Origin of the sequence: Mucilaginibacter sp. 21P, assembly GCF_019331605.1 — a bacterium.
GTDB classification, from domain to species: domain Bacteria; phylum Bacteroidota; class Bacteroidia; order Sphingobacteriales; family Sphingobacteriaceae; genus Mucilaginibacter; species Mucilaginibacter achroorhodeus.
Window position 1 is genome coordinate 2,189,685 of record NZ_CP063061.1, and the last position, 115,343, is coordinate 2,305,027.

Genomic DNA, 115,343 nt, shown 5'->3' on the forward strand with positions numbered 1-115,343 from the left:
TTAATGAGGACGAGTACTAATAAACCTCTGCTAAAACTTAAAGCCACTGATAATCAGTGGCTTTTTTTATTTTTATCTCTGTTTTGGAATGATTTTGGTTTAGCCTCTCTTAATTAACAAAAACTTAAACAAAAGCATATTAACATGAGAGGTTTACTTTACATTATCGCGGTTATCCTGGTGATAGGATGGGCGTTTGGTTTCTTTTACGCCGGCGCAACCGGAATCATTCATATTTTATTGGTAATTGCAATCATTGCTTTATTACTGGGCGTCATAAGAAGAGCGTGACCAGCCAGGCAATAATTGACTTTATCATTTAAACCAATTGGTTGTAAAACTTTTTTTTGGAGACTTGGTTTATATAACATTTACTTAACAAAAACACACATCACTATGAGAAGCTTATTGTACATAATCGCCGTAATTTTAGTTATCGCCTGGATATTTGGCGCATTTGTAACACCATTTGGTGGCAACATCATTCACGTACTCCTTGTAATTGCAATAATTGCAGTATTATTAGGCGTTATCAGACGAGCATAATATTAAGTCTGACCATAAATATTAGGCCATCAGCTATTAGTTGATGGCTTTTTTGCTTAATAACGCTTCGGCAATTATAACATCTTCGGGAAATGTGATCTTAATATTGCTATGGTCGCCCTTGATTAAATTTATTCTGTATCCGGCTTTTTCAACTACCGAAGCATCATCAGTGAAAAGACTTGTATAGGGTTGTTCATAAGCCTCTTTTAACACCGATGCCCGAAAGGTCTGCGGTGTTTGCACAAGGTAAATTTCATCTCTGTTGAGGCATGCAGAAATGTCGCCGTTCAGCTGTCTTATAGAATCACGGCTTTTTACAGCTGTAACTGCCGTCCCATTTGACGCAGCGACACGAAAGCTCTCTTCGATAGTTTGTTTAGACGTTAGCGGACGAACAGCATCGTGCACAGCAACTATCGCATTGGCTTCAGTTATAATCTCTAAAGCATTTTTTACGGAATGGAAACGCGTTTCCCCGCCCGCAATAACCGTATGAGGTATTGTAAAGCTATGCCGCCGGCATAGCTCTGCCCATAGGTCATGATAATTACTATTAAGCGCCAGGATGATTTGGGGTGCAGCACTACTCTCAAAAAAAGCCCTGATGGTATGCATTAAAACCGGTTGGCCGTAAATTTCAATAAACTGTTTTGGTAAGGCAGATTGCATACGGCTGCCTGTTCCACCAGCAACAATTACTGCGTAATCAGATTTGAGATTTGAGATTTGAGATTTGAGATCGGGCATAATAAAAGTTTTCATGTGATCCCTAATTTATTTCGAATCACATCACAAAAGCTGACAACTTTACTTGTGGGTTGCCGAAACAAGTTCGGCATGACTAATCTTAACAAAGCTATAAAACAAAAATGAGATATGAGTTTTAGTCTCATATCTCATATGTAATATCTGCGAGAAGCGCTGATTAGATGATCAACATCGCATCGCCGTAGCTGTAGAAACGATATTTTTCTTTTACAGCTACTTCATAGGCATGCATAACGTGTTCGTAGCCTCCAAATGCACATATCATCATCAACAGGGTTGACTCAGGCGTGTGGAAGTTGGTGATCATTGAATTTGCGATGCTGAATTCATACGGCGGAAATATGAACTTGCTTGTCCAGTCGTTTGCCGCTTTAAGAGATTTGTTAGCTGATACAGCAGATTCTATAGTACGCATAGATGTAGTACCAACGGCACAAACACGTTTTTTGCGCTCAATAGCACGGTTCACAATATCTGCCTGCTTTTGCTCGATTATAAACTGTTCAGAGTCCATTTTATGCTTGGTAAGGTCTTCAACCTCAACCTGGCGGAATGTACCCAAACCAACATGCAAAGTAACCTCTGCAAATTCAACACCTTTTAATTCAAGGCGTTTCATCAATTCGCGGCTAAAGTGCAAACCAGCAGTAGGAGCAGCCACGGCACCTTCGTTTTTAGCGAAGATAGTTTGGTAACGCTCTTTATCCTCGGCGGTAGCTTTACGTTTAATATATTTTGGAAGCGGTGTTTCGCCTAATATTTCTACGTTACGACGGAATTCTTCGTCAGTACCGTCAAACAGGAAGCGAATGGTACGGCCACGAGATGTGGTGTTATCAACTACCTCAGCAATTAGCAGGTCGTCATCGCCAAAATAAAGTTTGTTACCAACGCGTATTTTACGTGCCGGATCAACCAACACGTCCCAAAGGCGAAGCTCTTTGTTCAATTCGCGAAGCAAAAATACTTCGATCGTGGCACCCGTTTTTTCTTTGTTACCATACATACGTGCCGGGAAAACTTTGGTATTGTTCAGGATCATTACATCCTGGTCGTCAAAGTAATCCAAAACATCTTTGAAGATCTTATGCTCAATCTTGCCCGAATCGCGGTGTAAAACCATTAAACGCGACTCGTCGCGCTTATCTGCCGGGTTGTGGGCAACTAATGATTCAGGTAAATCGAATTTAAACTGAGATAATTTCATGCTTGTATATATGAATTTTTAGGGCGCAAATGTACGAAAATATTATTAAATTATGCGCCTTTGTTTACGGAAACAGGTTTGTGACAGTTTATTGAAAATGCCTGTAACTTAACTCCATAAACACCGTCTAAACCATACTGTTTTAGGCAATACAAAATCTATAACCCGTGGTTAGCTTATGATCATATTAAAACTTATCCGCGAAAGTTTCCTGTTTGCGTACGATGCTTTGAGGCAAAACAAGCTTCGTACCTTACTTTCTTTGCTGGGGGTAACCATCGGTATATTTACCATCATAGCTGTATTCTCTGCAGTAGATACCCTGCGTAATAACCTGCAAAAAAGTGTTAATAAACTGGGGAGCAATAGCATATACGTTCAAAAATGGCCCTGGGTTGGCGAGGATAATTTCCCCTGGTGGAAGTATATGCAGCGCCCGGTACCAAAACTTCGGGATTTTGACCAGTTGGCCCGCCGCAGCCAAACGGCTAAAGCTTTATCTTACGAGATCAGTATCGATAACCGTACGGTAAAATATGGAAGCAACACGGTAGATGGTGCGCAGATAGACGCAGTTTCTCACGATCATGATAAGACCTGGAACTTCGATTTTCAGGACGGTAGATATTTTACGGAGATAGAATCGCGTACAGGGGCGCCAGTTACTATTATAGGAGCAGACATTGCGTCAAATTTGTTCCCGGATGGGAATGCTGTTGGTAAACAGATCAAAATTATGGGCAGGAAGCTTACCGTAATAGGTGTGTTTACCAAAGAAGGCAAGGATATGCTTGGTATAACCAGCGATAACGAGATATTGCTGCCTTTAAACTTTGCCAAGAACGTAATTGACGTTGAGAACGAAAGGTATAACCCGCAGATAGTGGTGCGCGGGCTTGATAATTTAACCGATGTGGAGGTCGAAAGTGAAGTGCGCGGCATTATGCGATCGGTACATAGCATACGCCCGGGCGCAGAGGATGATTTTTCGCTTAACAAGTCAACCATATTAACTAACCAGTTAGATCAGGTTTTCGGGGTATTGAATATTGCCGGTTTGATCATTGGTGGCTTTTCAATCTTAGTTGGTGGCTTCGGTATTGCTAATATCATGTTCGTATCGGTGAAAGAACGTACTAACATCATCGGCATTCAAAAATCATTAGGGGCAAAAAACTACTTTATCATGCTTCAGTTTTTGATAGAAGCAGTTGTACTTTGCCTGATGGGTGGTTTTATAGGTTTGTTTTTAGTTTACCTCGGCACTTTTGCGGTAAAGGCCATAGCAGACTTGCAGGTGGTGCTTGATGCAGGAAACATCATCTTCGGCATAAGTATTTCGGTGGCTATCGGGATGCTATCAGGCATTGTGCCCGCTTACTTTGCAGCTAAGTTAGACCCGGTTGAAGCTATCAGAACTAATTAGGCTTCCTCCGGATCTTTAAGCAGATCCAGACCTTGTTCTTGTTTGCGATATTTTGAAACTTTTTCAAACAGATCTTCGGGCACAAAAGGCTTGGTGATATAATCGCACATACCTGCCTGGTATGCCTTTGTGTAAGTTTCAGCCATAGCATCTGCTGTAAATGCGATTACCGGTATCAAAGGATCTATTTGTTTAATTTGAGCAGTGGCTTTAAACCCATCCATCACAGGCATTTGCAGATCCATAATGATAAGATCGTAAACTTCACCAGCTCTAACTAAATCCACAGCAAGCTGACCATTAATGGATTGTGCAACATGGGCCCGCCATTTCTCTAAAAACTTAGCCGCTATCATCAGGTTCATTTTGTTATCATCAACAACTAAAATTTTCATGCCTGCAAGATCTTGTGGCAAGGTTGGTGCTAACACATCCTCCTCGGTGCTTATATGTTCGCGTGGCTCAAGAGCTGCCACAGGAGCATTGCCAAATCTTATGGAAAAAGTAAAGGCTGTGCCTTTACCCGGCTCGCTGCTAACTTCTATGTTGCTTTGGTAAAGTTCTATAAGGCGTTGGGTAATGGCAAGGCCTAAACCCGTGCCACCATACTCGTGTGTTATGGTTTGCGGACCTTGTATAAATGGATCAAAAACAACGGTCAAATTCTCGGCAGACATGCCAATGCCGGTATCAGTCACGGCAAAATTGATCGTCACGTCGCCGTCTGCAGTGAACTCTCTCATTAGAGATATGGTTACGCTGCCTTTGTGAGTGAATTTAACTGCGTTGCTTACCAGGTTGATTAATATTTGCCCTAACCTTGTTTGGTCGCCCATTACAAAATCCGGGATGGCATTATCGTATTGCAGATCGATCTCCAGGTTTTTTTCAACCGCTTTTGCATAAAACGATTGGCGAATGTTTTGCACCAATTGATGAATATTGAACGGCAGGTTTATCAACTGGAGTTTGCCGGCTTCTATTTTATTGTAATCCAGGATATCATTGATGATCGCCAGTAAGTTTTCACTGCTAAATTTAAGTGTATTGAGGTATTCTAACTGTTCCGGCTTAGGATTCTCCTCTAACAAAAGGTTTGTTGTACCTATCACAGCATTCATAGGTGTGCGGATCTCGTGGCTCATGATGGATAAGAATTCCGACTTAAAGTGCGATGAGCGCTCTGCCTGCTCTTTCGCCGAAATCAATTCCTGCCTAACTTTCTGCTGTATGGTGATATCTTCACCTATGCTGGTGGTTTCCTTAATATTGCCATATTCGTCGTAGCTAACCGTATTTTGCCAACTGATGGTTCTTAGGTCTCCATTGCGGGCGATAATGGGATTAACATAATGTGGTTTAACCGTTTTGTTTTTAAACCACGATGTAATTACTTCCCTGTGTTCGCCGGGAACAAAGTTCTCCATCCAGTCCATCCCTAATATTTCCGCTTGCGAATAACCAACCAGGTTAGCCAGGTATTTATTACAAAAAATCACCTTGCCATCAGCGTTTAAGGATAAGGCCGCCATTTTAATGGTTTCCAATACTAGGCGATACTTATTTTCGGTGCGGTGATGGTCTATTTCTGCTTGTTTACGTTCGGTTATATCCTGCAGCGTGCCAATTATTTTACGTAAGGTGCCATCTTCCCGGTACATAAGCTTACCAATAATAATGCTGATATACTTGAGGTTACCGTTTGGTGTGATGATACGGTATTCATAAGAGCTACCTGTATTATTACCGCTTTTGAATAAGTTGCTTGCAATGTACTGGTCGTCCGGGTGGATGTATTGTAACAACAATCTTCCAAAACGAGATGATGATGCGTTATTGAGATCTATCTCATGTATCGAATTAACCTCATCGCTCCATGATAAAATATTGCTCTTACTATCCCATTTCCAGTTACCTATCTTGGCAATGGTTTGCGCCTCCAATAACTCAGCCTGGCTAATCTTAACCGCTTTTTCGGCAAGTTTAGATTCGGTCAGATCTTGTATAATACCTACAACCCGCTTAAGCCTGCCATCAGTATCCTGCTGCAGATCGCCCATTTGTATCTTGAGGTATTTAAGATTGCCTTTTGGGGTTATAAATTTGTGATCAACGCTGTTTGATCTCGCATTGTTTATTTGTTTAAGATAGTCAGTTACGGCTTCCCTGTCGTCCTGATGAATAAGTCCAATATAATATTCAAATTTACTTGTTCCCTCAGGGATGCTATCGATCTCTAATACATTATAGAGACTGGAAGACCAGTAATTTTCCTTTGTGTCATCATCATACCACCAGTTACCAACTTTAGCCAATTGCTGGGCTTGTAACAACAATGCTTCGTTTTCAACAAGTGCATTGGCATGTTTCTTTTGCTCAGTAATTTCAGTTACTGAAACAGATATGCGTTTAGTGTATGCACCGTTAACATCAAGTACCGGAGACGCTTTGGCTAAAAACCATCCGGGCTCGCCGTAAACAGACGCAAACTCTACCTGGTAAGGCTTTTTGTACCTGATGACATGGTCGTAAACCTCCAGAAAAGGACGCGCACGTTCTTCGCCTATGGCTTCAAATAGCGTTTTATTAATAAAATGTTCGGGTTTTAAATAGGGGGGCGTATTTGGCCCGAACCAAACGTTGATACAGGTCTTGTTTTCATCAAACTCAAAAATAGTATCATTAACAGAGCTGATGAGCGCATGTAGTTGATGCTGGCTCTCACGCAATTTAATGCCCTTACTTATAAGCGATTTATTGAGCTCTACGATGCTTTTTACGGCTTTGCGAAATTGTAGTTTGTAAGCCAGCACTACCAGGAAAGATACGTACGCAACAATTGTGAAAACAGTTATCAATATTAACAGCCCCGGGAGTGGTATCTTACTTGATGATGTAAGATAGGCACCTACAACAGCAAGCGTATTTAGCGACGCCAGACAAACAAATTCCCAGGCCTTTTTACAAAACAGCGTTAACGCGACAAAAATTGTTAACGAGCTGAATAAGTAAACGTTAGCAAAATTATTGATCCCTAAAAGTAAATAGTTATTGATGTACAGGTGGGAGCAAATATTGAGGTACACCATTATCCTCAGCGGTTGCCTGTTCTTAAGATACGATGCTGCTAAAGTTATAAGGCATATCAATACGTTTAGTGCACGCAACCAAATTGGATCAAAACTGTTGTTGTAACACAGATAATGTAAAGACGGGCTTGCAATTAGCAAACCTAACAGCACTAATCTGTTTATGGTTATATCGTTCTCAATAAGCTGCAGAGCTTTGCTTTTAAGCGACATGAAGCAGGGGTAAATTTTTAATCAAGTCAAACAAAATTGAGGACGACAATATAATTACTTAATGAGAATTTTACAGTTAGTAAATCATCATAAAGGCTATTAATACGCAGATTTAATTACATTTGTTGCAAACACTAATTATCCTATGTCTGAGACTGCACAACTAAAAATTGGAGACAAAACATACGAACTTCCTGTAATTGAGGGTACTGAGGGCGAAAAAGCTATCGATATTTCTAAACTTCGTGATCAAAGCGGTTTTGTTACCCTTGATATTGGTTACAAAAATACCGGTGCCACTAAAAGCGCCATCACCTTTTTAGATGGTGAGGTTGGTATACTAAAGTATCGTGGATATCCAATTGAACAGCTTGCAGAGCAAAGCACATTTATTGAGGTTGCTTATTTGTTGATCTATGGCAACCTGCCAACCGAAGAGCAGCTTAAAGCTTTTGAGTATGAAATAAGCCATCATACCCTTGTACACGAGGATATGAAAAAGTTTTTTGATGGTTTCCCTTCAGGCTCACATCCTATGGGGCAGTTATCATCACTAATAGGTGCTTTGGCTGCATTTAATCCTGCTTCACTTAAACAAGGCTTAACTGCAGAGGAAGTGAATTTAGAGATCATTAAACTGATAGCCAAGATGAGCACCTTGGTATCATGGATCTACAAGAAATCGCTTGGTCATCCGGTGATCTATCCTCGCAATAAATTTGACTACGTTACCAATTTCATGCACATGACCTTTGGTCAGCGCACAGAAGATATTGAAATAGACCCGGTAGTGGTTAGCGCCATGAACAAACTGCTTATCCTGCATGCAGATCACGAGCAGAACTGTTCAACATCAACCGTGCGTATTGTAGGTTCATCAGATGCTAACCTTTATGCTTCTATTTCTGCAGGGATCTCTGCATTATGGGGCCCGCTGCATGGCGGTGCAAACCAGGCGGTGGTAGAGATGTTGCAAAAAATTAAAGAAGATGGTGGCGACGTTGATAAATGGGTTGCTAAAGCTAAAGACAAGAATGATTCGTTCCGTTTAATGGGTTTTGGTCACCGTGTTTACAAGAACTTTGACCCGCGCGCCAAGATCATCAAAAAAGCGTGTGATGATATTCTTGAGAAATTGGGCGTACAGGATGAAACCTTAGATATCGCTAAAAAACTTGAAGAGGTTGCCTTAAGCGACCCTTACTTTGTTGAGCGTAAATTATACCCTAATGTAGATTTCTACTCGGGCATCATTTACACTGCGTTAGGTTTCCCTACCGAAATGTTTACTGTTCTATTTGCCCTTGGCCGTCTACCTGGATGGATTGCGCAGTGGAAGGAAATGAAAACCAATAAGGAGCCTATCGGTCGTCCGCGCCAAATTTATGTTGGCGAGGTGAACAGGGAATACACTGATATTAAAAGTAGATAATGCCCGGGTGAACTCACCCCTACGACGCTTGGCTGGTCTACTCTCTCTGCTAGGCAAAGAGGGTAAGAATAAAAAATCCGTCTTTTCGATTGCGAAGAGAGGGGCAAGCGAAGCAATGACGGGGTGAATAAAATCACCGCCAAATATATTTTATCCAAAGCCCGCTTGCCGGGCTTTTTTCGTACAGCAATGACATCACGCGAAATACTTAGACAATATTGGGGACATGACCACTTCCGGCCGATGCAGGAGGAGATCATTGCGTCGGTATTGCAAGGGCGTGATACGTTGGCATTACTGCCTACCGGTGGTGGTAAGTCCGTATGTTTCCAGGTGCCTGCCTTGGCAAGGGATGGTATCTGTATTGTGGTGTCACCACTTATCGCGCTGATGAAAGATCAGGTCGAAAATCTGATCGAAAGAGGAATCAATGCCATATCTATCGTTTCGGGGATGGGTAGGCGTGAAGTGGACATAGCCCTGGATAATTGTATTTATGGCTCGGTTAAATTCCTATACTTATCCCCGGAACGTTTGCTGTCTGATCTGGTGCGCGAACGCATCAGATACATGAACGTTAACCTGTTCGCGGTTGATGAGGCGCATTGTATCTCGCAGTGGGGTTATGATTTCAGGCCACCTTACCTGCAACTGGCTAAGTTGCGAGAGCTGCATCCTGCAGTACCTGTACTGGCCCTTACAGCAACTGCAACTGCAGAAGTAAAGCAGGATATAGAGGATAAGCTTGACTTTAATAACAGCGCTGTATTCGTTAAGAGCTTTGAGCGTAAAAACTTGAGTTACGTGGTGCAAGACACCGAGGACAAACTGCGCAAGCTGATCGACGTAGCTACCGGCATACAAGGGAGCGGAATAGTATATGTACGAAGTCGTAAAGAAACTTTTGAGATAGCGAGGCACTATCAGCGACATCAAATATCTGCCGATTATTATCACGCCGGCCTTTCTGCCGATGAGCGCTCAGAGAAGCAATCGGCCTGGAAAAATAATAATACCCGCATTATTGTTGCCACCAACGCCTTTGGAATGGGTATAGATAAGCCGGATGTAAGGTTTGTGATCCATAAAGACATACCCGACAGCCTGGAGGCTTATTACCAGGAAGCGGGGCGCGCAGGGCGCGACGAGCAGAAAGCTTATGGCGTTTTACTGTATAACGAAACGGATAAATTACGGCAACATAAAAAGTTTTTACAGAATTTTCCCTCTATTGACGAAATAAAAAAGGTATACCATAACCTGGGCAACTATTGCCAATTGGCTTACGAAGCAGGGGAGGGCGTTAGCTTTGATCTTGACCTCGGTGAGTTTTGCAGCAAGTTCGAATTGGATGCTATCAAGACCCTCAACGCACTAAAATTCCTGGAGCAGGATGAGTACGTTTCATTTACCGAAAGCGTTTACCTACCCTCGCGTTTTAGGTTTGAGGTACTTAACGAAGACCTATACAATTTTCAGATACAAAATCCTGGCTGGGACCCATTTGTTAAAACGCTGCTTCGTTCTTACGGAGGTTCGTTCGAGAACTACGTGCGGCTAAAGGAGTTTGACATAGCCAGGCGCACCGGTATGAGTGTGCAACAGGTAATCGCCGGGATGCAGCAACTACAGGCCTTTGGTTTATTAAGCTATATGCCACAAACGGACAAGCCTCAGATCACGTGGTTAAAACCTCGGCAGCCAAACAATCAACTCTACATTAACAAGGCCTATATTGGGCAGCGCAAAGCCACCTATCTTAAAAAGCTTAAAGCAGTATTTGCTTACGCAGACCATGAGGTATGCCGCAGCCAACAACTGCTTAATTACTTTGACGAAGAGGATGCACCAAAATGTGGCGTTTGCGACGTATGCCTGAGAGAAAAGCGTTTGCGTAATGCCGGCGAAATTGTTGACGACCTAACTAACGAGATCGTACAATTGCTTACTATGCGTTCCCATACCATCACTGATCTTATCCCTGCGCTTAAACTTGGTACCGAGCGCGAGAAGATCCAAACCCTCCGTATGCTGCTGGATGCCGGAAAGATAAAAACGGATGGTGAAAATTACTATTTGTAGCGATTTGGTCTAAGTAGACCGTTCACGTTCACGCCATGAACACTTGTGAACACCATGAACGCTTGTGAACGCTGAAAATAGCTTGTCAGCGCGGTTTTCCTTTGCATTAAACACAAACTTTGGGCATAGCATTGAATAGGATCGATCTGTCATATATCAAAATATAGACTTAAATTCTTTAGTGGGGTCAAAATTTCTTCCTCATTTCACCGACCATAAACTGTCATTCACCGACACATTTGCCCCGCCTGTCTATTTCCCGGAAAAGTGCTGTAACGTTTCTTCGTAGTGCTCGTCTTATCAGTGTAATTAATAACAATAAATAATTAAAACACTTACAATCAAAATATTACAGTCATGAAAGCGAAATTTTTAACCATAGCAACTATCTTAACTTTAGCCTTAGGAACAACTACTGCAACCTTTGCAAACGATAAAAACAACAACGAAGAAGTTAGCACAACTTTAACAAACGTAACCAAGATCAACAAGATAGAATTACACGGTAACGTAGAACTATATGTATCTGATGGCGCCGCAGACCAGGTAAAGGTTTACAACAAATACTATTCTGAAAACGCTTTAGTGCAAAACAAAGATGGTGTGTTACGCATATCTTCTTACAACGACAAAAAATTAGTGGTTTGGGTAACTGCCAATGACCTTAGAGCTATCACCGCTTATGATAATGCCGCAATAAAATCATTTGGCAACCTTTCAAAAATTGAGTTGAACGTAACGCTTAACAACAACGCATCTGCCGATCTGAAATTAGATGCTTATGCTGCCAACATCAACGTTAATGATCGTGCTAAAGCAAACATCAGCGGTAGCGTTAACGATTACAGCATTACTCAAGATCAGTCAGCTACCGTTAACGAAAGTAAATTGGTTGCTGGTAATACTATTAAATCGACCACTAACAAATATGTAAAGGCTGATAAAGCAGAATTAGCCATCCTGTAAAGCAATTACTTTTTAAAAGTCCAACATATATTAAAATCAAAAGCCATCAGCGATTGACTGATGGCTTTTTTGTTTGTTTGGTCTTTGCTTACGCCGATATCGCGTTGATAATGTCGTACTGGGTAATGATCTCAATCTTCCCCTGCTCATCTTCAACTAAAACAGCAATGTTGTCCTTATTGATCATGCCCGAAATACGGTCGATAGATGTATTAAGATCAATGAAAGGGAACGGGGCTGTAGAGATGCTTTTAACCGGCTGAGATTTGATACCGGGATTTTCCATTAACGAGTTAAGAATATCACTCTCTGTGATCTTGCCGATCACCATGCCTTGCTGTGTTACCGGTATCTGGCTTATGTTGAGCAATTTGATAACATTAATGGCCTCAAGCACTGTTTTTTCGCAATCGATTGTAATGATTTCCGTGCTTTCTTTTTTAGAGATGATATCCTTAGCAGTGAGTTTGCCGTCTTTCAAGAACCCGCGATCTCGCAGCCAGTCATCATTGTACATTTTGCCCAAATAACGAGTACCATGGTCTGGAAAGATGATCACCACCACGTCGCCTTCTTTAAACCTATCTTTCATTTGAAGGGCACCTGCAACAGCAGCACCGGTTGAGTTACCTGCAAAAATACCTTCTTTACGCGCAATCTCGCGCGTCATTAAGGCCGCATCTTTATCGCTTACCTTTTCAAAATAATCTATCAGGCTAAAATCAACATTCTGAGGCAGAAAGTCTTCACCGATACCTTCGGTGATGTACGGATAGATCTCGTCCTTATCAAAAATGCCGGTCTCTTTATATTTCTTAAATACAGAACCATAAGTATCAATACCCAGTACCTGGATGTTTGGATTTTTCTCCTTTAAATAACGTGCAGTGCCTGAGATGGTACCACCTGTACCTACGCCCACAATAAGATGGGTTATCTTACCTTCGGTTTGTTCCCATATTTCGGGGCCGGTTTGCTCATAATGCGCTTGCGAGTTGGATAAGTTATCGTACTGGTTTGGCTTCCAAGAATTTGGTACTTCACGCTCTAAACGAGAAGATACAGAATAATAAGATCTTGGATCTTCAGGCTCAACGTTGGTAGGGCACACGATAACCTCGGCACCAAAGGCACGAAGAGCGTCAAATTTTTCCTTCGACTGCTTATCGGTACTGGTAAAAATACATTTATATCCCTTTATAACAGCCGCAATGGCCAGTCCCATACCTGTATTACCTGATGTCCCTTCAATAATGGTTCCTCCCGGTTTAAGCTTTCCGCTTTTCTCGGCATCCTCTATCATCTTAAGGGCCATACGGTCTTTTATAGAGTTACCGGGGTTAGTTGTTTCAATTTTAGCTAAAACGGTAGCTGGTATGTCTTTTACTATTTTATTGAGCTTAACCAAAGGGGTTTGGCCAATGGTTTCTAATATATTGTTATACCACATAGTCTATTGTCTACTTATCCTGTATATTTAATTGGATAGTACACAAAATTAGGAAAATTATTGGGCAGATGCCCAATTTAACCATTCACTAAATGTCAAGAAATGATAGGGGTAAACATAATTTCAGGTGTCCCACACGCCGACTATAGCGTAGCGGCAATGCGGGTTTCCGAAATAAAGGAAAGTGATTAAAGCACTTACGCTTTAAAACTTCAGGTGCTTAACGGTTAAGCCACCATTTATGAGTTGTTTTAACGATTCAATACCTACGTGCAGGTGGGTCTCCACATACTTTTCGGTAACTGTTGAGTCGCTTTCTGCGGTCTTTACACCTTCAGGTATCATTGGCTGATCTGATACCAGGAGTAAGGCGCCGGTAGGTATTTTGTTGGCAAAACCGGTGGTGAATATGGTTGCAGTTTCCATATCTATTGCCATGGCACGTAGTTGCTTAAGATATTTCTTAAACTCTTTATCGTGTTCCCAAACGCGACGGTTAGTGGTGTAACAGGTTCCCGTCCAGTAGTCACGCGAGTGATCGCGGATGGTGGTTGAGATGGCTTTCTGTAGCGCAAAAGAAGGCAATGCAGGCACTTCCGCCGGCAGGTAATCGTTTGATGTGCCTTCACCACGAATGGCGGCAATCGGCAGGATAAGGTCGCCTACGTTATTTTTCTTTTTAAGGCCACCGCATTTGCCCAGGAAAATTACTGCTTTAGGTTTAATGGCGGTTAACAGGTCCATCACGGTTGCAGCAACCGAGCTGCCCATACCAAAATTAATGATAGTAATACCACCAGCGGTTACGCTTTGCATTGGCTTATCTAAACCCATTATAGGTGCGTTCTCATTCCATTCAGAAAACAACTGCAGATACTTTGAGAAATTGGTTAGGATAATGTACTCGCCAAACTGATCAAGCGGCCTGCCGGTGTAACGTGGCAGCCAGTTTACAACAATGGCATCTTTGGTTTTTAAACCACTCTTAACAGGGGAGCTTACCTCTTTGGGTGCTTTAACAGTTTGGGTACTGTCGTCTTTTTTAACATCTAATTCTTCGTTCATATGCTATTATTTTAGGCGGCCGGGCGGCCGCAGTGTACAAAAACGAAACGTTTTTACACAGCAAACCCCGGCTAATTGCCAGGGTGCCTTTAATTTTGAGATATGCAAATATAGTAATTTACTATGATATTTTGGTTAAGCCACCTTTAACTTTTTAAGGTCGCTTTTTTCAAACTTCTCTCTTGCATAGTCGAGCGTAACTGTTAAACGCTTTACATCTTTTTTAGAAGGGAACTCAAACATGGCATCTATCATGATAGCCTCACATATAGAACGAAGACCACGTGCGCCCAGTTTAAATTCCATTGCCTTATCAACTACAAAGTCTAAAACATCGGCATCAAATTCCAATTTCACACCCTCATATTCAAACAGCTTTTTGTACTGTTTAAGCAACGAGTTCTTAGGCTCTGTAAGAATGTTGTGTAAAGCTTCGCGGTCAAGCGGGTTCAGATATGTAAGAACCGGCAAACGACCGATCAGTTCAGGTATCAACCCAAATGATTTAAGATCCTGTGGCGTAATATATTTGTACAGGTTCTTTAGGTCCACCTCGGTATCTTCGCGTTTAAACTTGTAGCCAACGGTTTGTGTACGTAAGCGGTTAGCTATCTTTTTCTCGATGCTATCAAAAGCACCACCGCAAATAAAAAGGATATTGCTGGTGTTCACCGTGATCATTTTCTGATCCGGGTGTTTACGGCCACCTTGCGGTGGTACGTTTACCATTGTACCCTCTAATATCTTTAATAAAGCTTGTTGCACTCCCTCGCCGCTCACATCACGGGTAATTGAAGCATTATCGCTTTTGCGGGCAATTTTGTCAACCTCATCAATGTAAACTATCCCTCTTTCGGCAGCATTTACATCATAATCAGCAGATTGCAGTAAGCGTGTAAGTATGCTCTCAACGTCTTCGCCAACGTAGCCGGCTTCGGTTAGCACGGTGGCGTCACAAATACAGAAAGGTACATTAAGCACTTTGGCAAGCGTTTTAGCCAGCAGGGTTTTGCCTGTGCCGGTTTCGCCAACCATAATAATGTTCGATTTTTCAATCTCAACCTCGTCCTTATCAACACGCTGGTTGAGGCGTTTGTAATGGTTATAAACCGCTACCGACAATACTTTTTTTGCATCGTCCTGGCCGATAATGTATTGATCGAGGTGTGTTTTTATTTCAGAAGGTTTCAGCACCGACGGTACGGCAGGGGAAGCCTTCACCTTGCGTACTTTAAGTTCTTCGGCTAAAATTTCGTTCGCCTGGTCAACACACTTATCACAAATATGGGCATCCAAACCGGCGATCAGCATCAGGGAGTCTTGTTTACCTGCGCCACAAAACGAGCATCTGATCTCCTTGCTGTTCTTGTTCATTTTAAAACGGTTTTATCAAAAATAATCAATTAGCGGATGTTTACAAATCCAACTACAGTTAAAGGATTTCACCCGCTAATTGTTTATAAATTATTTACTTGAGCTTGCTCGCAGCACTTCGTCAACCATACCAAACTCTTTTGCTTCTTCAGCAATCATCCAGTGGTCGCGGTCTGATGCGTCCCAAACTTTCTGGTAATCGGCACCGCTGTGTTCGGCTATTATCTCGTACAATTCTTTCTTCAGTTTGGTGATCTCGTGGTAAGTGATCTCGATATCAGATTGCTGGCCTTGGGCACCACCTGATGGCTGGTGTATCATCACCCTTGAGTGTGGCAACGCAGCACGCTTACCTTTTGTACCGGCCACTAAAAGCACAGCACCCATTGATGCTGCCATACCTGTACAGATAGTAGCTACATCGTTAGAGATAAATTGCATGGTATCATAGATACCTAAACCTGCGTATACCGAACCACCCGGCGAGTTGATATAGATCTGAATATCGCGTTTTGCATCAGCCGATTGCAGGAACAATAGTTGCGCCTGGATGATGTTAGCGTTTTGATCGTAAATGGCATCGCCAAGAAAGATGATACGGTCCATCATCAAACGAGAGAACACGTCCATTTGGGCAATATTCATTGGGCGCTCTTCAATGATGTAAGGCGTCATACCAGTGATGCCGGGGCCGGTAACAATACCCGACGGTGTTGACGAGCGGTTTACGCCGCCAATAAATTTATCTACGTAAGTGCTGCTTATACGGTGATGTTTAACAGCATATTTTCGGAATTCATTTTTATCTGGAATGCTACTCATGGTATTTAATTATTCTTGTTAGGGATTGGGTAAATATAGTTTTTAGTTGAATAGAATTTGAAAAATATAGTTTTTAGAAAGTAAAAATTAAGCCCGGCCTCTTCAAAGAAAGCCTCTCCCCAAACCCCTCTCCAAAGGAGAGGGGCTTTAAGCGCCTCTTTAATCCTTGTCATTCCGATCCGCCGGCGGGCGAAGAACAATCTGATCTGCCGCCCACTCGTCGGCGAACAGATGCTTCAATACGTTCAGCATGACAAAGGTTGTTTTAAGAGCCTCCTCTAAATCCCCCCCCGATAGGAGAGGCGTTCCGCATAAAACACAAAAGCACCTGCCTTTTGGGCAAATGCTTTTGGTAAAGTTTGTATGTAAGAAAAATATTAGTCTTCCAGCTTGTTAAAATCTGTGAACAAAATTTCTTTCTTATCAAGGGTAATTACACTTTTAATGTAATCAAAAACCCTAACGGCTTTCACTTCTTCAAATATCTTGTTTGCATTTTCTTTGTTTTGCAGATATTGAACAGTGTATTGTGCCAATTGCTCGTCAGTTAAAGATTGCTGGCTGTACATTCTGAACTGGTTGTTCAGGCTTTGTTTAGCGTAAGCAAAAACCTCGTCATATTTAATATCGATCTGGTTATCAACTACAATTTTGTTGGCAATAAGCGTCCATTTAAGGTTTTTCGCAAAGTCTGCATAACCGCCTTCTAATTCTTCATCAGAAAGTTTTTCGTTGGTTGCTTTTAACCAGCGTTTCAGGAACTCATCAGGCAATTCAAATTGTACTTTATCTAAAGTGTAGTTGTAGATATCGTTTTGCAATTTGCGTTCGCTGTCCTGCTGCATCATGGTCTCAAGCTCTTCAGTGATCTTCTCACGGAAGCCTTCTTCGGTTGTAACAACACCTTCACCAAATAATTTATCAAAGAACTCCTGGTTAAGATCTGCCTCATCTAAACGGTTTACATTTTTAACCGTAAGCTGGAAGTTTGATTTTAACTCAGCTGCTTCATCTTCTTCAATTTTTAATAAACCGGCAACTTTAGCTGCATCATTTTCAAAAGCTTTTTGAAGATCGATAGTAACTACATCACCCTTTTTTAAACCGATCAAAGATTTTTTAACCTCTTCGTTTTTGATCTGATCTAAACGTACAGATGCAGTATTGCTAATGCCTCCTTCAAAAACAGAACCATCCGGAGAAAGTTGCACTAAATCAGAATAAAGCACGTCATCCTCTGCCGATACGTCAGGGTTTGTCATTTTGCCATACGCACGACGGATGTTTTTTTCGCGTGAAGCCAATGTCTCGGCATCAACTTTGATCACGTATTGGGTTAATTTATCTTTTGATGAGAACTCAACGGCAAACTCAGGCGCTAAACCTAATTCGTAAACAAACTCAAACTCATCGTTAAAGTCCCAGTTGTATTCTTTCTCGTCATCAAGCTTAGGTAGGGGCTGGCCCAATACTTCAAGCTTTTCGTCTTCAATATATTTGTTCAGTTTGTCTGATAACAAAGTATTGATCTCGTCAACCAAAATGCTTTTACCGTACATTTTTTTGATGTGGCCTGCCGGAACCATGCCTTTGCGGAAGCCCGGAAGCTGCGCTTTTTTAGCTTGTTCTTTAATAGCTTTATCAACTTGTGGCTGGTAATCTGCCGGGCTAAGACTGATCTTTAACGTTGCATTCAGGGCGTCTTTTTTCTCCTGTGATATATTCATCTTTTACAGTTTTGTTAATGTGTTGTGTATAGCCGTTTTAGGGTAATCGGCAATACAAAATTGAGGCGCAAAAGTATGAATTAATTTTGAGAAAAATCAGGCTTTTGTGTTTTGCTTTTCGGCAGGCGATCTATGTGCTTAGATATTTGAACCGACATGTTTAAATTACAATGGCGACCAATGGCCGCCATTGTATATGTTTGGATTAACAAGAAGAGTTAAATCCTGATCAATCTATTTTTTTAACCGATGCAGCGCCGGTTTTATCTGTGTTAACGGTCGACGGTGTGCCCCTGTATTTCACCTCAGATGCGCCGGTGCTGTGCACATTAAGTTCGTTTAACACATTGATGTTGCAATCGCTGGCGCCTGTAGTTTCAAGGTTGTAACGGCCAACAACAAATTCAAGTGCATTAATGTTTCCCGAACCGGTTAAGCGCACATCTGCACTTGCAGCCTGGCCACGCAGGTCTAATTCGGTTGAACCTTTCCCTGTAACGCGAACATTGGTTGCGCTTAGATCCATGTTAATTTTGGTAGCTCCCTTTAATTCCAGCTCCAGGTCTTTAGTATTTAAACGGCCGTCAGATTTTAGTTCTATACCGCCCGAAGCTTTCAAAGACTCGAGATTGCGCACGCCTACAACTAAGTTCATTTGGTGGCTACCACATATATTGCGCTTATTCTTTATCAGCAGTGTGTTGCCGCTTACTTCTGTTTGGATGTATTGTAACAGGTTATCATCAGCATTGATGGTTAGGCTTTGAGAACTGTCTTGTTTAAGGGTGACATTGAAGCCGCCTGAAACTTCCAGCTTAGTAAATTCTCCGGTTTTGCGGGTCTCGGTTTTGATTTTACCTGATCCCTTTTTGCATCTGAACCTTTTGCAAGATGAGCTTAGCACGGTAAGTGAAGCAAGGGCAATAACAAATGGTATTTTAAAATAGCGGGTTTTCATAACGGTTTAGTTTTAGTGTTGTATGACTGCTTAAGGCAGGATGAAGTTACATTTAAAATTAAAAAAGCCACCACTAAAAATAATGGTGGCTTTGGAAGAATGATAATGTATTTAACTTAACTATGTTATAAACTTGATAGGGTATTGGCTTTGATAATTTGTGTTTTTATTACTTCTGCAGCTACAAGATTGTTATGGTTAACATTGGCAGGTTTTGCACAGGCCAGGTTGTAACTGTTTACGTTACCGGCAAGTGAAACTTCTGCTGCATCGTCTACAGTCACATTAGCTGTATAAGCATCAAGTTTAATATCAGCTTTTGCGCTGTTGTAAAGTTTTACGTCCAACTCAATTTTTGAAAGGTTACCAAATGATCTTACCTCGGCATTATCGTAAGCAGTGATTGCTCTAAGATCGTTTGCGGTTACCCAAACCACCAATTTTTGGTCGGCGTATGATGAGATACGAAGCACTCCATTTTGGCTTTGTACCAAAGCGCTCTCAGCATAGTACTTGTTGTAAACTTTTACTTTGTCGCTATCACCATCAGATACATATAGTTCCACATTTCCGTGGATCTCAATTTTATTGATCTTGCTGATGTTTGTTAAAACGGTTGCCTCTTTGTCGTTTCCGTTGAACGTATTAGCGAAAGTAGTTTTGGTGTTTACCATGGCCATGAACATTACGGCTGCGATGGTTAATATTGTTGTTTTCATGACTGTTAATATTTTGATTATGAATAATATATGTGATGTTGTTTTGTTATTGATACTACTATGACGCCCACAAAAAAAAATCGTTACAGCCAATAAGTGTAAATTAGACACAGTGCCGGTTTTGGTCGGTAAGCGGTGTATTTGTGTCGGTGAAAACGGTAAAAAATTTGAAGGGGTGGGGGTGCCAGGCTTATTTAAAAGTTATTGCAGGCGTTTTTTGGCCAGTTCGGCACGATAGATCTCGTTCAATTTTGGTGACGGATCGGTAAGAAGATAGATGCGTACGCCATGTTCCCGGGCAAGGGGTGTTTGCACCTGCCCAACCAGTTTATAACTGCCAACCACTTTGCTTAAACGACGTTCAACATTGTCGTCATCATCCACATAGATAATGTATTTGGCATTCAGGTTATCTGCAGCCCACAATTGGAAACTGCTGTTGAGTGACACTACCTCGGGCAGTCCATATTGATGACGATAATGGTGAAGCGCACCCGCTTCCCCGTAATTATCTGCGTACAATTGTGTATTTTTCTGTTGTTCAGGGGTAAGGCTATGGTAAACGTCGGCTGCTTTTTTGGCCATCTCATCCCAACCAAGCATGTCGGCATAATCCTGCGTTAGCGGATGTTGCTTTTGATCTTCCCAGGTAATAATAAATTTGAAGAAAGGGTAGCGTTCTGTTTGGCGTTTAATAAAGCTAACGGTATCCTGTAATGATAATATAGGCAATACAAGCGGTAGCAACAGCATGTTAGGGATAACTACAATAAGCAGAGCTAAGCTCCGTAACAGATATGCCTGGCGTTTTAAGATTCGCTCAAAAGCAAAACCACCGGTTGCAAATAACATAGGGTATGCGCCAAAAATGTAATAGCTTTTGCCATTCATCTTAAGCAAAAACAGGAATATCAATATATAAGCTATCGCCATAAACCTGAACCTGCGCAACCTGAATGATGCAAACAAAGCAATAAAGCCCGTTAGCCAAACAAACAAAGCCGTGCCGTTTACCAGTAGTTGCTGCTCTATAAAATCAAGCGGATGAACGTAATCCAGCTGCGTTTCACGCAGCTCGCGCATGTGGGTAATCACCGGCAGGTGGTGGGCAAACTGCCATATCACATTTGGTAGAAATATCACAGTTGCAACCAGTGCGGAATAAAATACATGGCGATTGTAAAGCAGCTTCCGCTCCCGGCTGATAAGGATGCCGATGATAAGCGACCCGGTAAAGAATGCCATGGTATACTTGGTAAGCATACCAAGGCCAACGGCAGCACCAAGCCAGTAAAGGTAGCGAACATCGGCAGTGTTCAAATATTTGCAGAAAAGCCAAACGGTAAGCACCCACCAAAGCTGATCGAAAACTACAGGCTGAAACAAATAACCGCTGGCGGCAAAAGCGGGGGAGAAGATAAGCGCCAAACAAGCTACTGTAATGGCAAAGCGTTTCCCGCCAAGTTCAACGGTGATCAAACCGGTTAACCAAATAATTAAACCGCTGGCAAGGGTTGAGAAAATGCGCGCGGCGAATACGGAGTCGCCAAATACCGAAAGGGTTATTTTAGCCAATAAAGCAATAAAAGGCGGCACTTCTTTGTACCCCCAATCCAGGTGATCGCCCAATACCAAATGAAGCAATTCATCTCTGTGAAAGCCAAAATTTTTGATAGCAAAAAGGTTAAGAATAACCTTAAGGGCTACAAATATGAGTATAAACGGGAAGTACGAAGATTTCCGGTTTTTGTAAGGCATCTCAGGTATGTTGTACTGGAAGCGATAAATGTAGTAAAAAGAGCGAAAAGGAGAAAACCCTGTTAATTGACAAAAACAAAGGACAAAAGATTATTGAAAACATCTTTTGTCCTTAATCTTTTAATCTTCAATCTTCGATCAAACGCGTTTGATATCTGCACCAAGTGCGCGCAGGCGCTCATCGATATTCTGGTAACCGCGTTCTATTTGTTCAATATTATAAATGGTAGATTGACCTTGAGCAGATAACGCCGCGATCAGTAACGATACCCCTGCGCGGATGTCAGGAGAGGTCATGGAAATACCACGTAACTGAATTTGTTTATCCAAGCCAATAACGGTAGCACGATGGGGATCGCAAAGAATGATGTTGGCACCCATATCCAAAAGCTTATCCACAAAGAACAGGCGGCTTTCAAACATTTTCTGGTGAATCAGCACTGAACCCTTTGCCTGCGTGGCGACTACTAATACGATGCTTAACAGATCGGGCGTGAAACCCGGCCATGGTGAATCTGCTACCGTTAGTAGCGAGCCGTCAATAAAGGTGTCTATCTCGTAATGGTCTTGCGACGGAATGTAAATGTCATCGCCACGGCGCTCCAGCTTAATACCCAGGCGTTTAAAAACGTCAGGTATCATACCAAGTTCGTCGTAGTGTACATCCTTAATGGTAATTTCAGAACCGGTCATTGCGGCCATACCGATAAAAGAACCGATCTCTATCATATCCGGCAGCATACGGTGCTCGGTACCGCCAAGTTCGGTAACGCCTTCAATGGTCAGCAAGTTTGATCCTATGCCGCTGATTTTTGCGCCCATGCGGTTAAGCATTTTGCAAAGCTGCTGCAGGTAAGGTTCGCAGGCCGCATTGTAAATAGTAGTAGTTCCTTTGGCTAATACTGCAGCCATTACAATATTGGCCGTACCGGTAACAGATGCCTCATCCAGCAGGATATAAGTACCCTGCAGGTTTGATGCATCAACATTATAAAAACCATTTTCGGGGTTAAAGTCAAAACGTGCGCCCAATTTTTCAAAGCCCAGAAAGTGAGTATCCAGCCTGCGACGACCAATTTTATCGCCACCCGGTTTTGGGATAGATGCACTGCCGAAACGTGCCAACAGCGGGCCGAGGATCATGATAGAGCCACGCAGGCCGCCACCTTTGGTTTTAAAGGCTTCGGAATTAAAAAAGTCCTGGTCTATTTCTTTGGCTTCAAACGTTGCGGTATCGCGAGAGATGCGGTTCACCTCAACACCCATATCGCCCAAAAGCTCTATCAGTTTATTCACATCCTGTATATCAGGGATGTTGCTGATGGTCATTTTTTCGCCGGTTAGTAAAACGGCAGATATAATTTGTAAGGCTTCGTTTTTTGCTCCCTGCGGAATGATCTCGCCCTTTAGCTTTTTACCGCCTTGTATCTCAAATGCGTTCTTCATGTTTAGTTAATGGTTGATGGTTCATAGTTCATGGTCCGGATCAGAAAGCCGAAGCATGAATACCGCGCAAAGATTATAAAATAATTGCAATGCCGCAGGCAGTCTGGTTCATTTCTATGATCTATGAACCAATAACTATGAACACATGTTCAATTAATATTTTTTCGCTCCTCCGTTGTTGCGGTTACGGTTATTTTGGTTGTTATTATTGCGGTTGTTCTGGTTGTTATTGTTCTGACGACCGCCGCCGCCTCCGCTACCACCGCGATTATTCTGATTATTAGTACGGCCGCGATTGTTGTTGTTATTATTATTGTTGTTGTTAGTGCGGAATTCAACCTTAGCAAGGTTAACATTCTCTTCAAGTTTAAGCTCACCGTTAGACAATGAATACAGATCATTGATAATGATCTCATCTGCAACAGAATCTTTATTCCACTGCACATATGCCATTTTCATGAAATTGGCAATAGCCTGTACCATGTGGCGCTTACGATCCGGCTCCTCAATACTTTTAGCCTTTTGTATCATTAGCTCTATGGTTTTACCGTAATGGCGGGATTTGATGCGCTGATTAGGGTATTTTAAAGGCTCCGGCTTAATATGGATCGCTTCTTCTGTAGGTTTCGGGTATGGCGAATCAACATCTAATTGAAAGCCCGAAATAATGTGCAGGTGGTCCCAAAGTTTGTGTTTAAAATCGGCCACATCGCGCAGATGGGGGTTAAGGAAACCCATCAGATCAATAACTACCTGTGCGTAGCGGTTACGCTCTTCTTTGGTTGGCAATGCAACAATGTATTTCACCATGTTTTGCACATTGCGGCCGTATTCTGTAAGTAAAAGTTTGCTCCTGGTTGAGTTGTAATCAAACGGACCAGGCAAGTTGGTTAATGCCATGAATATTTTATTATTAAATAAGTTCGTGAAATGTTTTTTAGTTCATGGACAGTTTCACAGACCGAAGGCGGAAACCGGAGAACCAAAATGGAGTACTTTGTAGTAACGCAAATATACAGTAAATGTGTTAAAGTGCAAATGTTGCGTTTACTACTTAATTTCTGCTATTTTAGCATAAAGCATATAACCAATGTGTGTTACTATTACCTCCATCGATATTTACCGCTTCAGCATCCCGATGGAGCCTTTCACCATTGCCACCGGCACTATGGACCATGCAAAGAATGTTTTTATTCGGGTGCATACCGATGCAGGCTTGTACGGTGTGGGCGAATGCTCGGCCTTCCCCATGATCGTAGGAGAAACGCAGGATACCTGCCTGGTGATGGCTAAAGATTTTGCGAAGTTATGGAAAGGCAAGGGTGCTTTGGATATTGAAGCCCGCTTGCAAGAGCTTCACAGCTTTACTGCCGGCAATACCACCATCAAAAGCGCTTTTGATATGGCATTGTATGATATAGCAGCCAAGCACGCCGGCCTGCCGCTGTACAAATTTCTTGGCGGCGAAAAGCGAGAGATTGAAAGTGATATTACTATCGGTATTTCCTCACCGGAGAATATGGCTAAACAGGCTATTGTGTTCAAAAACAATGGAGCAAAGATCCTGAAGGTAAAACTCGGTAAGAACGCGCAAACCGATACAGAACGGATTAACGCCATAAGACAAGCCGTTGGTCCCGATCTGAAAATACGTGTTGATGCCAACCAGGGCTGGGCTTTTGATGAAGCTGTTTTTGCCCTGCAAACCATTGCTAAACACGACATTGAATTTTGTGAACAACCTATGCGTACGTGGTACGATGATAAGCTGCCCGAGTTGATGCAATTATCGCCGGTTAAAATTATGGCCGATGAAAGCGTTTACAATCATCATGATGCACGCCGACAAATTGAAAGCGGAAGTTGCGATTACATCAATATAAAAATGGCAAAGGCTGGTGGCATACATGAGGCCAAAAAGATCCATGATGTAGCAGCAGCACACAGCATCCCCTGTATGATGGGCGGTATGCTGGAAAGCCGTATAGCCCTAAGTAGTAAACTGCACTTTGTGTACGCAAGCCCTAATATCAAATTTTACGACATGGATACCTGTATGCTCGGCCACCTGCAAGACCCTTGCCTTGGCGGGGTGACCTATGACGGTTACAAGCTAAATATCAGCGATGCTGTGGGGATAGGGGCGGATGCGGATGAAGGGTTTTTGGAAAGGTGTGAGAAGATAACGGTCTAAATCAGAATTTTCAGAATTTTAGAATTTACAGGATTAGAAATCATTCTGAAAATTCTATAATCCTGTAAATTCTGATTTACTTACTCAACTCAGCAAAATACTTATGAAACAACGGGATGGTTTCAATGCCTTTGTAGTAATTGAAAATGTCATACTTCTCATTTGGCGAGTGCAGGGCATCACTATCCAGGCCAAAGCCCATTAACACTGTTTTTATACCCAGCTCAGCTTCAAATAAAGCCACGATTGGGATACTGCCGCCGCCACGGGTTGGGATGGGCTGTTTGTCAAAAGCTTCTGCAATCGCTTGTTGTGCCGCGCGGTAAGCAACGCTATCGGTAGGGGTAACAACAGGCTCGCCGCCATGGTGAGGGGTAACTTTAACCTTTACGTATGGCGGAGCTATCTTAAGGAAATGATCTGTAAATAATTGAGTGATCTTTTCGCTGGTTTGGTTTGGTACCAAACGCATCGAGATCTTGGCATTGGCTTTTGACGGCAATACCGTTTTGGCGCCTTCGCCGATGTAACCGCCCCAGATGCCGTTTACTTCAAGCGTAGGGCGGGTGCCAGTACGTTCAAATGTAGTGTAACCTTTCTCGCCCCATACCTCGGCAATGTCCAGGTCTTTTTTGTATTCTTTCTCATCGTAAGGTGCCGCGTTAAGTTCCTTGCGCTCGGTTTCGCTTAGCTCAATTACATCATCATAGAAACCTGGAATGGTGATATGGTTATTATCATCATGCAATGAAGCTATCATTTTAGCCAGGATGGTTGCAGGGTTAGCAACCGCACCACCATAAACGCCGGAGTGCAGGTCGCGGTTAGGGCCGGTCACTTCTACTTCAAGATATGATAAACCGCGCAGACCGGTCTCCAAAGATGGATGCTCCATGCTGATCATCGAAGTATCAGATATGAGTACGACATCTGCCTTTAAGCGATCTTTATTGGCTTTAACAAATATGCCCAAGTTGTTTGAGCCTACTTCTTCCTCGCCCTCTATCATAAACTTTACGTTGCAGGGAAGGCCATCGGTCTGCATCATCAGCTCAAAAGCTTTTACATGCATATAAAACTGGCCTTTATCATCACAAGCGCCGCGGGCATAAATTTTACCATCGCGCACAGTCGGTTCAAATGGCGGCGTATGCCAAAGCTCAAGCGGATCTGGTGGTTGAACATCATAATGACCGTATACTAAAACGGTGGGTTTTGATGGGTCGATCAATTTTTCGCCGTAAACAATAGGGTAACCCGCAGTTTGGCAAACCTCCACATTATCAGCACCGGCATCGCGTAGTTTTTGGGCCACATAATCAGCCGTTTTTAGAACTTCGGGAGCATATTTAGGGTCGGCACTTACAGAGGGGAAGCGCAGCAGCTCAAAAAGTTCATCGAGCATGCGCTGTTTGTTATCATCTACATATTGCTTTATAACTTGCATAAGCGTGGTGTTTGTGGCAAATATAGTATATTCGGATTTTATGCGGGACTCATCGACTCATAATAACGATGTCATTTCGAACGAGCGGCAGCGAGGAGAAATCTTCTGCAAGCGATACTTACACCGTGGAAGATTTCTCCTCGTACCTCGTTCGAAATGACAGTTCTGGTATGGTTGAGAAGCAATTACTCCGCTTTCTCAACAATAACGGCAGTACCGTAAGCCAATACTTCAGTAATGCCCTGCATTACCTCGTTAGCATCATAGCGCATGCTAATTATCGCGTTGGCACCAAGTGCTTGCGCGTGTTGTATCAATAGGTGAAAAGCTTCTTCACGGGCATTCTCACAAAGCTCAACGTAAACAGATAAGCGGCCGCCGAATAGCGATTGTATACCACCTGCAAAGTTGCCCACAACGCTACGGCTACGAACGGTAATGCCGCGCACAACACCAAGGTGTCTGGTTATTTTATACCCTTCTAAATTGGTGCTGGTTGTAATAAGTGACTTGTCCATTGTTTGAATGTGTTTTTGGTTAGATGTTATTTCTTCAGAAATGTTACCAATGCCGGGTTCACAACGTCCGGTTGCTCCAGGTGAGGCAAGTGTGCTGCATCATCAACAGGTAAAAAATCTGTCTTGACAAGCTTGCGTACTGAATCGCTATACGTAAAAGGTACAGTCTTGTCCTCTTTGCCCCAAATTAAAAGAATCGGTTTATGCTGATTGTTAAGCGAAGTATAACTTTCTTTTGAGTTGTAATTAGCCAGGTAATCATAATCGGTTGAGATAAGCGCATGCCTGAAGCCTTTGTATTCCATCTGCGGGCGATACTGCTCGGCCCAGTTTGGGTGCTTATCGGGGTATTTAAAATCTTCCATCTGGCTCAAAGCACGTTTTTCAGGGTCTAAGGCCTCCAGGTAATCGGCGGCTATCCGTGGCAGTTTGGGCTGCCCTGTCACATAAGCGGGATCTATTAGTAATACTTTGTTCACATTAGCCGGATAAGCTGCTGTATAGTCAGTTGCCAACGCCCCGCCGAAAGAAACACCAACCAGGCTAAATGGCTTTTTTAAATGCAGTTGGTCCACAAGTTCATTAAGCTGTTCAAAATAAAGTTGCTTATCATAGGTAACATCGGGCCTGTCAGATAGTCCGCGGCCGTACATATCATAACGTAAAACCTTAAAGCCATGCGAGGCGAGGTACTCAAAAGTGCCGTTCCAATTGTAGTACGGTACACTAAAGCCATGCAGCATTACAACCAGCTTACCGCTGTCGGGGCCGTCTAATTCGTAATGGGTAAAGCCTTTACTTAGCTCAACGTAGCTTCCATTGGTATTCTTGCGGAGTTCGTAGGTGAGCTCTTTTTTTTCGATGTTTTTAAAATAGTAGACGATAAAAAGGGCAGCGCCACCAAAAATAATGATGATGAGCAGTACGGTGAATAGTTTCCTTAAAAACTTCATTGTGTTAGGGGTATTGGAATTGCCCTTAAAAGTAATGGATTTATTTAATTTTGACGCGTTTATAGTTAGAATCTATGCGTATAACCATCGTCGGGTCTGGCAATGTAGCCACCCATATCTCAGCAGCTTTAAAAAATGCGGGTCATCGCATTGTGCAGGTTCATAGCCGTAATTTGCATAATGCGGCTTTGTTGGCTTACCATGTTGGTGCCGAAGCAACTGATGATCTCAATGCACTCACCATCAATACTGATCTGTTCATTATATCTGTAAAAGATGACGCCGTTGTGCCTACTATAGCGCAACTGGCTAAATACGGTAAACTAATTGCCCATACTTCTGGAGCTGTGGAGCTTTTACCTATGCTTCAGTTTACGCAGCAAGCCGGTGTTTTTTATCCCCTGCAAACCTTTAGTAAAACCAAGGAACTCAATTTCAGAGAAGTGCCGATGTGTATTGAAGGGGCCAGCGAAGCCATCACTAAAACCCTTGAAGACCTGGCGCGCGACATCAGCAACAAAGTTTACCGTATATCATCGCAACAGCGTAAGGTGTTGCACCTGGCTGCCGTTTTTGCTTGTAATTTCACCAATCATCTTTACGGCGTAGGAGAGGGCTTGCTAAAAGATAGCGGTATGAGCTTTGATATGCTTAGGCCATTGATAGCCGAAACTGCCGATAAAATAAAAGAACGTTCGCCGTTTAAGGTACAAACCGGCCCTGCAGTAAGGAATGACGAAACTACCATGGCAGCACACCTGCAATTGCTTGAGCAACAGCCGCATTTGCAGGATGTTTATAAGATGCTAAGTCAGGATATTATCAAAAACCACAACGAGGTTAACGGGGACAGGTAATTTTGTTACTTTTGCCAATAATGAATATTTTTAAAGTAAAGATAAACTTTGAGGAAGCCGATCACGAAAGTGTGGAATTGCCGATAGCGGAGGGTGAATCTGTATTAGACGTCTGCCTTGAGAACGGTATCGAATTGCAACACAATTGCGGCGGCGTTTGCGGTTGTAGTACCTGCCACATCTATGTTAATAAAGGTATGGACAGCTTGCAGGAAATATCTGACAAGGAAGAAGACTTTATTGACCGTGCTGTTAACCCTCGCATCAATTCGCGTTTGGGTTGCCAATGTGTGGTAATAGATGGTGACATCGAGGTTACCCTGCCGGATCAATCAGGCTTTATGGGTCACTGATTATAGCGTCAAGACATTTAGAATCAAGAATCAAGAAAAATCAATGAGTACAGATAAATTCGCACTGCCGATTCACTGGAACGACTACGAAGACATTGCCATGGGCCTTTATGAAAAATTTGGCGATGAATTTGGCGAATCCAAAATATACCGCATCCGCTTCACAGATCTGTTGGAGTGGGTACTTACGTTGCCAAGTTTTGTTGGTACGCGCGAAGAGGCAAACGAGGGCCATCTTGAGCAAATTCAAAGTGCCTGGGTTTACGAATGGCGCGATAACCAATAGTTTTGATGTGCAGTTCCGATAGTTGTCGGAATCAGATGTACAATGTGCAGATGATCTTCAGGGACACCGATGAACTAATGAATAATTGAACCGATCAACCAAAGCAGATGGAATCCTTCTTAACCAAGCTTAACGATATTACCACCTTTATTTTTGATGTGGATGGCGTGTTGACCGACGGCTCCGTTTTTGTAACCGAGACCGGCGTGCAAAGTCGATCATTCAACATCAAAGATGGTTATGCTTTGCAGTTAGCTGTAAAGAGCGGTTATAATGTGGCGGCGATATCGGGCAGCAGGTCAAAAAGTGCTTTATACCGGTTAAATAGTTTGGGTATCAAAGATGTTTACCTGGGTACACACACCAAAATAGACCGGTTTAAATTGTATACCAGCGAAAAAGGTATCCATCCGTCCAGGGTGCTTTATATGGCCGATGATATACCCGATCTGGAAACCATGAAAATGGTTGGGCTACCTGTTTGCCCTGCCGATGCTGCCGAAGAGATAAAGGCTATCTGCAGCTATGTATCACCTATCCCTGGCGGTAAAGGCTGCGTACGTGAGGTTATTGAGAAGGTGATGAAGGTACAAGGCACCTGGATGAACGAAAAGGCGTATAGCTGGTAGATTTTAGTTAATAGTTCATGGTTGATAGTTCATAGAAGCCACCATGAACCATGATCTATGAACCATTGAACATGAACCAAAAAATTATTCTTGCATCAAAATCGCCTCGCAGGCAGGAGCTTTTAAAGCTGATGGATATTGATTTCCGGGTAGTTTTAAAAGAAGTAGATGAATCGTACCCTGATGGTTTGAGTCCTGCTGAGATCGCTGTTTACATAGCCTCTAAAAAAGCTGAAGCATTTGACGAGGAAGTGAACGACGAGATCGTTCTCACCGCCGATACCATTGTTGCGATAGATGGCCTGATATTGGGTAAACCAGAATCGCGCGAGCATGCCATCGAGATGTTGCAGCGCTTATCTGGCAAGGTACACGAGGTGTACACCGGCGTTTGCCTGTTCTACAAAGGTGAATACAATAAATTTTACGACCGTTCTGAGGTTTTCTTCCGCCAGTTGACCGATGAAGAGATCATCAGCTACGTTGACGAATACGAACCATATGATAAAGCTGGCTCATACGGCATCCAACAGCGCATCGGCCTTATCGGTATAGAGCGCATTAACGGTTCTTATACCAACGTTGTAGGTTTGCCTACTGAGAAGGTTTATCAGCAGTTAAAAAGACTGGTTCAATAAACGCGTCTTTGCGAGGCACGAAGCAATCTCTATGCTATATAGGAGCCGCTTTATAATAGCCACGTCCTTGCGAGGAGCGACAGCGACGCGGCAACCTCATCGCATGTAGATGATCGCGATGAGATTGCTTCTCCGCCATTCGGCGTAACGCAATGACATGGTTTTTACAGCTTCTTACTATTATTTTTCCTGTTCACATCCGGCAATGCATTATCCGGATCTATAACAACGCTTTCTACATCTTTGGAAACAGGCACGTTATATGTGGTCACCTTATTTTGCAGCCAGGTTTCTACCGGGAAATAAGTGCGCTGCTTGCTGCCGTCTTTAAATTTTAACTCCACGGTAAACGGCATAGCCATCATCTCTTTATTGGCTATGGTTAGCTGTACAGTCTTTTTGTTATTTGTGTATTTAACATCAATCAGCGCAATATCCAGTTTGTAATTGTTATAGAACCAGCCGTTCCAGAACCAGTTCAGGTCTTCACCGCTGCCATTTTCCATGGCCCGGAAAAAATCATCAGGTTGCGGGTGCTTGTAGGCCCATTTGTGGGTATAGTTTTTAAAAGCATAATCAAACCTGTCGTGGCCCAAGATCTGTTCGCGAAGCAAAACCAAACCAAAGGCAGGTTTAAAATAAGTAAGCGGGTGGCGGTATTTCTCGGGGATGGCATCGGGCTGTGTCATGATGCTGGGCGAGTTAGGATCAATGATATGCTCGATGATCTCATCGGCAGGGTTGCCGCCGCCCGGCGCGTACTCGCCATCGCGCTTAGGAGCATACTCGCCGTTGTTAAATGCATCAGATGCGTAAACATCAATAAAGGTGTTCAAGCCTTCGTCCATCCAGGCAAAACGGCGCTCATCGCTGCCCACTATCATCGGGAACCAGTTGTGGCCTATCTCGTGTGCGGTTACCCAATATAATTCGCTGCCTTTGTCGTTAATACCATCAAACACAATACCGGGGTACTCCATACCGCCGGCTATACCTGCCTCGTTAATGGCAGTAGGCCAAGGGTACGTGAACCACTTTTCTGAGAAATACTCCATTGATTTTTTAAGGTACTCCGTAGCGCGTCCCCATGCAGCGTTGCCCTGGCTCTCTACCGGGTAAACCGACATAGCCAGCGATTTTTTACCGCCCGGCAGGTTAACCCTTGCTGCATCCCAAATGTAGGCCTTTGATGCACCGAAGGCAACATCACGCGTGTTCAGCATTTTATAATGCCAGGTAAGCGTGCCTTTGTTAACCGGTCGCGATGAGGGCGAATTGATCTCATCCGCGGTGCGTATCATAATAGTTTTATCGCTATTGCGGGCCTGTGCTAAGCGGTTTATTTGTGTAGTAGTCAATACTTCTTTAGAATTCAACAGATCGCCTGGGCCGGCTACAATGATATCCCATGGTGCAGTAACGCTGTAGTCGATATCACCGTACTCGCAATAGAACTCGCCGCTGCCAAGGAAAGGTGCGGTAGCCCACCCGCGGCTGTTATCATAAACACACATGCGCGGATAAAACTGTGCTATCTCGTAGATCTTACCATTTTTGGTGTCCACAAAATCGGTACGGTTACCAAAGTTGCCCGGGATAGTGTAGTGATATTTAATATTCAACACGATGTTGCCCTTACCCAAAGCTTGCGCTAAACGCACTTGCATGCGCGTATCGCTTATTTTGTAATCAGCCTTTTTAAGGTTAGCACCGCTGATGATCTCTACCGACTCAAGCTCGTAACCACTGGTATGTTGCTGCGCCTGTGCGCCTGTTACAAAGTTTGAGCGGGCATCTTTTTTATAGGTGTTCTGGTCCAGCTGTAACCACAGATACTGCAAAGCATCCGGACTATTATTGGTATAAGTTATGGTAACGTTACCGCTAATGGATTTGCGTACCGTATCAAGCGTTACAGCTATTTTATAATCAGCGCGGTTTTGCCAGTATTTTGGCCCCGGTTCGCCGTTGGCCGAATGGAATTCATCACCCCGCGTTTTGTAAGGCAGCGGAGAGAACAGTACCGATGGTTGGTAGTTGGATGAAATGGTATCAGTAGATTTTTTCTGCGCATTTGCAAAGCTGCCGGTAAGCAGCAATAAAGCAGCAACTGTGAGTTTTTTCATGTTGGAATGATAAGCGCAGCAATATACAAATGATGCTGTTAAACCACATTGTTAACAGGCTTTTTAATACCTTAGGCCTTACATGCACTTCCCGCTTAATATATCTTTGGGCAAGGGCCAGATCCCCGTTCACTTTGTTTGCGAAACGCTGGCGTACTTTATCGGCTATCGTTACTACAGTTATCTGCGCCAAAAAACGCATGACAGTATAAGTTCAAATCATCGCATCATTATATTCGTTGGTGCGGCAGCAGGGGCTTTTTTAGGTTCCCATATTGTTGGTGTGCTTGAGCATCCGGAGTTACTTTCTAAATTCAGTCTGCTCTATTTTATGGGTAACAAGACCATAGTGGGTGGGCTGCTGGGCGGGTTGATAGGAGTGGAATACACCAAAAAGCAGATTGGGGTTACCGCCTCATCCGGCGACCTGATGGTTTATCCGCTCATCCTGGCCATGCTTATTGGCCGTATAGGTTGCTTTTTTGCCGGTTTGGAGGATGGTACTTACGGTGTAGCCAGCAATTTGTCATGGGCTATTGATTTTGGCGACGGGGTTCGCAGGCATCCTACCAATTTATATGAGATCATCTTTTGGATTTTACTTTGGGGTGGACTGTCATTTACAGAAAGGAAACGCCAGTTAGCAGATGGGGCGAGGTTTAAGATTTTCTTATCAGCTTACCTTGTGTTCCGGTTTTTGATAGAGTTTATCAAGCCCAATTTCGTGTTCAATTTTGGCCTTGGGGTTATACAATTGGTGTGCATCGCGGGTATTTTATATTATTACCGCGTGTTTATTCAACCTAAAAAGCTATTTTTAAAACATGCCTGAACGCCCATACATCTACTACGACTTTACCCTCAGCATATGCTCAACCTGTTTAAAGCGGGTTGATGCCAAAATAGTATTTGAGGACGACAAGGTATTTATGCTGAAGAACTGCCGCCAGCATGGCTTTGAAAAAGTTTTAATAGCAACCGATGTTGAGTACTATAAAAACTGCCGTAACTACGCCAAGCGCAGCGAAATGCCATTGAAATTTAATGCTAAAACGCATTATGGCTGCCCCTATGATTGCGGTTTGTGCCAGGATCATGAGCAGCACTCATGCCTTACAGTGGTTGAGGTTACAGATCGCTGTAATCTTACCTGCCCTACTTGTTATGCTATGTCGTCCCCACATTATGGCAGGCACCGTACGTTGCAGGAGATAGAGCAGATGCTGGATGTGATTGTTGCCAACGAAGGTGAACCGGATGTGGTGCAGATAAGCGGTGGAGAACCTACCGTCCATCCGCAGTTTTTTGACATACTGGATATTGCTAAAACTAAACCCATTAAACATTTAATGGTGAATACCAATGGCATCCGTATAGCTAAGGACGAAGAGTTTGTTAAACGACTGGCAACATATCAGCCCGATTTTGAGATCTATCTGCAATTTGATTCGTTTAAGAAAGAGGCTCTTGTTGAACTGAGGGGAGAGGACCTGCGCGAGGTAAGGGCGAGGGCGATTGATAATCTTAATAAACACAATCTTTCTACCACGCTGGTAGTTACGCTGCAAAAAGGGTTAAATACCGATGAGATAGGAGGGATCATAGAATATGCTTTGAAACAACCTTGCGTTCGCGGTGTAACTTTCCAGCCAATACAACAAGCGGGTCGCCTCGCTAATTTTAATCCAGCAACAGACAGATATACGTTTACCGAAGTACGGTCGGCTATTTTAGAACAAACCAATATTTTTAACGCAAACGACCTGATACCCGTTCCTTGTAACCCCGATGCGCTGGTGATGGGTTATGCGTTGAAATTGAATGGTGAAGTTTTTCCGCTAACGCGAATGATCAACCCTGATGACCTGTTAGATAACTCAAAAAACACAATCGTTTATGAGCAGGATGAGCGGCTTAAGATGCATTTGCTAAATATGTTCAGTACCGGCAACTCTGTGGATAAAGCTAAGGAGCATCTGCATTCCATTATGTGCTGTTTGCCTGAGATAGATGCCCCGCAGTTGAACTATGATAATCTTTTCAGGGTGATCATTATGCAGTTTATCGATGCTCAAAACTTTGATGTAAGGGCCATCAAAAAGTCGTGCGTACATATTGTAAACAAAGACATGCAGATCATCCCGTTTGAAACCATGAACCTTTTTTACCGTGATGATAAGCGTGAATATCTGGAACAGATAAGGCACGAAATGCAAATGATGTAATTATGGAACAAGAGCAAATCCCATTTCCGCCGCCGAAAAATGGCGGCCCTGACAATAATAACATGAAGTTGGTCGGTATCAACTTTGCAGTTTTTGCAGGCTATTGTTTAATACTGGCAGTGGCGTTAAAACGTGGAGAATGGGAATTTGCCGCTATGGTAGCGGCCGGTATCCACGGCTTCATCTGCTTTGTAATGGCTATCGTTGTAAAAAGATGGGCTTGGGCATTAGCAGGGCTGCTATTACTTATCGCTGGTTTTTCTACCTGCGTGTTTGGGTTGTTAGGAGTGTGACAACAGATTAACCATGGCACCCTCTTTAAGCGACCAGGTAGACATCTTCACGTCCGCGATGCCAATCTTTTGCATGATGTAAATGGTGAGCAGGCTGGCCGTTACTATCATATCCACCCGTACAGGGATAATGCCTTTCATGCTTGCGCGAAGCTTGTGGTTTGATTTGATAAGCAACTCTATCAAGCCTAATAATTCATCGATATCAAACTCGTAGGTCTTAACCTGCCTTATATCAAAGCTTCGTCCTTTCTTAAGCTCAATTACTTCCGCAAAGCTTTCAAAAGCGCCGGATGAACCTACCAAAATAGAAGGTTTATATTTGGCAGCTGCAACAAACAGATCGCCAAGCTTACCATTTAAAAAAGTAGTAAGTTCTTTAATAGCTGTCACCGGTATGGGGTCGGTTTTATGAAATTTATCCATTAGCCTGGCGGCACCTATTTCAAAACTCTGCTTCCACAACACCTCATCGCAATTGGCAATGATGAATTCGACGCTGCCGCCACCGATATCAACTATCAATGCATTATCTTCTGTCAATACGCCGCTTGCGTCAATTCCCTGATAAATGTAAGCCGCTTCCTGCTCGCCGGTTATCACATCTATTACAATTCCGGTTTGCTGCCTTACTGTAGCAATAAAATCCTGTCCGTTGGTGGCATTGCGAAGGGCAGAAGTAGCAATGGCTTTTAATTCATTAACGCCGGTCTCATCTATCAATCTTTTAAAGTTTTGCATGGCTATTAAACCACGCTCAAACGCTGCTGGGATGATGATGCCCCTGTTTATGCCACCCTCGCCAAGCTTAACGGGAACTGTTTCCCTTGCAACCTCGAGAAAATTATCACCCAATTTTTCACCTATCAATAAATGGAATGTGTTGGTACCGAGGTCCATCACCGCAACGCGTTTTTGATTGCTCATCGGCCGCTAAAATAAAAAATCCCCGCGAGAATAATCTCAACAGGGATGTTATTATGATGTGGTAAAGGAGTTACTCTTTATAAAAGAACCATTTGGCTAATTCTTTAAAGCTGGCTTTTTTGCCGTACATCAATACACCAACGCGGTAAATGCGCGCCGCCACGTAGGTAGTGAACAGGAACCCGATCACCATCATACCCATTGATAAGAACAACTGCCAATCAGGCACGCCTCCAAATGGCACGCGTATCATCATGGCAATTGGCGCAGTAAAAGGTATCATAGATAACCATACTGCCAGCGGGCTGTCCGGCGCCCTAAACAACACGGTTACAGATAATAAATAAGTAAATAATAGGGGCATGGTGATAGGAAACATAAATTGCTGCGTTTCTGTCTCGCTGTCTACCGCTGAGCCTACAGCCGCAAATAATGCACTGTAAAGCAGGTAGCCGGTTATGAAATAAAACAAAAAGCAAAATAAAATATATCCAAATGGCAGGTTCTGCAAGGTTACCAGGAACTGCGCCATACCGCCGGTTGCGTGCTGCCCACCGATTTTTGTAGCGAGGATAGATAAAATGATCCACGCGCTAAACTGCGTTAAACCTACCAAGCCAACGCCGATAATTTTACCCAGCATCAATTGAAACGGTTTTACCGAAGAAATGATCACTTCTATGATGCGGCTTGTTTTTTCCTCGATAACGCCACGCATAACTTGTGCACCATAAATAAACAACGACATATATATCAGTATGGCACAAGCCACACCTACGCCCATGCTGGTGCCTACATCGGCGTCTTTGGTGCCCGCATCAGTCACTTCAAGAGCATTCACGTTCACCTTATTTTTCTTTGCCTGGTTAAGCAGTGCTGTATCAATATGGTTAGCTAGCATGGTATTGGTAGATGCTATCTCATTCATCTGGTTTTCCACTTCGCCGGTAAGTACAAGGGATGGTTTCTTTTTTGAAAGAAATTGCACCGGTGTGTGTGCATAATCTTTAGAAATAACCAGGATAGAAAGATCTTCATCTTTATCCAAACCCTTCTTTGCCTTTTCTACCGGTTCATCGGTGGGTATAAAAATGATATTTTTAGCATTTTTAAGTTTACCTGAGAATAACTGGCTTTCATCGATCACCTTAACTGTTTGTGGCGTGCTTAACTGGTCGCTGTCTTTTGATACGTAGGCTATCAATTTTGTCATGCCGGCAATAAGCAACGGAACCGCAAACATCATCACTAAAAACGCACGTTTGCGCACGCGGGTAATATATTCGCGTTGTATAATAAGTAATACTTTTTTCATGGATCAGGCGGTTAAGTTTACTTTTTCGATAAAAATTTCGTTCATGGTAGGTATCACCTCCTGCAGCATGTTGATGCGGGTTTTAGGCAACAGGTATTGTAACACATCATTGGCGGTGCTGCCATTAAGTTTCATTTTTATGATGTGGCTGTCGTCCTCACCCTCTGTTTCAGACACGATGCTGAAAGGCTGAGCCCCATCAAAGGTGATTTTGCTTCCGGTATACCTAAGCAGGTAAGTTTCGTTCTTATAAGAATTGCGGATATGCTTAACCCGCCCATCAAGTATCTTATGCGATTTATTAATGAGTGCAATTGAATCGCATAGTTCCTCAACAGACTCCATGCGGTGGGTGGAGAATAGGATGGTAGCCCCTTGCTTATTCAATTCCAAAATTTCATTCTTTATCAGATCGGCATTTACGGGGTCAAAACCGCTAAAAGGTTCATCAAGGATGATCAGATCGGGCTTGTGCAATACCGTAGCAACAAATTGGGCCTTCTGCTGCATACCTTTAGATAGTTCTTCAATCTTTTTCTTCCACCAGGTTTCCATACCCAGTTTCTCAAACCAGAATTTTAACCTGGCAGTTGCCTCCGCGCGAGTAAGTCCTTTAAGACGTGCGAGATAGATCATTTGTTCACCTATCTCCATTTTCTTGTACAGGCCACGTTCTTCGGGCAGGTACCCAATACGTTCGATGTGAGATTGATTAAGACGTTCGCCGTTAAAATACACCTCTCCGGAATCAGGAGCGGTTATTTGATTGATAATACGGATGAGTGACGTTTTACCCGCGCCGTTAGGGCCAAGTAAACCAAATATCTTTCCGCTTTCAATTTCAAGGCTTACATCGTTTAGCGCGCGGTGGCCCGCGTATTCTTTAACAATGTTGCGTATGCTTAACATGAGTGTGGGTTTTTGCGAAATTTAGACAAACTCGCGGAAACATTGTTACACCTGTTTTGTTTAAATAGTTGATTTTGGAGTAAAGGTGATTAGTATTTAATATTGGTTATAGCGAAATATTTTTCAATTAGATGCAATATTTTTTATCGATAATGTACATATTTGCGCCAAATGCTATGTATTAAATAATGTAAGTTAATTTGTATACTTTAAATTCTATCTATATTTTTTAATCAATCTATTACTTTATGAAAACTATTCTTATTATTTGCAGTAGCTTTCCTTTATTTTGGTAACAGCGCGTATGCACAGCGCGGTTCAACTTCAGCCGGTTTAACCGTTGATTTTGGTGACGGTGCTACTTTAGTTGGCCCTGCCTTGAGGCACGCATTTACCCGTAACGATTATGGACAAGCGGAGCTTACCTTTGGTGGCGACAGAACGTACCTTGCTGCCTACTATCAATATCAAGGCAGGATACGTAACTCAGGTGGCTTAGACTGGTATTTAGGTATTGGTCCCCAATTAGGATTTGGCCATGGTAACACTGATTTCTACATTCGCCCTATGGCTGGTTTAGATTACAAATTACGCGGTGCACCGCTTGACCTGTCTTTTGACTGGCGCCCGGCTTTCTACGTTGGTGACAACTCAGATTTCACCGCCGCAAGGTTCGGTTTAGGTTTCCGATTTGTATTTTAATCAATAACACAATATTTAAAAACGAAAAGCCGCTGTATGTACAGCGGCTTTTTTGTGAGTTAAATAAAAAGCTCGATATTAATTAACATCGGGCTTTTTATCTAAAAAATTACGTCTTACTCAAAATATTCCTTCATCCGTTCAAAGAAACTTTTCTCGTTTTTGCCCGGGTTGGGTTTAAAGTTTGGTGAGCTTTGCAGTTTCTCTAACGCCTCACGTTCTTCACGACTCAAGGCTTTTGGTGTCCAGATGTTTATGTGGATCAATTGGTCGCCGCGATGGTATGAATTTACTTCGGGTACGCCTTTACCTTTAAGGCGCAATATCTTGCCGCCCTGTGTGCCCGGGTCTATTTTTATTTTGGCTTTACCATCAATGGTAGGCACCTCAATGCTGGTACCCAATGCCGCATCTACGAAACTGATATGCAAATCATAGATCACGTTGTTACCGTCGCGTTTTAAAGTCTCATGCGGAACTTCCTCTATCAGGATGATCAAGTCGCCCGGAACGCCGCCGCGAGGAGCTGCGTTACCTTTGCCGCTCATGCTCAACTGCATACCTTCGCTAACACCTGCAGGAACATTGATAGTAATCGTTTCTTCGCCACGCACAACGCCGTCGCCATGGCAAACATTACATTTTGAAGTAATGGTAGAGCCTTCGCCGTTACAGGTAGGGCAGGTGCTGGTAGTTTGCATCTGGCCCAGGATGGTATTGGTTACCCGGCGTACCGAACCTTGCCCGCCACAGGTTTTACAAGTTTGGAAAGATGATTTATCCTTAGCACCGGTACCGTCGCAGGTTTTACAAAGTATTTGTTTGTTTACTTTTATTTTCTTTTCGGTACCATTGGCAATTTCCTCAAGCGTCAAACGCACTTTAATGCGCAGGTTGCTACCGCGTGCAACACGCCTGCCGCCACCCTGCCGACCACCGCCGCCAAAGAAGCCATCAAACGGACTGCCGCCACCGAAAATATCACCAAACTGGCTGAATATGTCGTCCATATTCATGCTGCCACCGCCGTAACCACCACCGCTGGCAGAACCGGCATTAGCCGCATGGCCAAATTGGTTGTAACGTTGGCGTTTCTCAGCGTTACTTAAAACCTCGTAAGCTTCGGCAGCCTCTTTAAATTTCTCTTCAGCGTCCTTATCTCCCTGGTTTTTATCAGGGTGATATTTAATAGCCATCTTACGATATGCCTTTTTAATCTCGTCGGCATCTGCACCCCGGCTCACACCAAGCACATCGTAATAATCTCTTTTAGCCATTTTAATTAGTGAGTTTTTGAATTAATGAATTATTGAGTAATCCCAATCATTATCAACTCTGTTAATCTGTTAAATTTAAATAGGAAATGAATCACTAATTCAGTAATTCATTAAATCAACATTTATACTTACGCTCCAACAATAACTTTAGCGAAGCGTATAACTTTATCGTTGAGCTCGTAGCCTTTTTCCATTTCATCAATTACCTGCCCTTTTTGATCGTCAGGTACCGGTACGCTGGTAACAGCTTCGTGTATATCGGCATCAAAAGGCTGGCCTATTGATCTCATTTCTTTTAAGCCTTTTTGAGTGAGTATGCCTTTTAGCTTGTTCTGGATCAACTCAACACCCTCTTTCACAGATGCTACTTCGGTTGCTTTGTCCATAGCGCGCAGTGCACGTTCAAAATCGTCTAATACCGGCAGTAGGGCAACAATAACATCCTTGCCTTCTGTTTTACGGGCATCTTCACGCTCTTTAATGGTGCGGCGCCTAAAGTTGTCAAACTCGGCGTATAATCTTAAATATTTATCATTAGCCTGACTAAGCTCTTCTTTCAACTTTTCTTCAGCGGCAGGTGTTGCCTCCGCGTCGGTTGATTGCTCTTGGCCGTTTTCTGCCGTTATTTCAGCATTATTGTCAGGCGTTTCTGAATTTTCTTTATTTTTTTTCTTCAACATATCGTTAAAATTCATAGCAAGTAGTGCCAATCAAGTATCCTGCCATAGGGCAAAAACAGACACTGTGACAGCGATTTGTAAGGAGTTGTGACTTGTTATCAGTCATTATCTGCTTACATGACAGTGACAGGTATTCTTCAGGAATCAATGATTTGATTAGACTAATCTCTAATAACTGAACTAAGCTATCTGCACATCCTCTAACACTTTACCATTTTCGCATTTAATAATACGCGACGGGAATGTGCGGATGATGTGATAATCATGTGTGGCAACAACAACAGCAGTACCGCTTTGGCTAATTTGTTTAAGCAATAACACAATTTCCTCTGAAGTATCAGGGTCAAGGTTACCCGTAGGTTCATCGGCCAATATGATCTCGGGGTTGTTTAACAAAGCTCTTGCAATAACTACCCTTTGCTGTTCGCCACCTGATAGCTCATGCGGCATCTTTTTTAGTTTAGAGCGAAGACCAACTTTCTCTAACACATCTAAAATACGTTCAGCGATCTGCGCTTTTTCAGTCCAGCCGGTTGCACGCATCACAAATTGCAGGTTTTGCTCAACCGAGCGATCTGTTAATAATTGAAAATCCTGAAAAACGATGCCCAACTTGCGACGCAGGAAAGGAATGTCTTTAGTGGCCAGCTTGCTCAATTCATAACCACACGCATGGCCGGTACCAGTTGCAACGCTTAGGTCGCCATAGATAACCTTTAGCAAACTGCTTTTACCGGAACCCGTTTGCCCAATAAGCCAAACAAAGTCGCCTTTATCAATATGCAGGTTAACATTGCTAAGCACCAGGTGCTTTTGCTGAAATATATCTATGTTATTAAGTTTTATAATGGAATTTCCGATCATGATATTTTACAGATCTAATTTTAATATTTTACCGAATGGTAGTTCTTTAACAACGTTCATGATGTAATCATAATGTTCGCTAAGGCCAATTTTGTCTAACGATTTCTCCGGCCTGTCTACCCTAAAGTAAGCCAGTAAGGTAAACTTATCGTCCCTTAGCTGCACGTAGTCGGGTATTTTGGCAACGCCTTTTACTTTTATGATATACATTATTTAAAGGTTAAGGGTAAAAGGTAGGGTTAAAGCACCTTTTACCTTTTGGCTTTCGCCTTTTGCCTAACAATCCAAAGGTATTGCAAATTTAAAGATTAGACAAGAAATCCATTGTATCAACGCCATCTGCATAATCCCATAGTTTGGGGCGTTGGCTTTCACCAAACGTTACCACCTGGTTGGGTACTCTTAACTTGGCATCGGTAACAATGCATTGCAGGCTATCACTTTGTTGTAATAGCATGTCTTCCGCTTCTTGCAGACTTGTATAGGTTTCAAAAAAAACAACCGATAGGGGGGATGTTAGCTTTTCGTCGCGTTTTACCATCAGGAAGCCGTTATCCAAGTGCTCATCACGGTTTACCAGGTAAATGGATTTATTGTAGTCGTAATTATTATTGTATTTATGGTGATGAATTATAGGCGCAAAATGCTCTATCGATTCAAAAAACTTGTTAAAGTTGTAACCTTCAGGTACCAGCAGTTTAGACACGTTCCGGCAACCTAAGCCAAAATAATCGAAAATATCATGGCCCAATGTGCTCAACTCTTCGATGCTCTCGGTGCCGGTTAGCAAAGCAATGCTATTTCGGTTCTTGCGGATAATGTTGGGCACCTTGCCAAAATAATATTCAAAATAGCGCGAGGTATTATTGCTGCCGGTAGCAATAATGGCATCAAAACCTTCCAGCCGTTCTACAAAACTAAACTGCCCTGCATAGGCCGGATCGATCTCTATTAACTTATTTAATACATATCTTATCAAACGCGCATCTTGTGATGATGCCTTTATCAGTGCATAATTACCGGTAACCAAAGCGCACAATACATCATGGAAACCAACCATAGGTATATTGCCGGCCAATACAAGCCCCACTTTTTTGTTACCGCGTGCAGCATTAGGATATCGACCAAGCCATTCTTCAAGATCTGTGGGATTTAGCATTTCGCCTACAGCTGTTACTGCACTACGCACGCTTTCCGGAGTAAACCAGGCGTTGTAATTACGTTCGGTTTCTATGATCTGGCTCAGTTCAGCATCCGGTACGACCAAAAGTTTGCCGAGTTCAGAAAATGTATTTACGGTGTCGGCTATATTAAAATTTGACATATATATTGTAAGGAGCTAAACCCTTAAACGCTTTTTTTGTTATATTTGCAAGCCCAAAAATTGGGGCAAAGTTAAACTAAGTACTTAAGAATTTTTAAATATATGGCGATTATAATCACCGACGAATGTATTAACTGCGGAGCTTGTGAACCCGAGTGCCCAAATAATGCAATATACGACGCTGGTGCTGCATGGCGCTTCAGCGATGGTACATCACTAAAGGGTGTAATTGATTTTGGCGATGGTAATACTTTAAATGCTGAAGAGGCACAAGCTGCTTTGTCTGACGATATTTATTACATCGTACCTGATAAGTGTACTGAGTGTGTTGGTTTTCATGATGAACCACAGTGCGCTGCGGTTTGCCCGGTTGATTGCTGTGTAGATGATGAGGATGTACGCGAAACTGAGGAAGAACTGCACGCAAAGAAAGACTGGTTGCACGCAAACGGTTAATCATTTTTAAAACGATATAGCAAAGGGGAATGCATTTAAGCGTTCCCCTTTTTTGTTGCTACAACTTTTTTTTCTATTTTACGATAGTATTGCTACTAATTGAATATGGAATACGGAATCTGTAACCTTGCTGTAATCCCTCTACGTGCCGAGCCCAGTGACCGAAGTGAAATGGTTTCCCAAATACTTTTTGGTGAGGCTTTCGAGATTGTGGAATGGAAAGAGAAATGGGTGCAAATAACAACTGCTATTGACCAATACAGCGGTTGGATTGATAGGTTGCATGTAACCAATTTAGGGCATTTAGCCTATAAAAGGTTGCAGCAATCACCCCCGCCGCTAACCTACCGTGCCGTAACGCAGGCCTGGAAGATCATCGACAACACTGTTATATATCTGCCGGCCGGTAGTTCGCTTGTTTTTTTAGAAGGTACCACCAGTTATATAGGTAACCAACGGTATGAAATAATAGGAGAGATAGGCGAGACGGATAATTTGCGCAACATCGCCATGTCTTTCTTAAACTCGCCTTATTTATGGGGCGGCCGAACGCATTGGGGTGTAGACTGCTCCGGATTTACACAGGCGGTATTCAGGTTAAAAGGCCTGCAATTGAAACGTGATGCCTGGCAGCAAGCTTTAGAGGGCAGGGAAGTGGAATCATTACTTACCTCACGCTTTGGCGACCTTGCGTTCTTTGATAATGCCGAAGGACGTATCACCCACGTGGGTATTGTTCTGGGCGGGGGAGAGATCATCCACGCCTCTGGCAAGGTAAAAATTGAAAAAATAGACTCTCAGGGTATCTATTCTGAAGAACTAAAAAGATATACGCATAAACTGCGTACGATAAGGCGCTATTTTTAGAAAGTGATGTCCCATATCATGACGGTTTTATCGTCGCTTACAGATAGCAGATGGTCACCGTCCCATGCCAGTTTATTAATGGATAGTACATGGGCAGGATAACCTTTCTCGCGGCTGATGATCTTATACAATTTAAAATCGTCAGCACCCCAAATCTTGATGCTTTTGTCCATGCTCGCCGTAGCAAAATACGACCGCGTAGGGTGGAAGAGGATGTGGTTGATGGCAAACATATGTGCCGGGATGTTTTTCACCAGCGAGTAGGTTTTTGCATCCCAGATTTTTAACTGTGCATCCCGCGCGCCAGACATAAGATATTGCCCATCCGGCGAGTATTGTAATGAGAATACGGCTATAGTATGACCCTCTAAATTTGTAATAAAGCTATAATCGTTCAGGTCAAAAATCCTGATTCGGTTATCGCGGCAGCCAAAGGCCACACGCTCTTCGGCTGGATCGATAGCGATACATCGGACCGTATCGTGCGATACGTTTATGGCATGCAAAAGCTCCAGCGACGTTAAGCTCCAAACGGTAACAGTGCCATCTTCTGATGCAACAAGCAACTCATCTTTCTTCGGCGATGATTTAATATCAAATATTGGCTTAACGTGTTTGCGTAAACGGTGGGTGATCTTTTGCTCGATGAAGTTAAACACCAGCACCTCGCCGCTGCGCAGACCGGCAAACATCAGCGGATAGCCTGCCGGGCAATGGATAGCGTATATCGACGTAGGCACCGGGAACATCACTTTGATAAATGAATTATCTGCCAGGTTCCATTCCACCAGTCCTTTATCGTTGCCGCCTGTAAACAAGATGCCCGGCTTCTGAGAAAGCTCCAGGCTGAATATCGGGTTACTGTGGCCGGTTAGGTCTGCTGTTTTTATTACGTGCATTTTTGTCAGTTTGCAGTGACCAGTTCTCAGTTTGCAGCATATCAGTTTGCGGTTTGCAGGGAGCTTCTGCACACTGCTAACTATTAACTGCCAACTCAAAACTGCTACTTATGTCTTTCCTCCAAATTTTTAGCTATTTGCTGCAAACTTAAGCCTTTTTCGCGCAGCAATACCAACAGGTGAAAAACAAGATCGCTTGATTCATCTATCAGTTCCACCTCAGTTTCGTGCAGGGCAGCTATTACCACCTCAACGCCTTCTTCGCCTACTTTTTGGGTAATCTTTTTTAGGCCTTTGTTGCGGAGCTTGTTCACGTACGAGCCTTCTACCGGGTTTTCGTAACGGTCGGCAATGATGTTCTCTAACTCATTAATAAAGTTTTGGTTATACTCCGTTTGGAAACAACTGCGTGAACCGGTGTGGCAGGTAGGGCCATCGGCTTTAACTTTTATCAGCAGGGTATCGTTATCGCAATCAATGTGCATGCTTTTAACATGCAGGAAGTTCTGGCTGGTTTCGCCTTTGGTCCACAGGCGCTGTTTGCTGCGAGAGAAGAAGGTAACCACATTCTCCTGTACAGTTTTATCATACGCTTCTTGGTTCATGTAGCCCAGCATGAGCACTTCAAGCGTTTGCTCGTCCTGTATAATTACCGGCACCAGGCCGTCGGTTTTGTTAAAGTCGATGTTCATAAGCCCCCTCTAAATCTCTCCCAAAAGGTGAGACTTTTATTATTTATTTGTTATTCAAAAGCCCTCCCTTTCGGGGAGGGTTTGGGTGGGGCGTCACACCCTTACCTCAATATTATTTTCTTTCAGTATCGTTTTCAGGTCTGGTATCAGTATTTCGCCGTAGTGAAATACTGAGGCTGCGAGGGCAGCATCTACATTGGTTTTATGAAATACATCCACAAAATGCTCAACGGATCCCGCGCCCCCCGAAGCGATAACCGGGATATTCACTGCATCATTCACATGTTTAAGTAGACCATTATCAAAGCCGCCTTTGGTGCCGTCATGGTCCATAGAGGTCAACAAGATTTCTCCAGCGCCACGGCTTTCTGCTTCCAGTATCCAGTCTAACGTTTCCTTTTCAGTAGGTAATCTGCCGCCGTTTAGGTGTACGATATTTTTACCATCAAGCACGCGCGTATCTACTGCCACTATCACAAACTGAACGCCGAAGGCCTTAGCCAATTCATCGATCAAAGCCGGGTTACGTACAGCAGCTGAATTGATGGAAATTTTATCTGCTCCAGCATTTAGCAACGCATCTGCATCGGCTATCTCGTTGATACCGCCGCCAATAGTGAACGGAATGTTGATTTGCCTGGCAACTGCTTTTACCAGCTCCACCATGGTTTTGCGGCGCTCTACGGTAGCCGTGATGTCCAGAAAAACCAATTCATCGGCACCTTGTTGCGAATAGTTCCAAGCCAATTCAACCGGGTCGCCGGCATCACGCAGGTCAACAAAGTTCACACCTTTCACGGTGCGACCGTCCTTAACATCGAGACAGGGGATAATGCGTTTAGAAAGCATGGGTCGTATTCTATATCATTGCAAGCGGTAGCGCGGCAATCTTCTCAACTGCTTGGCTATTGTAGCGACGAGATTGCCAAGTCGCTCCTCGCAATGACATGATGTTTTTAAATTGTTGTGGTTAAATCGATATCAGCGCGTCCAGATTCCAGTTTTTGATCTCTTCGATGCTTATATGATCTTCGTAGATAGCCTTACCAACAACGCATGACTCAACCTTGATCTTACTTAGCTCTTCGATATCTTTCATTGAACTTACACCACCAGATGCGATCAGTTTAATAAAGGGCGAATGATCTAATAGTTTGCTATACAGCTCGATGCCGGCACCGCCCAGTTTACCATCTTTACCAATATCGGTACAAAGGAAACGGAAGAAACCTAAACGAAGGCATTTATCCACATAATCCATTAGTTTAATGGGCGAGCTTTCCATCCAGCCGGAATATTTGATCACCTCGTCTAAGACATCAATAGCTACAATTACCTGGTCGCTGCATTTATCTTTGCCGCAGATCTCTTTGCTAAGATCTTCCAGAAAAGTCGGATTAGTGATGGCTTGTGTGCCTACAATAACGCGTGATACCCCGGCGTCTATCAGTTCTTTTACCTTATCAATACTGCGGATACCACCGCCATACTGTACCTGCATATCAGTTTTTTTGATCACATCAAACAGGTATTGCTGGTTGCTGAAGTCGTTTTTAGCACCATTTAGGTCTATTATATGGATGAGATTGGTGCCGTTGCTTTGGTAACGCTCAATCATCTCTTCTAAGGTAACATCGTATTCTGTTACTTGTGAGTAATCACCTTCTCGCAGGCGGACTACTTTTTTATTCAGAATATCGATAGCCGGAATTATATACATGATTTCAAATGTTTGAAAAGTTTTTTAATAGTGTTTCACCATAGGTGCCAGATTTTTCGGGATGAAATTGGACGCCATAAAAGTTGTTATGCCAAATTGATGCCGAAAAATTATTGATGTAATTTGTTGAGGCCAAAGTATATAATGGATTGTACTCAATAAAGTATGAATGTACGTAATAAAAGTGCGAACCGTTTGGAATATCACGAAAAAGCGGATTATCTTTTTTAGCAAATACCTGGTTCCAACCGGTATGTGGTACTTTAAAATCAGCATCAGAGGCAAATTTTAATGTCTTGATCGGAAAGATGTTCACCAGGTCGGCATCACCTTCTTCGCTGTAGGCGGTCATTAATTGCATGCCCACGCATATACCTAAAGTAGGTTTTTTTAAAGCCTTAATAGCCGGTATCAATCCGGTTCCCTGCAATTTTTGCATAGCCGCACCCGCATGGCCAACGCCGGGAATAATATAGCGGTCAAACCCTTCCAGATCAGCCTCGGTATGCACCATGCCATAGGCAATGCCCAGCCTGTCTAAAGCAGCTGTTAAGGAGAATATGTTGCCTGCGCCGTAGCGAATAATTCCTATCATTTTTTAGAGAATCAGGAGTCAAGAGTCAGGAATCAAGAGCGCACTTTGTCTAACGTCTTGGTTCTTGCATCTTGATTCTATTATAACAATCCCTTTGTTGACGGTAAAACCATTTTTTCAGCGTCGCGTTTTACGGCCATTTTTATGGCTTTGGCAAAGGCTTTAAATATAGCCTCTATTTTATGATGCTCGTTATGTCCTTCCGCTTTTATGTTCAGGTTGCATTTGGATGCATCGCTAAACGATTTAAAAAAGTGGTAAAACATCTCTGTGGGTACGTCGCCTACTTTTTCGCGTTTAAATTCTGCGTCCCAAACAATCCAGTTGCGGCCACCGAAATCAATTGCGGCCTGAGCCAGGCAATCATCCATGGGCAGGCAAAAACCGTAACGTTCAATTCCCATTTTGTTACCCAGTGCGGTGGCAAATATCTCGCCTAAAGCAATGCCGGTATCTTCGATAGTATGGTGTTCATCAATATGCAGGTCGCCTTTTGCCTCAACGGTAAGGTCTAAACCCCCATGGCGGGCTATCTGATCAAGCATGTGATCAAAGAAATGCAAACCGGTTGAAACCTTTGCATCGCCTTTGCCATCAAGATTAAGTTTGATATAGATATCTGTCTCTTTAGTGGTGCGGCGGTGTTCAACTACTCGTTGGCCCAGTTTAAGAAATTCATAGATCTCTTTCCAGTCAGTGGTTTCCAATGCGATCGCATCATTTAATGATTCATCAGCAGCAAATTCTGCATTGCCCAAGCCGCTTTTGTTGTTTATCCAGATCCCTTTTGCACCCAGGTTGCGGGCAAGCAGGATGTCGTTCTTGCGGTCGCCTATGGTATAAGAGTTAGCCAGATCGTATTTGGTCTCATCAAGATACTTGGTCAGCGAGCCTGTAGCAGGTTTGCGGGTTGGCGCGTTATCTCTGGCAAAAGTGCGGTCTATAGCTTGCTCGCTAAAGTGCACGCCCTCGTTTTCAAATGTTTTTATGATGAGGTTATGCACCGGCCAGAAAGTATCCTCTGGAAATGAGGCAGTACCTAAACCGTCCTGATTGGTTACCATCACCAGTTCAAAATCAAGCTCGGCAGCTATGCGTGGCAGGTACTGCAGTGCACCCGGATAAAAGGTAAGTTTCTCAAACGAATCTATTTGCTCGTCAACCGTTTCGTTTATGAGCGTGCCGTCGCGGTCAATAAAAAGTACTTTTTGCAGCTTGCTCATGCGTTGTATTGCTGTAGGGTTTTAATCAGTTTATCGTTTTCCTGCGGGGTGCCGATGGTAATGCGCAGGCATCCCTCACAAAGCTCTACTTTTGAGCGGTTGCGTACAATGATGCCACGCTCAACCAGGAAATTATAAATGCTGTTGGCATCGGTTGTTTTTACGAGGATAAAATTGGCATCAGACGGATAGATATCCAGCACAAAGGGCATGTCTTTCAGCGTTAGTACCAAGTTATCGCGCTGCTGTAAAGTTTCTTTTATCCATACATTTACCTGGTCTATATTGGCCAAAGCTTGTAAAGCTAAAGTTTGCGAAGCCTCATTGATATTGTAAGGCGGTTTTACCTTGTTCATCACCTCAATGATCTCTTCGCTGGCAAAGGCCATACCCATACGCAGGCCGGCAAGTCCCCATGCTTTTGAAAGGGTTTGCAACACTACAAGGTTAGCATATTCAGTTAACTCCTGTATAAAGGTTTTTTGGCGACTGTAATTGATATAAGCCTCATCAACCACTACAATGCCGTTGAAGTTGGCCAGAAGGGTCTCAATGTCATCACGGTTAATGGAGTTGCCTGTAGGATTATTTGGCGAGCAGATAAATATCAGTTTGGTGTTGGCATCAATTGCTTCAGCAATACCTTCCAGGTTTAATTGGTACTCTTCAGTAAGCAGGACGCGTTTCAGTTTTACATCATTGATATTAGCCGATACTTCGTACATGCCGTATGTAGGTGGCACAATGATCACATTATCAACGCCAGGGTTACAAAAGCTGCGGAACAGGATATCAATAGCCTCATCGCTACCGTTACCCAGGAAGATGTTGCGTGCCGGAACACCTTTTATCTGACTCAGGCGCATTTTAACCTGGTACTGCATAGGGTCGGGGTATCGGTTATAAGCCTGTACTAGCGGCGAACCGTATGCGTTTTCATTTGCATCCAGAAAAACACTTGCCTCTCCCTGGAATTCATCACGTGCGGATGAATAGGGCGTAAGGTTTTTTATGTTTTGGCGAAGGAGCCCCCCTAACCCCCTAAAGGGGGAGTTGCCATCAGGGCCGCTATAAAGTTGTTGTTGATCTATTTCGTTGCTCATTACTGTATACTTAGGATTTTACTCCCCCTTTAGGGGGTTGGGGGGCTAACTCTCACACTCACTGCATTCCTGTGAGCGTGCAAACCCTCAAGGTCTGCCAATATTTCTACTGATGGGCCTATGTTCTTTATGCCTTCCTCGGTTAAATGCTGAAAGGTGATCTTCTTCACAAAAGAATCTACCGACACGCCGGAATAAGCCCTTGCGTAACTGCTGGTTGGCAAGGTATGGTTAGTGCCCGATGCATAGTCGCCTGCGCTCTCGGGTGTTAAATTTCCGAGGAATACCGAGCCTGCGTTGATGATGCTGTCGGTAATATCTTTCCAGCTCTCTGTAGCTAATATCAAGTGCTCCGGGGCATACTGGTTGCTGAAATCCATTGCCTCTGCTAAGGTGTTCGTAACAACGATATAAGAATTATCCAGTGCTTGTTTGGCTATTTCTGCACGTGGTAATACCTGTAACTGTTTTTCAACTTCTATCAAAGTTTGCTGCGCGATGTTCTCATCGGTACAAACCAATACCGACTGACTATCGATCCCATGCTCTGCCTGTGCCAGCAGATCGGCGGCAACAAAGGCCGGTTTCGCTGTTCCATCAGCAATAACCAAAACTTCTGATGGCCCTGCGGGCATATCAATTGCAGTGGTAGTTGTGCTTTGGATAATGGTTTTTGCCTTAGTTACAAATTGGTTACCGGGGCCAAATATTTTATCCACCTTGGATATGGTTTCAGTGCCATAAGCCATGGCAGCAACAGCCTGTGCGCCGCCTGCAAGATAAACCCTGTCTACACCAAGCATCAAGGCAACCTCGGCGATAAAGGCATTCACTTTACCATTTTTCTGCGGAGGTGAACATACAACAATCTTTTTACAACCGGCTATCTGCGCGGGGATGCCCAGCATCAGAAAAGTTGACGGCAATACCGCCGTACCACCGGGGATGTATAAGCCAACTTTTTCGATAGGTCTTAATTCGCGCCAGCAGGTTACGCCGGGCATAGTTTCTACTTTATCCTCAGCTTTAACCTGCGATTGGTGAAACTTATATATATTATCGTAAGCCACTTTCAACGCTGCCTTTTGATCAGCCGTTACGGCAGAAGCAATTTCCTGCAGCTCAGCCTTGTCCAAATAAAGCTTGCTCAGCTCAACTTTATCAAACTGGTGTGCGTAATCAAACAACGCACGGTCCCCATGTTGCTTAACGTGCGCTATCACATCCTCAACCAGGGTGCGGATCTCGTTAGCCGGGTCAACATTGCGCTGAACCAGGGTTTGGATATCCTGCTTGTTTAAATTGCTGTAATTGTATGTTTTCATTATCGAGTTTGCAGTATGCGGTTGGCAGTTTGCAGCAAACATAACGCCAACTGCAAACTGAAAACTGCGAACTATAATATTATCTTCTCTATCGGCATTACTACGATGCCCTGCGCACCGGCTTGCTTTAGCTGGCTTATGCGGCTCCAGAAATCGCGCTCGGGAATAACCGTGTGCACCGCAACCCAGTCTTCTTCTGCCAATGGCACTACCGATGGGCTTTTTACCCCTGGGAGTAACGCCGTAACTGCCTCGAGGTTTTTGCGTTCTACATTGAGTACCACATATTTGGTTTCTTTAGCACGCAGCACCGATTGTACGCGTTGTATCAGTTCCTGTACCAGATCTTCATTCTCGCTACCTTTGCGACCGATCAGAACCGCTTCGCTGCTCATTACATCAGCAAAGGGTTTTAGGCCGTTGCTTTTTAATGTACCGCCCGTTGATACCAAATCGCAGATAGCATCGCTTAAGCCCAGGCCGGGTGAGATCTCTACCGAGCCTGAAATTGTGCGTATATCTGAGGTGATACCTTTTTCCTTCAGGTATTTACCAAGGATAACCGGGTAGGTTGTGGCAACCGCTTTGCCATTTAATTCTTCAAGCGTGTTTATGCTGTTGTTATTAGGCACAGCAATTTTTAATGAGCATTTACCAAAGCCAAGCTTTTGCAGATAACTCACCTCAACTTCTGTTTCCTGTATAACATTTTCGCCAACAATACCCAGGTCGGCAATGCCATCCTGCACGTATTCAGGGATATCATCATCACGCAGGAAAAGTATTTCTAAAGGAAAATTTGATACGGGAGAGATCAGCGAGCTCTTGTAATTTTCAAAATTAAGGCCGCAATTTTTCAGTAATTCAACGGATTTTTCGTTGAGACGACCCGATTTCTGGATCGCTATTTTTAATGTTTTCACAAATGGGAGTTTTAGTAACTAAAAAAATGGGGGTTGTTATTTCGCGTAGAAACATACATTATCTATTCACCACAGCGTGGTGATGGTGCAGATGAAGATGATGTAGTTTAAACTTTTCCATTTTTAGTATGATACCGGCTGGTATTGCTGCAAATATAATTACTCCATTATCAAATCAAAACGTAATTTAATTTTTATTGAAAAAAATATAAAAAAAGGCTTCGATTTTTATAAAAATGGCAATATATATAAGTGCTTATATAATCTGATCAGAATTTACTGGATTTTTGAATTTTCAGAATGAGAACTGGACTCTCAGATTACAGAATAATCTATTTCTGTTCGTTCCCTAATTCTGTACATTCTGATTCTGACCATCATACTCATAGATCCCACCCTCATCACCAAAGTCCTTTATGGTCTTTAGCTTGATGCGTGATTGAATATCCTTTAGATTGATGATCTCCGAATGCTCGAGATTTTTAAACCAGATGAGGTAGAAATGCTTTGTCTTGAAGAATTTTTCTACATCCTTTGGGAAAAACTTATGCGGAACAAGGTATGATGACAGGCCGGAGAAAAAGTAAACCGCTTCATGCGCATCTGAATAGATAGTCACATTCGGTTTAAAAATGCTTTTGTCCATCGTTTTCAGGTAGTTTGCAAATTTCGATTCTTTCCAGTCATTATCCGTATAACCCGGGTTGCCGTATTCATCTGCTATCTGATCTTTATAACGCAGATGGTCTATCATAAATATCTTGGTGATGTAGCCCAGCATCAACCCTATAAAAACTACTGCCACAGCTATACGCAATTTTGGATTTCTCAATCTTTTTAAAAAAAGAAGCCCCCAACTGGTGTAGCCCCACAAGGCGGGGATATACATGGGCGATAACAGGCGAGGATTGATACGCTCGTACCGTGAAAATGTAGATGAGAGCACGATGAATGAGCCGTAAACCAAAGCAAAGGTGATAGCAAGATTTTCGTAGCTATTTAACTTGCGGCGATAAAAATTAAAGGCCAGTGCTGCAATAAACCCTGTTAAAATGACGATAGCAAGCGGGGTAGCAAGGAAATACATATCGGGGGTAAAACCCAGCCACTCACAAAATACAGTACCAAAGTAATACAGGTTTTTAATAAAAGGCGTAATAGATGGTTCGCGCGGACCGGTAACAGTGCCGGTATGCAAGGCATTGAACCACAGATTGCCTACGAGTAATGAAATGGATATGAACCCGAATATGAGTATATGCCCTATCTTTTTGCGGATTGGCAACGTACGATCAAGCAGGAGTATTAAACCGCCGGTACCAACAATGGTAATGGCGGCGTAGCGTGTTATGCACGCAATTGCTGCGATCAGCGCCGCAAAAATTAACCATTTGCCGGCGTGGTTAAGCAGGTATTGCTTAAAGACGATCATGAATAACAGCACCTCTAAGATAAATAGCGTCTCTGACCATAAATAGGTGTAAACCTGCAACAATCCTGGATTTAAAATAATGGCTGCTAATACCAGCCATTTATAAATGCGTGAGGTTGGCACAAACCGCGACATGATATACCCGCTACAATAAATTAGCGCAGCGTACATCAGCGCATCCAGCCACCAGCCAAAAACGGTTGGGTCCAATCGGGTTATGAAACTGACTATACCTAAATAGGTAGGGTAAAAAACCGGGAAGTCTACAATAGGGGCATGGTTAAACGTATGCAAATTACCATGGGCCACAAAATTGCGCGCCGCACTGGTGTACATGATAGAATCGGGCGAAATGCCCACACCATTATAACTGCAAAACAGGTAGATAGCAAAAAATGCTATCGCTGAAAACACCAGCGTATCGTAGTTTTTTAATTTATCGGTAAATGTCATCAATGTTTAGATGCCTTAAAAAGGATCGACACTCTAAAATGTTTTAAATGTGCCTAATCTATCATACCCAAAACCGTACTTATTGGCTGGTCGCTATCAATCAAAATACCTTTAACACCAGCTGCTTCACCTGCTTCAACATCGCGCTCGCGGTCGCCTATAAAGTATGATCTTGATGGGTCGATGTTATATTTTGATATGCCCTGCAACAGCAAACCCGGTTTTGGTTTACGGCAGTCGCAATCGCCGGTAAAGTTGGGATGGTGGGGGCAATAAAAAAAGTCGGTCAGTTCTACGCCGTGCTCCTGGTAAACCTGTTTCAAGTGATCATGCATTTTTGCCAGCTCATCCTCACTGTACCAACCTTTAGCAATGCCGCCCTGATTGGTTGCCACCAAAAGCATGTATCCACGGTCTTGCAATTCCTTTAAAGCACTAAAATTATCCAATACATGGAAGTCTTCAAACTTGCAAACATAATCGCCCATTTCTTTGTTCAGCACGCCATCTCTATCTAAAAAAACAGCCTTTTTTTTCTCACTCATATATAAGGTATAAACGTTGTTTTTAACACTTCCTGCACACGCATAAAATTTACTATGTGTGCATATTATTTAAGTGGCCAAAATTATGATTTTGTTATCAAAAGTATATGATAATTGTCGACTTTATAAATTCCTTTCATTAAAAAGGCGCTGTTTTAGATATTTTTAAAAAATAATTGATATTATTATGAAAAAATGATAATTTTCGTAATTTCGTTATTACCACTGATTATAAACGATAGGTAAAAGGTATGGATCAAAGTGAATGCAACCAGCAGGGTTTGTATAGGCCCGAATTTGAACACGACTCTTGTGGAACAGGTTTTATAACCCATATAAACGGACATAAATCGCACGCTATTGTAAGTGATGCATTAACCATGTTAGAGAACATGGAACACCGCGGTGCTTGTGGCTGCGACCCTGAAAGCGGTGACGGCGCCGGTATTCTCATCCAGCTTCCGCATGAGTTTTTGATGGAAGAATGTTCTGACCTGGAGATAAGTTTACCTGAGCCGGGCGAATATGGTGTAGGTATGATGTTCCTGCCAAAAGAGCCTTCTTTAAAAAAGGCTTGCCGTAAAATTATTTCGGCTGCTACGGAAAAGCTTGGATTTGAAACGCTCGGTTTCCGTAAGCTTAATGTTGATTCTTCCGTGATTGGCGAAACCGCACGCCAGGCCGAGCCTGATTGCGAACAGATCTTTGTTGCCCGCCCTCGAGGTATCTTTAATGCCGATGATTTTGAACGCAAACTTTACGTACTGCGTCGCTATATTAATAAAACCGTTTTAGAAACGGTTCCTGCCGCAGGCGAACATTTCTATTTTACATCGTTCTCCTGCAAAACCATCATTTACAAAGGCCAGGTAACCACTTACCAGTTGCGTAAATATTTCACAGATCTTGCAGACGCGCGGGTAACATCAGGCTTAGCTTTAATCCACTCACGTTTCTCAACAAATACATTCCCATCATGGAAACTGGCGCAACCGTTCCGCTTAATTGCACATAACGGCGAGATTAATACGCTTACCGGTAACCTTAACTGGTTCTACTCGGGCGTAAAATCATTCGCATCAGCCTATTTCACTAACGAGGAAATGGAGATGTTGCTGCCGGTTATCGACAACAATCAAAGCGACTCTGCATGTTTAGATAATATCATTGAGGTATTGCTGCACACCGGCCGATCATTACCGCACGTAATGATGATGCTTATCCCCGAAGCATGGGATGGTAACGAGCAAATGGATCCGGTTAAAAAGGCATTCTATGAATATCATGCAACCTTAATGGAGCCATGGGATGGCCCTGCCGCCATCAGCTTTACCGATGGTAAAAAAGTAGGTGCCGTGCTTGACCGTAACGGTCTTCGTCCGCTGCGTTTTGTGATCACCAGCGATAACCGCGTAATTGCTGCATCTGAAGCCGGTACACTTAAGTTAGACGAGAGCACCGTTGTACGCAAAGGCCGTTTGCAACCAGGTAAAATGTTACTGATCGATACCGAGCAAGGTAAGATCATAACTGACGAAGAAATTAAAAAAGAAATAACCAGCCAGCAACCTTATGGTAATTGGTTAGATAATTATAAGATCCGTTTAGGCGATCTGCCCGAGCCACGCGTATCATTCGCGAGCTTAACGTCTGATTCTGTTTATCGTTACCAGCAGGTATTTGGTTATAGCAGAGAGGATATCGATACCATTATTAAGCCAATGGCTTTAGATGGTAAAGAGCCAATAGGATCAATGGGTACCGATGTGCCCTTGGCCATATTATCTGATAAACCGCAGCATCTTTCAAGCTACTTTAAGCAGTTCTTTGCGCAGGTAACTAACCCGCCTATCGACCCTATCCGTGAGCGTTTGGTAATGAGTTTAGCTACCTTCATCGGTAATAACGGTAATTTATTGGACGAGGATAAAATGCATTGCCATTGCGTAGTGCTTAACCATCCGATACTAAAGAATCACCAGTTAGAAAAGCTGCGTTCGATAGATACTGGTTTGTTCCACGCTAAAACGCTGCAAACTTATTACAACGCCGATGGTAACCCCGGCTCAATGGAGAAAGGTATAGCAAGACTTTGCCGCTATGCCGAAGATGCAGTTGATGATGGCTTCGAGGTATTGATACTAAGCGATCGCGCTATCGACTCTGAACACGCACCAATACCGATGTTGCTTGCGGTTTCTGCCGTACATCACCACTTGATAAAGAAAGGCCGCCGCGGCGCCGTAGGTATTGTTGCCGAAACCGGCGACATTTGGGAAGTACACCATTTTGCTACCTTATTAGCATTTGGCGCTACAGCCATTAACCCATACCTGGCGCTTTCCACTATCGAGACCTTAAAGAACGAGGGCAAATTAGATACCAGCTTAGACCTTAAATCGCTTTATAAAAACTATGTAAAATCGGTTAATGATGGCTTGTTAAAGATATTCTCAAAAATGGGTATCTCTACGTTGCAGTCATACCATGGGTCGCAGGTTTTTGAAATATTGGGCATCAATAAAGAAGTTGTTGACCGTTACTTTACCGGTGCGGTTACCCGTATTGAAGGTTTGGGTTTGGATGAGATCGCTAAAGAATCGCTTTGCAAACACAAAACCGGCTTTAACGCGCCTAAAACAGAAACACATTTATTGCCTGAGGGTGGTATTTATCAGTGGAAACGACGCGGCGAGGCCCACTTGTTTAACCCAACAACGGTACACTTACTGCAGCACGCTACGCGCAGCAACAGCTACCAGGTTTACAAAAACTATGCAGCTGCCGTTAACGAGCAAACAGAAAAACATTACACTATTCGTGGGTTGCTGGATTTTGCCCACCACCGCGAATCGATAAGCCTGGATGAGGTTGAACCGGCAGAAAGTATTATGAAGCGTTTTGCTACCGGTGCCATGTCATTCGGCTCTATCTCGCACGAGGCACACAGCACTATGGCTATCGCCATGAACCGTATAGGTGGTAAAAGTAATACCGGCGAGGGCGGAGAGGACGAAATACGTTACGACAAACTGCCAAACGGCGACTCGATGCGCTCTGCCATCAAACAAATTGCGTCGGCACGTTTTGGTGTTACCTCGCATTACTTAACCAATGCGGATGAGTTACAGATAAAAATGGCACAAGGTGCAAAACCGGGCGAAGGCGGCCAGCTGCCGGGCCATAAGGTTGATGAATGGATCGCTAAAACCCGCCACTCTACGCCGGGTGTAGGTTTGATCTCTCCGCCGCCGCATCACGATATTTATTCTATCGAAGATTTGGCACAGCTGATCTTCGATTTAAAAAATGCTAACCGCGAAGCACGTATCAACGTTAAGCTGGTTTCAAAAGCCGGTGTAGGTACCATTGCAGCGGGTGTGGCAAAAGCCCATGCCGATGTAATTTTAGTTGCCGGTTACGATGGTGGTACCGGTGCATCGCCAATAAGCTCAATTAAACACGCAGGCTTGCCATGGGAGCTTGGCTTGGCCGAAGCGCACCAAACGCTGGTACGCAACAAACTGCGCAGCCGCGTGGTGTTGCAAACGGATGGTCAGCTAAAAACCGGCCGAGACCTTGCAATTGCCACCCTGATGGGTGCAGAGGAGTGGGGTGTAGCTACAGCTGCACTTGTTGCCGGTGGTTGTATCATGATGCGTAAATGCCACTTAAATACCTGCCCTGTAGGTGTGGCCACGCAAGACCCTGAACTGCGAAAACTATTCAGTGGCAGCCCTGACCACGTTGTGAACTTATTCCGCTTTATGGCTGAGGAGTTACGCGAGATAATGGCCGAACTTGGTTTCCGTACCATTAATGAAATGGTGGGCCGTGTGCAGTTCTTAAAAGTTAGAGATAACATCCAAAGCTGGAAAGCAAAGACAGTTAATTTGTCGGCTATCCTGCACCCTGTTAATACTGCTAAAGGCAGCACGCTTTATAATAGCGAGAAGCAGGATCATGGCATGGATGCCATCCTCGACTGGCAACTGCTTGAGCATGCAAAACCTGCCCTGGCAGATAAAACGCCGGTGTTCGGCACTTTTGATGTGAAAAACGTTGATCGTACTATCGGCACGCTGTTATCTAACGAGATTTCAAAAGTGTATGGCTCTGCCGGGTTGCCTGATAATACTATAAATTTCAAATTCAAAGGCTCGGCAGGTCAAAGCTTTGGTGCATTCAATACAAAAGGTGTTTCTTTTGAACTGGAAGGTGAAGCAAATGACTATGTAGGTAAGGGTCTTTCTGGTGCGCAATTAGCTATCTATCCTGATGCTACAGCTAAGTTTACGCCTGAGGAGAACATCATCATTGGTAACGTAGCGCTTTACGGTGCTACCAGCGGCGAGCTTTATGTTCGCGGTATGGCAGGTGAGCGTTTCGCGGTGCGTAACTCTGGTGCTACAACAGTAGTTGAAGGTATTGGTGACCACGGTTGCGAATACATGACCGGCGGTCGTGCACTTATCCTTGGCGAAACAGGCCGCAACTTTGCTGCTGGTATGAGCGGTGGTTTAGCATTTGTGTACAATCCTAACGGAACATTTGCTGCCAACTGTAATACCGAAATGGTTGACCTTGATCCGCTATCGGTTAAAGACGAAGAGCAAATTAAGGCCCTGCTTAAGAAGCATATCAACCTTACAGGAAGTAAAGTGGCGCAGGACATCCTCAAGAACTGGGATAAAGCATCATCGCAGTTTGTGAAAGTATTCCCTAAAGAGTACAAAAAAGTGTTAGAAAAATTAGAGTATCAAACCGTAAGCTAAATTATATAATGGGAAAAGTTACAGGATTTCAGGAATATGGCAGGGAACTCCCGCAAAAAACGCCTGTTGCCGAAAGGGTAAAAAATTATAATGAGTTTGTTGGTCTGTATTCTGATGAAAAACTTAACCAGCAATCGGCGCGATGCATGAACTGCGGTATACCGTTCTGTCACAGCGGTTGTCCGCTGGGCAATGTTATTCCTGAGTTTAATGATGCGGTTTACCGCAAGAGCTGGGAAGAAGCATACCAGATATTATCATCAACAAATAACTTTCCTGAATTTACCGGCCGTATATGCCCTGCACCGTGCGAGTCTGCCTGTGTATTAGGTATAAACAAACCGGCGGTTGCTATCGAGGAAATTGAAAAACATATCATAGAGATAGCATATTCAAAAAATCTGGTAAAACCGGTTGCACCGCTCATTAAAACAGGCAAAACTGTTGCTGTGGTAGGTTCTGGTCCTGCGGGATTGGCTGCTGCTGCGCAATTGAGCAAGGCAGGCCACACTGTTACCGTTTATGAACGTGATGACCGTCCGGGAGGTTTGCTGCGCTACGGTATTCCTGATTTTAAACTGGAGAAATGGGTGATAGACCGCCGTATCCAGATCATGGAAGAGGATGGCATTGAGTTTAAATGCAATGTTGAAGTCGGTAAAGATATAGCTGCTGATGAGATAGCGCGCAATTACGATGCAGTGGTTTTGGCCGGTGGTTCAACTATCCCACGTAACCTGCCTATCCCGGGCTGCGAGCTGAAAGGTGTTCATTTTGCGATGGATTTTCTGAAGCAACAGAATAAACGCGTGAGCAGCATTGACGTTACTGCCGAAGATATTTTTGCTACTGATAAAGATGTAGTGGTAATTGGTGGTGGTGATACGGGCAGCGACTGTGTGGGTACATCAAACCGCCAGGGTGCACGCTCTGTAAAGCAATTTGAGGTAATGGTACAGCCGCCAAAAGAGCGTACGGCACACATGCCATGGCCTACCTATCCGATGGTATTAAAGACCACCAGCTCGCACGAGGAAGGCGCAGAGCGTTTTTGGGGTGTTAATACCAAAGAGTTTATTGGCGACGAGAACGGCGAGTTAAAAGCGCTTAAAGTGAGCGATGTAAGCTGGGAGATAGATGTGATGGGCCGCCCGATAAAATTTGCCGAAGTAGAAGGCAGCGAGAGAGAGATTCCTTGTCAGCGTGTATTCCTGGCGATGGGCTTTGTTAACCCGCAGTTTGATGGTGCTTTGGAGCAATTAGGGGTTGAACTTGATGAGCGCAAAAATGTTAAAGCCCGCGAAGGCATTTACCGTACCAATGTGAGTAAAGTATTTGCAGCGGGCGATATGCGCCGCGGACAATCACTGGTGGTTTGGGCCATATCAGAAGGCCGGGAAGCTGCCCGTAAAGTAGACGAGTTTTTAATGGGACACTCAAACCTGGAAAGTAAAGATGCAGTGAACCAGTTTGACCAGGTTTTTTATCAGCAGGTATAACCTGTACATAGTTTGCCAGTAATAGTTAACCGTTTATAAACCCAAACCCTTGCCGGTAAAATGGCGAGGGTTTTTTGTTACCTTTAAGCTTGTATTAGCCTAAACAGATATGAAGCGGTTCACATATTCAATTTTTGTTACATACTATGTAATTGCTACTATATCGTGTTCGAGTTTGAAATATATCGAATCTCAAACAAGAAATACACGACTATCAATTGATACTATAACATCTTCTTTTGAAAGATTTGATATTTCAGGCTATCGGCAGATGAAGGATTCTTTACGGAAGACTGGGTCGATACATGATGTTAAACAACGTATTGGTAAAATTATTTCCTTTGATGGCGTTGTCGAGTACGATAACGATGGACATTTGATAAAAGAGATAGAAGAGAAATTTCACCAATATATTGTTAATATACGCTTAGACACCAATTTTACCTTTTCAAAAATATACAATGACAATGGGGCATTAATATCTAAAGGTATTGGCAGTTGGCTTGGTTTCTCGGTTGGGAAACAATATTTATTTTCGGAAAATGGCTCGCTTGAAAAGGTCATTGATCATGAAAACGGTTATGACTATCCATTTGAAAAGGTTTTAGCTTTTTGCAAGGCTCACCATATTAAATTAACTAAAGGAACAGGTCAGTACTCGGTAAGTATTAGAAGGAGCAAATATGGAAGGAAGACCAACTCTGCATCCCAACTCAAGCCGGTATGGGCTATAAGCATTCCGAATTATAAAAAAAGAGGGTATCAGATTTTTTTTCTCGATGCTAAAACCGGTGCATTTCTTAGTAAAGCAGTTTTTCCCTTTCCAGGCGAAATTGACATGAAGTAAGTAAAATGTAGGACTTGTTTCGAACTATTACTAAGAAAGCCATTGTCAATTTATTGACAAGGGCTTTATCGAATAACCAATATTTACATTATTCTTCTAACAGCAATCTCGAAATAACAACTTTCTGTATCTCAGATGTACCTTCGCCGATGGTGCACAGCTTGGCATCGCGGTAGAATTTTTCAGCAGGGTAATCTTTTGTATAGCCGTAACCACCGTGGATCTGTACACCTTCGTTGGCTACCTCTACGCAAATTTCCGATGCATAGTATTTGGCCATTGCAGATGCCTTGGTACACTTCTGACCATTATCCTTTAACTGACCGGCTTTACGGATCAACAGCTCCGCCGCCTCTATTTTAGTTGCCATGTCAGCTAACTTAAAAGCAATAGCCTGGAACTGTGAGATAGGTTTGCCAAATTGCTCGCGCTCTTTTGAATAGGCAATGGCTGCCTTGTAAGCACCCCGCGCAATCCCTAACGATAATGCGGCGATAGAGATACGGCCGCCGTCTAATACCTTTAATGATTGGATAAAGCCATCGCCAACTTCGCCTAAAACGTTAGCATCAGGCACGCGGCAGTTATCAAAGAACAGGCAAGCGGTCTCTGATGCACGCATGCCCATTTTATTCTCCTTTTTACCTGCGGTGAATCCCGGTGTACCTTTCTCAACTACAAAAGCTGTCATTCCGTGCGAGTCGCCCTTTTCTCCTGTACGGACGATCACAACGGCAACATCACCGCTGACAGCATGGGTGATGAAATTTTTAGAACCGTTAAGTACCCAGTGATCACCGTCTTTTACGGCGGTGGTGCTCATGCCGCCCGCATCAGAGCCTGTGCCGGTTTCGGTCAATCCCCAGGCACCCAGCCATTGGCCGGTAGCCAGTTTTGGCAAATATTTGCTTTTCTGCTCCTCGTTACCAAACATTAAAATGTGATTGGTGCAAAGCGAGTTGTGTGCCGCGACAGACAAGCCTATTGACCCGCAAACCTGCGAGATCTCGTCAATAACGGTAATGTATGTTTGGTAATCTAATCCGCTGCCGCCATATTGCTCGGGCACTAAAACGCCCATAAAGCCGTACTCGCCTAATTGTTTAAAAAGTTCGGCAGGGAAGTATTGGCGCTCGTCCCAATCCATTATATGGGGGCGGATGTATTGCTCCGCAAATTCGTGCGCGCTTTGTTTTATCATAGCCAACTGCTCGTCGGCCGTAGTGTCATGTACGTTCATAATTTGGTTTATAATTGGTCAGTAAAATCAGGTTTGTATAACGCCAACATTGTAGCGTTCGGTAATAGGGGCGTGGTTGGCCGCCTCAATACCCATTGATATAATTTTGCGGGTCTCCTGCGGGTCTATCACGCCATCCGTCCATAAACGTGCCGCAGCGTAGTACGGACTTAACTCATTGTTATATTTCCGGGTTATCTCGTCCAGCAGTTCTTTTTCTTTCTCAGGATCAACCTCAGTACCTTTGCTTTTCAGGGCTGCTTCTTGTATCTGTAACAGCGTTTTAGCTGCCGAGGCACCGCTCATCACAGCCATTTGCCCGGTAACCCAGCTGTAGATTAGCCTCGGGTCGTAAGCCTTACCGCACATGGCATAATTGCCTGCGCCGTAAGAGTTGCCCAAAATAAAGGTGAACTTAGGCACCACAGAATTCGCCATTGCCGATACCATTTTGGCACCATCTTTTATAATTCCGCCATGCTCAGACCGGCTGCCCACCATAAAGCCGCTCACATCCTGCAGAAAAACCAATGGTATTTTCTGCTGATTGCAGTTCATGATAAAACGGGCAGCTTTATCTGCCGAGTCGGAGTAGATCACACCGCCCATCTGCATTTCCCCTTTTTTAGATTTTACCATTTTGCGTTGGTTGGCAACAATGCCCACAGCCCAGCCGTTTACGCGACCTAAGCCACAAATAATGGTTTGACCATAAAGCTCTTTGTATTGCTCAAAATCAGAGTTATCAACCAGTCGGTCAATAATTTCAAGCATATCGTAAGGCTTCGTCCTATCGGCCGGTAAAATGCTGTAGATCTCAGTAGGTTTTTTTTTGGGCAGAATAGGCTCTGCGCGATCAAAGCCGGCTTTATCATTATGCCCCATCTTATCGAACACTTTTTTGATAGCATCGAGGCAAGCGGCATCATTAGGGTATTTATTATCGGTAACGCCGGAGATCTCGGAATGCGTGCTGGCACCACCCAAGATCTCGTTATCAACAGTTTCACCAATGGCTGATTTTACCAGGTATGATCCCGCCAGGAAAACCGAACCTGTGCCCTCAACGATAAAGGCATAGTCTGACATGATGGGCAAATAAGCACCACCAGCCACGCAACTGCCCATAATAGCCGATACCTGTACCACGCCCATTGACGACATGCGGGCATTGTTTCTGAAAATACGGCCAAAGTGTTCCTTATCCGGAAAAACCTCATCCTGCATGGGCAGGAAAACCCCGGCGCTATCTACCAGGTAAATAATAGGTATGCGGTTCTCCATGGCAATTTCCTGCGCACGAAGAATTTTCTTGGCTGTGATAGGGAACCATGCACCTGCTTTAACGGTAGCATCATTAGATACAATGATGCATATGCGGCCTTTAACATAGCCCATCACGGTAACTACGCCGCCGCCGGGGCAACCACCTTCGTCGGCATACATGCCTTCACCGGCAAAAGCGCCAACCTCAAGCAGTTCGGCTCCCTGGTCAACCAGGTAGCTGATACGCTCTCGGGCAGTCATTTTACCTTTGGCTTTGTGCGATTCTATTTTTTTAGGGCCACCGCCAAGTTTTACTTTTTCAAGTCTTTGCGATAGTTCTGTAAGTAGATCATCCATTTAGTAACGGTTTATTTAGATAACGCCAAATTAGGAAAAATACTATGCATGCATAGTATTTTTAAAAAGAAAATTTTAGCTAATTGTTTTATCAGATCGAAAAAACTGGCGTAGTACGCATCAAAAGCCTGGAAATTATCAAGTAAATAAAATGCGGATGGATAGGGAAAGTGTTGTTTAGCTGCGTGACTTAAGGCCTTTGCCTGGTTTGATAAGATTTAAACTTAAATATTATTTTATCAGCCTTATTAGCAGATCGTCAAACACTGCTTTGTCTTTAGCTACGTTTTTGAAAAACACATCATCTACCTGCTTAACAACTTGATAAGCTTCCCTCAAGGTTTGTGTGCCTTTTTCTGTCATTTTTAACCGCTTGGCACGACTATCTCCCGAATCTTTTACTCTCTCTAAAAATTGCTTTTTCTCCAAGGTCATCAAAACTTTAGAGGTCATCATTTTATCGGTATTTGCATAATCTGCTAACTGCTGCTGGGTAACTGTGTGCTGTTTTTGGCTCAACCAGTATAAACCAGCCATCAGCGAGAACTGGGTAAGCGTAAGACTCATTTTGCCTAACGCCCTGTTCATATTAAGTTGCCACTTCATGGTAACTTGCCAAAGCAAATATCCGCTGTTCTCTTCCGGTTCTTTATATGAAAATACCTTTTCTGTATCCATTTAGTTCTGCATTTGAGACGTTATAAAGTCAAAATCATGTTTATTGATCTCAAAGAAACCCGTTCTGAAAATATAGCCCCACTTTTCTTTGACCTTGATAAACTCGAGACCATCGATCAATGGCCTTATCTCGGCTTCATTAATCTTCTCGTACAATGCCTTTCGCCGGTACGGTTTAAAGGTTGATGTCATTTCGTGCTGAAAAATCTCGTCGTCAGGTAATGTAGCCAATGCGACAAAACGCTGGCACAAGTCTTTTTGCCCGATAACCATTTTTGAGGCATAGTATAACACTTTGTCGCCTGCTGCCATCCTTTTTAATGGTACATTTTTGCCATGATTAACCTGTACAATGCCTGCCTTTTCGCCATCAAGGGCGTGGTCACGAGAGGTGACCACCACCCAAAATCTTGTCGTCATCAGTCTTCTTTTGTTTCCTGTAAAGTTATCGAATAACCGTCAGGATCAGCTATCACCAGTATCCTACCAAACGGCGTAGGATGAATGTCTTTAACTATCGATATCTTCTCTGCGTTCTTTTCCAAAAAGATATCCAGGTTACCTACGCTAAACCATACAGCTACACCCCAGCCAAGCAGGTTTGCTTTAGACAGTTCTATCATTGGTTTTCTGATAGCGAATGCAGCGCCGTTCTTTTGCTCAAATACGATAGCATCTGGCGGGGATTTGGCCACCTGTTTAAAGCCTAAGACCTCCGAATAGAATTTTCCTGATACTTCAAGGTCACTCACCTGGAGCGAAACGAAACTAAGTTGTGTTGGATATGACATAATTGTAAATTTAGTAGTTGTGACTACTAAATTAGATAAAAGAAATTGATCTACACTATTTATATGGTCATCATTTCATCACATTTGTACCGAACGAAAGTGAATTGGAAAAAAAAGGCCAAAGCAGTATCGCTTTGGCCTTTTTTATAATAAACAATATAAGCTTATTTTTTCACATCAAACCTGTCAAGGTTGGTGATCTTAGTCCAAACGGCCACAAAATCGTTGATGAATTTTTGTTCTGCATCGGCGCTTGCGTAAACTTCGGCAATGGCGCGTAGCTCAGAGTTTGAACCGAATACAAGATCTGCGCGGGTACCAGTCCATTTTTGTTCGCCGGTGCTGCGATCGGTACCGTTGTAAAGCTCAGCATCTTGCGTAGCTGCTTTCCATTGGGTGCCCATATCAAGCAGGTTTACAAACCAATCATTACTTAACTGGCCCGGGCGGTTAGTGAACACGCCGTTATTAGAACCATCGTGGTTAATGTTGATCACTTTGAGGCCACCCATTAGGGCGGTAAGCTCAGGAGCAGTAAGCGTAAGCAGTTGCGCCTTATCTATCAGTGCCTCCTCGGTAGAAGCCCTTAACCTGCCTTTGCGGAAGTTACGGAAACCATCTGCCTTAGGCTCAAGGTAACTGAATGATTCTACATCTGTTTGCTCTTGTGATGCATCGCCACGACCAGGCGTGAACGGAACTTTTACCTTGTGGCCACCATCTGCAGCTGCTTTTTCTATACCTGCGTTACCTGCCAGTATGATCAGGTCTGCTAATGACACCTTTTTGCCACCGCTTTGTGCGCCGTTAAAATCATTTTGGATGCCTTCTAACACGCTTAATACTTTCTGCAATTGAGCAGGGTTATTTGCCTGCCAGTAGCGCTGTGGAGCTAAACGTATGCGTGCACCGTTGGCACCGCCACGTTTATCAGACCCACGGAAAGTTGAAGCCGAAGCCCATGCAGTACCCACCAGTTCTGATACGGTTAAGCCAGAGGCAAGCACTTTTGCTTTTAAGCTTTCTATATCGGCTTCATCGATAACGGCATGATCCACAGCAGGAATAACATCCTGCCAAAGCAGTTCTTCCTGTGGTACATCAGCACCTAAATATAAAGCGCGAGGGCCCATATCGCGGTGTGTTAATTTAAACCATGCTCGCGAAAAAGCATCAGCAAAAGCATCAGGGTTTTCCAGGAAATGTCTTGAGATCTTCTCGTATGCCGGATCTAACCTTAAAGAAAGGTCGGTTGTAAGCATGGTAGGGCGATGCTTTTTGTTTGGATCGTAAGCATCAGGTATGATATGCTGGTCGGTTTTAGCTACCCATTGGTGCGCCCCGCCCGGGCTTTTGGTTAATTCCCATTCAAAACCAAAAAGGTTTTCAAAATAGTTGTTGCTCCATTGCGTAGGTGTGGTGGTCCAGGTTACTTCTAAACCACTGGTGATGGTATCTGCCCCTTTACCTGAGCCAAATTTGTTGCTCCAGCCAAAACCCTGTTCAGCAAGGTCAGCAGCTTCAGGCTCTTTATCAACATTATCTGATGATGCAGCACCGTGGGTTTTGCCAAAAGTGTGGCCACCTGCAATAAGGGCAACGGTTTCTTCATCATTCATTGCCATGCGGCCAAACGTTTCGCGGATATCCCGCGCAGCCATAATTGGATCGGGGTTACCGTCCGGTCCTTCAGGGTTTACATAAATCAAACCCATATGCGCCGCACCAAGTGGTTCTTCCAGTTTACGGTCATGCGTATTGCCGTCGGCATTTTCGTCAGATGATACAACCCCATGTGCTGCCACACCCGGTTGGCCATCTGCATAGCGTTTATCATTACCCAGCCAGGTAGTTTCGGCTCCCCAAAAAACAGACTCATCTGCTTCCCAAACATCTGCACGGCCACCGGCAAAACCAAATGTTTTGAAACCCATCGACTCCAAAGCCACGTTGCCTGTGAGGATCATCAGATCCGCCCATGATATTTTTCGACCATATTTTTGCTTGATAGGCCAAAGTAACCTGCGGGCTTTGTCGAGGCTAACGTTATCAGGCCAGCTATTTAAAGGTGCAAAACGTTGCATACCCGCACCGGCACCGCCACGGCCATCGGTTACGCGGTAAGTACCGGCGCTGTGCCATGCCATACGTATGAATAAGCCGCCGTAATGACCAAAATCTGCAGGCCACCAGTCTTGCGAATCGGTCATCAACGCGTGCAGGTCTTGTTTAATGGCTTCCAGGTCTAATGATTTAAACTCTTCGGCATAGTTAAACTGCTCATCCATCGGGTTGGTAAGCTGCGAATTTTGGCGTAAAATATTCAGCTTAAGCTGGTTTGGCCACCAATCGCGGTTGCGTGTACCGCCACCTGCGGTGTTATGAGTCAAAGTGCCATTGTGGAAAGGGCATTTGCTGATGTCGTTCGAATTGTTTTCCATGTTAAAATTGATTGGTTAGTATCTGATGATTAACAAATGTGAAGGTAGGAGTTAAACAAACACAATACCAATCGAATTTTTCGATAACGAATAGGGAAAAGTTATATGCAGAGCTGTGAGGGGAGTAGAGTTAGGAGCGTTTGCCGATTGACTCACCCCGACATTGCTGACGCTTGTCGACCCTCTCTTCGCTGTGCGAAAAGAGGGTAAGGATAGTTATCCCTCTGGTGCATGCAGCGGAGAGGGTCCGGCGTGGCGCAGACCGGGTGAGTAAATTTAGGTTTTGAAAATATCAGCAGTTGCTTTATGCCGCTAAAGGCTGCAATAAAGCAGATAATACATTTACCACCCGATTAATCTCTTCAGCGGTGTTGAACCGGCTAAATGAGAAACGTACGGTGTGACGCCCCGGACGAATTTTTAATGCCTGTAATACGTGTGAGGCGGCCCCGGTTGAGCAGGCACTGCCACCGGATACTGCTATGCCTTGTTCGTCCAAACATCGCAGCAGATCGTCCCCGGTATTGGGCAGGCAAACGCTAAGCACCGTGTATAAACTTTTATCTGCGTTGGCAGAATTGCCATTAAAGCTAACGCCGCTGATATTATCTAACAAGCCTGCCACCAACTGGTCTTTTAGTGATTGTATATATAGTTGATGTTGATCCAGATCGGCATAAGCCAGTTGCAGCGCTTTAATAAGGCCTACTATGCCTGCTATGTTTTCTGTACCGGCGCGTAATTTTGCTTCCTGACCGCCGCCGTGCAGCAGTTGGGTTATGGGAGACTCCTTGCGGCAGTATAAAAATCCCACGCCCTTTGGCCCGTGAAATTTATGTGCCGATGCTGCAAGATAATGAACCTTCAGCTTTTGCAGATCATGAACGTAGTGACCTATTGTTTGTACCGTATCGGTATGGAAAAGCGCTTTATATTCTTCGCAAAGTTCGCCAATTGCAGCTATATCATTTAAGTTGCCTATCTCGTTATTTGCATGCATTACCGATACAAAGCTTTTTGGATGCTGTTGTAGCAAGCTTTCCAGATGTACAAGGTCCAATGTCCCCTGAGCATCATGTTCGATGTAGCTTATTTTGATCTTACCTTTTCTCTCAAATTGTTGCAGTGTGTGCAGTACTGCATGGTGTTCAAATTTGGTAGTGATAACGTGCTCAACTTCTGCGCCGTAAATAGCCGAATGGATGGCGGTATTGTCTGCCTCGGTGCCCCCGGATGTGAATATGATCTCCTCCGGACTGGCGTTTAATAATTGCGCAATGGTTTTGCGGCAACTATCCAGCGTAGCTTTAACTTCTCTGCCAAACGCATGATGAGATGAAGCATTGCCAAAGTGCTGCAGGTAAAACGGCGTCATGGCTTCAAATACTTGTTTATCTAATGGAGTTGTTGCGGCGTTATCAAGGTAAATTTTCATATGTTAAATAAATTAATGTCTTTATGAAACTTACCAGTTCACCGGGGCTTGGCAGCAGAACGCTGCTATTGCTTATCTTTCTCCATTAATTACAGGAGCAGGATTTAGCACCTTTTACCAAAGTGGTACAGGTTGCTAAGACGTCAAAGGGCCATTCCCTCGGTCTTTCTGGATAAGTTTTAAAGAACGTTTCGACAGCAAATATACAAATAATATATAAAGTCTATAGTTTTATAGATTTTTTTTGATTTTTCATTTTAGGTGTTTACTTTTGTCCTGTCCGATAAGAAAAACAACATGAGCATCAACGCTAAAATATCTACGTCCGCTGTTAAATCAAGCTTCTCTCAAAGGCTTGGTTATTGTTGTTGTTGATTTCGGCATCTCGTTAAAATCTTTTGATTTTATGATTTTATATAATAGGTCGTTTCGGTCTGTGATTCACACTATTTTTCAAACAATAAATATTTTAAAAACAATCTTCTAAAGCCCCTCTCCAAAGAAAAGGGGTGGGGAGAAGCTAAGGTTAGGTGGCCGAGTGGCGAGGCACGGGTCTGCAACACCTGTTACAGCGGTTCAAATCCGATTCTAACCTCTAAATAAAACAAAAGGCGGGGTGGCCGAGTGGTTAGGCGGGCGTCTGCAAAACGCCATACAACGGTTCGAATCCGTTCTCACGCCTCTTTTAAGTTTCTCATCTCAGGTTTATAATTGGTTACAAAGTGCCCCTGCCCAACAGGGGCCTTTGTTGTTTATGTCTGAACCCGAATTGAAAGAATTTGAGGAATAACAGAATTATAAAAATTCAGCAAATTATTTTAATTCGGGTCCATACAAAAAAAGGCTGCGAAATTTCGCAGCCTTTACAATGAAGTTTTTTAATTATCAATTCACATCGAACCATAATTTGGTAGTTAATGCGTCAGCGCCCTGGCTGGCAACTGCAGCTTTGTAGCTGGTGCCATTAAGCGATTGCTCTGTACCGGGGTAGATAAACCTTAGCGGTATCTTGCCTCCAAGTGTACCGGCAACTGCCGGGGTAAGTTGCGGATAATCCAGGCGTCGCCATTCGGCATAAGCCTCTAATCCCTGGCCAAATAGCGCAATCCATTTTTGTTCGCCTATTGATTTACGATAGTTAGCCGCATCATATGCAACGCTGCTTTGAGCCAGGTAGGTGTTTATATCGGCGGTGCCTATACCGTATTGCGTTAATGATGCGGTTATAGCCTGCCTGTACAAATCGGCAGCGTTGCCGGCAATAAAACCGCGTTGGGCAGCTTCGGCCTGGTCAAATAGTACTTCAGCATAACTGATGATCACTGCCGGTGCGCTTGGCGCTAAAAAGTAGGTGCCCGGTTTTGATGTTTTCGTAAAGCCATAGCTGCTGGCATCACCTACCAAAAGTCCGTTTGGCAAGCCAACATAAGTTTGTGGTGTAGCATCCTTTGTTTTGCTGGCATAAACCGGCAGGCGCGGGTCATTTAATGCAAAAAGCTTATCTACAATTGTTTTGCTGATGCGGTAATCATCCCTGGTATCAAACAAATTGCTGATAGGGTTTTGGTTAGGCGATGCCGCGTAAACCAGTTGTGCGGTTTCGCTGTTACTGCTGATGTAACCGCTGCCATCCGCTTGAATGTCGGCCAGTACCTGCTTTGCTTTTTCAGGCTCGCGGTCTGCAATGCGCAGGGCAATACGTAAACGCAGCGAGTTGGCAAATTTTTTCCATAGCAGTATCTGGTTTGCGCCGCTGCTGGTGCCATAGATGATGTCGCCTGCAATTGCAGGACCTGAAGGGCTAAGGAAGGTTTGAGCCGATTTCAGATCATCGAGGATGGCAAAATACACATCCTTTTGTTTGTCGTAAGCAGGTGTCAGGAATTCGTTAATGCTTGCTGCCTGCGTGTAAGGCACATCGCCATAATTATCAGTTAGCAATTGGAAAGCCCATGATCTTAGTACTAAAGCAACTCCTTTATAATTAGGGTTAGCTTGTGCATCGGCAATTTTTACAAGTGCGTTAAGATTCACAACCCCTCTTGAATAACCTGTACCCCAAAGCTCATTAAAGGATGTACTGGTATAGATATACCTGTCGGGGTCGGTATACTGTATCTTGGCCCAGTTTTGTACCCAAAGCAAGCTGGCGTCCATATTATTGGATGTCCCCCAGTAAGTATCTGCCAAAGCTTTTGTTACGCCTGTTAAGATATAATCCGGCTGACCGGTTTCTGACGCGTTTGGATTTTTGTTGATATCCTCAATCGTTTTTTTGCAGGCTGTTGCCGATAAAAGCAGTGTTCCTGATATGATGGTGGCTAAATATTTAATTTTCATTGTTTTAGAATTTGAGGTTCACGTTAAAACCAAGGTTACGTACAGTAGGCAGCGTAAGGTCTTCTAAACCTTGTGCGTTACCGCTGTTAAATGCTGTTTCAGGATCAATGTTGGGTACCTTTTTGTGTATGATCCAAAGGTTACGGCCAACCAATGATACTGTTGCCGATTGCAGGCCGATGCCTTTAACCCAATTCTGCGGCAGTGTGTATCCAAGCTTTACCTCCCGCAGTTTTACGAATGAAGCGCTGTAAACAAAGGCCTCATCAACGTTAGTGTACCCCTTATAATAAGTTTGAGCGGAAACAATTTTGCTGTTTGCAGATCCATCAGCTTTAACGCCTTTCCATACCATACCATCGTCGTAAACTGTTTCGCCGTTTGGCGCATTTGCTCCTGTTCCCACTTGTACCGCATTAGCTGACGTGTTGTTGCCTGGGTAGTAATAAGATAAACCGCCATTCTCGGCACCTCTACCGGGAAGGGTAGATGCCAACACGCCGGTGTAAGTGCCGGTGCGGTTAGTGTTGGAGTAAATAGAACCGCCAATACGGGCATCAACCAGCACACTAAGATTAATGCCTTTGTAAGTGAAGCTATTATTGATGCTGCCCAACCAATCCGGAGTAAATTTACCTAGGGCTTTCTTAGTATTGTTTACAACCGGTGTGCCATTGTCGCCGATCAAGATGTTGCCCGAAGCATCGCGAGTATATGAGGTGCCGAATAGCGTACCGTAAGGAAGGCCAACCGCAGCTACAACATCAACGGTGCGGTTTGATCCAAGGATGTAGGTTTGCAGGTTGCCTTCACTGTACAGCGATAGTACTTTACTTTTATTACGTGAATAATTTACAGTGACATCCCAGTTAAAGTCACTGGTTTTTATTGGGGTTGCAGACAATTGAAGCTCAATACCTTTATTGTTAAGATTGCCGCCATTGATAAGCTTATAATTAAAGCCGGTGCTCGGGCTTACCAGTACCGCCAGTATCTGGTTAACACTATTGGTATTGTATAAGCTCACGTCAAGTCGCAGGCGATTATTAAGGAAACCAGCCTCAACGCCGGCTTCTGTAGATGTCGTAGTTTCCGGTTTTAAATTCGGATTAAGGTCTGTTGAGTTGAGCAACTGCTGCGGATTAGCCACCGTACCACCGCCGGGCTGACTCAGATTAAACGGTGCCAGAAACCCATAAGTATTAATTAACTGGTAGGGATCAGTTGCTTTACCAACTTTTGACCATCCGCCGCGTACTTTTAAATAGCTTAAAACATCGCTTTTTAAATCCAGCGCTTCTGAAAGCACCAAACTACCATTAACAGACGGGTAGAAGTAAGAAAGGTTAGCAGCAGGCAGGGTAGACGACCAATCATTACGGCCGGTTACGTTGATAAAGGCATAATCCCTGAAACCTATCTGCGCCGAAGCGAAGTAGCTATATGTTTTAAGTTTGCCGTAAACATTTGAAGATACCAGAGGGTCGCGCGAGTTGCTAAGCGTATATAAGCCAGCAATGGCAAGTTTCGGTGCTATCTGGTCGTTCTGCTCGCGGGTTGTAGTACCAATGTTACCACCCACAAAAGCGTCTAAAGAAAAATCTTTGTTCAGCTTTTTGGTGTACTGTAAGCGGCCTTCGGTATTGGTCTCGTTTACATAGTAAGCATCTTCTTCATAAGACCCAAATGGGGTACCGTTTGTGCCGTAAGCCACTTTTATCTTGCGCCTGTCGTTATAGAAATCGGTACCGGTGCGCAGGTTGGCAGATAAGCCTTTGATGATCTTGTAGTTTACCTCAGCGCTCCCTATAAAATGATTTTTAAACTGTCCAACGGTATTTTCGTAAGCGATAAAATATGGATTGCTGTAGTAGCTGTTATTCCAGTTAAACGTATTTCCGTTGGCATCACGGTAGTTTTTAAGCTGGCTTACATCAACCTGGCGGCCAAACCATGTAAACTGGAGCATGGTGCTTGTTGCACGCCTGCCGTAAGTACCCGGTAAGTTACCTGCATCGTCTTTGATGTAATTAGCGGTTGTGGTAACGGTAAGTTTATCGGTAGGCCGGAACGTTGTGTTCAGCGAGAACGAGTTTCGCCCCAATGATGAATTAGGTACTACACCGGTTTGGTGCAGGTTGTTGTACGATGCTCGGAAATCGAATTTATCGCTGCTGCCCGCGAAGGCTACACCGTTATTTAAAGTAACGCCGGTATTAAAGAAACTGCGAACATTATCCGGATGCGCTATAAAAGGCACCGGTGTGCCGTTGGAGTAAAATTGCGGTATCAGGCGGCCGTCCAAGCGCGGTCCCCAGCTTTCGTCAACACCGTCGTTAACGCCGCCACCCTTGCCATCAACATAACTGAATTTGCCGTTAGCGCCTTGTCCGTATGAATTTTGGTAGTCAGGGAAAACTTTAAGAGTAGCAAAGCTGGTGTAAGAGTTAATGGTAACGCCAATGCCCTTTACACCCTTACCGGTTTTAGTTTTAATAAGGATAACGCCTGAAGCCGCACGCGAACCGTATAAAGCTGCAGCGTTAGGGCCTTTCAGAACGGTAATAGATTCGATATCCTCAGAGTTGAAATCAGATAGTGAGTTGGGAAAATCGCGCGAACCGTTTGTGCCTAACTGCTGCGTGTTATCCACCAACACACCATCTACCACAAACAGGGGTTGGTTATTGCCGGAGATAGATACCTCACCACGTATAACGATACGCGATGAACCCATATCGCCCTGGCTATTGGTAACGGTAACACCGGCTATTTTTCCGGCAAGGGCATTCACCAGGTTAGTTTCCTTGGCTTCGGATATGTCTTTCGACTTAAGTCCCTGAACCGCGTAGCCTAAAGATTTTTTATCCTTGCTGATGTTTAGTGCGGTCACCACCACCTCATTAAGTGAGTTAGGTGCCTCCACTAAGACTATCTGCAGCGGGGCGGAACTTTGCGTAACGGTGATGCGCTGTGTGGTGAAGCCCAGGTACGATACCTGTAGCACATCATTTACTTTGGCATTGATACTAAAGCGGCCCTGAACATCTGTTTGGGTGCCATTGGTTGTGCCTTGTACGGTTACACTTACACCCGGTAAAGGCTGGCCGTCGCCCTTAGCAGTTACCACGCCGCTTACCTTAATTGATTGGGCCGATAAGTGCTGAACAATGATTACCGGTAGTAAAGCCACCAGTAAGAGTTTGTAAATTTTTGACATTTTTTACTGTGAAATAAAGTTTTGAACATGGCATACCTATCTACTTTGCCCGGTAAAATCTACCTGCATTAATGAGTATGCAATAAATTAAATGGAGTTAATGTTACTGGGTTAACAACAGCAGCAACAACACATGCCAGGCATTCGCCAGCATAAAGCGAAAGGGGTTAAGGATAACGATACAGTTTGCGTAAAAGCTGTTTTCATAGTTGTTTGTAGGGTAACGTTTATTGTTTGTCTTTTATAAACTCACCAGGTAAGTACCGGTTAATTGCGGCAAATAAATTGCACTCGCTTATCTTTCTCCTGTTTATCAGGAGCAGGATTTAGCACCTTTCGCCAACGCAGGGGCAGAGGTTGCTAAGACGTCAAAGGGCCATTCCCTCGGTCTTTCTGGATAAGTCTTAAAAAGAACTTCGATGCAAATATAGATTAAAAATATATAATGTCTACGTATTTTGTAGATATTTTTCTAAATGACTTTTTAATGGCATAAAACCGCCATACCGAAACGTACGGGCAGTTTTTGGTGGACAGAGTATTTGGCAAACAGCAACTGCCGGGCATATATTAAAATAGATTAAGTACCCAAATACCGTTTGATATTATACATTTGCGGCATGAATACCCGGTTAACAGTTGAAAAAATTGGCGGCACATCAATGAGTGCCCTTAAAGATGTAATTGATAACATTGTGTTTTACGGCGATTCGCCATACAATCGAATCCTTGTTGTATCGGCGTTCTCCGGCGTTACCAATATTTTACTGGAGAATAAGAAAACTAAGGCGCCGGGTGTTTACCATCGTTTTGCAAAAGGAGAGGATTACCGGACAGCACTTAACGAGGTTTCTGTGGAACTTAAGCGCTTAAATGCAGTATATGGCGAGCTGGGCCTTGATGTTACCTGGGCTGATGCGCAGATAGATCAGCACATGGCAAAGGCTATCGTTTATCTGGATAGCGCCTCTACAATGCTGGCTTCCGGTTATCTTAATGAGGGTGTGTTATTGGCTGCCCGCGAGATCCTGGCTTCCATTGGCGAAACGCATTCGGCCATGGTGCTGGCTGCTATCCTTAAAACCAGGGGACTTAATGCCGTGTTGGTAGATATGGCCGGTTTTGACGATTCTCGCGCCATGACAATTGACGAGCGTATTAAAGATGTCTTTGCTAAAATAGATCTGCCAAACAGCATTTGTATTGTAACCGGTTACGCTAAAGGTACAGAAGGCATTATGCGCGAGTTTGACCGCGGGTATTCTGAGGTAACGTTCAGTAAAATAGCATCCATACTTAGGCCTGATGAGGCCATTATCCACAAGGAATATCACCTTTCAACTGCCGACCCTAATATTGTTGGTATCGATAACGTGCACCCGGTAGGTAATACTAACTATGATATTGCCGATCAGCTTGCCGATGTTGGCATGGAAGCTATACACCCAAAGGCTGCTAAGCCATTGGAAATGGCCGGCATCCATCTGCGCATCAAAAACACCTTTGAACCAGCGCATCCCGGTACGCTGATAACCCGCCAATATGTTTCGCAACTGAAAAGGGTAGAGGTGATCACCGGCACCGATAAGCAATTACTGATCGATATTTACGACCCTTTGATGACCGGCAACGTAGGCAGCGACTTAATTATCATGGAGATATTCGCCGCGCACCAGGTTAGTTATACCTTTAAATCAACCAGTGCAAACAGCATATCCATTGTTATTTGGGAAAACGATTTTAAGGAAGCACTGATAACTGATCTGAGAACAAAATTTGAGCGTGTTAAGCACGAGCCGGTTTCCATGGTTTGTTTATTAGGTACCAATATGGATCAGCCAGGTTTGCTGGCTAAAAGCACTGCAGCACTTGCCCGCGATGAGATAAACATCCTGGCAGCAGGTTTAGCGTATGGCCGGGTTAACATCCAGTTTGTTGTACCGCGCGATCAGTTTAAGGCATCTGTAATAGCGCTGAACAAAGCGTTAGGGTAGATATTACGCTATCTCGGCATACGCACTTTCAGCTGCGGATGGTACGGCTTTGTTAAAAATGCCCGCGGATAGATTTTCATGTTCAGTTACCGAAATGGGCTGATTTACTGTAAGTGGCGAATGATGAAAAGCAAGCAACTGCGGCCCGTCCAATTCGTTAAATAAGCGCTGTATATCGGCTGCTTTGCCTATCTGACGTACCAGTAACTGGTTACCTTCTAAAAGCGTTATTCCGCGTGCATTATGTTTATTAATGATATCCCATACAGCGTTCGCTTTTTTAGTTAGCGATATCCTGTACATAGCAGATCTCAAGACCGAACCAAATGCAATAGTAACATCAATCACCCCTATCACTTTACGTATCCTCAGTAGTATGTTATCTACCTGTTGCGCAGGTACCCTTGCTTCAATGGTTATCAAAACGGTATCCGCAACATCGGTTTGAGATTGTGCAAGGGTAACTATCTCGTAGCCCGGCCGGGTAAATAACCCTATAACTTTGACAGTATTTCTTTTTGGTTTTCGCAGCTAAGGCTGAACAATTTTGGAGTAAGCTTTTCTCGTTTCATAGCAAAAAAAAAGCCTCCCTACTTTCGTGGGAGGCTGCAAATTATTTTATTTAAAATTAATTATAGCAAGGCGCCCTCCCATTTTGAACAAATGACAATCACAATAATGCTAATCACATTATTTAAGATTTGTACGCCTTTAGTTTGTTTGTTCATTTAAATGAAAGTGCATGTTGTAAAACAGGGAAAATATTTTCGAAAATCAAAGGTTGTAACGCATTTTTATTTTTTGGCTTAATTTAACATTTTTTAGGAATCGCCTTGTGCGTTTATTTTCAGTGGTTTAACTATATTTAGGCACTTAATCCTAAGCAATGTTGGTTAAACCCTTATTATCGGTGTTGGCGCTGCTGGCAGTGTCAACGTCTTATGGGCAGCAAAAAGGCTACTACCGCACGCCTGCCCTGCATCAAAACACAGTGATCTTTACCGCCGAAGGTGACCTTTGGAAGTATGACCTAAGCAGCAACCAAACCAGCAGGTTAACAACTAACGACGGGGTAGAATTGAACCCCGCCATATCTCCTGATGGTAAGCAGGTGGCTTTTCTGGGTCAGTACGAAGGTACTACAGAGGTATACCTTATGGATATAAACGGTGGTGTGCCTAAGCGCTTAACTTATGAGCTTACCGGTGGCCAGTACATTTCCGGCTGGACAAAGGACGGGAAAATACTTTACCGCAGCGAGGGAAACACATCCTTACCGCAGCCACAGCTTATAAAATTAGATCCTGTTATCCTTAAACGCCAAACAGTACCATTATGGCAAGCATCCATAGGTACTTATGATGAAAACGGCATCCTGTACTTTACCCGTTTTCCTAACCAGGGCAGCAAGACCAAACGTTACAAAGGCGGTTTGATAGAGCAACTATGGAAATTTGACGGTAAGCAGGAAGCAAAGAGCCTGACAGGCGATTTTGAAGGTACCAGCACCAACCCGATGTATTACAACGGCCGGGTTTATTTTCTTACCGATAGGGACGGTACCATGAATTTATGGTCGATAGATAAAGAAGGGAAAGATTTGAAGCAACACACCTTTTCAAAAGGCTGGGATCTCCAAACACCATCTATGGACGAGGGTAGGATAGCCTACCAGAAAGGTGCAGATATTTATGTTTATGATATTGCCTCCAATGCAGAAAAGCCGTTAAACATCAGTCTGGTATCGGATTTTGATCAGCGCAAGCCAAAATGGATCAAAAGCCCTGTAAAATCAATCAGCTACTCTGACATATCGCCCAAAGGTACTTATGTGGCTATAGTTAGTCGCGGGCGCTTGTTTGTGTCGCCGGCTAAAAGTGACCGTTGGGTTGAAATTACCCGCAAAAGCGGCATTCGTGTAAAAGATGTACACTTTATTGATGATAAAAGTATCGCGGTTTTATCTGATGAAGGCGGTGAATACGAAGTTTGGCGCGTAAATGCCGATGGTAGCGGCGAGGCTAAACAACTTACCAAGGGTAGTAAGGTTATCATTTCTTCTTTCGCCGTTTCGCCTGATGGTAAATTCATCGCTTATACAGATAAGAATGACGTTTTACGCATTGCAGAAACCGCTACCGGAGCGGTAAAATTCACATATGATAAAGCTTACGCTGGCGTCAATGAAATATCATGGTCGCCCAATAGTACTTTCCTTAATATCTCTCAGAACTTGGAAAATTTAAATTCACAGGTAGCGGTAATTGATACCCGCAGCATGAAACTTACGCCGGTAACCACAACGCGTTTAAGCAGTAACAACCCCGCATGGTCTGCAGATGGCAAGTGGCTTTATTTCCTGAGTGATCATAATCTGCGCTCAGTGGTACGCTCGCCATGGGGGCCAAGGCAGCCGGAACCATACTACACCAAAACCACCAATATTTATGCAATGGCTTTGGATACCGCTGCAAAGTTTCCCTTCCTGCAAACCGATTCATGGTTGACTGATTCGGTATTTACTACCGTAGATAAACAAGGTGTTCCACAAACAAAAAAGGTAAGTAAAAAGAAACCGGGAGTACAACCTGCCAGGGTTTATGATTGGGCTACAGCTCAGAGGTCGTTGTACCAGGTGCCGGTTAAAAGCGGCAACATAGGCAGCCTCAGCGTTGTAAATGGGTATTTATACTGGGTTGATGCCGGCGATGATGGCGATGAAGGAGGGGCAAAAATATATGCCCTTAAAATTACCGAAAGCAAAAAGATAGAGCCAACAGAGGTGGCATCCGGCGTGCGCGATTATGTGGCTTCTGCCAACGGCAAAAAGATCCTGATCCGTTATACTAATCAAAATTTGGCAGTTGCAGATGCTGATGGTAGCAAGGTTGATGCCGCAAAGGCCAAAGTAGAACTCAATAATTGGAGCTTTGCTGTAGAGCCGCAGAAAGACTGGCAGGAAATGTTTGATGACGCGTGGCGAATGATGCGTGATTATTTCTACGACCGCGACCTGCATAAGGTAGACTGGGCGGCTGTAAAAAAACAGTATGAGCCTCTATTGCCTCGCGTTACCGACCGTTACGAATTGGATGACCTGCTAAGCCAGATGGTGGGTGAGCTATCTGCCCTGCATACTTTTGTGTATGGCGGTGATAAGCGCACCCCATCTGATAAGATACCGGTAGGTATGCTGGGTGCAAAACTTGCGAAAACAGACAAAGGTTTTAAAATTGAACACATCTACAAAGCCGACCCGGATTTCGACAATGTATCGCCGCTGGGAAAGCCCGAATTGAGAATTAAAGAAGGAGACATTATTACCGAGATCAATAATGTGCCGCTAAAAGATGTAGGAGATATAGGTGAGCTGCTTACCAATAAAGTGGATATCCCTGTTAAGCTTACGCTCGCCGATAAGGCCAGCAAACGTTACGAGCAGATAGTGAAACCGTTTAGTCCGCGCAGTTTCTATAATTTGCGATATGCAGAATGGGAATACTCAAGGCGGTTAAAGGTTGATAGCGCAAGCAATAATGATATTGGATACATCCATCTCAAAGCCATGGGGGGCGATGATATGGACGATTTTGTGAAGCAGTTCTATCCGATATTCAATCGCAAAGGATTGATACTTGACGTGAGGCAGAACTTCGGCGGAAACATTGATAGCTGGGTATTGGAAAAACTGATGCGCAAAGCCTGGATGTACTGGCAGGGCAGAACAGGCGGCCCAACATGGAATATGCAGTATGCGTTCCGCGGGCACATGGTATTGCTGTGCGATCAGCAGACCGCGTCTGATGGAGAGGCCGTATCAGAAGGTTTCCGCAGACTTGGCTTGGGTAAAGTGATAGGTATGCGTACCTGGGGTGGCGAGATCTGGCTGTCATCAGATAATAAACTGGTTGATGATGGAATTGCCACCGCTGCAGAAACCGGCGTATTTGGCCCCGAAGGTAAGTGGCTGATAGAAGGCCGCGGCGTAGAACCGGATATTGAGGTTGATAACCTGCCTTATGAAAGTTATAAAGGTAAGGATGCTCAGTTAGAAGCAGCCGTAAAGTACCTGCAAAACGAGATCAGGACCAAGCCTATACCCGCAGTGGTCTCACCACAACACCCGGATAAATCATTCAAATACCAATAACGGAAAAGGCCCAATAAAGGGCCTTTTTTGTTGACTATAATAACATCTTAGTTGTTAGCAAGTGGGATGGTGATCGTGAAAGCGGAGCCTTCTCCGGGTTTACTGTCAGCTGTGATATGGCCGCCCTGATGCTCCATAAATTCTTTGCATATCATAAGGCCTAATCCAACACCTTTTTCATTTTCGGTGCCGTAGGTAGGCTTGGGTTTGCCGTTAAAGATGGTTGATAGTTGCCCCGGCGAAATGCCCGCGCCATTATCTGCGATGATGATCTTACAATTATGTGCCTCAACCATTGATTTGATGCTGATAATGCCGCCTGTAGGCGTAAATTTCACTGCATTTTGTAATAAGTTGCGCACCACTAACTGCAGCATATCAGCATCAGCATATATCATTTTATCAGGGTCAATATTCTGAATAAAGTTGATTTTCTTATGTGCTGCCTGTACCGCTGCAATTGCCATTGGGTTTTTAAGTGTATTTAAAAGTGACAGCTTCATAATATCTGTGGCGGTACCTTCCATCTGCGAGCGCGACCAGTAAAGCAGGTTGGTAACCAGGTGCAGGGTTTGGTCATTTGCTTCGCGGAGTTTTTTCTCCATAGAGTTTCGCTCTGTGGTAGATAACGAAGGGTCATTGAGTAACTCAAGATAATGGCCGATATGTATAAGCGGTGCTCTGAAATCGTGCGATAGGATGGATAAAAGACGGCTTTTTTCTGCGTCGCGCTGTTCTACTTTCGCTTTCTCGCGGTCGTAGCTACGCCTGAACAGGCCAACCACTATTGCCATACCTATAACGGGCATGGGGAATGCTGTAATACGGTCAATAAATTGCCCCTTGCCATAATGGAAAGGGTATTGCACCAACTGCGGATATTGAAATTCTATCCAGTGAACAATAGCAAAAACAATGAGGTAGGTAACCACCCAGGCCAACTGATATCGGCTGGGGCATATAGTAAGCAACAATACCAGAAAAGCAGGCCACATCAGGTCTGTTGAGCCGCTGATACCGGCGTTAATAAAATAGTTAACCGGCAATATGATCAGCCCTATCAAGCCAAACACGAGACTACGGTACACAATACCTTTAACTCTCGAATAATAATACTGGTACATGAAAAAGCAGACGATAACTAAACAAGATAGAGATGCTACTTTTAAACCGGCGTACAGGTTGTACGGTATATAAAATGCAGCCAGCACAATTATACCCAAGCTAATAGAATGGAATATGCGCGACTCTAAAGAGAAATCGTCGGCATGGCCTATCAGCTTGCGCCATTTGCTGCTGATGTGACCAATACCTGTATGAAAATTGACAGACAGAACTTTGCTCATCCCGGTGAAGATGGTCTTTTTGCTGTATTACGGATTTGAAGTGGTTTAAGTTGCCTTCAAACAAATCATAGGTCGGCAAGGCTGTATAAAGTCAATGACTAACGGCTTTTAATCCTACAATAGAGCCAATAAGCGTAGTGATGAAAAACAAGCGCCAAAAGGTTGCAGGTTCTTTAAAGATGAGTATGCCAACAATGGCAGATCCTACGGCTCCAATGCCTGTCCACACGGCATAAGCAGTTCCTATAGGTAAGGTTTGCGTAGCTTTCATAAGCAAGCCCATGCTGATGATAAGTGATACCAGGAAACCCGCAAACCACAAATACATTTCGGTGCCGCTGGTTTGCCTTACCTTGCCCAGGCAAGATGCAAACAACACCTCGAACACGCCACCCAAAATAACCAGGAACCAACTCATAGCTGTAAATTTTGGCAAAAAAATGCTAATTAATACGTAATTACAACGGTAACTTCGGCAGCAATATCAGCGGATCCTTTTCCGGGTATTTTTTACTTCTTCGGCAGTTACCATGCTGGCGTTGTTGCCAAACTTGCTGCGTATATAAGTAAGCACTTCCGCAATTTCTTTATCGCTTAACTGACTGAAGGACGGCATAACGCTGTTGTACGAGTGGCCTTTAACCGTTACCGGCCCTTGCAATCCTTTCAGCAATGTTTGGATAGCCATGCGTTTATCACCATAAGGGCCGCCCACAACCCATTCAGACCCTGCAAGCGGAGGGAATAAGTTACCATCACCTTTGCCATCGGGCTGGTGGCAGCTGATACAATATTTACGGTATAGCGAAGCACCGGGCGACAGCATTGCCCGGCTGTTATCATCGGTTATCGGATTAGGATCTTTATAAAGGGTTCTTTTTCGCTGAAGCATTGCCTGTAGGTTGGCCGGGCCAAATGATGCCTTGTTGCCTGCGAAGTTTACACGCCACACACGTCCCTTTTCTGTATCTGAAATAACTAAAGAACCATCGGGCGCTTCGGCAAGACCCATAGGACGGTAGGTAGCTTCGCTTGGGCTAAGTATAGTTTGCTTACCGGTAAAACCATCAGCAAACAATTCCCAGGGGCCGGAAGGTTTTCCGTTCTTAAACGGGACAAATGCAATACAGTAACCAGCCTGCGGATAAGGCGAACGGTTAGTTGAACCGTGAAACGCTATAAATGCACCATTACGGTAACGGGAAGGGAACTGATTTCCTTTATAAAATAACAGGTCATTGGGCGCCCAATGCGCCGGGAAGGCCATAATGGGCTGTGTAAATTTTGCGCCATCCCCTTTTTTAATGCCATTACCTCCATACTCCGGGTTAAGCATTAGCTGCTTCTTGTAAGGATCGTAGTAGTAATAAGGCCAACCGGCATTTGTGCCTGGTTTAACCTGTAAAAACTCTTCAGCAGGTAAAACAGCACTCTGCCAGGCGTTAAATTGTTTAGGAAACAGCATATGCAGATCATCGCGGCCGTGGGCCACAACGTAGAGGCATTGATTAGCATGGTTCCATGCCATTGCGACCACACTGCGTAAACCTGTTGCATAACGTACCCCATCTTTAGGGGTTTGATTTAGTTTGTTAGCATCAAATTGCCATATACCACCGGCACTGTCAAGCAAAGGGCAGTTTTTTATGCCCGGCGAACCCGGTACACGGTTCTTTTCCTGGCAAGCGTTGGAAGCAGCCCCAAAAGGTACGTAAATGTGTCCTGCATCATCAAAGGCGATAGGTTTTGCATCATGCTCGTGCCGCCCACCTGTGTCATGAATGATCAGTTCTGGTTCTCCCTGCGGAATGAGGGATGATGAATCCAGTTTTATCCTGAAGATATTGGTCTCTGAACTGAAATAAAGGTAGCCATTGTAGATGCGCATAGCAGTACCGTAAGTACCCTTATCCTCGTAGTCGGCAAATTTTTGAATGATATCGGCGCGGCCGTCCCCGTTGGTATCCCGCAAAGCGGCGTTGCCGCCTGCTTTGTCGGGAAAACGGAGTTTAACATATATATCGCCACTGCTGCTAACAGCTAAATGGCGTGCCGCACCGGGGATGGTGTCAGCAACGGTAATCGATTTAAAACCTTTAGGCAACGAAAGATCGCCCACCTTAAGGGCAGGTTTTTTGTCTGCTATTCCCGCTAACAATAGCGGTACAGCAACGATCAGTAATAAAAGGCGGCTGCCCGTAGATCTCATTCTTCGTCAACGGCAATATCTGCTAATGCTACCAGGCGTGGAGCGCCAAGATATTCTATCCAGATACTGTTCCAGCCACTGCAATCATAGCCCAGAAAAATGGCTTTTGTGATCATTTTGTTAAAACCCTCAAAAGGGCGTCCAAGGTACCGTAACGTGGTGCCTATCTTTAATTCGTGTTTGCTCATTGTAGTTTCCTTTAAGTAATAAAATGCGCAGGATCTGCCTGCAACTAAGTAGGGGATACAATAAGAACAAGTATTATGTATTAGAATGGAACGGGAAGAGCAATGTTCGGTAAAAATGATGCAACGGAACCGCTGTTACCGGCTGATAAATTTTAATTGCCGGTTCATTTATCAGTGCCTTAACACCAGTGTTTGTAAGAACCAGCAACTGTAAAGGCCATCTGAATTTAACCTCTAATTGCCGGGTAATCCGTTCATCAATAAGGCAGCCTTCACCGGTTGTTGCCGGCTTTTTGAGGTGGTTCTTACTTTGCTCTTGCTGAGATGGCTCATCGTTTGTTTTAGCCGCATTATCATGCGCCACAGATGGTGTTAGCTTCACAGCCAACAACAATCCAAACAATATCTTTATCCACCACCTCATACTACAAATATATAACTATAACGCAAAGTTGGACTATATAAATGCTAACATTTGTTAAACAAAAAAGGTTTTATTAACAATTATACCTTTAAACCACCAAAAATACTTGTGGTTATTACGGCCAGCACAATAAGGGTTATGCAAACATACATACGGTCTTTTTCAAGGGCAAACCCTACCAGTGAAAATACGATACGTAACACGGGTGTAGCTATCAGTAAAAGCACACCAAGTTGGATAATTCCTGCTGCATTAAAGCTTAATGCACCTTTTATGATACCGCTATAGCTGGTAAAGTTTGCACCCTCACCTACAAATTTATGGTATGAGGGCATAGGCGATTGTCCTTTGGTCCCAATGTATATTACCCCGCCTATCAATGCTACTATTGATGCAGTGAATACCCCGTAGCGCAAAAGCTGACCAACTATTTGTTCAACGTCGGTATCCTGCCATTTATTTTCAATTGTCTTTTTCATCTTTCGTAGAAGTTAAAATTTATGTTGAATACCATTGTAGATCATCTCCAGCGCTACAAACGTGATAGCGGCACAAAAGATGAACCTTAAAGCTTGTGGGTTCATCTTCATCAGTAATTTTGATCCGGTGAAAGCACCGGCCAAAACACCCAGCATAACCGGGAAAGCCAGCCCCGGGTCCATGTACCCACGCTGCAGATAAACAACAGCACTGGCTGCAGCAGTAACGCCTATCATAAAATTGCTGGTGGTAGTGCTTACCTTAAACGGTATACGCATTGCGGTATCCATAGCCAGCACTTTAAGCGCACCCGAACCAATACCCAACAACCCGGAGATAACGCCTGCAAATGTCATGATAGAAAAGCCGGCGCCAACGTTTTTCAGTTTGTAATCCACTTCGCCCTGCGGAGTAGGATAGCTGCTGTTGAGCTTTAATTTTTCTGCCAGCGGGCTCCCTTCTGTAAGAACTTCCTGATTCTTTTTGCGCAGCGTCATAGCTGCGGAAAAGATAAGCACAGCGCCGAATAAAATGGCGATGGTATTGGTGGGGGTGTAAACGGCAATTAAGGCACCAAGCACCGCACCAATGGTTGTGGCTATCTCCAGGAACATCCCCAAACGGATATTAGTGATTCCCTCTTTTACATAGGCACTTGCTGAACCGCTCGAGGTTGCTATAGAAGCCAGCAAAGCTGCACCGATTGCATAACGTATATCTACCCCGAACACCAGGGTGAGCAGTGGAATAACTACAACGCCGCCGCCCAAACCGGTTAGCGAGCCCAACAGGCCGGCCAGGTAAGAGCCAACTAATAATATGATACTGAATGTTAATATGGTCATTTTAATGATTTTAATAGTTGTTATTTAATATGTATTGCAGTACATCCTGCGCCTGTTTAGCTTTTTTACCTTTAATGGCGTTGTAAAGCTGCTCATGCAAATGATGGCTAAGGGCAAAATGAGAAATACCCTGTTTTTCGCGCTCGCTGAAAAAACGCCTGATGGTAGCGGTAAAAGATTCATAAAGGTTTGCCAGAACCTGATTGCCCGATGCTGCGGCAATGCTTTGATGGAAACCGATATCGGCATCCATACAAAGGGTTCGGTCATCTTGCTCTATGGCCTCCCTGCGTTTATCAAGCCAATGTTTAATACCTTCCAGTTGCTCACTGGTACGATGGGTTGCGGCTAACATTACAATTTCTTTCTCGAGCAGGTTACGCACGCTGTTCACTTCATCAAATTTTGCATGGCGCATTTTGTCGTCTAAAGACTGCGAGGACGGATGATCGTTAACCGTGGTGCCAGCACCTTGTTTTACGTTAACTACACCGGCTGCCGCCAATGCTTTTACAGCCTCGCGAATAGAGGAGCGGCCAACAGCATACTGCATCATCAGTTCAGGCTCCGTAGGTAATTTTTCGCCCGGTTTAAATTTGCCGTTGCTAATGTCGTCCTGCAGGCGGCGCCTAACTTGTTCGCTTATCTTTATTTTTTCATTCATCATGATGATACAAAGGTATGATGTTTATTTAAACATCTGATGAATTTTATCAAATATGACATTTTGTGAATTTCTTTTATTAAATTACGTCATCATCAATTATTGTAAAGAATTTATAGTATTGAGCATAAAAAGCGGTTTAATGCCATTGATTTTTAGATAGCTTTTGTATATTGAGCTTCATTTGCGATCCGTATCCCCTAAAGTGATCGTTTTATAAACCAATTCTTCCTACCTGTTATGGATAATTCTCGTCGTAATTTTATCAGGCAAACATCAATTGCCGGTGCCGGGGTTTTATTTGCCAAAAGCGGTTTAAGTGCTAAAAGTTATAAGCGCATCATTGGTGCAAATGACAGGGTACGCGTTGGCGTTATCGGTTTTTCAGACAGGCATAAGGCCTCGCATCTGCCAAGCTTTATGAACCATTACAAAGAGCTCAATTTTGAAGTGGTAGGCGTGTCTGACATCTGGAAACGCCGCAGGGAAGAAGGTGCAGCCATATGGAAAGGTAAGATGCAGAATGACGTAAAGGCTTACCGCAATAACGAGGAACTTTACGATAGCAAAACGGTTGATGCTGTATTTATCAGCACGGCCGATTTTCAGCACGCCCGCCACGCCATTGAAGCTGTTAAAGCCGGGTGCGATGCTTATGTTGAAAAGCCCTTTGCTGAGACCATGGAGGATAACCGCGCGGCGCTTAAGGCGATAAAAGAGTCAGGAAAGATAGTGCAGATAGGTTCTCAACGCCGCAGCGGTGCCAATTACCATGCAGCAAATGATTTTATACGTGCAGGAAAATTTGGCGACATCACGATGGTTGAACTTACCTGGAACGTGAACCAGCCCGGCCGCTGGCGCAGGCCCGACCTGATACCGTTGCTTAAAGAAGAGGACACTGATTGGAAACGGTTTATCATGAACCGCCCTTATGAAAAATTTGACCCGAGAATATATTTAGAGTACCGCTTGTTTTGGCCGTACTCATCAGGCTTACCCGGCCAATGGATGAGCCACCAAATTGATACCGTTCACTGGTTTACCGGGCTTAAACATCCACGTAGCGTAGTGGCAAACGGCGGTATTTATATGTGGAAGGATGGCCGACGCAACTGGGATACAATTACCGCAGCATTTGATTACGGCCCGCTTGATGATCTTTCAAAAGGCTTCCAGGTTACGTTTGCATCGCGCATGCACAATGGCGATGAACACCCCAAAGAAATCTACTATTCAAACGGCGGCGAACTGAATCTTGACACCAACAAGGTATCGCCAGAAGGCGGCCTTACACAAGATATGGCAAACGCCATGCACATGAAGGCTAATTTGTTGCCTGAAGTAAGCTTGAACAGCACCGAGCGGGTAGTGGCTTCTGCAAATACCGGTGGTGATGTGCTTACCTCAAACCACGTGCGTAACTGGATGGAGTGTGTGCGCAGCCGTAAGCAACCCAACGCACCTGTTGAGGCAGGTTATAGCCACTCCATTGCCAACATCATGACCAATGCTGCTGTGCATACCGGTTACAAAGCCACCTTTGATGAGAAAACGCAGGAGGTGATGGCCAATGGTAAGGTTTTTAAATACTAAGCTATGAACAGGTCTATCCGGATTCTGATTCTTGCGCTGGCTGCTGCCCCAATGTTTGCTCTTGCGCAAAAGGCGGTAACGGTTAAGATAGTTCCGCATAGCACTCAGCATAAAGTTGATGTATTGATAGGTGGTAGGTTGTTTACACAATTCCTGTATCCAGATAGCCTGGAGAAGCCGGTACTGTATCCTTTACATACCGCTGATGGCATAGTAGTTACCCGTGGTTTTCCTTTAGCACCGCGCCCCGGTGAGCCAAATGATCATCCGCACCATATAGGTTTATGGTTCAATTTTGAGAACTTGAATGGATTGGATTTCTGGAATAACTCTTATGCTATCCCGAAGGAAAAAAAGGGAGGTTATGGTTGGATAAAAACAGACAAAATAACCGAAACCCAAAATGGCAAAACAGGTATCTTAGCTTACCACGCTAACTGGACAAACCAGCAGGGGCAAGTGTTGGTAGAGGAAACAACCCATTTTGAATTTAGTGGCGATGCACATAGCAGGACAATAGACCGCATTACTACCTTAAAGGCCGATACCCAGGCTGTTTTCACCGACGCAAAGGACGGCCTTTTGGGTTTACGCCTTGCCCACGAATTGCAGATGCCAACCAATGAAGACCAAAGTTTACCGATAGTAAAGGCATTGTAACTGTGGTAAAGGGCGGTACCGATCATGTTGCCAATGGTAATTATATCACCAGCGCCGGCAAATCTGGCAACGATGCCTGGAGCAGCCGTGCCGTTTGGTGCAAGATTTATGGCAAAATGGGTGCAGATTCGGTAAGTGTAACCATTGTCGATCATCCGCAAAATCCTAATTACCCAACTTTTTGGCACGCCAGGGGATACGGGTTGTTTGCCGCCAATCCGCTGGGAGAAAAGGTTTTTACCAACGGCAAAAGCCAGAAAAACCTGACGCTGAATAAAGGCGAGACAGTGACCTTTAAATACCGCATAATAATAAGCAACGGCAACAAAACACCAGACAAGGCAGACCTTGACAAGGTAGCGGCTGATTTTGCAAAACAGTAGTAAATATGGCGGTTTGTTGATTTGATGAATTCGATTTAATAGTCAATTAATATTGGCGCAACATTTTTGGCGGTAGCTTGCTGTGTATCCCAACACGCTGTTCAGCTAATTCCGTTTAATTTAATATCAGATATAGAGATGATAAACCGGTTCGTACTTACTATTGCCCTTGCCCTTTTCGCTGCCAGTGCTTTTGCGCAAAAAACCAACAAAACAGTTTTTGTAATTGCAGATGGTATTCCTGCGGATGTTATTGAACGATTAGACTTACCAAATATTAAAAAGATTATTGCCGATGGCAGTTACACCCGCATGCATGTGGGCGGTGATGTAAATGCTTACAATCAAACGCCTACAATTTCTGCAGTTGGTTACAATAGTTTGCTAACCGGTACCTGGGTTAATAAACATAACGTGCCTGATAACGATATTAAGGCGCCTAACTATAATTATCAAAACATATTCAGGTTAATAAAGGGACAATACCCGGGCAAGAAAACGGCAATATTTTCGAGCTGGGAGGATAACCGTACCAAACTGCTTGGCTACCACTTGCCCAATGCAGGAAATTTAAATGTTGATTATCATTACGATGGTTATGAGTTGGATACGGTAAACTTTAAACATGATGCCGCGCATGATTACATGCACCGCATAGATGAAAAAGTTGTTAGTGAAGCATCTGCGACAATTAAGAAGAATGGGCCTGACCTTTCATGGGTTTATCTTGAGTATACAGATGATATGGGCCACATGCACGGCGACAGTCCCGAGTTTTACGATGGCGTTAAAAAGCTTGATGTGCAAATGGGCAAACTTTATGAAGCAATACAATACCGCAAGGCACACTTTAATGAGAACTGGTTATTGGTGATCACAACAGACCACGGCCGTGATGAAAAAACAGGCAGGGGGCACGGCGGGCAATCTCCGCGGCAGCGCAGCACCTGGATGGTTACCAACTACCGGCCGCTTAATGCTTATGCCGAGCGCTACCACCCGGCCATTGTAGATATTATGCCAACCGTTGCCCGCTTCATGAATATTACCATACCGATGGATGTTAAGCGCGAAGTTGATGGTACGCCACTTATAGGCAAGGTTTCGGTTGCTGAGCCCGCTGCCATACTTGTACAAGGTAATCTTGATATCACCTGGAAAGCCGTAGATCCTGATGGAAAAGTAAAAATATGGGTAGCTAAGACCAATAACTTCAAAACAGGCAGTCCGGACGAGTACCAGCTAATGGGCGAGGTGCCGGTTAAAGACCAACATGCTTTTATAAGCGTTAAGGACAGCCCGTCTGATTTTTATAAAATTGTTTTAGAAGCACCTTATAACACCACAAACCGGTGGGTGATAGCAGATGCAAAAAAATGAAGGCTGCAAGTAAATAATCCTATAGCAAAAGGCCCCAAACTACCGTTTGTGGGCCTTTTTAATGGAACGAAAATTAAAATCACGACTGTTTAAGCTTCGATTGAACAAATTGAAGCATCTGAGCTTTAAATCGGCCTGTAGAGAAACTTTCGGCATGTTCCCTGATCGCAACCGGATCAAATGTGTGTTGAATCGAATCAAAATGCTGAACAGCAGCTATTATATCAGGTACGGTTTGATTTTTAAAAAACACGCCGGTTTTGTTTTCCACAACGCTTTCTAAAGCGCCACCTTTGCCAAAGGCAATAACGGGCACGCCGCATGCCTGCGCTTCAACAGGCAAAATCCCAAAGTCTTCTTCAGCAGCAAATACAAACGCTTTTGCTGCAGAAAGGTATGCCTTTAGTTTGTCAAACGTTTGGTATCCTAACAAAACGGTATTGGCCACAGCTAATTTGCTTACTTTTTTAAAATCCGGCCCGTCACCTATAACCAGTAATTTTTTATCAGGCATTTGCGCAAAGGCCTGTACTATCAGGTCAATCTTTTTGTAAGGAACAAAACGCGAACAGGTAACAAAATAATCGCCTTTTTCCGCCGCCGGCGCAAAATCTTCAGTAGCAACGTTAGGGTATATCACGTCACTGTCACGACCGTACACCTTTTTTATCCTTTTTGCTATGTATTTAGAATTTGCTATAAAATGATCTACACGGTTTGTGCTGATGTGATCCCATGTTCTTATGCGATGCAAAAGATATTGTGCCAGGAAACCTTTAAGCCCTTTATTAAGGCCGGATTCGCGCAGGTATTGATGATTTAGATCCCATGCGTAACGCATAGGGGAGTGGCAGTAACAAATATGGATCTGATTAGCATTGGTCAACACGCCTTTGGCAACCGCATGTGATGATGATATGATAAGATCGTAGCCAGACAGATCAAACTGTTCAACCGCAAGCGGGAACAACGGTAAATATGACCTGTATTTCTTTTTTGCGAACGGGAGGCGCTGAATGAACGAAGTTTGAACTTTGTGCCCCTTCAGCCCTAATTTTTCTAATGTTTCTTCTCGTGCCACCAAAGTAAACACATCAGCTTCAGGAAATAAGGATGCAATCTCTTTAAATACGTTTTCAGAACCACCAATAACCGTCAACCAATCCTGTACTAATGCAACTTTCATTATTTTGTGTTGTATATGAGCTGATTAAATAATTCTATATGTTTTTGGGCGCTTTGTTGCCAATCAAAAAGTTTAACTCTTTCTGTTCCTTTATTTATCAAAGATTCCCGCTCCTGGTCATTATTCAAAATCCATTCAATTTTAGATGCAATATCTTCGGCATTTTCCGGATCAAAGTAAATCGCGGCGTCCCCGCAAACCTCATGCAATACTGGTATCTCAGAAGCCAATACAGCGCATTTATTTACCATTGCTTCTAAAGGTGGTAAACCAAAACCCTCATATAACGATGGGAACACAAAAACAGCGGCATTGTTGTATATAGTTGCCATATCATCGTCATCCACGTAGCCGGTAAAATGTAAGTTATCTGACAATGCCTGATTGGAGCTGATCATATCAAATAAATTATCATCTCCGGTTATAAAGCCGTCTTTTTTGCCAACAACCAAAAGCTTATATTGATCTTGCAGTGCCTTAGGCAGTGCAAGGTAAGCATTGGCTAAATTTTTAAGATTCTTGTGCGGCTTTACATTACCTACAAAAAGAATATAGTTATCTGGCAGGCTGTATTTGGCCTTTAAATTATTTACATCAACCAAATTAGCTTGTTGCTCTACGCCGTTATGTATAACGTTTATTTTGCTTTGATCAACCTTTATAAATTTCAATATCTCTTGCTTGGAGAAATGCGATACCGTAACTATCCGGTTGCTAAGTTTAGATACCAAATTAAAGGCTAATTTTGCATAGATCTTTTGCTTAAGACTTAATTGAGAAGCGAATGCGAGGTGAAATACGTCATGAATGGTCACCACCCTTTTTAATGCTTTAACAGGCATGAGCGGCGCGTTATAATGCGGCGACCAAAACAGATCGCAAACAGGTATTACCTTGCGGTATTTTAATTGCTCACTTATCGAGTAGATCGATGCCGGGAAATCGACAACAGTTGCATTGGGATAGTATGATCCCAGCAACGATGGATCGCCTAATAGCGTCACCTCAAATTTTGAAATAATTGCAGGCAACAGCATTCGCAAATAGGTACCTATCCCGGAATGGTTGATCATCCTTGCATCTATGCAAAGGTGAGGCTTTTTGTTGTTTGGGGTATTATTCATTTAAAGCTTTCTCCTTTGGTTCAAGTTCGGTCTGCATTAAAAAGAACAATACACCCATTAAAAACCACGTATAAAAGAAATATATAGCCACGCCTAATAGCAGCGGTCCAATTAATGCTAATATTAAATAATTTGAGGCTGGTAAAGGCTTGATGGTTTTGGCCAGCCTAAAGTAAAGCAACAGGTAAATAATAAAGAATATTATGCCTGCTTCAAGCAACATATCAACTATACCGCCTAAACCAGTGGCATCCCAGAATGATACCGGAATTTCGGGCATGAACTGCCTGTAAGCCGGGTTGTTTCTAAGCAGCGGATAGTTACCCCAGCCTATACCCACCCAGGCGTTCTTTGCAAGCATGTTTGGGACAATTACCGTTGCCGAGATTCTTCCCATCATAAAGTTGGGGTCTATCTCACCAGGAGCGAAAAGAGAAGCTTTTAACTCAATGTCTGACAAGCTGTCAACGTACATCTGCAACGTAGCTATTGACCCAAATACCATCAATACAATTACCACAATGTATAACAGTATTTTAACAAATAACCGCTTAAAAAACTTGCCAACTTTAGACATTAAATAAACGGCGCCATTTAAAAATAACAATAGATAGCCAGCCTTAGACTGTCCTAACAAAACTAAAATTACCGGGATTATAAGGTATAAAGGCTTTAGCTTTAAACGACGGTAACATGCTACACAAACCGTAAAAATAAACGCGTAGAACAAGCCGAACGGCCCGCCTTCAACAAAGAAACCCTTGAGCCTGTAAACCTGATCACCCTCACTCGCATCGTAAACTATTAAACTTTCATACTTATCTGTTGCCAGCAAGTGCAAAGCATACAAAGAGTAGGTAAGCATAAAGAATAAACCAAATACCATTATTTGCACAAACAGTATCATTTTCAAAAGATTATATGGCTTTTGAGAGTGAGATAAAACGTTGGCTGTGAAACAGCAGAACGTCATACAGGTAAGCATCTCCAGGAAGCGTGCGAAACTGATAAATCCGGGATTTTTCAATAACGTCAGGTTTTCGTCGTTAATGTAAAAGTTGGTATAATGATTTACGATCAGCGTTTTTACTAATAAAAGGATGTAAAATGCTAAGAAGTATAAAATGGTTTTGCTTTTGGTTATATGTTTTAACAAAAACGGCATTAACAACAGCATCAAAAGTTCTCCGGGCTGAAGGCCGGCTATTTTCAAATCAGGGAACTGAAGACAAATAGTACAGACAAGGACTATCCAAAACTCGGATTTAAATAAAGTAAGTCTGTTTTCTGTCTCCATAATTGTTAATTAACCAACTTGCCAATCAAAGCATTATAGGCCCTAACCATCGTTTTAACATTAAATTTCTCTTCTACTTTTACCCTTGCATTTTTACGGATGATATCTAACTTTTCGTGATCAAGAAATATTTTTTCTAATGTCTCGGCTAATGAGTTCTGCTCATCGCATGTAAAAAGATAGCCGTCTTGTCCATTGTCAATAATTTCCGGTGAGCCGCCTGTATTTGAAGCAGCAACGATCTTTTCGATGGCCATTGCCTCGTAGATGGTTGTGCCTAATGGTTCACTTCCTTCCAGATTACTATTGTTCACAATAACATCGCAAGCATTATAGAAACCGGGCATATCACTTATTTTACCTAAATAATAAATGCCGTTGTCATGTTCAACTGCGTTTAAAAAGTCGTTCCCGTAGGCTTCATCGTCTGCCGATAATGGGCCTGCCAACAATAATTTAAACTTAGGATATTGGCTTGAGAGTTTTTTAAAGGCCTGTATTAAACCAAGTTGACCTTTTCTATGCTCGATGGTGCCCGCCATTCCAATCACAAAATCATCGTTTTGGATAGCATGTAAATGTCTAAATTTTTCACCACGACTTGGATCTGGTTGATATTCGTTCAAGTCAAGGCCGTTATACAGCGTTATTACCTTATCGCTTACAGGATATTTCTTTTTTACGGCGTTAGAAACAGTAAGGGTAGCATCATATAACTTAAATGCTGCTGCAGCAAGCTTGTTGTCAAAAGCAGAATAGTATTTAAGATCATGATCAGACCAAACGAATTTCAGATCTTTTCTGAAAATTTTGGCTAAAACAATTGCCGGGAACAAATAAAATGCGGGCACTATGGTATTGGCATGTACAACGGCTATGCTATTCGTTTTCGCGAATTTTAACACCTTGTATGAAACCGTTAAGCAGTTTGAAATAGCTTTAAAATAAAAGCCTAATTTGCCGGCGCTGCTTCTGTTAAGTTTTTTTAACTCATCTAAAAGATGGATAGCATACTTATCCTGATTTGTTTTGATAAGATTATCTGCGTAGGCGCCAGGCGAAACAAACAAATGAGGCTTAACTGCAGACAGGTTATTATCAATTAATCTCTGGATTACTTTTTCTGCTCCCGAGGCTTTTTCGCCGCCAAACACATAAAGGATATTAACCATTAAAGATATCTGATTATTTTTGCAGGGTTACCCGCGGCCACACAATTATCCGGTAGATCTTTAACCACAATGGAGCCGGCCCCAATCATTACGTTATTACCAATTTTTAATGGACCTATTATACAAACGTTGGCACCAATGTCTACATTATCGCCTATTACAGGGCAGCCGCTGTTAAAATCGCCGGCAGCGCTTTTTTTGTTACCCAACGTGGTTGCGTGGCGGAGTATGCAGTTCTTACCTATCTTAACTCCCGGGTTTACTACCAGGCAAAAGCCGTGGTGAAGCTGCAGGTTTTCTCCGGGTTGTACATGCCATGATAACTCTATTGCCATAAACCATTCAACAACAACGAGATAGAGAATCAAGTACCAAAAAAACAGTATGGTGGTAATTTTATTTGTTCTTGCCAGGCAAGCAAAGCGGTACAAAACCATTACAAGCTGGCCCTTAATATTCTTTTTGTTAGCTTTAAAATCCTGGAAAATCCCTCTGTTTGCTGACATATCGTTATACTGCCTTATTAAGCTTTATTTTTTTGTAGGCCAGGTATGGGCCATAAATTGAAAATGGTAATATGCAAACCGCTGAAGCTATGATAACACCTGCCGATCCTAAACCCAGCTTGATAAAATATATACAAAGTGGAACGTTGGCGATTATAGTAAATACTAAATAAGGCAGTTGTTCCTTTATTGCCGAAACGCTGTTTAAAAATACAGAATAGTTGTAATTCCAGGCATACAGAACGTGATAGATAACCATACCGCTGATTAAAAGCACGGGTATCTGATATTCCTTTTGTACCCAAACAAAAAGTATCTGGTCAATAAATACACCTATTAGTGTGAACACCACCGCTACACCCAATACAAAGTAATTGAAGCGTTTAAATACATTTCTGATCCAATCATTATCCTTTTTTTCAAAGGCCTCGGTGAATACCGTCCATAAAGGCATTGATATCAGGCTTAGCAGCACTATCACGGCATTAAATAACTTGTAGATCAGATTGTATTTGGTCACCTCTATATTGCCAAGATATTTATTGATGATTATCGTATCTGTGAATGAGATAACTATTACCTGTATCTGAACGATGAAGAAACCAAAGCTCAGCTTCAGGATATTCATAAGGTAATCAGACCTGAAGTATTTGATGGAAGGTATCAGGTTGGGGTTTTTCTTAAAGAAAATAAAGTTGGCCGTAACCATGCTTATGATCAAAGATACCGCAGTTACCTGTGACATTAAGTTTATAGTTGCCCTTACTTTAAAAACGTTAAAGAATATCAGTATGACTACGGTAATCAAATTGTTTAAAACCATACCCAAGTTTGAGAAGGATATGTTTTGCATAGATGCCGCAATGTTGTAAACAAAATTTAATGTAAAAGAGATGATTATGGTGATACCAATGGTTAAGATAGCTCTTTCAACGTCGTTTGAGGCAATGTCACCAATAGTGAGAATAGACTGTATCTTCGCGAGCTTTACTACTAAAACCAGTATCAGGATCAGAAAAAGCGAGAGCGAAGCAAATACGATATATCCTGTACTTATATATCTTTTTACATCTTCTGTATTGTTATTTGCCAGTGCTATAGTGATCTTATTTTTAAGTCCATTACCCAAGCCGAGATCAAAAAACAGGAAAAAGTTAACTAATGAAAAGATGGTTAACCAAAGACCGTATTCGTTACTGCCAAGCAAATGTATAGATAGCGGCACTATAGCAAAGCTTAAGAACATTGACAGGCCTTTGTAGCCAAAAGATAGCCCGAGTTGAAGAATCAGCCTGAGATTTCTCTTTTTTGCATCATTAGCATGTATACCCTGCTCATCTTTATTTTTAAACTCGCGTATAATGCTGTTTAATTTGCCTTTAACACTCATATTAAGCCGCTGATCCTATAACTCTTTTAACAACTAAAACAAAAGCGGCTAATATGGCTGCAATTGCAAACCCGCCCACTAACGCTATTTTTTTTCCTAATTTGTTACTTTCAAGTGGTAATATAGGTGGGTCTATGACCTCTATCAATGGCGTCTCTTTTTGCAGGGCCAGTTTTGATATTTCTAAATTTTTGACGATCTCTCCGTAAACTGCAGCACTTGTTTGCAGATCTACCTGTTTACGTTGCGACGGAACCTTTAGTACTAACAATTGAGGATTTGCATTTGGAGACGCATCCAGAGAACTTGCAGCTGAGCTGATGGACGAGTTAATTACCGCCTTTACGCTATCAGCCTGTTTTTGAAGCAGCGCTACGTTAAACTTAGACTTTTTAGTTTTAGTTTGGCTGTAAAAATCGTTTACATTTTTAACGATCTGATTTGTAAAAGCCTGAGCAAAAAGTTCATCAGTTGATTTTAAAGTAACGTGTATAATGCTCAGTTTTTTATCAGGTTTCACAACACTCAGGTCACTTTTGTTAAGCTTCTTTACAATGTCTGTGACCAAACTGTCCTGCAATCTGCTGAATTTATCTGGAGAGCCTTTGAACTGAATGTTGCCCAATTTTTGTTTTTCCCATTGCTTACGCAACTTATTATTGTCAATGTACCTGTCTATCAACATTTCTTTCTTTCCCTGAAAATTTACCTCCGTGAGTAAAGTTTTCATGATCATGGTTCTGGACCGGTATAGTTCAAATATGTTATCGCCTTTAAACAGTCCGTCGTCGCCGCTTTCAATGTTTATACCTGCAAGGGATGCCAGGCCGGCATATTGGCCAAGGCCGCCGCTTCCGCCATCCTGTAAAACAAAAGTGCACTCGGCCTTATAAACGTTTTTTTTAAAGATCGCATAACTTAACGCTAAGGCACCACCAATTATACCGCAAACAAATATGATAAGCCATTTACGCTTGAGGTAGCCAAATACGTCTACAGCGATGCCCTTTATATAACCCGAAGTGATCTGATCTGAGTTTTTATCCTGCATAAATGATCAATATTGACTGTTAAAGTTCGTTAAACTAATTTGTAAGACTATTACTCAGCGAGAAATTAAATTCACTGAACAAAAAAATAAAGAGAAGTTTTTCATGTATGAATATACCTAAGGTATATTTTATAATAAAGTTATAAGCCGGGTATTTTAAACTTTATAAATATCTGATGATGGATTAAGAAAGAACTGCTATTATGTGGATGAATGTCAATCTCTTGTATAAAAGAGATAGTCCGGTTTGCTTTAAAATTATCGATCATTGATCTCAAAATTGATGATATACGGATAGGGAAAAACTGTGGCAAATATAGACTAAATCGTTTGAGTACAACGCAAAATTGATAATCTTCTTATGAAGCTTTAATTGAAAATCCTTAAAGGTAATTGCTAACCCCAAAAATTGAGGTAAGTAAGATTTAAAACAGTATGGCGGATTTTTCTCGTTTTACCGGTGAATTAGTGCAGTGATTGATTGAAATATTTTCGGTAGGTGAGATTACGCACCTTCATTCCGATATTATCTATCTCAAGAGTATCATTTTAACTATCAAGATAGATTTTGACTTGGGTTAACCCAATTTATTCCCTAAATCCCTGATCAGAAAAGCCTCAAATTCATCATCCAACTGTTTACAGCTTTGCTCTAATTTTTTAACAACGTCTTGTAATTGGTCATTATCTTCACCTAAGATTTTAAGCACTTCAACCAAACCAAGAACATTGGCTAAAGGACGTCGGAGATCATGTGATTGCTGGGAAGCAAGTGTGTTAAGCGTTTGAGTGAGAAAGCCAATATGTTCCGGGCGGGATTCAAATGCAGCAACATCATGGCCTATACCGATAACGCCGGTGATGTTCCCCCCGGCATCAAGATCTGCTTTGTACTCCCAATAAGTAATTATATAACCTCCTTTGCCATCAAGCTTTCTCAATGTGATCGGAAAAGTCTTGTCGGGATCTGCAACGCATAGCTGATAAGTTTTAAAGCTTGCAGCATGGTCATCTGTATGCAGCGCAATTGAAGCCGGCCTTACTTCTGTTTTGTTATAGAAAGCGCTGTGACGTTCAAGGAAAAGATCGTTCATGTAAACATAATTACCTTGCGTATCTATTTTAACCAGGTAAAAGTTTTTAGAATCAGCGACCAGTTGTACAGATCTTTGAAAAGAAAAGCTTGTTGACATCATGAAGCGGAATGCTCTTAAGAAAATTAGAGCCTTGCAAAGGTAGGAGTTAATTAAGTATATTGTTAACAAAAATTAAGTTGCCATAAGAGCACTTTGAAGGTGATTTGATAGGTCAAAAAATCGTGGTAAAAGGCATCATTTTTCTGAGAGTAATTTTTTTTTGATGCGGCTTAATGTTTCGGGCGCTATGCCAAGATAAGAGGCGACTAAATTTTGCGGTATGCGCCCTATGATCTGAGGGTTTGATTCGGCCAGTAACAAATACCTTTCTTCGGCGGTGTGCGTAATGGAACTCATTAGCCGTTGTTCTTTTGTAACCAGACTGTTTTGATACAAAATACGAAAATAACGGTCCATAACCGGGACTGCAGGCATCAATGCTTCGTAATTGGATCGTGAAATTAAAAACAACTCGGAGTCTTCGATAGCATCAATATTAAACACGGCTTTTCCGCCTGATAGGAAACTGGCAAAGTCAGATACCCACCAACCTTCCCACCCAAAAATGCTCATGTGTTCAATCCCTTTACTATCCACGTTGTAGGTACGGAGTAAGCCTTTTGCCACAAAGGTCAAGTGTTTACAAACATCGCCTTCCTGTAACAGGTATTGTCTCTTTCTTAGCTTTTTGTGAATGAAGAAGGTTTTTATCCTCTCTTTGTCCTCATTTGTCAGCATAACCTTTTCCTGAATGTGACCTAAAAGTACATTGATCATGTAGTGACTTACGTTTAGAGCAAAGGTAGATTTTTTTACAAGACATCATTTTATCGGGAATTGTATCGCGTAGATATAGACTTGATACAGGTCAAGTGTATTTCTTGATTCAAGTCATCGCCCTTTTTAACTACTGCCGGTAAGTTTGTGAACAAATTATTACAAGTAACACATTTATCTATCTCACCGAAATTAACGCTGTAAATATGATGAACAAAATAGCATTAGTAGTTGGGGCAAGCGGTATTGCCGGTAGCAACTTATCTAAAAAGCTTATATCTAAAGGTTGGGAAACTTATGGTTTAGCCCGTAATCCTAACAATGAGATCGAGGGTTTAAAACCGGTTTTAGCAGATCTGTTAGATAAAAATAGTCTAGAGCAGGCCTTATCCGAAATACGGCCTACGCACGTTTACATAACAACCTGGATGCGTAACGACACTGAGGCCGAAAACATCAGGGTAAATAGTTTAATGGTACGTAATCTTTTGGATACGTTGTCTTTGGACAGATCAGTTGAGCATGTGGCTTTAGTAACAGGTTTAAAACATTACCTCGGCCCTTTTGAAGCTTATGCAAAAGAGGGTTTTTTGCCAGAGACGCCTTTGCGGGAAGAGCACCCAAGATTAAATATCGAAAACTTTTATTACGCGCAGGAAGATGAAGTTTATGCCGCAGCCAAGCGGGATGGCTTTACCTGGAGTATTCACAGGCCGCATACGGTTATTGGTAAAGCAGTAGGTAACGCTATGAATATGGGGACTACCTTAGCGGTATATGCAACTATTTGTAAAGAAACCAACCGCCCGTTTGTTTGGCCGGGGTCTGCCGCCCAATGGAATGGCTTATCAGACGTAACTGATGCGCGGGTATTAGCAGAACATTTGATATGGGCTTCTACAACTGATATCGCCCGTAATCAGGCATTCAACGTGGTTAATGGCGACGTATTTCGTTGGAGCAGGCTGTGGAATCGTCTGGCAGAGTACTTCGGTATTCAACCTGTTGGCTTTAATGGTACAATTCAACCGCTTGAAAAAGAAATGGCGGATTATGCAGATATCTGGGAGGATATTGCGCTGAAATATACATTGCGGGAAAAAAAACTCAGCCGATTGGCTACTGCATGGCATACCGATCTTGACCTGGGACGACCGATAGAAGTAATGACGGACATGTCAAAAAGCCGTAAGCTGGGATTCAGCATTTTTCAGGATACGGAAGACACATTTTATGATCTATTTGAAGAATTGCGGGCAGCCAGATTAATTCCATGAAAAGATTCATATAAAATTCGAGTGATTTTGTAGTGCTGTAAGTGAAGCGCTGGTAACCTGTTAAAAGCCTGTCCTGTATCTAAACCTGTGTTCAGTAGCTTACAGATGATCGAACCACATCGTCTCAGTTTTTCATTACTGCTCGGAAATGCTGCCAACTATCAATTAGCTGTGCGATTCAGGCCAATACGACCATTCTGATAATCCTCTGCAAAACCGAATACGGTGAAAAAATAAATGCCAAAAACGCTCCGTTTGCTTGATGGATTAAACCGTGTCGAAAAATTTGCCCTCCGCTGATTATAAAAATAGGTTTGACCGGAAGGCAACATAAGTTTTATTATTGGATATTGATCTGCGTGAAGATCCTCCGCTGAGGCGTTTAAAACGACGCCGGGGTTACCAGAGTCTAAGAGCACACTGACCGGAATTTGTTGACTTTCGGTAGCTATGGTAGCAGCTATTTCGGGATGATATAAAGGTAATTCGGGGTATGCAGGAAAGTGTGCCGATACTTGTCCTGTTTGTGCTTTCGCTTGAGGGGTAAGTTGGTTGAAACGGTAGTTTTTAAAGTCTGCGTTTGTTAGGCCAACTGTTAGTGAACGGCTTGGGCGGCAGCTGCCCGGTATTTTGATGGCACAACCAAATAATTGTAAGGGGCTTAATTTAAAGCCCGGTATCAATCCGTTTCGGTAATTCAAATATTTCAATGGACTCACTAATTTAAATGTCGTGCGCTCATTTACGCCTGTCACTGTGTTGAAAGTAGTGTTCACGCCGAATACAGATCCAAGCCCGTTTGTTGACTCCTTGCCGTTTGCTGATTTTGCATAAAAGAACATAACGGGCATTTTCTGTAAATTCAAAGCCCCTGTTTGATCGCCCACCATCAGCGTAGCAAAGCCAATATTTCCAAACTCTTTAGTTTCAACGGCCCCTGCAGAGCCATAAACTTTTTGTACGGCAGTACGGGTCACCACTATACCTTTGTATATTAGGGTATCCTGTCCTTTTTTAAATTTAAAACCATGCTCATCTACAAGTTCAGGCGGGAAAATTTTAAGTGCATCCAACGTTACGCCGGCTGAACCGGTATCGAACAGCAACGGAAGTGTAATTGGCACACCGCCTATTCGCATGGCGTTGATATAAAGTCGGCCAGGGCCAGACCCATTATTAAGTTTTGCCGGGTATACGTTAAGACTTACGGGTGATGTAATGGAAAAGTCAGTCGTGTCAACCTGTTCGTTTTTAAGTGAAAATCTTGATGCTTGGGCTACAGATGTTATTATCATCAAGCATAAACAAAAAATTAATGGACAACCCGGTACAAAATATTTATTAGCTCTCATAATTAACTGTATCTAAAAAGATGGTCACACAGGCTTTAAAACGGTCGATATTTTAGTTTGTTTTACCATGAGCCTGTAATACACAGTATCGGTTATAGCACCTTGCAAATCATCTAAATTAGACAGATCCAGTCCGTAAAGGGCTTTCGATAAAAAGAGCAAGGAAAGCCAAACCTGCCCCCGGTAGCGACGTATTTACCCAAGCTTGCCTTCTTGATGATACCAAACTTGCGGAAACTGAGCTATTCGCTCCAAAAACCGCCAAATACTTTTACTTTAGTGGCCCGTGGCAATATGATAACTGTAGTAACTGTTCATCAGTAATTTTGAAACTACGTTCTTAACCGCCTCGGTGAGGTACAATTACGAAAAGCAAATTAAAAATTATGAGGAAGGCCTTGTTCATTCTTATGTTTCTAACACTTGCAGCGGCCAGTTACGCGCAAGTTGTGCGAGAACCTACCGCAACGAAATATCCGGAATGGACAAGACCTATCGAACCATTTAGGATAGTTGGTAACCTTTACTACGTGGGCACCGCCGACCTTGCATGTTATTTGATCACCACAAAAGCCGGCCATATCTTAATTAATACAGGTCTGGCATCTTCAGAAGGAAATATATTAGATAATATCAAAAAACTTGGTTTTAAAATAAGCGATGTTAAAATATTATTGACCACGCAGGCTCACTTTGACCACTTAGGCGCTATGGCAGCAATAAAAAAAGTAACTGGTGCAAAAATGTTTGCTGATTATGCTGATGCACCAATTATTACCGATGGAGGGTTGTCTGATTACGACCTGGACGGCAAATATCGCACCTTTAAACCTATTAATGTAGACCGTACCCTTCATAATGCTGATCACATTTTGTTGGGTGAAATGAATTTGACCATGCTGCATCACCCGGGACATACCAAAGGCTCATGCAGCTACCTTTTCAAGGTGAAGGACAAGAGCCGTACGTATCGTGTATTGATAGCCAACCTTCCTACGATAGTGACTGAAAAGGGTTTTAATGCCATACCAAGTTATCCACAAATCGCCAAAGATTATAGTTACACCATAGCAGCTATGAAAAAGCTGAAATTTGATATCTGGCTGGCTTCTCATGGCTCTCAATTTGACCTTCTTCAAAAGTATAATGCCGCAAAAAGCTATTGGCCATCGTTATTTATGGATAAGAAAAACTATTACAAAGAGCTTGACGAGCTGGAGGATGATTATCAGAAAAAGTTAACGGGTAAAAGGTCTTGAGCGGCCTGTTATAATTATTTGCAAGTGCTGCATTTTGATATTATTAACCTTAATTATTACGTTATGTTGGAAAATACCTTCAAACAGGATGATCCTTATCAAGTCTATTTGAAAATAATCATTGATGGTGCCTTTGTTGATTATCAGCCAATATTGCGCAACGTTAAATTGAGTGACAACTCCAACATTCCGTTATTTCCTGCTCAATGTCATGCCAATTACCTTATTCAGGGTTAAACCCTGCACAACGATCGAAAATACCACGATCACAAAGCCGGCCGTAAGGATCAGCGGTTTATAATCAAAATCGGGAAGAGACAATGCCAATGCCACGGAAATACCGCCCCTTAGCCCTCCCCAGATCAGGGCAAAGCCGCATTGTGTACGCTCGTTGCAGGTGCTGTTGGCACATTTGTGTGGTGATAATGACTAAAATGGTATGTGGACCTGCAACGCTGGTTTGGTATTGTTAGATGAAGCGGGATATGTAACTGTACCGCAGAACTTATCAGTTTTTTATAGGTATAACATAATAGGGCTTGGAGATCCAAGCCCTATTTATATGAAAAAGACAATCTCAAAAAACTCAAATCATTTACTACTCACACCACGTAATGTGGTATTCACCTGTTTCAGCAGATATTCTTTCTTATCATCTGCGTATTCCCAAAACATCACACCGGCCAGGCCATTCTTCTTTACATATTCGCATTTTTTTTGAACAGACCACTCGTTATCATAACTAATGAATTGTTTTGTTGCCCTATTATAAAGATAGGGTGCCATAGCGTCGGTGTCCCGATATTCTTTGAAAGCGTTATTAATAAGCAGGCTATCTTTTATAAACGTGTATCCGCCTCCGCGCATGTGTTCAACTGTCTTTACACCTAAGCCCCAGTTTGTACTGTCTGCTACGCTCGATGATCGCCCGTAAAAAGCCATACCCATTACCAATTTGTTACAAGGTACACCCGCAGCCACATATTCTTTTATCGCTTTGTCCGCGTTATCTCGAGTAACATATTTTTTGGAAGCGAACAGGTTAGTATGGTGGACAGCGATGCCCAGGCTATCCTGGAAATAGTCATAAGTCATCATGTTAACATAATCAAGATAATTAGCCACCTTGTTCATTTCGGTATGTTGCAAAAAACGTTTAAATCCTCCTACAGCTGCCGTTAATAAAAGCTTTTTACCTGTTTCTTTTTGTAGTACGTTTAATTCATGCCTTAAAGCTTTAAACATAAGGGTATAATTTTGCTTGTCTACCGGCCGGAACCTATTGCCTGCGCCGATGTTATCGGGATATTCCCAGTCAATGTCTATTCCATCCATCTTATATTTTTTGATAATATTTACTGCACTCTTTGCAAAACCCCGCCTTGAAGTATCGCTCAAAGCCATGTCAGAAAAGTTGCTGCTCCAGGTCCAACCGCCTATTGATATTAAGATCTTTAGGTTCGGATTTTTCTTTTTGAGTTTTATCAGGTTTTTAAAGTTGGTAGTATCCGTACGTTCATGGGTTAGCCAGGCCCTATTCTGCTGTACATCAACAAATGCATAATTGATGTGCGTAAGTTTAGATGCATCAACCATACTGGTGTCAAACAAGCCTTGATAGCCCCCTACATAGCCGATAATTACATATTTCTTCTTTTTGGGTGGTTTTGAAAATGCGGAAGAGGCGACAGACATAAGGATGAACGCCGTAAAAAATAGTCTGAGTTTAAGCATTATTAATTAATTAGGTGGGATTTGTTTTTGGCTTTCTCAAATAAAAAAGCAAGCTGACGTTAGTTTCCATAATCTTTTACATTAAAAAGTGATACAACATTAAGCTTACAATCAGCCTGACCAAGATGCTCATATTTTTAAAAATTTAGATTATCAAGTAAAAATAGCAAGCCTGGTGGGTAAGAAATCTTGAAATGTTACTCATCAAATTGCGCTGCTTTTTATCGCTATTTGGTGAATAATATAGCCATTTGACTAAAATAAAAAAAACGCTATAAAGCATCGATTTATAGCGTTTTTAACTCAGTTAGACCTGATTTCGTGGAGCCGGAGGGATTCGAACCCTCGTCCAAACATGGTATAAGATAAGCTTTCTACATGCTTAGCTTCTGTTTAATTGTCGGGACAAGGAAGGCCAGTTGCTTGCCTATACCGTATCCGTAGGTGCTTTATCTCGTCCACTTATCGCACCGTAAGCAGACCAGTTCTGTTTGATGATGCCCCAAATACCGATTCAACAGAACGGAAAACCGGCGGGACAAAAGCTATGCTAATTCTAAATTAGGCAGCTAAGGCGTAGTTATTTTCGCCATTTGTAAGTTTGAGCGTTCAGATTTAAGCGCTAATTCACCCAACGCGCTGCATGCTTACCTATTTATCTCCATCCTGTCAATTCCGGTCGACCCCATTTCTGTTGAGTTCGCAATTGGCTGTTTCCAGTTTGCAGTTAAATCAATAACAAATATACGCTTTTTTAGTTTGCCGCAGGCAGTTAACAGTTATCATAATGTCAAAAGCAATATGTATCAAAAGCATCCAGTGCATGCTCAGACTACTAACTGCCAACTTAAAAACCGCAAACTACAAAGTCCTTCTCGGATACTGCTTCAATCCCTCAGCAAGGCATTCCATTGCTTTACTCAAGTCGTTGTTGTTTAATACGTATGCCATACGTACCTCATTTGCGCCTGCGCCCGGCGAGCTGTAGAAACCTGTAGCCGGTGCCATCATCACGGTTTGGTTATCATGGCTAAAGCTTTCCAGCATCCATTGGCAAAACTTGTCGGCGTTTTCAATCGGTAATTTCGCTACCACGTAAAACGCACCGCCCGGGTTAGGGCAGTAAACACCATCCATCTGGTTAAGAGCATTAACCAATGTATCGCGGCGTTCTGTGTATTCTTTACTTACCGCTTCAAAATATTCATCAGGCGTATCAACGGCAGCTTCACCAGCAATCTGCTCTACCATGCCTGGTGAAAGGCGGGCCTGTGCAAATTTCAAACCTGTTGAGATAATCTCCTTATTTTTAGTGATCAAACATCCTAAACGGGCACCACATGCGCTGTAACGTTTGCTTACCGTATCCATCACAACCACGTTCTCATCTAAACCATCAAGGTGCATCGGCGAAACAAACGTGCGGCCATCATAGCAAAACTCTCGGTAGGCTTCATCACTAAAAAGGTACAGATCATATTTAAGGCAAAGCGCTTTCAATGCTTCCAATTCCTCGCGTGAGTATAAATATCCGGTAGGGTTATTAGGATTGCAGATAATGATAGCTTTGGTTTTTTCGGTTATCACCTTCTCAAATTCCGCAATCGGCGGCAAAGCAAAACCGTTATCTATATATGACAGAATCGGTTTTACAACAATATCTGTTTGGTTGGCAAAGCCATTGTAATTTGCATAAAAAGGCTCCGGGATGATTACTTCGTCACCTTGATCAAGGCAGGTCATCATGGCTATGGTGATAGCTTCAGACCCACCGGTTGTTACAATAATGTTATCAGGCGTAATGTTGTAGCCAAGCTTGTTGTAATACTCAACCAGTTTTTTGCGGTAGCTTAAAGTCCCTTCTGATGGGGTATATGCCCAAACCTTAAAGTCGATATTTTTAATGGCATTAAGCATGCCATCTGGTGTTTCAATATCCGGCTGGCCGATGTTAAGGTGATATACTTTTTTACCATCAGCCTTAGCTTTATCTGCAAACGGGGTTAGTTTACGTATTGGGGAAGCGGGCATATGCAGCCCTTTTTGAGAAATTTTTGGCATGCGCCAAAATTAGTAAAAAAAATGAGCCACATCTAAAGGGAAAACTATTGGAGATACGCAGACCAGGTTAATTATTCCTAAGCTTTTATGGCTATGCCGAACTGTACACTGATGACAACTATTGTTAAGCCTTACCTAAATCCTCTCCAAAGCAAAGGGTTTTGAATTGAGAGTTGTTTGAAAGGTATTATTTGGTTCTCTCCATCGAAAGTGATTGGGGAGAGGCCAAAAAAAAGGCACCGCTAATGGTGCCTTAACTAAATTTATTTTTAAGCTTTTAACTTATTTACTTGCAGGCGCGCTGCCGGCAACCACTTCACCAACAATATTTAAGTATTTAGTTGGTGTTTTAGCGTTTGATGTAACTACAATTGTTTTGTTAAAGGCAGATACAACAGCAGCATTGTAAGTGATCTTGATAGTACCTTTACCGTTTTGTGGTACAGGTGTTTTAGTGTAATCGGCAATTGTACAGCCACAAGTAGGCTTTACTTCGGTTAAGATCAACGGGGTAGTGCCAACGTTAGTAAATTCAAACACAGTGGTTACCGGTTTGCCTTGCGGAATTTTACCAAAATCATGCTTTTCTTCGTTAAATTTGAATTCGGCGGTTTGGGCTGATGCAGTGTAGGCGAAACCTAAAACCACTGCGCATATCAGAATAAATTTTTTCATCTTTTTTGTGTTTGACTTTTACAAATATAAAAGGTTTGATATAATGTCAAAACTTAAGTGAAATCTAACCGTTTTGCATTAACCAGTTACCGAAACAAAATAGAATTTCCTACTTTTACCGCCTAATCAGAATATAATATGCCAGAAACTGCATTAAACACAGCTACCGGAATCAATTCTGCCGAACTTAGTTTTGACGATTTTAAAAAGATCGTCATTAATGATTATCGTATAGGTTACGAAAGCAGGCAGGCAAGCTTGTTAGGCAGGAGAGAAGTGCTTACTGGAAAGGCAAAATTCGGCATTTTTGGTGATGGCAAAGAGGTTGCTCAACTGGCAATGGCCAAGGCCTTTAAAAAGGGCGACTGGCGTGCCGGATACTACCGCGACCAAACATTTATGTTTGCTACCGGGATGAGTACTCTTAAAGAGTTTTTTGCTCAGCTTTATGCGCATCCTGATATTGAGAAAGACCCTGCATCAGGCGGCAGGCAAATGAATTGCCACTACGCAACACGCTACGTTGATGCCGATGGCAACTGGACAAACCAGGCCGAAACCATGAACTGCTCTGCCGATATCTCTACCACAGGAGGGCATATGCCGCGTTTGTTGGGATTGGCTTATGCTTCAAAATTGTATCGTCAAAATAAGGAGCTCGAATACCTGAAACAGTTTTCAGTAAACGGGAACGAGGTTGCTTTTGGCACTATCGGTAATGGTTCAACATCAGAGGGGCTGTTTTTCGAAACCTTTAATGCCGCAGGCGTTTTGCAGGTGCCGATGGCCATTTCCATTTGGGACGATGCTTACGCTATTTCTGTTCCGGCGAGACTACAAACTACCAAAGAAGATATATCTGAAGTATTAAGAGGTTTCCAGCGCGATAGCAAAGGAAACGGCTACGAGATATTTAAAGTAAAGGGATGGGATTACGTTGCCCTTTGCGAAACCTACGAGCGTGCCATCAAACTTTGCCGCGAAGAGCATGTACCCGTACTGATTCACGTAATAGAGATGACACAGCCGCAAGGCCACTCTACGTCCGGATCGCACGAGCGCTACAAGACCAAAGAAAGACTGGCCTGGGAAGAAGAGCACGATTGCCTGGTGCAGATGCGTAAATGGATGATCCAATCGGCCATTATAACTGATGAGGAAATTGATGCTTTAGAAGCTGAAGCCAAAAAGCATGTGCGCAACTCACAGAAAGAAGCTTGGAATGAGCTTGAGACCGAGATAAAGGAAGAGATGCACCAGGTATTGCAAATGCTTGATGCTATTGCACAGCCATCACAACATCGGGGTGATCTGCAAAAGTTGATGTCGGGCTTGCAAACATGTGTTGATCCCGGCAGGAAAGATACGGTTGGCACCGTTCGTAAAGCTTTACGTTTAACTATCAATGAGCCATCGGATGCAAGAAATTCGCTTGTTGGCTGGCTGGCCGCAGAAAATGATAAGAACAAAGAGCGTTATAACTCTAAACTGTTCTCTGATACCCCTAAGTCGCCTTTGTATGTACCTGTTATTGCACCGCAGTATACAGATGATGCCAAAGTGATGGATGGCCGCGAAGTGCTTAATGCTTGCTTCGATGCAAACTTTGAGCGCGATAAGAGCATTGTTGCCTTTGGCGAAGATGTTGGTGCTATTGGGGACGTGAACCAGGGCTTTGCCGGCCTGCAAGGTAAATATGGCGACCTGCGCATTACAGATACCGGTATTCGTGAAGCTACCATTATAGGGCAGGGTATGGGCCTGGCCATGCGTGGTTTAAGGCCTATCGCAGAGATACAATATCTGGATTACCTGTTATATTCAATAACCGTTTTAAGTGATGATCTTGCCAGTTTGAGTTATCGCACCCGCGGTGGCCAGCGCGCACCTGTTATTGTACGCACCCGCGGCCACAGGTTAGAGGGCATCTGGCATTCGGGCTCACCGCTTGGGCTTATTTTGGGTGCTGTACGAGGATTGCATATCTGCGTTCCTCGTAATATGACGCAGGCAGCAGGTATGTACAATACTTTACTGCGTGGCGATGAGCCGGCATTGGTTATAGAGTGCCTTAACGGTTACCGTTTAAAAGAAAAGCTTCCTGCTAACGTGGGTGAATTTACCGTGCCGCTTGGCAAAGCTGAGATTTTGAAAGAAGGTAAGGATATAACTGTTGTAAGTTATGGTTCTGCGCTGCGTGTGGTGATGGAAGCTATTCCTGATTTGGAAAAATTAGGTATCAACATCGAAGTGATAGATCCGCAAACACTGTATCCTTTCGATACTGATAATATCTGCGGCGCATCGCTCCAAAAAACCAATAAATTATTAATTGTAGATGAAGATCTGCCGGGCGGCGGCTCTGCTTACATCCTCCAAAAAATTATAGAGGCGCAAAACGGTTATTACCTGCTTGATGCACAACCACAAACTTTATCAGCTGCCGAGCACAGGCCTCCGTACGGATCAGACGGCGATTATTTCAGTAAACCATCTGTTGATGACGTGGTAGAAAAGGTTTACAGGATAATGCACGAAGCAAATCCCGGGAAGTATCCGGCGTTATTTTAAATAAACGAAGCTCAACAAAGGTTGGGCTTTTTTAATGGAAAAAATAAATGATGAACAGAATATTTTACCTTTCGGCTATATGCCTGATGACGCTATCGATCACCGCATCAGCTCAAACTAAAAAACAGATGGTACGTCTCGCCAAAATCACTGTTGACCCAGCACAACTTGATGCTTACAACACAGCATTAAAAAAGCAAATGGCCACCGCGGTAGCAACAGAATCGGGTGTGCTAACCTATTATGCTGTTGCCGATCAGAAAGATCCGTCGCACATTACTATCCTCGAAATTTATGCTGATGTTGACGCTTACAAAAAGCACATTGAAACGGCTCATTTTAAGCAATATAAAACTACCGTTCAGAATATGGTTAAGTCATTAGAACTGGTGGATGTTGATCTGATAGGCGCTGCTAAAAAGCCATAATATCAAATAGTGTTCAAAGCTATTGTGCTACCAATATAAAAGAAAAGGCCGCTCCTGTTTGGGAGCGGCCTTTGTTATGATCGTATTATTATCTATTAATACAATGTAAACTCTACACGACGGTTTTGCTGACGACCTGCTGCAGTTTTGTTACTTGCAATAGGCTGAGTCTGACCGTAACCTGTAGCCTCGATACGAGATGGGTTAGCACCTTTCTCAACAAGGTATGTTTTAACAGCTTCTGCACGGTCTTTAGATAAACGCATGTTTAAGTCTTTAGAACCAGTGTTATCAGTGTGACCTGCTAATTTCAAGCTGAAGTTTTTGTCAACCAATAAGCGGGCAACCCTGTCTAAGCTTGGGAATGATTTATCGCGGATGGTAGCTTTACCTAAGTCAAACTCAAGGTTTGCAATTGCATCTCTAACCACACGGCGATCTTCTTCTGTTACAACTACTACCGGTTTAGCTAACGGACAACCTGAACCATCTACCTTAGTACCTGATGGGGTGTTCGGACATTTGTCGTTAAGGTCAATTACACCGTCACCATCGCTGTCAACTGTAAGTTTTGCAACGTTCGCATTGGTTTCTTCAAGTCCGCGTTGTAATTCAGCATTTTTAGCTTTCTCAGCGTCAACTTGTGCTTGCAATTGTTGTGCTTTCCATAAGTACTCGGTACGCATTGAGTTTACCGGGTTGTAAGCAGACAATTGAGGTTTTTTGCTGCTACCTAAAGCAAACTCTAAACCGATGTGCGCATAAGAGAACCTGTCATTAGTTGTACCTGCATTTACACCGTCAAAGTTATCAGCCTGTACAAAGTTAACCTGGTAACCCAAATCAATGTTAACACCTGATGCCACATTAAATTTGAAACCAAGGCCTACCGGTACAAACCATTCTTTGTTGGTACCATTGGTAGATACTGTTGCAGCACCTGGTGTGTTGTTAGTAACTGTGGTTTTGTAACCCATGTAACCGGCACCGGCGCTTAAGTAAGGTTGTATAGCACCTTTGCGGTTAAACCAGTTAATGTTTGCTAAAGTAAAGTTTGCCTTTAATGCTGCGCTCCAATCTAATTTTGTGTTAAAGCTGCTGCCTTCAGAGATAAGGCCTGCCGCTTGTGAATTTGTACCGCTAACCTGGCCTCTTAAGAAATCAGCCTGTAAGCCAAACGCAGGTAAAAATTGTTTAGCGATGTAACCACCGTAACCGATCTCTGATTGCGGTGTTCTGAAATCCTGACGACCATTTGTACCGAAGATAGTGTACGGGGTTAATAAACCACCATGCACACCTATTGTCCAGGTACGGAACGAACCGCCGCCTGAAAAT

101 protein-coding genes, 2 tRNA genes, 1 other RNA gene and 2 riboswitches (2 of these 106 cut by a window edge) are annotated in these 115,343 nt (G+C 43.2%); of the genes, 35 read left to right on the top strand and 69 right to left on the bottom strand.

Annotated elements, in window-relative coordinates; translation table 11 throughout:
- The 3 genes from INP83_RS10025 to INP83_RS10035 all read left to right on the top strand — a co-directional run.
- Nucleotides 1–20: the end of a DUF2795 domain-containing protein gene (locus tag INP83_RS10025; protein WP_219127317.1), read on the top strand. It extends 202 nt beyond the left edge of the window; 20 of the gene's 222 nt are visible here — the last part of the coding sequence; the start codon falls outside the window, past its left edge; it ends in the stop codon at nucleotides 18–20.
- A 124-nt stretch (nucleotides 21–144) separates the two neighbouring features.
- The gene (locus tag INP83_RS10030) at nucleotides 145–291 is read left to right on the top strand and encodes a lmo0937 family membrane protein (RefSeq protein WP_146268457.1); all 147 of its coding nucleotides are present in this window, start codon (nucleotides 145–147) and stop codon (nucleotides 289–291) included.
- A 105-nt stretch (nucleotides 292–396) separates the two neighbouring features.
- On the top strand, nucleotides 397–546 hold the full coding sequence (locus tag INP83_RS10035; RefSeq protein ID WP_146268456.1) for a lmo0937 family membrane protein: 150 nt from the start codon (nucleotides 397–399) through the stop codon (nucleotides 544–546).
- A 36-nt stretch (nucleotides 547–582) separates the two neighbouring features.
- Here the strand turns inward: INP83_RS10035 and INP83_RS10040 are convergent, their stop codons facing one another.
- Together INP83_RS10040 and queA are read right to left on the bottom strand one after the other, a co-directional pair.
- The gene (locus INP83_RS10040) at nucleotides 583–1,311 is read right to left on the bottom strand and encodes a 2-C-methyl-D-erythritol 4-phosphate cytidylyltransferase (protein ID WP_255563291.1); all 729 of its coding nucleotides are present in this window, start codon (nucleotides 1,309–1,311) and stop codon (nucleotides 583–585) included.
- A 163-nt stretch (nucleotides 1,312–1,474) separates the two neighbouring features.
- Nucleotides 1,475–2,524 carry a tRNA preQ1(34) S-adenosylmethionine ribosyltransferase-isomerase QueA gene (gene queA, locus INP83_RS10045; protein ID WP_146268455.1) on the bottom strand — a complete coding sequence of 350 codons (1,050 nt, stop codon included), beginning with the start codon at nucleotides 2,522–2,524 and terminating at the stop codon, nucleotides 1,475–1,477.
- A 178-nt stretch (nucleotides 2,525–2,702) separates the two neighbouring features.
- Between queA and INP83_RS10050 the strand changes: the two genes are divergently transcribed.
- Complete coding sequence (locus INP83_RS10050) at nucleotides 2,703–3,950, top strand: ABC transporter permease (RefSeq protein ID WP_146268454.1); 1,248 nt, start codon at nucleotides 2,703–2,705, stop codon at nucleotides 3,948–3,950.
- On the opposite strand, the gene INP83_RS10055 is transcribed toward INP83_RS10050, so the two are convergent.
- Nucleotides 3,947–7,252, bottom strand: coding sequence for a PAS domain-containing hybrid sensor histidine kinase/response regulator (locus INP83_RS10055; RefSeq protein ID WP_219127318.1), 3,306 nt, complete (start codon nucleotides 7,250–7,252; stop codon nucleotides 3,947–3,949). The two genes, INP83_RS10050 and INP83_RS10055, sit on opposite strands and share 4 nt — an antisense overlap.
- A gap of 145 nt (nucleotides 7,253–7,397) precedes the next feature.
- Here INP83_RS10055 and INP83_RS10060 point away from each other — a divergent pair, with 145 nt between their 5' ends.
- From INP83_RS10060 to INP83_RS10070, 3 genes are all read left to right on the top strand, one after another.
- Nucleotides 7,398–8,684: a citrate synthase gene (locus INP83_RS10060; protein ID WP_146268452.1), complete on the top strand. Its 1,287-nt coding sequence runs from the start codon at nucleotides 7,398–7,400 to the stop codon at nucleotides 8,682–8,684.
- Nucleotides 8,685–8,873: 189 nt separating this feature from the next.
- Nucleotides 8,874–10,766 carry an ATP-dependent DNA helicase RecQ gene (locus INP83_RS10065; protein WP_219127319.1) on the top strand — a complete coding sequence of 631 codons (1,893 nt, stop codon included), beginning with the start codon at nucleotides 8,874–8,876 and terminating at the stop codon, nucleotides 10,764–10,766.
- Between the two features lie 357 nt (nucleotides 10,767–11,123).
- Entirely contained in the window at nucleotides 11,124–11,732 is a 609-nt protein-coding gene (locus INP83_RS10070) for a GIN domain-containing protein (protein WP_219127320.1), read from the top strand.
- A gap of 88 nt (nucleotides 11,733–11,820) precedes the next feature.
- On the opposite strand, the gene INP83_RS10075 is transcribed toward INP83_RS10070, so the two are convergent.
- The 10 genes from INP83_RS10075 to INP83_RS10120 all read right to left on the bottom strand — a co-directional run bounded on the left by INP83_RS10075 (nucleotide 11,821) and on the right by INP83_RS10120 (nucleotide 23,951).
- Nucleotides 11,821–13,182 carry a pyridoxal-phosphate dependent enzyme gene (locus INP83_RS10075; protein WP_219127321.1) on the bottom strand — a complete coding sequence of 454 codons (1,362 nt, stop codon included), beginning with the start codon at nucleotides 13,180–13,182 and terminating at the stop codon, nucleotides 11,821–11,823.
- A gap of 204 nt (nucleotides 13,183–13,386) precedes the next feature.
- A complete protein-coding gene (locus INP83_RS10080; RefSeq protein WP_219127322.1) occupies nucleotides 13,387–14,247 on the bottom strand; it encodes an AMP nucleosidase in 861 nt (286 codons plus the stop codon).
- Nucleotides 14,248–14,382: 135 nt separating this feature from the next.
- The gene (gene clpX, locus INP83_RS10085; RefSeq protein WP_146271617.1) at nucleotides 14,383–15,621 is read right to left on the bottom strand and encodes an ATP-dependent Clp protease ATP-binding subunit ClpX; all 1,239 of its coding nucleotides are present in this window, start codon (nucleotides 15,619–15,621) and stop codon (nucleotides 14,383–14,385) included.
- Nucleotides 15,622–15,711: 90 nt separating this feature from the next.
- Nucleotides 15,712–16,443: an ATP-dependent Clp protease proteolytic subunit gene (locus INP83_RS10090; protein WP_146271619.1), complete on the bottom strand. Its 732-nt coding sequence runs from the start codon at nucleotides 16,441–16,443 to the stop codon at nucleotides 15,712–15,714.
- Nucleotides 16,444–16,820: 377 nt separating this feature from the next.
- A complete protein-coding gene (gene tig, locus INP83_RS10095) occupies nucleotides 16,821–18,170 on the bottom strand; it encodes a trigger factor (RefSeq protein WP_219127324.1) in 1,350 nt (449 codons plus the stop codon).
- A gap of 229 nt (nucleotides 18,171–18,399) precedes the next feature.
- Nucleotides 18,400–19,128, bottom strand: coding sequence for a head GIN domain-containing protein (locus tag INP83_RS10100; RefSeq protein ID WP_219127325.1), 729 nt, complete (start codon nucleotides 19,126–19,128; stop codon nucleotides 18,400–18,402).
- 125 nt (nucleotides 19,129–19,253) lie between these two features.
- Nucleotides 19,254–19,847 carry a GIN domain-containing protein gene (locus INP83_RS10105; protein ID WP_219127326.1) on the bottom strand — a complete coding sequence of 198 codons (594 nt, stop codon included), beginning with the start codon at nucleotides 19,845–19,847 and terminating at the stop codon, nucleotides 19,254–19,256.
- A gap of 201 nt (nucleotides 19,848–20,048) precedes the next feature.
- Nucleotides 20,049–21,605: a glycosyltransferase family 39 protein gene (locus tag INP83_RS10110; protein WP_146271627.1), complete on the bottom strand. Its 1,557-nt coding sequence runs from the start codon at nucleotides 21,603–21,605 to the stop codon at nucleotides 20,049–20,051.
- Between the two features lie 138 nt (nucleotides 21,606–21,743).
- Nucleotides 21,744–23,051 carry a UDP-N-acetylglucosamine 1-carboxyvinyltransferase gene (gene murA, locus INP83_RS10115; protein WP_146271629.1) on the bottom strand — a complete coding sequence of 436 codons (1,308 nt, stop codon included), beginning with the start codon at nucleotides 23,049–23,051 and terminating at the stop codon, nucleotides 21,744–21,746.
- A gap of 153 nt (nucleotides 23,052–23,204) precedes the next feature.
- Nucleotides 23,205–23,951 (bottom strand): DUF4290 domain-containing protein, encoded by a 747-nt coding sequence (locus INP83_RS10120; RefSeq protein ID WP_146271631.1) that lies wholly within the window; start codon nucleotides 23,949–23,951, stop codon nucleotides 23,205–23,207.
- Nucleotides 23,952–24,141: 190 nt separating this feature from the next.
- On the opposite strand from INP83_RS10120, the gene INP83_RS10125 reads away from it, so the two are divergent.
- A complete protein-coding gene (locus INP83_RS10125; protein ID WP_219127328.1) occupies nucleotides 24,142–25,245 on the top strand; it encodes a mandelate racemase/muconate lactonizing enzyme family protein in 1,104 nt (367 codons plus the stop codon).
- Nucleotides 25,246–25,321: 76 nt separating this feature from the next.
- Here the strand turns inward: INP83_RS10125 and INP83_RS10130 are convergent, their stop codons facing one another.
- From INP83_RS10130 to INP83_RS10140, 3 genes are all read right to left on the bottom strand, one after another.
- Complete coding sequence (locus INP83_RS10130; RefSeq protein ID WP_219127329.1) at nucleotides 25,322–26,692, bottom strand: dipeptidase; 1,371 nt, start codon at nucleotides 26,690–26,692, stop codon at nucleotides 25,322–25,324.
- Nucleotides 26,693–26,877: 185 nt separating this feature from the next.
- Entirely contained in the window at nucleotides 26,878–27,210 is a 333-nt protein-coding gene (locus INP83_RS10135; RefSeq protein ID WP_219127330.1) for a YbjQ family protein, read from the bottom strand.
- Between the two features lie 26 nt (nucleotides 27,211–27,236).
- Nucleotides 27,237–28,163 carry an alpha/beta fold hydrolase gene (locus INP83_RS10140; protein ID WP_219127331.1) on the bottom strand — a complete coding sequence of 309 codons (927 nt, stop codon included), beginning with the start codon at nucleotides 28,161–28,163 and terminating at the stop codon, nucleotides 27,237–27,239.
- A 74-nt stretch (nucleotides 28,164–28,237) separates the two neighbouring features.
- Here INP83_RS10140 and INP83_RS10145 point away from each other — a divergent pair, with 74 nt between their 5' ends.
- From INP83_RS10145 to INP83_RS10165, 5 genes are all read left to right on the top strand, one after another.
- Nucleotides 28,238–29,020, top strand: coding sequence for a Rossmann-like and DUF2520 domain-containing protein (locus tag INP83_RS10145; RefSeq protein WP_219127332.1), 783 nt, complete (start codon nucleotides 28,238–28,240; stop codon nucleotides 29,018–29,020).
- Between the two features lie 20 nt (nucleotides 29,021–29,040).
- A complete protein-coding gene (locus tag INP83_RS10150; RefSeq protein ID WP_146271642.1) occupies nucleotides 29,041–29,373 on the top strand; it encodes a 2Fe-2S iron-sulfur cluster-binding protein in 333 nt (110 codons plus the stop codon).
- 43 nt (nucleotides 29,374–29,416) lie between these two features.
- Nucleotides 29,417–29,659 (top strand): Fe-S cluster assembly protein IscX, encoded by a 243-nt coding sequence (iscX, locus tag INP83_RS10155; RefSeq protein ID WP_146271644.1) that lies wholly within the window; start codon nucleotides 29,417–29,419, stop codon nucleotides 29,657–29,659.
- A 107-nt stretch (nucleotides 29,660–29,766) separates the two neighbouring features.
- Nucleotides 29,767–30,288, top strand: coding sequence for an HAD family hydrolase (locus INP83_RS10160; protein WP_146271646.1), 522 nt, complete (start codon nucleotides 29,767–29,769; stop codon nucleotides 30,286–30,288).
- Nucleotides 30,289–30,359: 71 nt separating this feature from the next.
- A complete protein-coding gene (locus INP83_RS10165; protein ID WP_146271648.1) occupies nucleotides 30,360–30,926 on the top strand; it encodes a nucleoside triphosphate pyrophosphatase in 567 nt (188 codons plus the stop codon).
- A gap of 164 nt (nucleotides 30,927–31,090) precedes the next feature.
- Here INP83_RS10165 and INP83_RS10170 read toward each other — a convergent pair whose 3' ends face one another.
- Nucleotides 31,091–33,052, bottom strand: coding sequence for a M1 family metallopeptidase (locus INP83_RS10170; protein WP_219127334.1), 1,962 nt, complete (start codon nucleotides 33,050–33,052; stop codon nucleotides 31,091–31,093).
- 82 nt (nucleotides 33,053–33,134) lie between these two features.
- Here INP83_RS10170 and INP83_RS10175 point away from each other — a divergent pair, with 82 nt between their 5' ends.
- The 3 genes from INP83_RS10175 to INP83_RS10185 are packed head-to-tail and all read left to right on the top strand — an operon-like array spanning nucleotide 33,135 to nucleotide 35,570.
- Nucleotides 33,135–33,884 (top strand): prolipoprotein diacylglyceryl transferase, encoded by a 750-nt coding sequence (locus tag INP83_RS10175; RefSeq protein WP_219127335.1) that lies wholly within the window; start codon nucleotides 33,135–33,137, stop codon nucleotides 33,882–33,884.
- The gene (locus tag INP83_RS10180) at nucleotides 33,877–35,277 is read left to right on the top strand and encodes a radical SAM protein (protein WP_219127336.1); all 1,401 of its coding nucleotides are present in this window, start codon (nucleotides 33,877–33,879) and stop codon (nucleotides 35,275–35,277) included. Before INP83_RS10175 ends, INP83_RS10180 begins: the two co-directional genes overlap by 8 nt.
- Nucleotides 35,278–35,279: 2 nt before the next feature.
- The gene (locus tag INP83_RS10185) at nucleotides 35,280–35,570 is read left to right on the top strand and encodes a hypothetical protein (protein ID WP_219127337.1); all 291 of its coding nucleotides are present in this window, start codon (nucleotides 35,280–35,282) and stop codon (nucleotides 35,568–35,570) included.
- Here INP83_RS10185 and INP83_RS10190 read toward each other — a convergent pair.
- The 3 genes from INP83_RS10190 to INP83_RS10200 form a co-directional block, all read right to left on the bottom strand.
- Nucleotides 35,559–36,497 carry an exopolyphosphatase gene (locus INP83_RS10190; RefSeq protein WP_219127338.1) on the bottom strand — a complete coding sequence of 313 codons (939 nt, stop codon included), beginning with the start codon at nucleotides 36,495–36,497 and terminating at the stop codon, nucleotides 35,559–35,561. The genes INP83_RS10185 and INP83_RS10190 overlap by 12 nt on opposite strands.
- A 70-nt stretch (nucleotides 36,498–36,567) precedes the next feature.
- A complete protein-coding gene (locus INP83_RS10195) occupies nucleotides 36,568–37,812 on the bottom strand; it encodes an ABC transporter permease (protein ID WP_219127339.1) in 1,245 nt (414 codons plus the stop codon).
- A 3-nt stretch (nucleotides 37,813–37,815) separates the two neighbouring features.
- Complete coding sequence (locus tag INP83_RS10200; protein ID WP_219127341.1) at nucleotides 37,816–38,721, bottom strand: ABC transporter ATP-binding protein; 906 nt, start codon at nucleotides 38,719–38,721, stop codon at nucleotides 37,816–37,818.
- Nucleotides 38,722–39,099: 378 nt separating this feature from the next.
- Between INP83_RS10200 and INP83_RS10205 the strand changes: the two genes are divergently transcribed.
- Entirely contained in the window at nucleotides 39,100–39,423 is a 324-nt protein-coding gene (locus tag INP83_RS10205; protein ID WP_219127342.1) for a hypothetical protein, read from the top strand.
- A gap of 116 nt (nucleotides 39,424–39,539) precedes the next feature.
- Here INP83_RS10205 and dnaJ read toward each other — a convergent pair whose 3' ends face one another.
- From dnaJ to INP83_RS10230, 5 genes are all read right to left on the bottom strand, one after another.
- The gene (gene dnaJ, locus INP83_RS10210; protein WP_219127343.1) at nucleotides 39,540–40,700 is read right to left on the bottom strand and encodes a molecular chaperone DnaJ; all 1,161 of its coding nucleotides are present in this window, start codon (nucleotides 40,698–40,700) and stop codon (nucleotides 39,540–39,542) included.
- Nucleotides 40,701–40,828: 128 nt separating this feature from the next.
- A complete protein-coding gene (gene grpE / locus INP83_RS10215; protein WP_146271665.1) occupies nucleotides 40,829–41,380 on the bottom strand; it encodes a nucleotide exchange factor GrpE in 552 nt (183 codons plus the stop codon).
- 180 nt (nucleotides 41,381–41,560) lie between these two features.
- Nucleotides 41,561–42,244 (bottom strand): cell division ATP-binding protein FtsE, encoded by a 684-nt coding sequence (locus INP83_RS10220; RefSeq protein WP_146271667.1) that lies wholly within the window; start codon nucleotides 42,242–42,244, stop codon nucleotides 41,561–41,563.
- A gap of 6 nt (nucleotides 42,245–42,250) precedes the next feature.
- The gene (locus INP83_RS10225; RefSeq protein WP_146271669.1) at nucleotides 42,251–42,454 is read right to left on the bottom strand and encodes a fructose-6-phosphate aldolase; all 204 of its coding nucleotides are present in this window, start codon (nucleotides 42,452–42,454) and stop codon (nucleotides 42,251–42,253) included.
- Between the two features lie 91 nt (nucleotides 42,455–42,545).
- Nucleotides 42,546–43,568 carry an acyl-CoA reductase gene (locus INP83_RS10230; RefSeq protein ID WP_219127345.1) on the bottom strand — a complete coding sequence of 341 codons (1,023 nt, stop codon included), beginning with the start codon at nucleotides 43,566–43,568 and terminating at the stop codon, nucleotides 42,546–42,548.
- Nucleotides 43,569–43,670: 102 nt separating this feature from the next.
- On the opposite strand from INP83_RS10230, the gene INP83_RS10235 reads away from it, so the two are divergent.
- Both INP83_RS10235 and INP83_RS10240 read left to right on the top strand, forming a co-directional pair.
- Nucleotides 43,671–44,024: a 4Fe-4S dicluster domain-containing protein gene (locus INP83_RS10235; protein ID WP_146271673.1), complete on the top strand. Its 354-nt coding sequence runs from the start codon at nucleotides 43,671–43,673 to the stop codon at nucleotides 44,022–44,024.
- A 105-nt stretch (nucleotides 44,025–44,129) separates the two neighbouring features.
- Complete coding sequence (locus tag INP83_RS10240) at nucleotides 44,130–44,891, top strand: C40 family peptidase (protein WP_219127346.1); 762 nt, start codon at nucleotides 44,130–44,132, stop codon at nucleotides 44,889–44,891.
- Here the strand turns inward: INP83_RS10240 and INP83_RS10245 are convergent.
- The 11 genes from INP83_RS10245 to INP83_RS10295 form a co-directional block, all read right to left on the bottom strand.
- Entirely contained in the window at nucleotides 44,888–45,790 is a 903-nt protein-coding gene (locus tag INP83_RS10245; RefSeq protein WP_219127347.1) for a WD40 repeat domain-containing protein, read from the bottom strand. The two genes, INP83_RS10240 and INP83_RS10245, sit on opposite strands and share 4 nt — an antisense overlap.
- 104 nt (nucleotides 45,791–45,894) lie before the next feature.
- Complete coding sequence (gene hisIE, locus INP83_RS10250) at nucleotides 45,895–46,482, bottom strand: bifunctional phosphoribosyl-AMP cyclohydrolase/phosphoribosyl-ATP diphosphatase HisIE (RefSeq protein ID WP_146271679.1); 588 nt, start codon at nucleotides 46,480–46,482, stop codon at nucleotides 45,895–45,897.
- 93 nt (nucleotides 46,483–46,575) lie between these two features.
- The gene (hisF, locus tag INP83_RS10255) at nucleotides 46,576–47,331 is read right to left on the bottom strand and encodes an imidazole glycerol phosphate synthase subunit HisF (RefSeq protein WP_219127348.1); all 756 of its coding nucleotides are present in this window, start codon (nucleotides 47,329–47,331) and stop codon (nucleotides 46,576–46,578) included.
- Nucleotides 47,332–47,452: 121 nt separating this feature from the next.
- The gene (locus INP83_RS10260) at nucleotides 47,453–48,202 is read right to left on the bottom strand and encodes a HisA/HisF-related TIM barrel protein (RefSeq protein ID WP_146271683.1); all 750 of its coding nucleotides are present in this window, start codon (nucleotides 48,200–48,202) and stop codon (nucleotides 47,453–47,455) included.
- Nucleotides 48,203–48,206: 4 nt separating this feature from the next.
- Nucleotides 48,207–48,797 (bottom strand): imidazole glycerol phosphate synthase subunit HisH, encoded by a 591-nt coding sequence (hisH, locus tag INP83_RS10265; protein WP_219127350.1) that lies wholly within the window; start codon nucleotides 48,795–48,797, stop codon nucleotides 48,207–48,209.
- Nucleotides 48,798–48,877: 80 nt separating this feature from the next.
- The gene (gene hisB, locus INP83_RS10270; protein ID WP_219127351.1) at nucleotides 48,878–50,020 is read right to left on the bottom strand and encodes a bifunctional histidinol-phosphatase/imidazoleglycerol-phosphate dehydratase HisB; all 1,143 of its coding nucleotides are present in this window, start codon (nucleotides 50,018–50,020) and stop codon (nucleotides 48,878–48,880) included.
- On the bottom strand, nucleotides 50,017–51,123 hold the full coding sequence (hisC, locus tag INP83_RS10275; RefSeq protein WP_219127353.1) for a histidinol-phosphate transaminase: 1,107 nt from the start codon (nucleotides 51,121–51,123) through the stop codon (nucleotides 50,017–50,019). The genes hisB and hisC overlap by 4 nt, the downstream gene beginning before the upstream one ends.
- A gap of 29 nt (nucleotides 51,124–51,152) precedes the next feature.
- Nucleotides 51,153–52,448 (bottom strand): histidinol dehydrogenase, encoded by a 1,296-nt coding sequence (gene hisD, locus INP83_RS10280; RefSeq protein WP_219127355.1) that lies wholly within the window; start codon nucleotides 52,446–52,448, stop codon nucleotides 51,153–51,155.
- A gap of 71 nt (nucleotides 52,449–52,519) precedes the next feature.
- A complete protein-coding gene (gene hisG, locus INP83_RS10285) occupies nucleotides 52,520–53,371 on the bottom strand; it encodes an ATP phosphoribosyltransferase (protein WP_219127357.1) in 852 nt (283 codons plus the stop codon).
- A gap of 349 nt (nucleotides 53,372–53,720) precedes the next feature.
- A complete protein-coding gene (locus tag INP83_RS10290) occupies nucleotides 53,721–55,256 on the bottom strand; it encodes a hypothetical protein (RefSeq protein ID WP_219127359.1) in 1,536 nt (511 codons plus the stop codon).
- Nucleotides 55,257–55,309: 53 nt separating this feature from the next.
- The gene (locus INP83_RS10295; protein WP_219127360.1) at nucleotides 55,310–55,801 is read right to left on the bottom strand and encodes an HAD-IIIA family hydrolase; all 492 of its coding nucleotides are present in this window, start codon (nucleotides 55,799–55,801) and stop codon (nucleotides 55,310–55,312) included.
- A gap of 251 nt (nucleotides 55,802–56,052) precedes the next feature.
- On the opposite strand from INP83_RS10295, the gene gltB reads away from it, so the two are divergent.
- From gltB to INP83_RS10310, 3 genes are all read left to right on the top strand, one after another.
- A complete protein-coding gene (gene gltB, locus INP83_RS10300) occupies nucleotides 56,053–60,576 on the top strand; it encodes a glutamate synthase large subunit (protein WP_219127361.1) in 4,524 nt (1,507 codons plus the stop codon).
- Nucleotides 60,577–60,584: 8 nt separating this feature from the next.
- On the top strand, nucleotides 60,585–62,075 hold the full coding sequence (locus tag INP83_RS10305) for a glutamate synthase subunit beta (RefSeq protein WP_219127363.1): 1,491 nt from the start codon (nucleotides 60,585–60,587) through the stop codon (nucleotides 62,073–62,075).
- A gap of 175 nt (nucleotides 62,076–62,250) precedes the next feature.
- The gene (locus tag INP83_RS10310) at nucleotides 62,251–62,922 is read left to right on the top strand and encodes a hypothetical protein (RefSeq protein WP_219127364.1); all 672 of its coding nucleotides are present in this window, start codon (nucleotides 62,251–62,253) and stop codon (nucleotides 62,920–62,922) included.
- 88 nt (nucleotides 62,923–63,010) lie between these two features.
- Here the strand turns inward: INP83_RS10310 and INP83_RS10315 are convergent, their stop codons facing one another.
- The 7 genes from INP83_RS10315 to INP83_RS10345 all read right to left on the bottom strand — a co-directional run bounded on the left by INP83_RS10315 (nucleotide 63,011) and on the right by INP83_RS10345 (nucleotide 71,130).
- The gene (locus INP83_RS10315; protein ID WP_219127365.1) at nucleotides 63,011–64,162 is read right to left on the bottom strand and encodes an acyl-CoA dehydrogenase family protein; all 1,152 of its coding nucleotides are present in this window, start codon (nucleotides 64,160–64,162) and stop codon (nucleotides 63,011–63,013) included.
- Between the two features lie 27 nt (nucleotides 64,163–64,189).
- Nucleotides 64,190–65,785 carry an acyl-CoA carboxylase subunit beta gene (locus INP83_RS10320; RefSeq protein ID WP_219127368.1) on the bottom strand — a complete coding sequence of 532 codons (1,596 nt, stop codon included), beginning with the start codon at nucleotides 65,783–65,785 and terminating at the stop codon, nucleotides 64,190–64,192.
- A 231-nt stretch (nucleotides 65,786–66,016) separates the two neighbouring features.
- Nucleotides 66,017–66,463 (bottom strand): MarR family winged helix-turn-helix transcriptional regulator, encoded by a 447-nt coding sequence (locus INP83_RS10325; protein WP_146271701.1) that lies wholly within the window; start codon nucleotides 66,461–66,463, stop codon nucleotides 66,017–66,019.
- Nucleotides 66,464–66,883, bottom strand: a complete 420-nt coding sequence (locus INP83_RS10330) for an EVE domain-containing protein (RefSeq protein ID WP_219127369.1) — start codon at nucleotides 66,881–66,883, stop codon at nucleotides 66,464–66,466.
- The gene (locus INP83_RS10335) at nucleotides 66,883–67,254 is read right to left on the bottom strand and encodes a VOC family protein (protein WP_219127370.1); all 372 of its coding nucleotides are present in this window, start codon (nucleotides 67,252–67,254) and stop codon (nucleotides 66,883–66,885) included. Before INP83_RS10335 ends, INP83_RS10330 begins: the two co-directional genes overlap by 1 nt.
- 164 nt (nucleotides 67,255–67,418) lie before the next feature.
- On the bottom strand, nucleotides 67,419–69,695 hold the full coding sequence (katG, locus tag INP83_RS10340) for a catalase/peroxidase HPI (RefSeq protein ID WP_219127372.1): 2,277 nt from the start codon (nucleotides 69,693–69,695) through the stop codon (nucleotides 67,419–67,421).
- Between the two features lie 304 nt (nucleotides 69,696–69,999).
- Nucleotides 70,000–71,130 carry a cysteine desulfurase family protein gene (locus INP83_RS10345; protein WP_219127373.1) on the bottom strand — a complete coding sequence of 377 codons (1,131 nt, stop codon included), beginning with the start codon at nucleotides 71,128–71,130 and terminating at the stop codon, nucleotides 70,000–70,002.
- Between the two features lie 69 nt (nucleotides 71,131–71,199).
- Nucleotides 71,200–71,309: riboswitch (SAM riboswitch) on the bottom strand.
- Nucleotides 71,310–71,654: 345 nt separating this feature from the next.
- Between INP83_RS10345 and INP83_RS10350 the strand changes: the two genes are divergently transcribed.
- Together INP83_RS10350 and INP83_RS10355 are read left to right on the top strand one after the other, a co-directional pair.
- A tRNA-Cys gene (locus tag INP83_RS10350) sits at nucleotides 71,655–71,725 on the top strand.
- A 15-nt stretch (nucleotides 71,726–71,740) separates the two neighbouring features.
- A tRNA-Cys gene (locus INP83_RS10355) sits at nucleotides 71,741–71,812 on the top strand.
- Nucleotides 71,813–72,015: 203 nt separating this feature from the next.
- Here the strand turns inward: INP83_RS10355 and INP83_RS10360 are convergent.
- Both INP83_RS10360 and INP83_RS10365 read right to left on the bottom strand, forming a co-directional pair.
- Nucleotides 72,016–73,470 carry a SusD/RagB family nutrient-binding outer membrane lipoprotein gene (locus INP83_RS10360; RefSeq protein ID WP_219127374.1) on the bottom strand — a complete coding sequence of 485 codons (1,455 nt, stop codon included), beginning with the start codon at nucleotides 73,468–73,470 and terminating at the stop codon, nucleotides 72,016–72,018.
- 4 nt (nucleotides 73,471–73,474) lie between these two features.
- On the bottom strand, nucleotides 73,475–76,690 hold the full coding sequence (locus INP83_RS10365) for a SusC/RagA family TonB-linked outer membrane protein (RefSeq protein WP_219127375.1): 3,216 nt from the start codon (nucleotides 76,688–76,690) through the stop codon (nucleotides 73,475–73,477).
- Between the two features lie 292 nt (nucleotides 76,691–76,982).
- Nucleotides 76,983–77,094, bottom strand: a riboswitch (SAM riboswitch).
- A 216-nt stretch (nucleotides 77,095–77,310) separates the two neighbouring features.
- Between INP83_RS10365 and INP83_RS10370 the strand changes: the two genes are divergently transcribed.
- The gene (locus tag INP83_RS10370; RefSeq protein WP_219127377.1) at nucleotides 77,311–78,684 is read left to right on the top strand and encodes an aspartate kinase; all 1,374 of its coding nucleotides are present in this window, start codon (nucleotides 77,311–77,313) and stop codon (nucleotides 78,682–78,684) included.
- Nucleotides 78,685–78,687: 3 nt separating this feature from the next.
- On the opposite strand, the gene INP83_RS10375 is transcribed toward INP83_RS10370, so the two are convergent.
- On the bottom strand, nucleotides 78,688–79,107 hold the full coding sequence (locus INP83_RS10375; protein ID WP_219127379.1) for a hypothetical protein: 420 nt from the start codon (nucleotides 79,105–79,107) through the stop codon (nucleotides 78,688–78,690).
- Nucleotides 79,108–79,570: 463 nt separating this feature from the next.
- On the opposite strand from INP83_RS10375, the gene INP83_RS10380 reads away from it, so the two are divergent.
- Nucleotides 79,571–82,834 (top strand): S41 family peptidase, encoded by a 3,264-nt coding sequence (locus INP83_RS10380; RefSeq protein WP_219127380.1) that lies wholly within the window; start codon nucleotides 79,571–79,573, stop codon nucleotides 82,832–82,834.
- A gap of 47 nt (nucleotides 82,835–82,881) precedes the next feature.
- On the opposite strand, the gene INP83_RS10385 is transcribed toward INP83_RS10380, so the two are convergent.
- The 8 genes from INP83_RS10385 to INP83_RS10420 all read right to left on the bottom strand — a co-directional run bounded on the left by INP83_RS10385 (nucleotide 82,882) and on the right by INP83_RS10420 (nucleotide 88,993).
- Nucleotides 82,882–84,180 carry a sensor histidine kinase KdpD gene (locus tag INP83_RS10385; RefSeq protein WP_219127381.1) on the bottom strand — a complete coding sequence of 433 codons (1,299 nt, stop codon included), beginning with the start codon at nucleotides 84,178–84,180 and terminating at the stop codon, nucleotides 82,882–82,884.
- Nucleotides 84,181–84,271: 91 nt separating this feature from the next.
- Nucleotides 84,272–84,598, bottom strand: a complete 327-nt coding sequence (locus INP83_RS10390; protein WP_219127382.1) for a multidrug efflux SMR transporter — start codon at nucleotides 84,596–84,598, stop codon at nucleotides 84,272–84,274.
- A gap of 66 nt (nucleotides 84,599–84,664) precedes the next feature.
- Nucleotides 84,665–86,389: a c-type cytochrome gene (locus INP83_RS10395; RefSeq protein WP_219127384.1), complete on the bottom strand. Its 1,725-nt coding sequence runs from the start codon at nucleotides 86,387–86,389 to the stop codon at nucleotides 84,665–84,667.
- Entirely contained in the window at nucleotides 86,386–86,577 is a 192-nt protein-coding gene (locus INP83_RS10400; protein WP_146271727.1) for a hypothetical protein, read from the bottom strand. Before INP83_RS10400 ends, INP83_RS10395 begins: the two co-directional genes overlap by 4 nt.
- A gap of 73 nt (nucleotides 86,578–86,650) precedes the next feature.
- Nucleotides 86,651–87,001: a hypothetical protein gene (locus tag INP83_RS10405; protein ID WP_219127385.1), complete on the bottom strand. Its 351-nt coding sequence runs from the start codon at nucleotides 86,999–87,001 to the stop codon at nucleotides 86,651–86,653.
- Nucleotides 87,002–87,081: 80 nt separating this feature from the next.
- On the bottom strand, nucleotides 87,082–87,480 hold the full coding sequence (locus tag INP83_RS10410; protein ID WP_219127386.1) for a DUF1634 domain-containing protein: 399 nt from the start codon (nucleotides 87,478–87,480) through the stop codon (nucleotides 87,082–87,084).
- A gap of 12 nt (nucleotides 87,481–87,492) precedes the next feature.
- Nucleotides 87,493–88,326, bottom strand: a complete 834-nt coding sequence (locus INP83_RS10415) for a sulfite exporter TauE/SafE family protein (RefSeq protein WP_219127387.1) — start codon at nucleotides 88,324–88,326, stop codon at nucleotides 87,493–87,495.
- A gap of 10 nt (nucleotides 88,327–88,336) precedes the next feature.
- Entirely contained in the window at nucleotides 88,337–88,993 is a 657-nt protein-coding gene (locus INP83_RS10420) for a FadR/GntR family transcriptional regulator (RefSeq protein ID WP_255563292.1), read from the bottom strand.
- A 237-nt stretch (nucleotides 88,994–89,230) separates the two neighbouring features.
- On the opposite strand from INP83_RS10420, the gene INP83_RS10425 reads away from it, so the two are divergent.
- The 4 genes from INP83_RS10425 (at nucleotide 89,231) to INP83_RS10440 (ending at nucleotide 93,009) form a co-directional block, all read left to right on the top strand.
- Nucleotides 89,231–90,586, top strand: a complete 1,356-nt coding sequence (locus INP83_RS10425; protein ID WP_219127389.1) for a Gfo/Idh/MocA family protein — start codon at nucleotides 89,231–89,233, stop codon at nucleotides 90,584–90,586.
- Nucleotides 90,587–90,589: 3 nt separating this feature from the next.
- Nucleotides 90,590–91,246: a DUF6807 family protein gene (locus tag INP83_RS10430; RefSeq protein ID WP_219127390.1), complete on the top strand. Its 657-nt coding sequence runs from the start codon at nucleotides 90,590–90,592 to the stop codon at nucleotides 91,244–91,246.
- Between the two features lie 2 nt (nucleotides 91,247–91,248).
- The gene (locus INP83_RS10435; protein ID WP_219127392.1) at nucleotides 91,249–91,629 is read left to right on the top strand and encodes a DUF6807 family protein; all 381 of its coding nucleotides are present in this window, start codon (nucleotides 91,249–91,251) and stop codon (nucleotides 91,627–91,629) included.
- A 138-nt stretch (nucleotides 91,630–91,767) separates the two neighbouring features.
- Nucleotides 91,768–93,009 carry an alkaline phosphatase family protein gene (locus INP83_RS10440; protein WP_219127394.1) on the top strand — a complete coding sequence of 414 codons (1,242 nt, stop codon included), beginning with the start codon at nucleotides 91,768–91,770 and terminating at the stop codon, nucleotides 93,007–93,009.
- Between the two features lie 79 nt (nucleotides 93,010–93,088).
- Here INP83_RS10440 and INP83_RS10445 read toward each other — a convergent pair whose 3' ends face one another.
- The 9 genes from INP83_RS10445 to INP83_RS10485 all read right to left on the bottom strand — a co-directional run bounded on the left by INP83_RS10445 (nucleotide 93,089) and on the right by INP83_RS10485 (nucleotide 102,648).
- Nucleotides 93,089–94,195, bottom strand: coding sequence for a glycosyltransferase family 4 protein (locus INP83_RS10445; protein ID WP_219127396.1), 1,107 nt, complete (start codon nucleotides 94,193–94,195; stop codon nucleotides 93,089–93,091).
- On the bottom strand, nucleotides 94,195–95,319 hold the full coding sequence (locus INP83_RS10450; protein ID WP_219127398.1) for a glycosyltransferase family 1 protein: 1,125 nt from the start codon (nucleotides 95,317–95,319) through the stop codon (nucleotides 94,195–94,197). Before INP83_RS10450 ends, INP83_RS10445 begins: the two co-directional genes overlap by 1 nt.
- Nucleotides 95,312–96,616, bottom strand: a complete 1,305-nt coding sequence (locus INP83_RS10455; protein WP_219127400.1) for an O-antigen ligase — start codon at nucleotides 96,614–96,616, stop codon at nucleotides 95,312–95,314. Before INP83_RS10455 ends, INP83_RS10450 begins: the two co-directional genes overlap by 8 nt.
- A 5-nt stretch (nucleotides 96,617–96,621) precedes the next feature.
- Nucleotides 96,622–97,788, bottom strand: coding sequence for a glycosyltransferase family 4 protein (locus INP83_RS10460; RefSeq protein ID WP_219127401.1), 1,167 nt, complete (start codon nucleotides 97,786–97,788; stop codon nucleotides 96,622–96,624).
- Nucleotides 97,788–98,294, bottom strand: a complete 507-nt coding sequence (locus INP83_RS10465) for a serine acetyltransferase (protein ID WP_146271747.1) — start codon at nucleotides 98,292–98,294, stop codon at nucleotides 97,788–97,790. The genes INP83_RS10460 and INP83_RS10465 overlap by 1 nt, the downstream gene beginning before the upstream one ends.
- A gap of 4 nt (nucleotides 98,295–98,298) precedes the next feature.
- Nucleotides 98,299–99,684, bottom strand: a complete 1,386-nt coding sequence (locus tag INP83_RS10470) for a lipopolysaccharide biosynthesis protein (RefSeq protein WP_146271749.1) — start codon at nucleotides 99,682–99,684, stop codon at nucleotides 98,299–98,301.
- A gap of 1 nt (nucleotide 99,685) precedes the next feature.
- A complete protein-coding gene (locus tag INP83_RS10475) occupies nucleotides 99,686–100,735 on the bottom strand; it encodes a lipopolysaccharide biosynthesis protein (protein ID WP_146271751.1) in 1,050 nt (349 codons plus the stop codon).
- Nucleotides 100,736–101,313: 578 nt separating this feature from the next.
- Nucleotides 101,314–101,931 carry a histidine kinase dimerization/phospho-acceptor domain-containing protein gene (locus INP83_RS10480; protein WP_146271755.1) on the bottom strand — a complete coding sequence of 206 codons (618 nt, stop codon included), beginning with the start codon at nucleotides 101,929–101,931 and terminating at the stop codon, nucleotides 101,314–101,316.
- A gap of 135 nt (nucleotides 101,932–102,066) precedes the next feature.
- Entirely contained in the window at nucleotides 102,067–102,648 is a 582-nt protein-coding gene (locus INP83_RS10485) for a Crp/Fnr family transcriptional regulator (protein ID WP_219127402.1), read from the bottom strand.
- Nucleotides 102,649–102,854: 206 nt separating this feature from the next.
- Here INP83_RS10485 and INP83_RS10490 point away from each other — a divergent pair, with 206 nt between their 5' ends.
- Nucleotides 102,855–103,925: an SDR family oxidoreductase gene (locus tag INP83_RS10490; RefSeq protein WP_255563293.1), complete on the top strand. Its 1,071-nt coding sequence runs from the start codon at nucleotides 102,855–102,857 to the stop codon at nucleotides 103,923–103,925.
- A gap of 161 nt (nucleotides 103,926–104,086) precedes the next feature.
- Here INP83_RS10490 and INP83_RS10495 read toward each other — a convergent pair whose 3' ends face one another.
- A complete protein-coding gene (locus INP83_RS10495; protein ID WP_219127404.1) occupies nucleotides 104,087–105,220 on the bottom strand; it encodes a hypothetical protein in 1,134 nt (377 codons plus the stop codon).
- A 443-nt stretch (nucleotides 105,221–105,663) separates the two neighbouring features.
- Here INP83_RS10495 and bla point away from each other — a divergent pair, with 443 nt between their 5' ends.
- Nucleotides 105,664–106,536, top strand: a complete 873-nt coding sequence (gene bla / locus INP83_RS10500; RefSeq protein WP_219127405.1) for a subclass B3 metallo-beta-lactamase — start codon at nucleotides 105,664–105,666, stop codon at nucleotides 106,534–106,536.
- A 63-nt stretch (nucleotides 106,537–106,599) separates the two neighbouring features.
- Nucleotides 106,600–106,773: a hypothetical protein gene (locus INP83_RS10505; RefSeq protein WP_219127407.1), complete on the top strand. Its 174-nt coding sequence runs from the start codon at nucleotides 106,600–106,602 to the stop codon at nucleotides 106,771–106,773.
- A 354-nt stretch (nucleotides 106,774–107,127) separates the two neighbouring features.
- Here the strand turns inward: INP83_RS10505 and INP83_RS10510 are convergent, their stop codons facing one another.
- The 4 genes from INP83_RS10510 to INP83_RS10525 all read right to left on the bottom strand — a co-directional run bounded on the left by INP83_RS10510 (nucleotide 107,128) and on the right by INP83_RS10525 (nucleotide 111,006).
- Complete coding sequence (locus INP83_RS10510; RefSeq protein ID WP_255563294.1) at nucleotides 107,128–108,270, bottom strand: glycoside hydrolase family 18 protein; 1,143 nt, start codon at nucleotides 108,268–108,270, stop codon at nucleotides 107,128–107,130.
- A 319-nt stretch (nucleotides 108,271–108,589) separates the two neighbouring features.
- Nucleotides 108,590–108,957, bottom strand: a transfer-messenger RNA (tmRNA) gene (ssrA, locus tag INP83_RS10515).
- A 174-nt stretch (nucleotides 108,958–109,131) separates the two neighbouring features.
- Nucleotides 109,132–110,331 (bottom strand): pyridoxal phosphate-dependent aminotransferase, encoded by a 1,200-nt coding sequence (locus tag INP83_RS10520; protein ID WP_219127409.1) that lies wholly within the window; start codon nucleotides 110,329–110,331, stop codon nucleotides 109,132–109,134.
- Nucleotides 110,332–110,613: 282 nt separating this feature from the next.
- Nucleotides 110,614–111,006: a DUF1573 domain-containing protein gene (locus INP83_RS10525; RefSeq protein WP_146271768.1), complete on the bottom strand. Its 393-nt coding sequence runs from the start codon at nucleotides 111,004–111,006 to the stop codon at nucleotides 110,614–110,616.
- Between the two features lie 138 nt (nucleotides 111,007–111,144).
- Between INP83_RS10525 and INP83_RS10530 the strand changes: the two genes are divergently transcribed.
- On the top strand, nucleotides 111,145–113,577 hold the full coding sequence (locus INP83_RS10530; RefSeq protein WP_219127411.1) for a thiamine pyrophosphate-dependent enzyme: 2,433 nt from the start codon (nucleotides 111,145–111,147) through the stop codon (nucleotides 113,575–113,577).
- 47 nt (nucleotides 113,578–113,624) lie between these two features.
- Nucleotides 113,625–114,005: a putative quinol monooxygenase gene (locus INP83_RS10535; protein ID WP_219127413.1), complete on the top strand. Its 381-nt coding sequence runs from the start codon at nucleotides 113,625–113,627 to the stop codon at nucleotides 114,003–114,005.
- A gap of 95 nt (nucleotides 114,006–114,100) precedes the next feature.
- Here the strand turns inward: INP83_RS10535 and INP83_RS10540 are convergent, their stop codons facing one another.
- Nucleotides 114,101–115,343, bottom strand: partial view of a DUF6089 family protein gene (locus INP83_RS10540; RefSeq protein ID WP_146271772.1) — the 3' portion only. 113 nt of this gene lie beyond the right edge of the window; only the last 1,243 of its 1,356 coding nucleotides appear in the window; the start codon falls outside the window, past its right edge; the stop codon is at nucleotides 114,101–114,103.

What these genes read in the sequence shown, in the direction of transcription:
- INP83_RS10030 (WP_146268457.1), top strand. Translation starts at nt 145, where the DNA reads ATGAGAGGTTTACTTTACATTATCGCGGTTATCCTGGTGATAGGATGG.
- INP83_RS10035 (WP_146268456.1), top strand. Translation starts at nt 397, where the DNA reads ATGAGAAGCTTATTGTACATAATCGCCGTAATTTTAGTTATCGCCTGG.
- INP83_RS10040 (WP_255563291.1), bottom strand. Translation starts at nt 1,311, where the DNA reads ATGAAAACTTTTATTATGCCCGATCTCAAATCTCAAATCTCAAATCTC.
- queA (WP_146268455.1), bottom strand. Translation starts at nt 2,524, where the DNA reads ATGAAATTATCTCAGTTTAAATTCGATTTACCTGAATCATTAGTTGCC.
- INP83_RS10050 (WP_146268454.1), top strand. Translation starts at nt 2,703, where the DNA reads ATGATCATATTAAAACTTATCCGCGAAAGTTTCCTGTTTGCGTACGAT.
- INP83_RS10055 (WP_219127318.1), bottom strand. Translation starts at nt 7,252, where the DNA reads ATGTCGCTTAAAAGCAAAGCTCTGCAGCTTATTGAGAACGATATAACC.
- INP83_RS10060 (WP_146268452.1), top strand. Translation starts at nt 7,398, where the DNA reads ATGTCTGAGACTGCACAACTAAAAATTGGAGACAAAACATACGAACTT.
- INP83_RS10065 (WP_219127319.1), top strand. Translation starts at nt 8,874, where the DNA reads ATGACATCACGCGAAATACTTAGACAATATTGGGGACATGACCACTTC.
- INP83_RS10070 (WP_219127320.1), top strand. Translation starts at nt 11,124, where the DNA reads ATGAAAGCGAAATTTTTAACCATAGCAACTATCTTAACTTTAGCCTTA.
- INP83_RS10075 (WP_219127321.1), bottom strand. Translation starts at nt 13,182, where the DNA reads ATGTGGTATAACAATATATTAGAAACCATTGGCCAAACCCCTTTGGTT.
- INP83_RS10080 (WP_219127322.1), bottom strand. Translation starts at nt 14,247, where the DNA reads ATGAACGAAGAATTAGATGTTAAAAAAGACGACAGTACCCAAACTGTT.
- clpX (WP_146271617.1), bottom strand. Translation starts at nt 15,621, where the DNA reads ATGAACAAGAACAGCAAGGAGATCAGATGCTCGTTTTGTGGCGCAGGT.
- INP83_RS10090 (WP_146271619.1), bottom strand. Translation starts at nt 16,443, where the DNA reads ATGAGTAGCATTCCAGATAAAAATGAATTCCGAAAATATGCTGTTAAA.
- tig (WP_219127324.1), bottom strand. Translation starts at nt 18,170, where the DNA reads ATGAATATATCACAGGAGAAAAAAGACGCCCTGAATGCAACGTTAAAG.
- INP83_RS10100 (WP_219127325.1), bottom strand. Translation starts at nt 19,128, where the DNA reads ATGAAAACCCGCTATTTTAAAATACCATTTGTTATTGCCCTTGCTTCA.
- INP83_RS10105 (WP_219127326.1), bottom strand. Translation starts at nt 19,847, where the DNA reads ATGAAAACAACAATATTAACCATCGCAGCCGTAATGTTCATGGCCATG.
- INP83_RS10110 (WP_146271627.1), bottom strand. Translation starts at nt 21,605, where the DNA reads ATGCCTTACAAAAACCGGAAATCTTCGTACTTCCCGTTTATACTCATA.
- murA (WP_146271629.1), bottom strand. Translation starts at nt 23,051, where the DNA reads ATGAAGAACGCATTTGAGATACAAGGCGGTAAAAAGCTAAAGGGCGAG.
- INP83_RS10120 (WP_146271631.1), bottom strand. Translation starts at nt 23,951, where the DNA reads ATGGCATTAACCAACTTGCCTGGTCCGTTTGATTACAACTCAACCAGG.
- INP83_RS10125 (WP_219127328.1), top strand. Translation starts at nt 24,142, where the DNA reads ATGTGTGTTACTATTACCTCCATCGATATTTACCGCTTCAGCATCCCG.
- INP83_RS10130 (WP_219127329.1), bottom strand. Translation starts at nt 26,692, where the DNA reads ATGCAAGTTATAAAGCAATATGTAGATGATAACAAACAGCGCATGCTC.
- INP83_RS10135 (WP_219127330.1), bottom strand. Translation starts at nt 27,210, where the DNA reads ATGGACAAGTCACTTATTACAACCAGCACCAATTTAGAAGGGTATAAA.
- INP83_RS10140 (WP_219127331.1), bottom strand. Translation starts at nt 28,163, where the DNA reads ATGAAGTTTTTAAGGAAACTATTCACCGTACTGCTCATCATCATTATT.
- INP83_RS10145 (WP_219127332.1), top strand. Translation starts at nt 28,238, where the DNA reads ATGCGTATAACCATCGTCGGGTCTGGCAATGTAGCCACCCATATCTCA.
- INP83_RS10150 (WP_146271642.1), top strand. Translation starts at nt 29,041, where the DNA reads ATGAATATTTTTAAAGTAAAGATAAACTTTGAGGAAGCCGATCACGAA.
- iscX (WP_146271644.1), top strand. Translation starts at nt 29,417, where the DNA reads ATGAGTACAGATAAATTCGCACTGCCGATTCACTGGAACGACTACGAA.
- INP83_RS10160 (WP_146271646.1), top strand. Translation starts at nt 29,767, where the DNA reads ATGGAATCCTTCTTAACCAAGCTTAACGATATTACCACCTTTATTTTT.
- INP83_RS10165 (WP_146271648.1), top strand. Translation starts at nt 30,360, where the DNA reads ATGAACCAAAAAATTATTCTTGCATCAAAATCGCCTCGCAGGCAGGAG.
- INP83_RS10170 (WP_219127334.1), bottom strand. Translation starts at nt 33,052, where the DNA reads ATGAAAAAACTCACAGTTGCTGCTTTATTGCTGCTTACCGGCAGCTTT.
- INP83_RS10175 (WP_219127335.1), top strand. Translation starts at nt 33,135, where the DNA reads ATGCACTTCCCGCTTAATATATCTTTGGGCAAGGGCCAGATCCCCGTT.
- INP83_RS10180 (WP_219127336.1), top strand. Translation starts at nt 33,877, where the DNA reads ATGCCTGAACGCCCATACATCTACTACGACTTTACCCTCAGCATATGC.
- INP83_RS10185 (WP_219127337.1), top strand. Translation starts at nt 35,280, where the DNA reads ATGGAACAAGAGCAAATCCCATTTCCGCCGCCGAAAAATGGCGGCCCT.
- INP83_RS10190 (WP_219127338.1), bottom strand. Translation starts at nt 36,497, where the DNA reads ATGAGCAATCAAAAACGCGTTGCGGTGATGGACCTCGGTACCAACACA.
- INP83_RS10195 (WP_219127339.1), bottom strand. Translation starts at nt 37,812, where the DNA reads ATGAAAAAAGTATTACTTATTATACAACGCGAATATATTACCCGCGTG.
- INP83_RS10200 (WP_219127341.1), bottom strand. Translation starts at nt 38,721, where the DNA reads ATGTTAAGCATACGCAACATTGTTAAAGAATACGCGGGCCACCGCGCG.
- dnaJ (WP_219127343.1), bottom strand. Translation starts at nt 40,700, where the DNA reads ATGGCTAAAAGAGATTATTACGATGTGCTTGGTGTGAGCCGGGGTGCA.
- grpE (WP_146271665.1), bottom strand. Translation starts at nt 41,380, where the DNA reads ATGTTGAAGAAAAAAAATAAAGAAAATTCAGAAACGCCTGACAATAAT.
- INP83_RS10220 (WP_146271667.1), bottom strand. Translation starts at nt 42,244, where the DNA reads ATGATCGGAAATTCCATTATAAAACTTAATAACATAGATATATTTCAG.
- INP83_RS10225 (WP_146271669.1), bottom strand. Translation starts at nt 42,454, where the DNA reads ATGTATATCATAAAAGTAAAAGGCGTTGCCAAAATACCCGACTACGTG.
- INP83_RS10230 (WP_219127345.1), bottom strand. Translation starts at nt 43,568, where the DNA reads ATGTCAAATTTTAATATAGCCGACACCGTAAATACATTTTCTGAACTC.
- INP83_RS10235 (WP_146271673.1), top strand. Translation starts at nt 43,671, where the DNA reads ATGGCGATTATAATCACCGACGAATGTATTAACTGCGGAGCTTGTGAA.
- INP83_RS10240 (WP_219127346.1), top strand. Translation starts at nt 44,130, where the DNA reads ATGGAATACGGAATCTGTAACCTTGCTGTAATCCCTCTACGTGCCGAG.
- INP83_RS10245 (WP_219127347.1), bottom strand. Translation starts at nt 45,790, where the DNA reads ATGCACGTAATAAAAACAGCAGACCTAACCGGCCACAGTAACCCGATA.
- hisIE (WP_146271679.1), bottom strand. Translation starts at nt 46,482, where the DNA reads ATGAACATCGACTTTAACAAAACCGACGGCCTGGTGCCGGTAATTATA.
- hisF (WP_219127348.1), bottom strand. Translation starts at nt 47,331, where the DNA reads ATGCTTTCTAAACGCATTATCCCCTGTCTCGATGTTAAGGACGGTCGC.
- INP83_RS10260 (WP_146271683.1), bottom strand. Translation starts at nt 48,202, where the DNA reads ATGTATATAATTCCGGCTATCGATATTCTGAATAAAAAAGTAGTCCGC.
- hisH (WP_219127350.1), bottom strand. Translation starts at nt 48,797, where the DNA reads ATGATAGGAATTATTCGCTACGGCGCAGGCAACATATTCTCCTTAACA.
- hisB (WP_219127351.1), bottom strand. Translation starts at nt 50,020, where the DNA reads ATGAGCAAGCTGCAAAAAGTACTTTTTATTGACCGCGACGGCACGCTC.
- hisC (WP_219127353.1), bottom strand. Translation starts at nt 51,123, where the DNA reads ATGAGCAACGAAATAGATCAACAACAACTTTATAGCGGCCCTGATGGC.
- hisD (WP_219127355.1), bottom strand. Translation starts at nt 52,448, where the DNA reads ATGAAAACATACAATTACAGCAATTTAAACAAGCAGGATATCCAAACC.
- INP83_RS10290 (WP_219127359.1), bottom strand. Translation starts at nt 55,256, where the DNA reads ATGACATTTACCGATAAATTAAAAAACTACGATACGCTGGTGTTTTCA.
- INP83_RS10295 (WP_219127360.1), bottom strand. Translation starts at nt 55,801, where the DNA reads ATGAGTGAGAAAAAAAAGGCTGTTTTTTTAGATAGAGATGGCGTGCTG.
- gltB (WP_219127361.1), top strand. Translation starts at nt 56,053, where the DNA reads ATGGATCAAAGTGAATGCAACCAGCAGGGTTTGTATAGGCCCGAATTT.
- INP83_RS10305 (WP_219127363.1), top strand. Translation starts at nt 60,585, where the DNA reads ATGGGAAAAGTTACAGGATTTCAGGAATATGGCAGGGAACTCCCGCAA.
- INP83_RS10315 (WP_219127365.1), bottom strand. Translation starts at nt 64,162, where the DNA reads ATGAACGTACATGACACTACGGCCGACGAGCAGTTGGCTATGATAAAA.
- INP83_RS10320 (WP_219127368.1), bottom strand. Translation starts at nt 65,785, where the DNA reads ATGGATGATCTACTTACAGAACTATCGCAAAGACTTGAAAAAGTAAAA.
- INP83_RS10325 (WP_146271701.1), bottom strand. Translation starts at nt 66,463, where the DNA reads ATGGATACAGAAAAGGTATTTTCATATAAAGAACCGGAAGAGAACAGC.
- INP83_RS10330 (WP_219127369.1), bottom strand. Translation starts at nt 66,883, where the DNA reads ATGACGACAAGATTTTGGGTGGTGGTCACCTCTCGTGACCACGCCCTT.
- INP83_RS10335 (WP_219127370.1), bottom strand. Translation starts at nt 67,254, where the DNA reads ATGTCATATCCAACACAACTTAGTTTCGTTTCGCTCCAGGTGAGTGAC.
- katG (WP_219127372.1), bottom strand. Translation starts at nt 69,695, where the DNA reads ATGGAAAACAATTCGAACGACATCAGCAAATGCCCTTTCCACAATGGC.
- INP83_RS10345 (WP_219127373.1), bottom strand. Translation starts at nt 71,130, where the DNA reads ATGAAAATTTACCTTGATAACGCCGCAACAACTCCATTAGATAAACAA.
- INP83_RS10360 (WP_219127374.1), bottom strand. Translation starts at nt 73,470, where the DNA reads ATGAAAATTAAATATTTAGCCACCATCATATCAGGAACACTGCTTTTA.
- INP83_RS10365 (WP_219127375.1), bottom strand. Translation starts at nt 76,690, where the DNA reads ATGTCAAAAATTTACAAACTCTTACTGGTGGCTTTACTACCGGTAATC.
- INP83_RS10370 (WP_219127377.1), top strand. Translation starts at nt 77,311, where the DNA reads ATGAATACCCGGTTAACAGTTGAAAAAATTGGCGGCACATCAATGAGT.
- INP83_RS10380 (WP_219127380.1), top strand. Translation starts at nt 79,571, where the DNA reads ATGTTGGTTAAACCCTTATTATCGGTGTTGGCGCTGCTGGCAGTGTCA.
- INP83_RS10385 (WP_219127381.1), bottom strand. Translation starts at nt 84,180, where the DNA reads ATGAGCAAAGTTCTGTCTGTCAATTTTCATACAGGTATTGGTCACATC.
- INP83_RS10390 (WP_219127382.1), bottom strand. Translation starts at nt 84,598, where the DNA reads ATGAGTTGGTTCCTGGTTATTTTGGGTGGCGTGTTCGAGGTGTTGTTT.
- INP83_RS10395 (WP_219127384.1), bottom strand. Translation starts at nt 86,389, where the DNA reads ATGAGATCTACGGGCAGCCGCCTTTTATTACTGATCGTTGCTGTACCG.
- INP83_RS10400 (WP_146271727.1), bottom strand. Translation starts at nt 86,577, where the DNA reads ATGAGCAAACACGAATTAAAGATAGGCACCACGTTACGGTACCTTGGA.
- INP83_RS10405 (WP_219127385.1), bottom strand. Translation starts at nt 87,001, where the DNA reads ATGAGGTGGTGGATAAAGATATTGTTTGGATTGTTGTTGGCTGTGAAG.
- INP83_RS10410 (WP_219127386.1), bottom strand. Translation starts at nt 87,480, where the DNA reads ATGAAAAAGACAATTGAAAATAAATGGCAGGATACCGACGTTGAACAA.
- INP83_RS10415 (WP_219127387.1), bottom strand. Translation starts at nt 88,326, where the DNA reads ATGACCATATTAACATTCAGTATCATATTATTAGTTGGCTCTTACCTG.
- INP83_RS10420 (WP_255563292.1), bottom strand. Translation starts at nt 88,993, where the DNA reads ATGATGAATGAAAAAATAAAGATAAGCGAACAAGTTAGGCGCCGCCTG.
- INP83_RS10425 (WP_219127389.1), top strand. Translation starts at nt 89,231, where the DNA reads ATGGATAATTCTCGTCGTAATTTTATCAGGCAAACATCAATTGCCGGT.
- INP83_RS10430 (WP_219127390.1), top strand. Translation starts at nt 90,590, where the DNA reads ATGAACAGGTCTATCCGGATTCTGATTCTTGCGCTGGCTGCTGCCCCA.
- INP83_RS10440 (WP_219127394.1), top strand. Translation starts at nt 91,768, where the DNA reads ATGATAAACCGGTTCGTACTTACTATTGCCCTTGCCCTTTTCGCTGCC.
- INP83_RS10445 (WP_219127396.1), bottom strand. Translation starts at nt 94,195, where the DNA reads ATGAAAGTTGCATTAGTACAGGATTGGTTGACGGTTATTGGTGGTTCT.
- INP83_RS10450 (WP_219127398.1), bottom strand. Translation starts at nt 95,319, where the DNA reads ATGAATAATACCCCAAACAACAAAAAGCCTCACCTTTGCATAGATGCA.
- INP83_RS10455 (WP_219127400.1), bottom strand. Translation starts at nt 96,616, where the DNA reads ATGGAGACAGAAAACAGACTTACTTTATTTAAATCCGAGTTTTGGATA.
- INP83_RS10460 (WP_219127401.1), bottom strand. Translation starts at nt 97,788, where the DNA reads ATGGTTAATATCCTTTATGTGTTTGGCGGCGAAAAAGCCTCGGGAGCA.
- INP83_RS10465 (WP_146271747.1), bottom strand. Translation starts at nt 98,294, where the DNA reads ATGTCAGCAAACAGAGGGATTTTCCAGGATTTTAAAGCTAACAAAAAG.
- INP83_RS10470 (WP_146271749.1), bottom strand. Translation starts at nt 99,684, where the DNA reads ATGAGTGTTAAAGGCAAATTAAACAGCATTATACGCGAGTTTAAAAAT.
- INP83_RS10475 (WP_146271751.1), bottom strand. Translation starts at nt 100,735, where the DNA reads ATGCAGGATAAAAACTCAGATCAGATCACTTCGGGTTATATAAAGGGC.
- INP83_RS10480 (WP_146271755.1), bottom strand. Translation starts at nt 101,931, where the DNA reads ATGATGTCAACAAGCTTTTCTTTTCAAAGATCTGTACAACTGGTCGCT.
- INP83_RS10485 (WP_219127402.1), bottom strand. Translation starts at nt 102,648, where the DNA reads ATGATCAATGTACTTTTAGGTCACATTCAGGAAAAGGTTATGCTGACA.
- INP83_RS10490 (WP_255563293.1), top strand. Translation starts at nt 102,855, where the DNA reads ATGATGAACAAAATAGCATTAGTAGTTGGGGCAAGCGGTATTGCCGGT.
- INP83_RS10495 (WP_219127404.1), bottom strand. Translation starts at nt 105,220, where the DNA reads ATGATAATAACATCTGTAGCCCAAGCATCAAGATTTTCACTTAAAAAC.
- bla (WP_219127405.1), top strand. Translation starts at nt 105,664, where the DNA reads ATGAGGAAGGCCTTGTTCATTCTTATGTTTCTAACACTTGCAGCGGCC.
- INP83_RS10505 (WP_219127407.1), top strand. Translation starts at nt 106,600, where the DNA reads ATGTTGGAAAATACCTTCAAACAGGATGATCCTTATCAAGTCTATTTG.
- INP83_RS10510 (WP_255563294.1), bottom strand. Translation starts at nt 108,270, where the DNA reads ATGCTTAAACTCAGACTATTTTTTACGGCGTTCATCCTTATGTCTGTC.
- INP83_RS10520 (WP_219127409.1), bottom strand. Translation starts at nt 110,331, where the DNA reads ATGCCAAAAATTTCTCAAAAAGGGCTGCATATGCCCGCTTCCCCAATA.
- INP83_RS10525 (WP_146271768.1), bottom strand. Translation starts at nt 111,006, where the DNA reads ATGAAAAAATTTATTCTGATATGCGCAGTGGTTTTAGGTTTCGCCTAC.
- INP83_RS10530 (WP_219127411.1), top strand. Translation starts at nt 111,145, where the DNA reads ATGCCAGAAACTGCATTAAACACAGCTACCGGAATCAATTCTGCCGAA.
- INP83_RS10535 (WP_219127413.1), top strand. Translation starts at nt 113,625, where the DNA reads ATGATGAACAGAATATTTTACCTTTCGGCTATATGCCTGATGACGCTA.